This is a genomic window from Agaribacterium haliotis (assembly GCF_002312815.1).
In the GTDB taxonomy this organism is placed as follows: domain Bacteria; phylum Pseudomonadota; class Gammaproteobacteria; order Pseudomonadales; family Cellvibrionaceae; genus Agaribacterium; species Agaribacterium haliotis.
Map to the genome: position 1 here is coordinate 57,672 of NZ_NKQJ01000006.1, position 115,343 is coordinate 173,014.

The 115,343-nt window shown below is 52.1% G+C and carries 91 protein-coding genes and 2 tRNA genes (2 of these 93 cut by a window edge); 20 read left to right on the forward strand and 73 right to left on the reverse strand.

Annotation, left to right across the window (positions count from 1 at the left end; all coding sequences use genetic code 11):
* A protein-coding gene (locus CFK45_RS08440; RefSeq protein ID WP_096086009.1) for a LysR family transcriptional regulator crosses the window boundary here: on the reverse strand, positions 1–139 show its 5' end (the start). It extends 746 nt beyond the left edge of the window; 139 of the gene's 885 nt are visible here — the first part of the coding sequence; its start codon is at positions 137–139; its stop codon lies beyond the left edge, outside the window.
* A 142-nt stretch (positions 140–281) separates the two neighbouring features.
* On the opposite strand from CFK45_RS08440, the gene metE reads away from it, so the two are divergent.
* Positions 282–2,621: a 5-methyltetrahydropteroyltriglutamate--homocysteine S-methyltransferase gene (metE, locus tag CFK45_RS08445; RefSeq protein ID WP_096086010.1), complete on the forward strand. Its 2,340-nt coding sequence runs from the start codon at positions 282–284 to the stop codon at positions 2,619–2,621.
* A gap of 57 nt (positions 2,622–2,678) precedes the next feature.
* Here the strand turns inward: metE and smrA are convergent, their stop codons facing one another.
* From smrA to rpsF, 15 genes are all read right to left on the reverse strand, one after another.
* Positions 2,679–3,278, reverse strand: a complete 600-nt coding sequence (smrA, locus tag CFK45_RS08450) for a DNA endonuclease SmrA (protein WP_096086011.1) — start codon at positions 3,276–3,278, stop codon at positions 2,679–2,681.
* A 7-nt stretch (positions 3,279–3,285) separates the two neighbouring features.
* Entirely contained in the window at positions 3,286–4,647 is a 1,362-nt protein-coding gene (ppnN, locus tag CFK45_RS08455) for a nucleotide 5'-monophosphate nucleosidase PpnN (protein WP_096086012.1), read from the reverse strand.
* A gap of 124 nt (positions 4,648–4,771) precedes the next feature.
* Positions 4,772–6,709, reverse strand: coding sequence for an acetate--CoA ligase (gene acs / locus CFK45_RS08460; protein WP_096086013.1), 1,938 nt, complete (start codon positions 6,707–6,709; stop codon positions 4,772–4,774).
* A gap of 221 nt (positions 6,710–6,930) precedes the next feature.
* Positions 6,931–7,752, reverse strand: a complete 822-nt coding sequence (locus CFK45_RS08465) for a universal stress protein (RefSeq protein WP_096086014.1) — start codon at positions 7,750–7,752, stop codon at positions 6,931–6,933.
* Between the two features lie 103 nt (positions 7,753–7,855).
* Positions 7,856–8,236 (reverse strand): aspartate 1-decarboxylase, encoded by a 381-nt coding sequence (gene panD, locus CFK45_RS08470; protein ID WP_096086015.1) that lies wholly within the window; start codon positions 8,234–8,236, stop codon positions 7,856–7,858.
* Positions 8,237–8,240: 4 nt separating this feature from the next.
* Complete coding sequence (gene panC / locus CFK45_RS08475; protein WP_096086016.1) at positions 8,241–9,110, reverse strand: pantoate--beta-alanine ligase; 870 nt, start codon at positions 9,108–9,110, stop codon at positions 8,241–8,243.
* Between the two features lie 144 nt (positions 9,111–9,254).
* Complete coding sequence (locus tag CFK45_RS08480) at positions 9,255–10,010, reverse strand: helix-turn-helix transcriptional regulator (RefSeq protein WP_096086017.1); 756 nt, start codon at positions 10,008–10,010, stop codon at positions 9,255–9,257.
* Positions 9,985–10,596 carry a glutathione S-transferase family protein gene (locus tag CFK45_RS08485; RefSeq protein ID WP_096086018.1) on the reverse strand — a complete coding sequence of 204 codons (612 nt, stop codon included), beginning with the start codon at positions 10,594–10,596 and terminating at the stop codon, positions 9,985–9,987. The genes CFK45_RS08480 and CFK45_RS08485 overlap by 26 nt, the downstream gene beginning before the upstream one ends.
* 263 nt (positions 10,597–10,859) lie before the next feature.
* Positions 10,860–12,137: a DUF1552 domain-containing protein gene (locus CFK45_RS08490; protein WP_096086019.1), complete on the reverse strand. Its 1,278-nt coding sequence runs from the start codon at positions 12,135–12,137 to the stop codon at positions 10,860–10,862.
* 14 nt (positions 12,138–12,151) lie between these two features.
* Positions 12,152–17,092 (reverse strand): cellulase family glycosylhydrolase, encoded by a 4,941-nt coding sequence (locus CFK45_RS18800; RefSeq protein WP_096086020.1) that lies wholly within the window; start codon positions 17,090–17,092, stop codon positions 12,152–12,154.
* 393 nt (positions 17,093–17,485) lie between these two features.
* Positions 17,486–18,877, reverse strand: coding sequence for a replicative DNA helicase (dnaB, locus tag CFK45_RS08500; protein WP_096086163.1), 1,392 nt, complete (start codon positions 18,875–18,877; stop codon positions 17,486–17,488).
* A 212-nt stretch (positions 18,878–19,089) separates the two neighbouring features.
* A complete protein-coding gene (gene rplI / locus CFK45_RS08505; RefSeq protein ID WP_096086021.1) occupies positions 19,090–19,536 on the reverse strand; it encodes a 50S ribosomal protein L9 in 447 nt (148 codons plus the stop codon).
* Positions 19,537–19,563: 27 nt separating this feature from the next.
* Positions 19,564–20,406: a hypothetical protein gene (locus CFK45_RS08510; RefSeq protein WP_143247529.1), complete on the reverse strand. Its 843-nt coding sequence runs from the start codon at positions 20,404–20,406 to the stop codon at positions 19,564–19,566.
* A gap of 54 nt (positions 20,407–20,460) precedes the next feature.
* Positions 20,461–20,691 (reverse strand): 30S ribosomal protein S18, encoded by a 231-nt coding sequence (gene rpsR, locus CFK45_RS08515; RefSeq protein WP_096086023.1) that lies wholly within the window; start codon positions 20,689–20,691, stop codon positions 20,461–20,463.
* A 3-nt stretch (positions 20,692–20,694) separates the two neighbouring features.
* Positions 20,695–21,123 carry a 30S ribosomal protein S6 gene (gene rpsF / locus CFK45_RS08520; RefSeq protein WP_096086024.1) on the reverse strand — a complete coding sequence of 143 codons (429 nt, stop codon included), beginning with the start codon at positions 21,121–21,123 and terminating at the stop codon, positions 20,695–20,697.
* 474 nt (positions 21,124–21,597) lie between these two features.
* Here rpsF and CFK45_RS08525 point away from each other — a divergent pair, with 474 nt between their 5' ends.
* Positions 21,598–21,954, forward strand: a complete 357-nt coding sequence (locus CFK45_RS08525) for an MliC family protein (RefSeq protein WP_158224648.1) — start codon at positions 21,598–21,600, stop codon at positions 21,952–21,954.
* Between the two features lie 64 nt (positions 21,955–22,018).
* Here the strand turns inward: CFK45_RS08525 and CFK45_RS08530 are convergent, their stop codons facing one another.
* The 3 genes from CFK45_RS08530 to rnr are packed head-to-tail and all read right to left on the reverse strand — an operon-like array spanning position 22,019 to position 26,354.
* Positions 22,019–23,005, reverse strand: a complete 987-nt coding sequence (locus CFK45_RS08530; protein WP_096086026.1) for a 2-hydroxyacid dehydrogenase — start codon at positions 23,003–23,005, stop codon at positions 22,019–22,021.
* A gap of 56 nt (positions 23,006–23,061) precedes the next feature.
* Entirely contained in the window at positions 23,062–23,802 is a 741-nt protein-coding gene (rlmB, locus tag CFK45_RS08535) for a 23S rRNA (guanosine(2251)-2'-O)-methyltransferase RlmB (RefSeq protein WP_096086027.1), read from the reverse strand.
* Entirely contained in the window at positions 23,799–26,354 is a 2,556-nt protein-coding gene (rnr, locus tag CFK45_RS08540) for a ribonuclease R (protein ID WP_096086028.1), read from the reverse strand. Before rnr ends, rlmB begins: the two co-directional genes overlap by 4 nt.
* A gap of 159 nt (positions 26,355–26,513) precedes the next feature.
* Here rnr and CFK45_RS08545 point away from each other — a divergent pair, with 159 nt between their 5' ends.
* Positions 26,514–27,074 (forward strand): YfaZ family outer membrane protein, encoded by a 561-nt coding sequence (locus tag CFK45_RS08545; RefSeq protein WP_096086029.1) that lies wholly within the window; start codon positions 26,514–26,516, stop codon positions 27,072–27,074.
* 88 nt (positions 27,075–27,162) lie between these two features.
* Here the strand turns inward: CFK45_RS08545 and CFK45_RS08550 are convergent, their stop codons facing one another.
* From CFK45_RS08550 to CFK45_RS08615, 14 genes are all read right to left on the reverse strand, one after another.
* Positions 27,163–27,606 carry an Hsp20 family protein gene (locus CFK45_RS08550; RefSeq protein WP_096086030.1) on the reverse strand — a complete coding sequence of 148 codons (444 nt, stop codon included), beginning with the start codon at positions 27,604–27,606 and terminating at the stop codon, positions 27,163–27,165.
* A gap of 113 nt (positions 27,607–27,719) precedes the next feature.
* Positions 27,720–28,064, reverse strand: a complete 345-nt coding sequence (locus CFK45_RS08555; protein ID WP_096086031.1) for a PilZ domain-containing protein — start codon at positions 28,062–28,064, stop codon at positions 27,720–27,722.
* 147 nt (positions 28,065–28,211) lie between these two features.
* Positions 28,212–29,504, reverse strand: a complete 1,293-nt coding sequence (locus CFK45_RS08560) for an adenylosuccinate synthase (protein ID WP_096086032.1) — start codon at positions 29,502–29,504, stop codon at positions 28,212–28,214.
* Positions 29,505–29,510: 6 nt separating this feature from the next.
* On the reverse strand, positions 29,511–30,725 hold the full coding sequence (locus tag CFK45_RS08565) for an ATP phosphoribosyltransferase regulatory subunit (protein WP_096086033.1): 1,215 nt from the start codon (positions 30,723–30,725) through the stop codon (positions 29,511–29,513).
* Positions 30,726–30,751: 26 nt separating this feature from the next.
* A complete protein-coding gene (locus tag CFK45_RS08570) occupies positions 30,752–30,937 on the reverse strand; it encodes a DUF2065 domain-containing protein (RefSeq protein WP_096086034.1) in 186 nt (61 codons plus the stop codon).
* Between the two features lie 146 nt (positions 30,938–31,083).
* A complete protein-coding gene (hflC, locus tag CFK45_RS08575) occupies positions 31,084–31,956 on the reverse strand; it encodes a protease modulator HflC (RefSeq protein WP_096086035.1) in 873 nt (290 codons plus the stop codon).
* Between the two features lies 1 nt (position 31,957).
* On the reverse strand, positions 31,958–33,124 hold the full coding sequence (gene hflK, locus CFK45_RS08580) for an FtsH protease activity modulator HflK (protein ID WP_096086036.1): 1,167 nt from the start codon (positions 33,122–33,124) through the stop codon (positions 31,958–31,960).
* Positions 33,125–33,209: 85 nt separating this feature from the next.
* Positions 33,210–34,529 (reverse strand): ribosome rescue GTPase HflX, encoded by a 1,320-nt coding sequence (gene hflX, locus CFK45_RS08585; RefSeq protein ID WP_096086037.1) that lies wholly within the window; start codon positions 34,527–34,529, stop codon positions 33,210–33,212.
* Between the two features lie 11 nt (positions 34,530–34,540).
* Positions 34,541–34,798: an RNA chaperone Hfq gene (gene hfq / locus CFK45_RS08590; protein WP_096086038.1), complete on the reverse strand. Its 258-nt coding sequence runs from the start codon at positions 34,796–34,798 to the stop codon at positions 34,541–34,543.
* A gap of 113 nt (positions 34,799–34,911) precedes the next feature.
* Entirely contained in the window at positions 34,912–35,871 is a 960-nt protein-coding gene (gene miaA, locus CFK45_RS08595; RefSeq protein ID WP_096086039.1) for a tRNA (adenosine(37)-N6)-dimethylallyltransferase MiaA, read from the reverse strand.
* A gap of 3 nt (positions 35,872–35,874) precedes the next feature.
* Entirely contained in the window at positions 35,875–37,752 is a 1,878-nt protein-coding gene (gene mutL / locus CFK45_RS08600; protein WP_096086040.1) for a DNA mismatch repair endonuclease MutL, read from the reverse strand.
* Positions 37,749–39,083 (reverse strand): N-acetylmuramoyl-L-alanine amidase, encoded by a 1,335-nt coding sequence (locus CFK45_RS08605; RefSeq protein WP_239923615.1) that lies wholly within the window; start codon positions 39,081–39,083, stop codon positions 37,749–37,751. Before CFK45_RS08605 ends, mutL begins: the two co-directional genes overlap by 4 nt.
* Positions 39,084–39,085: 2 nt before the next feature.
* The gene (tsaE, locus tag CFK45_RS08610) at positions 39,086–39,580 is read right to left on the reverse strand and encodes a tRNA (adenosine(37)-N6)-threonylcarbamoyltransferase complex ATPase subunit type 1 TsaE (protein ID WP_096086042.1); all 495 of its coding nucleotides are present in this window, start codon (positions 39,578–39,580) and stop codon (positions 39,086–39,088) included.
* Positions 39,567–41,093 carry an NAD(P)H-hydrate dehydratase gene (locus CFK45_RS08615; RefSeq protein ID WP_158224649.1) on the reverse strand — a complete coding sequence of 509 codons (1,527 nt, stop codon included), beginning with the start codon at positions 41,091–41,093 and terminating at the stop codon, positions 39,567–39,569. Before CFK45_RS08615 ends, tsaE begins: the two co-directional genes overlap by 14 nt.
* 63 nt (positions 41,094–41,156) lie before the next feature.
* Here CFK45_RS08615 and queG point away from each other — a divergent pair, with 63 nt between their 5' ends.
* On the forward strand, positions 41,157–42,320 hold the full coding sequence (gene queG, locus CFK45_RS08620) for a tRNA epoxyqueuosine(34) reductase QueG (protein WP_096086044.1): 1,164 nt from the start codon (positions 41,157–41,159) through the stop codon (positions 42,318–42,320).
* Positions 42,321–42,337: 17 nt separating this feature from the next.
* Here the strand turns inward: queG and CFK45_RS08625 are convergent, their stop codons facing one another.
* Together CFK45_RS08625 and orn are read right to left on the reverse strand one after the other, a co-directional pair.
* Positions 42,338–42,619 carry a hypothetical protein gene (locus tag CFK45_RS08625; protein ID WP_204378436.1) on the reverse strand — a complete coding sequence of 94 codons (282 nt, stop codon included), beginning with the start codon at positions 42,617–42,619 and terminating at the stop codon, positions 42,338–42,340.
* 135 nt (positions 42,620–42,754) lie between these two features.
* On the reverse strand, positions 42,755–43,297 hold the full coding sequence (gene orn / locus CFK45_RS08630) for an oligoribonuclease (protein ID WP_096086045.1): 543 nt from the start codon (positions 43,295–43,297) through the stop codon (positions 42,755–42,757).
* Between the two features lie 114 nt (positions 43,298–43,411).
* Between orn and rsgA the strand changes: the two genes are divergently transcribed.
* Genes rsgA through asd form a run of 3 tightly spaced genes read left to right on the forward strand, consistent with a single transcriptional unit; the run spans position 43,412 to position 46,088 of the window.
* Complete coding sequence (gene rsgA, locus CFK45_RS08635) at positions 43,412–44,422, forward strand: small ribosomal subunit biogenesis GTPase RsgA (protein ID WP_096086046.1); 1,011 nt, start codon at positions 43,412–43,414, stop codon at positions 44,420–44,422.
* The gene (locus CFK45_RS08640; protein ID WP_096086047.1) at positions 44,419–45,234 is read left to right on the forward strand and encodes a sulfurtransferase; all 816 of its coding nucleotides are present in this window, start codon (positions 44,419–44,421) and stop codon (positions 45,232–45,234) included. The genes rsgA and CFK45_RS08640 overlap by 4 nt, the downstream gene beginning before the upstream one ends.
* Positions 45,234–46,088, forward strand: a complete 855-nt coding sequence (gene asd, locus CFK45_RS08645) for an archaetidylserine decarboxylase (RefSeq protein WP_275655690.1) — start codon at positions 45,234–45,236, stop codon at positions 46,086–46,088. Before CFK45_RS08640 ends, asd begins: the two co-directional genes overlap by 1 nt.
* A 101-nt stretch (positions 46,089–46,189) precedes the next feature.
* On the opposite strand, the gene CFK45_RS08650 is transcribed toward asd, so the two are convergent.
* From CFK45_RS08650 to CFK45_RS08705, 12 genes are all read right to left on the reverse strand, one after another.
* On the reverse strand, positions 46,190–47,551 hold the full coding sequence (locus CFK45_RS08650; protein ID WP_275655691.1) for an HD-GYP domain-containing protein: 1,362 nt from the start codon (positions 47,549–47,551) through the stop codon (positions 46,190–46,192).
* Positions 47,552–47,681: 130 nt separating this feature from the next.
* Entirely contained in the window at positions 47,682–48,749 is a 1,068-nt protein-coding gene (gene hemE / locus CFK45_RS08655; RefSeq protein ID WP_096086048.1) for a uroporphyrinogen decarboxylase, read from the reverse strand.
* Between the two features lie 423 nt (positions 48,750–49,172).
* Positions 49,173–50,591 carry an FAD-dependent oxidoreductase gene (locus tag CFK45_RS08660; protein ID WP_096086049.1) on the reverse strand — a complete coding sequence of 473 codons (1,419 nt, stop codon included), beginning with the start codon at positions 50,589–50,591 and terminating at the stop codon, positions 49,173–49,175.
* Between the two features lie 41 nt (positions 50,592–50,632).
* Positions 50,633–55,102, reverse strand: a complete 4,470-nt coding sequence (gene gltB, locus CFK45_RS08665; protein WP_096086050.1) for a glutamate synthase large subunit — start codon at positions 55,100–55,102, stop codon at positions 50,633–50,635.
* A gap of 245 nt (positions 55,103–55,347) precedes the next feature.
* Entirely contained in the window at positions 55,348–56,799 is a 1,452-nt protein-coding gene (locus tag CFK45_RS08670; RefSeq protein ID WP_096086051.1) for an SPOR domain-containing protein, read from the reverse strand.
* 28 nt (positions 56,800–56,827) lie between these two features.
* On the reverse strand, positions 56,828–57,913 hold the full coding sequence (gene aroB / locus CFK45_RS08675; RefSeq protein ID WP_096086052.1) for a 3-dehydroquinate synthase: 1,086 nt from the start codon (positions 57,911–57,913) through the stop codon (positions 56,828–56,830).
* A 9-nt stretch (positions 57,914–57,922) separates the two neighbouring features.
* Complete coding sequence (gene aroK, locus CFK45_RS08680) at positions 57,923–58,435, reverse strand: shikimate kinase AroK (RefSeq protein ID WP_096086053.1); 513 nt, start codon at positions 58,433–58,435, stop codon at positions 57,923–57,925.
* Positions 58,435–60,612, reverse strand: coding sequence for a type IV pilus secretin PilQ (locus CFK45_RS08685; protein ID WP_096086054.1), 2,178 nt, complete (start codon positions 60,610–60,612; stop codon positions 58,435–58,437). The genes aroK and CFK45_RS08685 overlap by 1 nt, the downstream gene beginning before the upstream one ends.
* 4 nt (positions 60,613–60,616) lie before the next feature.
* The gene (locus CFK45_RS08690; RefSeq protein ID WP_096086055.1) at positions 60,617–61,141 is read right to left on the reverse strand and encodes a pilus assembly protein PilP; all 525 of its coding nucleotides are present in this window, start codon (positions 61,139–61,141) and stop codon (positions 60,617–60,619) included.
* Entirely contained in the window at positions 61,141–61,758 is a 618-nt protein-coding gene (locus CFK45_RS08695) for a type IV pilus inner membrane component PilO (RefSeq protein WP_096086056.1), read from the reverse strand. Before CFK45_RS08695 ends, CFK45_RS08690 begins: the two co-directional genes overlap by 1 nt.
* The gene (locus CFK45_RS08700; protein ID WP_096086057.1) at positions 61,751–62,323 is read right to left on the reverse strand and encodes a PilN domain-containing protein; all 573 of its coding nucleotides are present in this window, start codon (positions 62,321–62,323) and stop codon (positions 61,751–61,753) included. The genes CFK45_RS08695 and CFK45_RS08700 overlap by 8 nt, the downstream gene beginning before the upstream one ends.
* On the reverse strand, positions 62,324–63,391 hold the full coding sequence (locus tag CFK45_RS08705; protein ID WP_096086058.1) for a pilus assembly protein PilM: 1,068 nt from the start codon (positions 63,389–63,391) through the stop codon (positions 62,324–62,326). It lies immediately after the preceding gene.
* 294 nt (positions 63,392–63,685) lie between these two features.
* Here CFK45_RS08705 and CFK45_RS08710 point away from each other — a divergent pair, with 294 nt between their 5' ends.
* Positions 63,686–66,064, forward strand: coding sequence for a penicillin-binding protein 1A (locus tag CFK45_RS08710; protein WP_158224650.1), 2,379 nt, complete (start codon positions 63,686–63,688; stop codon positions 66,062–66,064).
* Between the two features lie 83 nt (positions 66,065–66,147).
* Here the strand turns inward: CFK45_RS08710 and rpmE are convergent, their stop codons facing one another.
* The gene (rpmE, locus tag CFK45_RS08715; RefSeq protein ID WP_096086060.1) at positions 66,148–66,363 is read right to left on the reverse strand and encodes a 50S ribosomal protein L31; all 216 of its coding nucleotides are present in this window, start codon (positions 66,361–66,363) and stop codon (positions 66,148–66,150) included.
* 144 nt (positions 66,364–66,507) lie between these two features.
* On the opposite strand from rpmE, the gene CFK45_RS08720 reads away from it, so the two are divergent.
* The 8 genes from CFK45_RS08720 (at position 66,508) to ubiB (ending at position 75,314) form a co-directional block, all read left to right on the forward strand.
* Positions 66,508–68,724: a primosomal protein N' gene (locus CFK45_RS08720; RefSeq protein ID WP_096086061.1), complete on the forward strand. Its 2,217-nt coding sequence runs from the start codon at positions 66,508–66,510 to the stop codon at positions 68,722–68,724.
* A gap of 147 nt (positions 68,725–68,871) precedes the next feature.
* Complete coding sequence (locus CFK45_RS08725) at positions 68,872–69,420, forward strand: SPOR domain-containing protein (protein WP_096086062.1); 549 nt, start codon at positions 68,872–68,874, stop codon at positions 69,418–69,420.
* A gap of 72 nt (positions 69,421–69,492) precedes the next feature.
* Positions 69,493–70,032, forward strand: a complete 540-nt coding sequence (hslV, locus tag CFK45_RS08730) for an ATP-dependent protease subunit HslV (RefSeq protein ID WP_096086063.1) — start codon at positions 69,493–69,495, stop codon at positions 70,030–70,032.
* A 1-nt stretch (position 70,033) separates the two neighbouring features.
* Positions 70,034–71,347: an ATP-dependent protease ATPase subunit HslU gene (gene hslU, locus CFK45_RS08735; RefSeq protein WP_096086064.1), complete on the forward strand. Its 1,314-nt coding sequence runs from the start codon at positions 70,034–70,036 to the stop codon at positions 71,345–71,347.
* 273 nt (positions 71,348–71,620) lie between these two features.
* Positions 71,621–71,992: a gamma-butyrobetaine hydroxylase family protein gene (locus CFK45_RS08740; RefSeq protein ID WP_096086065.1), complete on the forward strand. Its 372-nt coding sequence runs from the start codon at positions 71,621–71,623 to the stop codon at positions 71,990–71,992.
* Between the two features lie 293 nt (positions 71,993–72,285).
* Positions 72,286–73,035 carry a bifunctional demethylmenaquinone methyltransferase/2-methoxy-6-polyprenyl-1,4-benzoquinol methylase UbiE gene (gene ubiE, locus CFK45_RS08745; RefSeq protein ID WP_096086066.1) on the forward strand — a complete coding sequence of 250 codons (750 nt, stop codon included), beginning with the start codon at positions 72,286–72,288 and terminating at the stop codon, positions 73,033–73,035.
* Positions 73,032–73,688 carry a ubiquinone biosynthesis accessory factor UbiJ gene (locus tag CFK45_RS08750; RefSeq protein ID WP_096086067.1) on the forward strand — a complete coding sequence of 219 codons (657 nt, stop codon included), beginning with the start codon at positions 73,032–73,034 and terminating at the stop codon, positions 73,686–73,688. The genes ubiE and CFK45_RS08750 overlap by 4 nt, the downstream gene beginning before the upstream one ends.
* Before the next feature lie 3 nt (positions 73,689–73,691).
* Positions 73,692–75,314: a ubiquinone biosynthesis regulatory protein kinase UbiB gene (gene ubiB / locus CFK45_RS08755; protein WP_096086068.1), complete on the forward strand. Its 1,623-nt coding sequence runs from the start codon at positions 73,692–73,694 to the stop codon at positions 75,312–75,314.
* A 30-nt stretch (positions 75,315–75,344) separates the two neighbouring features.
* On the opposite strand, the gene thiH is transcribed toward ubiB, so the two are convergent.
* The 21 genes from thiH to rlmE form a co-directional block, all read right to left on the reverse strand.
* Entirely contained in the window at positions 75,345–76,472 is a 1,128-nt protein-coding gene (thiH, locus tag CFK45_RS08760) for a 2-iminoacetate synthase ThiH (protein WP_096086069.1), read from the reverse strand.
* 15 nt (positions 76,473–76,487) lie between these two features.
* The gene (gene thiG, locus CFK45_RS08765) at positions 76,488–77,261 is read right to left on the reverse strand and encodes a thiazole synthase (RefSeq protein ID WP_096086167.1); all 774 of its coding nucleotides are present in this window, start codon (positions 77,259–77,261) and stop codon (positions 76,488–76,490) included.
* Between the two features lie 109 nt (positions 77,262–77,370).
* Positions 77,371–77,955: a YrbL family protein gene (locus CFK45_RS08770; RefSeq protein WP_158224651.1), complete on the reverse strand. Its 585-nt coding sequence runs from the start codon at positions 77,953–77,955 to the stop codon at positions 77,371–77,373.
* Between the two features lie 30 nt (positions 77,956–77,985).
* Positions 77,986–78,786, reverse strand: a complete 801-nt coding sequence (locus CFK45_RS08775; protein WP_096086071.1) for a MipA/OmpV family protein — start codon at positions 78,784–78,786, stop codon at positions 77,986–77,988.
* A gap of 74 nt (positions 78,787–78,860) precedes the next feature.
* Entirely contained in the window at positions 78,861–81,005 is a 2,145-nt protein-coding gene (pnp, locus tag CFK45_RS08780; protein ID WP_096086072.1) for a polyribonucleotide nucleotidyltransferase, read from the reverse strand.
* A 93-nt stretch (positions 81,006–81,098) separates the two neighbouring features.
* On the reverse strand, positions 81,099–81,359 hold the full coding sequence (rpsO, locus tag CFK45_RS08785) for a 30S ribosomal protein S15 (protein WP_096086073.1): 261 nt from the start codon (positions 81,357–81,359) through the stop codon (positions 81,099–81,101).
* A 145-nt stretch (positions 81,360–81,504) separates the two neighbouring features.
* Entirely contained in the window at positions 81,505–82,440 is a 936-nt protein-coding gene (gene truB / locus CFK45_RS08790; protein WP_096086074.1) for a tRNA pseudouridine(55) synthase TruB, read from the reverse strand.
* Positions 82,440–82,859 (reverse strand): 30S ribosome-binding factor RbfA, encoded by a 420-nt coding sequence (gene rbfA / locus CFK45_RS08795; protein WP_096086075.1) that lies wholly within the window; start codon positions 82,857–82,859, stop codon positions 82,440–82,442. The genes truB and rbfA overlap by 1 nt, the downstream gene beginning before the upstream one ends.
* Positions 82,859–85,690, reverse strand: a complete 2,832-nt coding sequence (infB, locus tag CFK45_RS08800) for a translation initiation factor IF-2 (RefSeq protein ID WP_096086076.1) — start codon at positions 85,688–85,690, stop codon at positions 82,859–82,861. The genes rbfA and infB overlap by 1 nt, the downstream gene beginning before the upstream one ends.
* Positions 85,691–85,746: 56 nt before the next feature.
* Positions 85,747–87,228 carry a transcription termination factor NusA gene (nusA, locus tag CFK45_RS08805; RefSeq protein WP_096086077.1) on the reverse strand — a complete coding sequence of 494 codons (1,482 nt, stop codon included), beginning with the start codon at positions 87,226–87,228 and terminating at the stop codon, positions 85,747–85,749.
* A 17-nt stretch (positions 87,229–87,245) separates the two neighbouring features.
* Positions 87,246–87,701 carry a ribosome maturation factor RimP gene (rimP, locus tag CFK45_RS08810; protein ID WP_096086168.1) on the reverse strand — a complete coding sequence of 152 codons (456 nt, stop codon included), beginning with the start codon at positions 87,699–87,701 and terminating at the stop codon, positions 87,246–87,248.
* 286 nt (positions 87,702–87,987) lie between these two features.
* Positions 87,988–88,064: transfer RNA gene (locus CFK45_RS08815), tRNA-Met, on the reverse strand.
* 111 nt (positions 88,065–88,175) lie between these two features.
* Positions 88,176–89,141: a YbgA family protein gene (locus CFK45_RS08820; protein WP_096086078.1), complete on the reverse strand. Its 966-nt coding sequence runs from the start codon at positions 89,139–89,141 to the stop codon at positions 88,176–88,178.
* A gap of 64 nt (positions 89,142–89,205) precedes the next feature.
* Positions 89,206–90,057, reverse strand: a complete 852-nt coding sequence (locus CFK45_RS08825) for a substrate-binding periplasmic protein (protein WP_096086079.1) — start codon at positions 90,055–90,057, stop codon at positions 89,206–89,208.
* Positions 90,058–90,262: 205 nt separating this feature from the next.
* Positions 90,263–90,347: transfer RNA gene (locus CFK45_RS08830), tRNA-Leu, on the reverse strand.
* Between the two features lie 64 nt (positions 90,348–90,411).
* Positions 90,412–90,798 (reverse strand): preprotein translocase subunit SecG, encoded by a 387-nt coding sequence (secG, locus tag CFK45_RS08835; protein ID WP_096086080.1) that lies wholly within the window; start codon positions 90,796–90,798, stop codon positions 90,412–90,414.
* An 18-nt stretch (positions 90,799–90,816) separates the two neighbouring features.
* On the reverse strand, positions 90,817–91,557 hold the full coding sequence (gene tpiA, locus CFK45_RS08840; RefSeq protein ID WP_096086081.1) for a triose-phosphate isomerase: 741 nt from the start codon (positions 91,555–91,557) through the stop codon (positions 90,817–90,819).
* 123 nt (positions 91,558–91,680) lie between these two features.
* Positions 91,681–93,021 (reverse strand): phosphoglucosamine mutase, encoded by a 1,341-nt coding sequence (gene glmM, locus CFK45_RS08845; protein WP_096086082.1) that lies wholly within the window; start codon positions 93,019–93,021, stop codon positions 91,681–91,683.
* A gap of 23 nt (positions 93,022–93,044) precedes the next feature.
* Positions 93,045–93,887: a dihydropteroate synthase gene (gene folP, locus CFK45_RS08850; RefSeq protein WP_204378437.1), complete on the reverse strand. Its 843-nt coding sequence runs from the start codon at positions 93,885–93,887 to the stop codon at positions 93,045–93,047.
* 36 nt (positions 93,888–93,923) lie between these two features.
* Complete coding sequence (gene ftsH / locus CFK45_RS08855; RefSeq protein WP_096086083.1) at positions 93,924–95,831, reverse strand: ATP-dependent zinc metalloprotease FtsH; 1,908 nt, start codon at positions 95,829–95,831, stop codon at positions 93,924–93,926.
* Positions 95,832–95,940: 109 nt separating this feature from the next.
* The gene (rlmE, locus tag CFK45_RS08860) at positions 95,941–96,561 is read right to left on the reverse strand and encodes a 23S rRNA (uridine(2552)-2'-O)-methyltransferase RlmE (RefSeq protein WP_096086084.1); all 621 of its coding nucleotides are present in this window, start codon (positions 96,559–96,561) and stop codon (positions 95,941–95,943) included.
* Between the two features lie 81 nt (positions 96,562–96,642).
* Between rlmE and CFK45_RS08865 the strand changes: the two genes are divergently transcribed.
* The 4 genes from CFK45_RS08865 to CFK45_RS08880 all read left to right on the forward strand — a co-directional run bounded on the left by CFK45_RS08865 (position 96,643) and on the right by CFK45_RS08880 (position 99,565).
* Positions 96,643–96,942: a YhbY family RNA-binding protein gene (locus CFK45_RS08865; protein WP_096086085.1), complete on the forward strand. Its 300-nt coding sequence runs from the start codon at positions 96,643–96,645 to the stop codon at positions 96,940–96,942.
* Positions 96,943–97,054: 112 nt separating this feature from the next.
* Positions 97,055–98,497 (forward strand): ATP-binding protein, encoded by a 1,443-nt coding sequence (locus CFK45_RS08870; RefSeq protein WP_096086086.1) that lies wholly within the window; start codon positions 97,055–97,057, stop codon positions 98,495–98,497.
* Positions 98,494–99,174, forward strand: coding sequence for a response regulator (locus CFK45_RS08875; RefSeq protein WP_096086087.1), 681 nt, complete (start codon positions 98,494–98,496; stop codon positions 99,172–99,174). The genes CFK45_RS08870 and CFK45_RS08875 overlap by 4 nt, the downstream gene beginning before the upstream one ends.
* Positions 99,149–99,565: a hypothetical protein gene (locus CFK45_RS08880; RefSeq protein WP_096086088.1), complete on the forward strand. Its 417-nt coding sequence runs from the start codon at positions 99,149–99,151 to the stop codon at positions 99,563–99,565. The genes CFK45_RS08875 and CFK45_RS08880 overlap by 26 nt, the downstream gene beginning before the upstream one ends.
* Positions 99,566–99,589: 24 nt before the next feature.
* Here CFK45_RS08880 and CFK45_RS08885 read toward each other — a convergent pair whose 3' ends face one another.
* The 4 genes from CFK45_RS08885 to CFK45_RS08900 all read right to left on the reverse strand — a co-directional run.
* Positions 99,590–101,197 (reverse strand): mechanosensitive ion channel family protein, encoded by a 1,608-nt coding sequence (locus tag CFK45_RS08885; protein WP_143247530.1) that lies wholly within the window; start codon positions 101,195–101,197, stop codon positions 99,590–99,592.
* Between the two features lie 135 nt (positions 101,198–101,332).
* Positions 101,333–101,797 (reverse strand): cyclic nucleotide-binding domain-containing protein, encoded by a 465-nt coding sequence (locus CFK45_RS08890; RefSeq protein ID WP_096086090.1) that lies wholly within the window; start codon positions 101,795–101,797, stop codon positions 101,333–101,335.
* A 312-nt stretch (positions 101,798–102,109) separates the two neighbouring features.
* Positions 102,110–107,563 (reverse strand): hypothetical protein, encoded by a 5,454-nt coding sequence (locus CFK45_RS08895; RefSeq protein WP_096086091.1) that lies wholly within the window; start codon positions 107,561–107,563, stop codon positions 102,110–102,112.
* Between the two features lie 226 nt (positions 107,564–107,789).
* Positions 107,790–115,343, reverse strand: the 3' portion of a protein-coding gene (locus CFK45_RS08900; protein WP_143247531.1) for an autotransporter subunit C. 1,206 nt of this gene lie beyond the right edge of the window; only the last 7,554 of its 8,760 coding nucleotides appear in the window; its start codon lies beyond the right edge, outside the window — the gene reads right to left on this strand; it ends in the stop codon at positions 107,790–107,792.

Below are 115,343 nucleotides of genomic sequence, written 5' to 3' on the forward strand. Positions count from 1 at the left end.
CTGCGCCAAACTGTTGCTCAAGTTTTTTTATGCTGTGACTCAGCGCGCTTTGGGTTAAGCACAGCTTATCGGCGGCCGCCGTCAGTGAGCCGCAGCGCTCCAGCTCCGTCATGATCTGCAGGTGAATTCTTTCAATCACATCAATGAACCATATTCATAGGATCTTGAATTTTAACCATTTTTATTCAACAAAAACCAGCACTAGACTGCGTAGCAACAAAAATCAGCGGTAAAACACTGACAAAAACAGCCCGTGGCCTATTAACAACAAAGGAATAATTATGGCACTGACCCACAACTTAGGTTTTCCTCGCATCGGCGCCAAGCGCGAACTGAAATTTGCCCAGGAAGCGTATTGGCGCGAAGAGATAAACGAAGCGCAGCTGCGCGAGCGCGCCAAAAATTTGAGACAGCAAAACTGGCAGGCTCAAGCGCAGCTGGACTTTATTCCGCTTGGCGACTTTTCCTATTACGATCAGGTACTGGATATGAGCGCACTGCTCGGCAACTTGCCGCAGCGCGCCTGCCGTTCAGCCAGCGCCTTGGACAACTATTTCCGCAGTGCCCGCGGACAAAGTGCGGGCGACAACAACAAGCTCAGCTGTGAAGCTGGCGCCTTAAAAAAATGGTTCGATACAAATTATCACTACATCGTGCCCGAGTTCAGCCAGCACAGCGAATTTGAACTACACAGCTCGGAATTGCTGTCACAACTGACTGAAGCTAAATCCCTGGGGCAAATAGCTAAATTCAAGCCGGTCATTATCGGCCCGCTAACGTATTTGTACCTAGGCCAAAGCAGCGACAACAGCGACAAACTCGCCCTGCTTGAGCGCCTGCTACCGGTTTATCAGCAATTGCTGCAACAGCTGTTTGACGCCGGTGTTCAGTGGCTGCAAATCGACGAGCCGATACTGTGCTTAGACTTAGACAAGCGCTGGCAGCAGGCCTTTGAACACAGCTATCAGCAACTTAAAGACAGCGCTATCAATATTCTTCTTGCCAGCTACTTTGGCGAACTTCAAGACAACCTCCAGTTAAGCCTTGATTTACCCGTTGCCGGCCTGCACCTCGATGCCGTACGCGCCGACAAAGAGCTCGATAAAGTTATCGATTGCCTGCCTGCGCACAAAGTGCTTTCGCTGGGCGTCATTGATGGGCGCAATATTTGGAAAAGCGATTTAAACAAACTACTTGATAAACTTGAGCCGATAGCGCTCAAACTTAAAGAGCGTCTATGGCTGGCGCCGTCGTGCTCGCTCTTGCATGTGCCTGTCGACCTTAACAGCGAAACCAACTTAGACGCCGAGATAAAAAACTGGCTGGCATTTGCCCAACAAAAACTTGAAGAGCTGCAGCTGTTGGCACAGGCGCTCAACTGCGGCCGCCAAAGTGTCGCAGAAGAACTTGAGCAAAACCGCCTCGCGCTCAGCCAGCGCCACAACAGCACCCGCGTTCACAACAAGCAAGTACAAGACCGGCTCGATGCACTTAAGCCAAGTATTGAGGCGCGCCAATCCGTATTTGCTGAGCGCAACAAAATCCAGCGGCAACAATTAAATTTACCGCCGCTGCCAACCACAACCATCGGCTCCTTCCCGCAGACAGCTGAAATCCGCCAAAAACGGCGCGCATTTAAAGCCGGCAAACTCAGTGCCAACGACTACGAAAGCTGGATAAAAAAAGAAATCGCCTTTGCGATAAAAACACAAGAACAGCTCGGCCTGGACGTATTAGTGCACGGCGAGGCCGAGCGCAACGACATGGTTGAATACTTTGGCGAACAACTTAACGGAATTGCATTTAGTGACTACGGCTGGGTGCAGAGCTATGGCTCGCGCTGTGTTAAACCGCCGATTATTTACGGCGATGTCAGCCGCCCCCAGGCGATGACAGTAAAGTGGGCACACTACGCGCAAAGCCTTAGCTGCAAGCCTGTAAAAGGCATGCTTACCGGGCCTGTGACCATTTTAAATTGGTCTTTTGTTCGCGACGACCAAGCTCGCGCAAGCACTTGTAAACAGCTAGCCCTTGCCATACGCGACGAAGTACTGGAGCTGGAACAAGCCGGTATTAAAATTATTCAGGTGGATGAAGCCGCGCTGCGCGAAGGCCTACCGCTGCGCAAAAGTCAGTGGCAAGACTACCTACACTGGGCAGTCGCAAGCTTTCGCATCTGTGCAAACGGCGTCAAAGATGAAACTCAAATACACACGCATATGTGTTATTCGAATTTTAATGACATTATCCAAAGCATTGCCGCAATGGATGCCGATGTCATCACCATCGAGACCTCGCGCTCAAAAATGCGCTTGCTCGCCGCGTTTGAAGACTTTAATTACCCAAATGAAATTGGCCCCGGAGTCTACGATATTCACTCACCCAATATACCGACAGAAAACCAGATCGTAGAGCTAATCAACAAAGCGGCAAGCAATATTGATATCGACAGGCTCTGGGTCAACCCGGACTGCGGCCTGAAAACCCGCCAGTGGCCAGAAGTCCTTGCCGCACTTAGCACGATGGTCAGCGCCGCGGCCAAACTTCGCCAGCAGTTATTGCCCAAGCAGCAAAAATCAAGCGGGCAAGAAACACAAGAGAAAGAGCAGGCGCTAGTCTAGCCTGAAAAAACCGAACTAATTGACAAGCAAAAAAAGGCGCGCCACAGACAGGGGCTGTTAGCCGCGCGGCGCGTTTTTGATTTTTTCCCGGTTCTGCTGTTTTTTCTTTTCGCTCTTTTTTAACAGCACGTAAGTTGCCCCGTAACTGCCGTGGTGTTTCTGTGCGGTATGAAAGGCGAGCACTTCGTCTATCTGCGGTAACCAGTGCGCCACGCAGCTTTTTAGCAGAGCCGGTTTTTCCCTAAGTTCACCCTTGCCATGGGTTACCAGTGCTGTGCGCACGTCGTTGTCGAGGCAATCTTGCACAAAGCGATACAGTCTGCGCCGCGCTTCTTCAACCGTCATACGGTGTAAATCCAGAGTCGCATCAATGTTGTATTTGCCCAAGCGCAAGTTTTTGTAGACCCCATGCTGCACGCCGGGGCGCTGAAAGGCGAGCAAGTCCAGCGGCTTGAGCATGGGGATTTCAGTGTCAGCCAAAGGGTCCGTCGCTTCACCGCTGTCGCCAAAACTTATTGCCCGCTGCTGCTTGTGTTGAATACTTTTTTGATCGTCTTTTTTGTGCCCAAGCTGGTGACGCTTATCACTATTTAAAGGCTCGATTTCTTTGGCGTCATCGCCGAGCAAGGACAAAAAATCGTTGTCTGTATCACTCATATACGCTCTAGACCAACTTGTAACACGGTACGTAGTCGCTGGTTGGGATTTTCATACGTTTTTGTTTAACAAAACTTTCAAGCAGCGCCGACAGTGGTTTCATAATCTCATCGTCACCACTTAATTCATAGGGGCCTTTTTCAGCGATGGCTTGAATGCCGTGCTCTTTAACATTGCCATCGACGATGCCGCTAAAGGCCTTGCGTAAATTCACCGCCAATTCATAGGCGCTTTGATCTTTGTGTAAATTCAACGCGGCCATATTGTCATGGGTTGGAACAAACGGCTGCTGTACATCTTCAGCGGTATCGAGCACCCAGTTAAAATAATAAGCATCGTGGGTCGAGCGCCGGAAGTTTTTCACCGAGTGCAGCTGCTCTTTCATATGGCGTGCAACGGCGACCGGATCGTCAATAATAATTTTGTAGCGCTTCTGGGCATCGGGCCCCAGTGTCGAAGCGATAAACTGATCAATCTGTTTAAAGTACTCTTCAGATTCGGCAGGCCCGGTAAAGACCAGCGGGAAAGGCACAGCATTATTTTTGGGGTTAAGCAGTAACGATAAAATATAGAGAATTTCTTCGGCCGTACCAACGCCGCCGGGAAATACAACAATGCCGTGCCCGACACGCACAAACGCTTCAAGGCGCTTTTCGATGTCCGGCATAATAATAAGTTTGTTGACGATGGGGTTCGGCGACTCGGCGGCGATAATGCCAGGTTCAGTAATACCAATATAGCGCCCGTCCCAGCGCTGCTTCGCGTGGGCAATGGTTGCGCCTTTCATCGGCCCTTTCATCGCCCCCGGGCCGCAACCGGTACAGATATCCATTGATCTCAGGCCGAGTTCGTAACCAACTTCTTTGCTGTAATCGTATTCGACCGGGCCTATGCTGTGGCCGCCCCAGCACACAACAACATTAGGGCTTTTATCGGTTGCCAGTAAACCTGCGTTGCGCAGAATATGAAACACCCCATTGGTAATACCTGCGGAGCTTGAAAAATCAAAATCGCGATTTTCTTTGAGCTCGTTGTTAATATAAACAATATCGCGCAGCACGCTGTACAGGTGCTCTTGAATACCGGCAATCATATCGCCATCTACAAATGCGCAGGCCGGCGCATTTTCGACATCGAGCTTGACGCCGCGCTCTTGGGCCACAACACGGATAGCAAAATCCTTGTGCGCATCCAAAACCTCTTTGGTGCTATCGGTCTGTGAACCGGTATTTAGCACCGCAAGCGCGCAGCGGCGAAAAATATCGTAGAGCTCACTGCTATTGGCTTCGGCAAGGCGGGCAACTTCAATTTGAGATAATACTTCGAGGGCTTTTTGCGGTATGACTCGGGCGCTGATACGGTCTGACAAAGCGCTCTCCTTTTATTTGAGTACTTAATCAGAGTTTACGTCAAAGTTCGCAGCCGAGGTAGTTTGATTGATGAGCCGCACAACAACAGGGCCCAGCCCGCCTGGATAACAAGCGGGCTCAAGCTTACTGATTTAAACGCGCTTCGATTAAGCGCTGCACCACCGAAGGGTCGGCCAGGGTTGAGGTATCGCCGAGGTTGTCGAGTTCATTGGCGGCAATTTTGCGCAAGATCCGGCGCATAATCTTGCCCGATCGTGTTTTAGGCAGGCCCGGGGCAATTTGAATCAGGTCGGGTTTGGCGATTGGGCCAATCTCTTTCACACACAGGGCAATCAGCTCCCAAGTGAGTTTGTCGTCGACTTCGGCGCCGTCCATCAGCATCACATAGGCGTAAATGCCCTGGCCTTTGATATCGTGGGGATAACCGACAACGGCAGCCTCAGCTACTTTTGTATGCTCGACCAGGGCACTTTCCACCTCGGCCGTGCCCATGCGGTGGCCGCTGACATTGAGCACATCGTCGACCCGACCGGTAATCCAGTAATAGCCATCGGCGTCGCGTCGGGCGCCGTCACCGGTAAAATAATAACCTGGGTAAGTACTGAAATAGGTATCAATCAAGCGCTGGTGATCGCCGTAGACCGTGCGAATCTGACTCGGCCAGGAGCGTTTAATCGCCAGTGCACCTTCGCCTTCGCCGTCGACCTCCTGCCCGTTCTCATCGAGCAGCACCGGCTCAATACCAAAAAATGGCAGCGTCGCCGAGCCGGGTTTTAAGTCGGTAGCCCCCGGCAGCGGGCTGAGCATATGGGCGCCGGTTTCTGTTTGCCACCAGGTATCAACAATAGGGCAGCGCCCGTCACCGACAATACTGTGGTACCAATGCCAGGCCTCGGGATTGATGGGCTCACCCACTGTGCCCAATATCCGTAAGCTAGAACGCGAGTGAGCCTTTACAAACTGATCGCCCTGGCCCATTAGGGCACGAATAGCCGTCGGTGCTGTATAAAAAATCGAGACCTTGTGTTTGTCGCAGACCGCCCAGCAGCGGCCGGCGTCGGGATAGGTCGGCACCCCCTCAAACATCAGCGTTGTGGCGCCGTTGGCCAGCGGCCCGTAAACAATGTAGCTGTGGCCGGTAACCCAACCAACGTCAGCCGTACACCAGTAAATTTCACCGTCGCGATAGTCAAATACATATTTGTGAGTCATCGCCGCCTGTAGCAGATAACCAGCACTTGTGTGTAAAACGCCTTTGGGTTTGCCGGTTGAGCCGGAGGTGTAGAGGATAAAAAGAGGATCTTCAGCCTGCATTGGCTCGGGGGCACAGTCGCCGCTGACTTGCGTTTTAATTTCGTGCCACCAGCAATCGCGTTTTTTGTGCCAGACTATGCTGCCGCCCGTGCGCCGGACAACCAGTACGCTGTGCACATTCGGGCACTGATCAACCGCCGCATCAACGTTGCTTTTAAGCGCGATGCGTTTACCTCCGCGCACGCCTTCATCGGCGGTAATAACAAGCTGGCAGTCGGAATCGAGAATACGGTCTTTTAAAGCCTCGGGAGAAAAGCCGCCAAACACCACACTGTGCACGGCGCCAATGCGCGCGCAGGCGAGCATTGCATAAGCCGCCTCAACAATCATCGGCATGTAGATACACACGCGATCGCCCTTTTTTACACCGCGTTTTTTTAACGCGTTGGCCATCAGGCAAACCTGCTTGTGAAGCTCGGCGTAACTCACGTGCAGCTCGTCGCTCGGCTCGTCGCCCTCCCAGATTAGCGCTACCTGCTGCGCGCGCTCGGGCAGGTGCCGATCTATGCAATTGTAACTGACATTGAGCTTGGCGCCGCTAAACCAGGCCGCCTCACCGAGCTCGAAGTTAAACTCGCTGACCTGCTGCCAGGGCCGCTCCCAGCTTAAAAAGCGCTCGGCCTGTTCGGCCCAGAATTGATCGGGCTTTTCTATGCTCTGTCGATAGAGCCTGTCATAGGTGGTTTTGTCGATCAGCGCGTTTTTGCTAACAGTGTGATCGACAGGGTACAGCTCGGTATGGCTCATCTCTTAGCCTCCGGTTTTATTGTTATAAATAAGGGGCCCGGTTACAGACTTACACGCATAAATAGTTATACGAATAATAAGTTACGAATAAATCCGCTTTGCCCCAGAAGGAGCGGAGCTAGCCTCTTGCCGGCCCCGGATACAAAAACGCCCCGAGCATAAGCCCAAGGCGCTGGCAGTTCAACTTGTCGTGACGACAGTAAAAAAGAGACGCGGCAAGCTTAGTGGTTAACCACCATAATATCTTGCTTCAATGCGGCGATCACACGCGCAGCGGTATTGCCGCGGCGGCGACTGCCGGTCAGACCGTTTTGACCGAGAGAGCCCATCACTACAAGATCGGCATTAATGCGGTCGGCAACGGCACTGACACTTTCATCGGTATAACCGGCCTCGACGTGAATGCGGTCTGAGCTCAAGCCAGTTTCATTGGCGAGGCGGCCGCGATCCGGGTAGTTCATCGAATCGAGGTAAGCGTTAACGACGTGGAATTCGGCCTTGTACATCTCGGCCACTTCTTTGCCCCAGTGCAAAATACTTTTGTTCAGCGCGCGCTGCTCGTCGGAAAGTGCCTGGAAATTAACGGCGGCGAGCACCACCTTGCGGTCTTCTTTGGCGCCGGGCTGAATCAAAACCACCGGGCATTCAGCGGTTTTTAACAGATCCCACTGACTCTCGCTGAAACTAAAGCGACTGGTGCTCTCGCTGCGCTCGTGCACAGGCAGATAAATGCGATCGGTGCCAAAAGCTTTGGATGCCTGCACGATGCTCTTTTGCCATTCGCCAGACCAGCTGATTTCAAGGCTGTACTCAATGCCGGCTTTCTCCAGAGGGCCGCGAATTTCCTCGCCAAACCAGCTCTCATGGCGAAAGAGGTTGTCGTTTACTGCGCGGGTATCGGTCGATTCACTGTCGACGGCGATAAACACCTTTACCACTGGCATTTCGGGGCGCAGCACAGCGGTGCGTATCACGCGGTCGAGGGCCGGATGTTGGTTGCTAGACGGGTCGACGACCACAAAGATGCGTTCTGCTTTGGCCATAAGAGCTTCCTTCACTTCAACGTTTCGCGGGGCCTTGCCCGCATTTATTAGGATTTAACCACAAAGCGCCTGCCGGGCATATTGCATAGCCGCGTTTGGAGCATCAAGCGCGCTGCACGGCTATGGTGTTAGCTGAGCGCTCAACCTTGTTGTCATCGCCGAGATACACCAACTTGGGTTTGAACTCGTCGGCCTCAGCTTCGCTCATATCGGCATAGGCGGCGATAATAACGCGGTCACCAACCTGTACTTTGCGCGCGGCGGCCCCGTTCATAGAGATGGTACCGGAACCGGCCTCAGCGAGAATGACATAGGTCGTAAAACGCTCGCCGTTGTCGACATTGTAGATATCAATGCGCTCAAATTCGCGCAGACCAGCAAGTTTGACCAGGTTTTCGTCGATTGCACAGGAACCGTCGTACCAGAGCTCGGCCTGAGTAACCCGGGCCATATGCAGTTTGCCTTTCAGCAGAGTGATATTCATACACTTACAACTCTTGTTCAGTCAGCGCTCGAGAGAAAGCGATATTATCTATCAAACGAGCCGCTGAGGTATACATCGCACCCAATACGCAGAGCTCGGCGTCATCTTCGGCCGCAGGCTCCAGGCTGTGTGCTTCACACAACTTCAAATAATCAACACGAAAGCCCTGCGCCTCAATGCGCGCTTTCGCTTCTTGCTCCAGCTCTCTAAAAGCCAGGTTGCCGCCATCGACTTCGGCTTTTAACCACTTGAGGCTCTGATAAAGCACAGTGGCGCGCGGCCTTTCATCTTCGCTGATATAGCGGTTGCGCGAGCTGCGCGCCAGGCCGTCGTCCTCGCGGGCAATCGGCGCCGCCTGAATCTCAACCGGCATGCACAGGTCTTCGGCCATACGCCGCACAACCGCCAGCTGCTGAAAATCCTTTAAACCAAAAACCGCGACATCGGGCTGAACAATGTTAAACAGCTTGCTAACCACCGTGGTCACGCCTTCAAAGTGATCGGGGCGCGAAGCGCCGCACAAGACATCCGTCATCGTCGGTACAACGACCCGGGTCTGCTCATCCATGCCATTGGGGTAGATTTCCTGCTCTTCGGGATAGAACAGCATGTCGCAGTTCACCGCTTCGAGCTTGGCAATGTCCTGTTCGAGGGTGCGCGGGTATTTGTCCCAGTCTTCGTTTAAGCCAAATTGCAGGCGGTTGACAAAGATACTGACAATAACCACATCCGCCGCCTGCTGAGCCTGGCGCACCAGAGCCAAATGCCCCTCGTGCAAATTGCCCATCGTCGGCACAAAAGCAATGCGCTTGGATTCACTGCGAGCCTGCTGCAGGGCCTTGCGCACCGATTCGATATGGTGAAATACATGCATGGCGTTAGCACCGTCGGAAAGATGGCGCGGAGTTTAGCGCCGATAGCCTGGCGACTCAACAAAGGCGAGCAAAACTTAGACGATTATCAAGAAAGCCGGCTCGCCTGAGAGCAAAACAAAATCGAGCGCTGTAACACAGCCGGGCTAGGCCATCTCAACAAGCTTATCGCGCGAAGTTGTTGCTGTGCGCTCGGGAGTTTTTTCGCTTGACGGGCACTCGCACTCTGCTTGCTGTTTGCGCCAGCGCTTTTTTAATTCTTCTGACGACGGTTCAAAGTATTGATCGAGGTAACTGATTTCGGCGATGCGATCGCTGCGAAAATGGCGAAAGTTTTGCCGGTATTCACACCAGGCGCAAATTAGCCGGGAGACATCAAAATAGGCGAGCATAAACGGCCAGATAATGCGCTCGCTGGACTCACCCTGGGCATTGCAGTAGCGAATTTTTATTTTTTGCGCACGGCGTATGGCTTCGCGCAGGCGGCTCATATCCAGGCTGTCGTTAAATACCTGGCGATAGCTCGGTGCCAAGCTAGCTTCGTTTAAAATAACACTCTGCAGGTGCTCTGGCACCACGTCGCGAATTTTATTAAGCAGGCTTTTGCTGGCCTTATTTAAGCTCTCGTCGCCGCGCTGGCTAACCCAATTAATGCCGAGCAAAACCGCGTCGAGCTCATCGGGCGTCAGCATTAACGGCGGCAAGTCGTGGCCTTTTTTTAACACATAACCAATGCCCGCTTCACCGACAACCGGCAGGTGCTGATTTTGCAGCTCGGCGATATCGCGGTAGATGGTGCGCACCGACACTTCAAACTGCTGCGCCAGTTCCTGCGCCAACACCGGCTGGCGCGCCGAGCGCAAAACTTGAATAATGCTAAACAAGCGATGCGTAGGATGCATGCTCTTCCTCGTACATACTGGTCAAGGTTTTGTAAAAGCCCGGTAGCGCCAACATGCGCTGGTACCACAATTTAAGCGGCGCAAGCTCGAGTTCGACACCGACATACTCCAGCTGAGCAATATTACTGGCAACGGATAAGTCGGCGATACTGAGCTCGGCGCCACACATATAGTTTTTGTCCCACAGGTGTTCGGCCAACAGGTCCAGTAAATCTTCAAGTCGCTGCTGAGACTGCGGCGCCGGGCCTATATCAAACGATGGCAGCAGTGGACTTAACTGACACTGATTCCAATCGAGCCACTGATCCACCAGCGCCCGTTTACTGGCGTCCTCAGGGTACCACTGGCTCAGCTCGTGATAGTTGCACAGATAGCGCAAAATGGCATTGGACTCAAACAGTGAAAAGTTGTCATCTAAAAACACAGGCACCTGAGCGTTGGGGTTCAGTGCAACAAACTCCGGGCGCTGCAACTGATTGGCAAAACGCGTAACCAAATTGGCGCGATAGGGCAGCTGCGCCTGTTCAAGCAGGGCAATAACCCTGCGCGAATGCGGGCATACGGGCGATGAGTAAAGTATATACATCTGGCTAAGATCCCTCAGCTGTCAGAACAAACAATAGGCATAGCCTAACAGCAGGCTACTGACACCCTCTGTCAGTAGAGTTAACGAAAGTAACTACAAATTGATTGCACTGACTTAACGGCGCCGGCAAATACAGCAACAAAATAGCAATATAAAAGCGTCGCTGGCCCAAATAAAAGCAGCGTTGAGTCTTAAAGCAGGGAGAAAAGCGCGGGGAAAATCAAAAAAGTGCGACCAAGCTGAACCTGGTCGCACAAGGAGCATTAGGCAATAACGCCGGTAACGGCGCCCTGACCGTATTGGGGAACCTGAGCACTGATGCCCAAAGCTTCGCTCATGGTGTCGATTACATTCATATGGCGACCGGTTTCAACCACTTGACCACCGCGAATAGCGGAGCCACCACCGGCCAACATAACGGGGGCGTCGGTACTGGTGTGAGCATCGCCGTTACCCATGTCCGTACTCTGGAACACCAAGGTTGAATCGAGCAGGCTATTGCCCATATCGTCCGAGGCTTTTTCAAGCTCGGAAATCAGGTAGGCGACTATGCTCGACAGGTGCGCGCGTGTCTCGGCAAAAGCACCGGCCTGGCCTCCGTGAATACTCTGGTGATAATCAGCGGTGTAATTTAGCTCTGGAATCGCGTGTGTGCCCTGGTGGTTGCCGAGCATCAGCGATACAACATTGGTTAAATTACACTTCAACGCCAAAATCGCGTTGTCTATCTGCAGCTTGGCCTCGGTGGTAAAACGTGTTGTGTTATTGGCGTCGTAAACAAAACCGCCGAGGTTCCAGTCTGGGTTGACACAGGCTGGGTTTAATTCACCTTCGGCCTGCTGATCCAAACGCGCTTTAATTTTTTCCACACTGGCAAGGTGTTCGTTTAAGCGCTCACTTTCGGCTGAGCCGAGTACATTTTTAAGTGCCTCAAGCTCGGCCTTGTGCACATCCATCATGCTTTGAGAGCGCTGGATGCCAACAGAGCTAACATTGGTGGCAGAACCAAACAAACGATCAAACGCGGCCTTGGGGTTGTCCTGGTAGACAATTTCCTGACCGCCTTTTTTAGTTGCCGAACCGTGACCAGAACTTTGGGCCCCCAACAACAGCGACGGGAACGGCGAGCTCTGACCGAGCAAGCGCTCGAGCTCAACATCAAAGGTATTGCTAAAACCGGAGCCGCCAAAAGCCTTGGCCGTATTGCCGTGGCCGCCGACACCGTCGCCACCTGAGTTGGTGATGGCCGTGCCCTTAAAAAAGATGCAGTGCTGTTTAACGCTTTCCAGCGGCGCTGTAACCGTGTTCATCGTCATGCCGTCGGACGGCAACCACTGGCTTTGACCACCGGAAAACGGCGTGCCACCGGGAATATAGACATTGATAACACGCTTTAAGCTGCCGCTGGCCGCCTGGGCGCTGCGACCTAACATCATACCGGTCGCAAACGTTGAAGCCTGCAGGAAAGGCAGGCTTAAGCCGGCCTTGGCAGCGGTTTTCAAGAAACGACGACGTTCCAACATTTGATTTTGTTTACTCATGGCAATCGCTCCTTTTAACGCTGTTTGCGGTAGCGAACGATGTCGCGTACACCCAAGGCAGTAAACGCGGCCTTGGCATTGTTGTTCGCACCTTGCATTTCAGCGCTCATCGCTTCGAGGCTGCAGCTGTAGGCGGCTTTTTCTTCACTGCCGAGTACCGGCGCGTCAATGGCGATGTGGTCAAAGTACTCGTGCCCTATGCCCATGACAAAACGGAAGCCCTTCTGAGTAAAACAATCGGTCGAGCCGGGCAGCGAAGCTACCAGGGCCGAGAACTGCTTGGCACCACTAAAGCTTTCAACATTGCCGTCAGTCAAACTGGAGGTTCCGACCAGCTCGCCCATCGCGTCGATCACCAAACCGTTGGCATCGTCCGTGCGTTTGCGGCCAACCGCATCGAAGTCTTCCATACCAAAACCGTGCGGGTTGATAATGGCTTCGTGACACGCGCTGCAGGGCTCATCCTTGGTTAAGAAGTGGTAGCGCTGGCGGTTGGTAATGGTTCCACCCTGCTCCTGAATATATTGCTCCAGAGCTTCGGCTGCGCCTTCGCGCTGCAGCGGGATGTCGGTCGGCATAGGCGGAACTTTCTGACACAGCAAGTTCTCGCGTACGCGTACGGCACGCTTGATCGGTGAGGCTTCTTTATCGCCGGCAAAACCTGCCATAAACGCACCGGAGGTGATAATGCCGCCGCGCTCACTTAAGTTGTCGACTTTGACAAAAGCATCACCACTGGGGCCACTGATGCCGTAAAAATCTGCCAGCGCCTTGTTCATAAAGCTAAAGTCGCCGTAGAGGTTGCTAACCGGCTGCGAGCCATCAAACATCACGTGCCTAAAGATTTCGCGCACTTCCGTCGACATCGCTTGGCGCACTTCGCTGCTGAAGTCATCAAATAGCATTGCATCTTTGGCGGCAGACAGAACCAGATCGGCGTGCAACCACTGGGCGGCAAACTCACCAAAGTGCTCGCGGCTCTTGTCGCTGGCCAGCAGCCTGAGTATCTGGGCACGCAACTGCGCTTCGCTCTGCAGCTCATTGGCCGCGGCCGCGGCGAGCAGTTCGTCATCCGGCGTTGTACCGGTGTAGGTAAAGGCCAGGAAGCTCGCCAGTTCATACTGGCTTAACACATAGGCGTCGTCATCGAGGCGCGCATCCGGCATCGGCTGCTCAACTTCTTCGGCGTTGGCAAAACTTACGCTCCACAAGCTCAGCTCGCGAGCCGTATCGTGGGCGGCGCCATTGCCTTCATTCGACAACTGCACGTATTTATTGCTGCCCGTCACTTCTTTCACAAAAAAGCTATAGCTCTTATCGGTATCGGAAGCGACCTGTTTGATTTCAACATCTTTGCCGTCAACGGTAAGTTTTAAGCTCGGCCAGGCACCGCTGGCTTCAACACCTTTGGCTTTGACGGTAATTAAATCGGCACCTGTGAAGTTGTAGTTAACCGTGCTGCCAAAGTTGCCGTAAAGCGGCACCACTTTGTACTCATCGGCACTGGTATCGAGACTTGCGCCCTGTAATACCAGAGATGTTTGACCCGGACGGTAAACAGGGTCTCCGTTGGCAATCTGGTCGCGAAGTTCACTGACTTTCTGCCCCATCTCAGAGCGATAGAGGAAGTGCGGCGAGCTCAAGGCTGTGCGCAGAGCCAACTTCATGCCCTCTTCGGCCTTGCCTTCACTAAGACGGTTGTCAAACAAAGCGCGGTAGCGCTCGGCTTCTGAAGCCGTCAGAGGCCGGCGATAGACCTTCGGAGCAAAGTCCTGAACAAAAGCATCGGCGCATTCATCGGTTGTTGAACAGCTAACAATGCCGGCGAAGTCACGGCTTGCAGCAAACTCTGCCGCCTTCTCGGCAACGCTTACATAGGAGTCCATATGCGCTTGAGTCACGGGTGTTAACACCTGGTTAGAAAAACTTTCAACCAGGGTATTACCCGGCACACCAGCTGCCGCTAAATCGAGCTCATAACCGAGCAAATCGCGCAGGCTATTGCTGAATTCGCTCTGGGTTAACAGGCGCATCTGGCGGCGACCGTAGTGCAGGGTATTGTCGACATCACAGGCCACAGGACCGGTGTCGGGCTGCCAACTGCGAATATAGGCCGCAACATCCGCCGCACACTGCGCATCACAAACGCCGGGTCGAGGCATCTCTGCGGTGATATAGGCTTCAAGCCCCACGCTCATGCCGCCGGTGTTATAAGCGGTTTTCAGCGGGTCGATATCTGGCGTATTAGGCAGAACACTCTTGCCGTCAGCACCGTGGCAATTTGCACAGCTGTGAGTGGTAGTGTAAAGCTCGGCTCCGCGCGCAACGTCACCAGTACCCGGGTTCGGCGGCGTAGACGGCATTGGGCTCGGTGCACCAGATGGCGCTGGGCTGGGCGCAACAGACGGCTGCGGGCTAGGTACGGTGCTAGGCGCAGGGCTAGGCATAGGATCGATATTGCCATCCCACATTTGCACGGCATCGGTTACCAATTTGCCCGATTCGGTGAAATCGTTGTCTGTCCACGGGCCGGTGGCCGAGGAGCCAGGTTTCAAGATCGCCGAGCCTTCATCTTTATCGTTAAAGGCCCAGTTCAAGTGGCTGATATTGTTTTGCTCAAGGAAGTCGAGCCAAGCCTGGGTTTCTGCGGCATCAACACCGCCATTGCCATCGGCACTGACACTGCCCCACTCGGTAACAAAAATAGGCAGGTTGGCATCGAGCGCCGCCTGAGCTTTGTTGCGAAGCGGCTGCTGGTGAGCGGCCGTCGCTGCGTAAAAGTGCAGGGTGTAGGCAATATTGGCGTAACCTGTAATCGGATCTTGCGCGGCAATATCAACATCCTGAGACCAGGTTGGCGTGCCGACAATAATCAGGTTGTCCGGGTCGATGGCGCGAATCGCTTCGATCACATCCACAGCGTAGGGTTTGATCACTTGAGACCAACTGATCTGCAGCGGCTCGTTGTAGATCTCGTAAATCACATTGGGTTTATCACCGTAGAGGCGCGCCATTTCTTCAAAGAAAGCAATAGCGTCACTTTTACGCTCTTCCGCATGGTGAGTGTGCCAGTCGATAATCACATACATATCGTTGGCAATAGCAGCATCGACCACTGTTTTCAGGCGATCTTTATTGCTGGCGTCGGTCAGGTAACCACCGTTTTCCTCTACACCCATTGCCGCTCGCACAATGGTTGCACCGAGGTTTTCTTTCATTTCGCGCACTACATCGGCGTTGTAGAACTTATCGCCACCCCAACCGGTGTTGCTCCAAAACAGACTGTAACCGGCAAGGCTTCGAGGCTCGCCACCGACTAGTACATCTTTACCGGAAACCGTAATTGGGGCCAGGCCGGTTTGCGGCGGCATCATGCTCGGCTCGCTTGACGGCACCGGGCTGGGCTCCGGCGCAGCAACCCACGAGCGGATAAATGTCGCCAGGTCTGCGGCGCACTGGGCATCGCAGGCACCGCCGGAAGGCGGCATAAACTTCTCAAGATAGGCTTCCAGACTGTAAGCCTGGGCCGGTTCAGTTGAGTGGAAAAACTCACTTCGATTAGCGTCAATAGCTTTGAAGGTCGTTGACTGACCGTCATTGCCGTGACAGCCGGCACAGGACATTTCAACACTTCTTAGATACAGCTCTTCTCCGCGCGAAAGATCGCCAACAATAGGCGGCTCGGATGAAGGCTGTGGGCTCGGCTGCACACTTGGCATAACCGAGGGCTGAGCACTCGGAACAACTGACGGCTGCGGCGATGGGCGCACACTCGGTGCTGTACTTGGCTCTGGCGAAGGCTGAGGCTCGGCACTTGGCGCGGTTGATGGCTGCGGCGCTGCCGAAGGCAGTGAGGACGGCGCGGCACTCGGTACAGTGCTTGGCTGAGGCTGCGGGCCTGGCTGCCAGGTTTTAATATAGGCAGCGATATCGAGCCCACACTGAGCATCACAGCGCCCCGTGTTATCGGGCATCTCTGCTGAAATAAAGCTGGCGAGATCGACAATAACATCACTGCTTAACAACTTGTACTGCGTTTTTGCAGGGTCAATATCCCAGGCTTGGTTTATCGGTGAATCACCACTGGCACCGTGACAGCCAAGACAGTTTAACTCTCCGCCATATAGGAGCTGGCCGCGGGCACTATCGCCCACTGGCTCACCTGGATTATCACTTGGCTGAGGCTGTGGATCACCACTTGGCTGGGGCTCCGGACTAACACCGGGCGATGCCACAGGCGTTGGGCTTGTACCGGGAACGGGGTCAGAGCTCGGCTGAGGACCGGCCGTCGGTACAGTGCTTGGCACTGCACTTGGCTCTGGATTCGGCTCATCAGGTAATACCCCAATCCAGCTGCGAATATACGCTTCGAGATCTTCTGCGCACTGAGTATCACACTTGCCTGAACGATCAGGCATAAAGCGTTGGAGATAGTCTTTTAATTTATACGGTGTAGTAGGTTCAGAGCTGTGGAAGAAATCCTTGGCCTCTGCATTAATTGGCTTGAAAACCGTTGACTGCCCGTCACGACCGTGACAGTTCATACAGTTTAAAACTTGGTCATTCTCATACAGCTGACGACCGCGCTCAATATCGCCCGTGATCACACCAAAACCGTGACCATTGACAAACAGGGTCTTGCTCCCCTCTTTTTGGCCATCACTGACCACAAGTTTGATTTCGTACTTCGTGTCTTCGTCGTAGCTCAGCTGGGCGTATTGAGTTTTGCTCTCAAGCTCAACATCGTTTACGTACCAGGTATAACTAAGTTCGTTTAAATCCAAATCGTAGGATTCAGACGCGTCCAGAATAAGCTGGCCCCCGTTTACACTGTAAAAAAACTCAGCCGTCGGTGGGTTATTTGTGCTGCTATCAACATCAACACCACCGCCACAAGCAAATAGCAAAACGGATGCACCAAGCAATAACAACTTGCGCATGGAAGTAAAAAACATGGGTCTTTTATCTCTGTTTGTCTCGAAAGAAGGGCAAAACGACGACAGAAAATGGTCGTATTGCGCATACATAATACCGAGCGGGCATGCTAAGACTTGACGATGAAGTTCACAGTTTACGAACACCGCCGTTAATCAAGAGATAAGCGGCAAAAACAACCAACAAAAGACTGAAGCAGGAACAAGAAAACTCAGACTTTAATCGCAAAAAAGAAAGAGGAAAGACAGTCCAAAAGCAAGGAGCCGCTATGAAGGCTGAAGCGACAGCTAAGCTATATTCGTTAAGTTTTTACAACAAATAAAGAGGGGAATATGTCACAGGCTTGTTTCTCCCAGGCTATCAAACAAACACCGAAATCGGCTAAAAGTGACATCAAAAAAAGCTCAAGACGATCAAGGCTCTGCGCCCTGATACTCCATGCTTAAATTTTCAAAACGCGTATATTTTCCAACCCAGGCGGCCTTGACGGTGCCGGTTTCACCGTTACGCTGTTTGCCAATAATAATTTCGGCAACACCTTTATCCGGGCTGTCTTCGTTGTAGTATTCATCGCGGTAGATAAACATAATTACGTCGGCGTCCTGCTCGATCGCACCCGATTCACGCAGGTCAGAGCTCATTGGCCGTTTATTTGGCCGCTGCTCTACGCCGCGATTTAGCTGAGACAAACAAATAACCGGGCATTTAAAGTCACGAGCCAACGCTTTCATCGCCCGCGATATTTCTGAGATTTCCTGGGTGCGGCCTTCAGTAAAACCACTGATGCTCATCAACTGTAAGTAGTCGACCATAATCATTGCCGGGTTGCCGTGTTCACGGGCGACGCGGCGCGTGCGCGCCTTCATTTCACTCGGGCTAAGCCCCGGCGTGTCATCGATAAATAGTTTTTTATCTTTGAGTTTGCGCACCGCCAAATCGAGTTTGGGCCAGTCGTCTTCATTTAGCCGCCCCGAGCGCATCCCCCCCTGATCAATGCGGCCAATCGCACTCATCATACGCATCACCAGCGAGTCGGCCGGCATCTCGAGACTAAATACCAGCACGGGCTTTTCCTGGGTCATCAGCGCCGATTCAACAAAGTTAAGCGCCAGCGCAGTTTTACCCATCGACGGACGCGCAGCGAGAATAATTAAATCGCCCGGCTGCCAACCGGAGGTTTTTTCGTTGAGGTCATTGAGCCCGGTTGCCAAACCGGTAATGTCGGCGCGGTTTTTATAGCGCTCGTCAATTTTTTCGAGCGACTCTTTTAGCAGCTCGTTTACGTAGGCAAAACCGCCCTCTTTGGGCCGGCCTTCGCTGACTTCAAGAAAACGCCGCTCGGCCAAAGAAAGCAAATCTTCCGAGCTCAAACCGCCCGGGTTAAACGAGGCGCGGCTAATTTCCGTCGCGGTTGAGATAATCTGCCTGAAGGTGGCGTTCTCACGCACGATACTGGCATAGGCAACAACGTTTTCACTGGCCGGCACATTGGTGGCCAGGTCACTTAAATACGGCAGGCCGCCAACCAGCTCAAGTTCGTCGCGCTGACTTAGGGCTTCGGAAATGGTGATGACATCGAGCGGCTGCTCGGCTTCAACCAGCGCCTTCATGCACTGAAACACTAAGCGGTGGTTTTGTTTAAAGAAGTCGTCTTCGTTGACAACTTCAAGCACTGAATCGAAATGGCTGGCATCGCGCATCAAACCACCGAGCACACTTTGCTCAGCCTCGAGCGAGAACGGCAGTTTACTGTCGCGCTCTTGCGGCGCTTCCGCTTCGGGTAAATCGAGAGGCTCTTCGGACATCATTTTCCAGGGCTATTCAGCTCAGCAAGTGTTCAGCTGTTACTTTTATTGTCAGTACACGGTGTTTTTATCGGCCGTTTCAGCTCAAGCCAGGCAGTTATTGAACAGCCTGAGCACAGCACAAACAAATAGGGCGCCGCCATCAGCTGTTGAGCCAACGGCGGCGCCCTATTCTAGCGATTAAGTTGTTCGGGCGCCAAGGCGCTCAACACTTACTCAGCTTCGACGATCAGCTTAACTTGCTGGGTAACTTCTACGTGCAGCTGTACGTCGATGTCGTACTCGCCAACTTCACGCAAAGTACCCTGAGGCAGCTTCACTTCAGACTTGGCAACTTCAACACCAGCAGCGGTAATCGCTTCGGCGATATCGCGCGCACCGATGGAACCAAACAGCTTGCCTTCGTCACCAGCGTTGGCAGCGATAACAACTTGCAGCTCTTCGAGCTGAGTCGCGCGCGCCTGCGCGGCAATTTTTTTGTCGTTGGCGGCAGCTTCAAGCTCGGTACGACGGGCTTCAAACTCTTCCAGGTTTGCAGCAGTCGCCGGTACAGCTTTGCCCTGAGGGATCAGGAAGTTGCGGCCAAAACCAGCTTTTACGCTTACTTTGTCGCCAACTGTACCCAGCTTGCCAACTTTATCTAACAGAATAACGTCCATAAGAGTTTCCTCTATAAGGTCCAAAGCTCACGAGCTTTGGCTTGTATTAAATTTCTTTCTTAAATCGAGCACTGCATCAAGCAGTGCCAGCAGCATCACTAACAGAGCGCTGACCGGAATAATCAATAAAGCCAAGTAAATGCCGACTAAGGCACCCACCGGCCAAGCTTTTTGCGCGACGAGCCAATGCAGCAAACCCAGCCCTGCAAAGATCAGCGGCAAGGTACAAAGGCCACTCCAGAACTGATACTGACTACCAGCACCGGTTGCGGCAATTGCCAGCACCGAAAACAGCAGCGCCACCTGGGGCGTTAACCTTAAGCTGTGAAACTCCTGCTGAAAACCACCCGGGTTGTACAACAGAGCCTGCCACCAGCGCGCCAACAGCAAACCAATAACGGTGCTAACGGCAATCCAGTAGGCGATAAGCCCACTGCTGCTGACGGTATTCCAGCCATCGGCCAGAGCCTTCAGCTCTGGAGCTAGTTGCGTTTCACCACCTTGCAGCAGCGACGCAAAAAAGCTTTTAACATCCTCAGCCAAACCCGGCTGACTCACGGCTATCAACACCGCGGCGGCAGAGCTAACCAGTGCAACAGCACTGAGTGTCAGCGGCCAACTGATGCTTTGGCGCAGTACCACACAGCAAATAAAGCCGACAAAAAATACGGCGATACTTGCCAGTGCCATCGGCACCGGTACCTGGCCAAGCCAGAGCCCGGCAAACGCCGGCAAACTAGCCCAAAGGCTAATGATTAATCCTTCTTGCCACCCTCTTCTGAGAGTGACCAGCCCCAACACCGCCTGAGAGACAAAAGGTATCCAGCTCCCGATTAAGGCGACGATGATGGCCTGAACGCGGCCCCGCATTACAAAATTTGCCAAGGCCTTGAACATAGGTCTTATGCTCTCGCTCTGCGTCTATTAACGATCGTGACTGTCGGTATAAGGCAGCAGAGCTACGTAACGAGCGCGCTTGATCGCCGTGGCGAGCTGGCGCTGATACTTTGCTTTGGTACCAGTGATACGACTGGGAACGATTTTGCCTGTCTCAGAAATATAAGCTTTCAGAGTATCGAGGTCTTTGTAGTCGATCTGCTTAACACCTTCAGCGGAGAAACGGCAGAACTTACGACGACGGAAAAAACGGGCCATGTCTTATTCTCCTTCAGTGCTTTGAGTTGATTCTTCGGCTTTGCCGGCGTCGGCAGCTTTATCAGCTTCCTGGGCACGCTGCTCAGCGCGAACTTTACGCTCACGGCTTTCTTTTTCCGCCTTCATGATTGGAGACTCTTCAGAGATCTCTTCATCAGTGCGGATAACCAAGTGGCGAAGAACAGCATCGTTGTAACGGAAGTTGGTAGTCAGTTCTTCCAGAGCTTCGTTAGTTGTTTCACAGTTGATCAGCACGTAGTGTGCTTTGTGAATCTTGTTGATGCTGTAGGCAAGGTGACGACGGCCCCAGTCTTCGAGGCGAGTGATCTTGCCACCATCTTTAGTGATGGTTTCGGAGTAGCGCTCGACCATGCCGGGCACTTGCTCACTCTGGTCTGGGTGGACCAGGAACAGGATTTCATAATGACGCATAAACTCTCCTTTCGGATAACAAGCTCCCCGTGCGTAGCGGTGGAGCAAGGAGTGAATGAATAGCCCCCAGAAAAAGGGGCGGCGTATTCTAGGGCGTAAGCGCTTAAAATACAAGCAAGATAACAGGGTCGCTGCCGGTTCAAGGTGAGAGATAGATGCCGGCGGTACTCAAGTGACTGCTAAGCTGGCAGCGCTTTGCCCTAAGCTCGCAGCCAGGCGGCTTATTTCACCTGCTCCAGCGACTTTAGATCCCGCAGAAAATCAGGCGCCTATAGGAACATAAAGGCTGGCGCGAGACGTTAATATGCTCAACATCACATCAAGCCGCTTTAGCGCCCGCCAACACGCTCTCGCTCACAGAGTCTTTGCGAGAAACAGGGAAAGGGTTAAAAAATATATACAGGGAGAACATTGAAAATGAGAATTAACATACACCGTCACCAGCACGCTGCTTTCACATTGACCGCGTTCAGAATGTCACTTCGCGCAAGCTTGTTGGCCTTACTTACTTGTTTACTTACTTGCTTACTTAGCGCCTGTGCAAATAATACGAGCGACACAGCTTCCCATGCGACTGAGCAGCCAAATACAGCAGTCATAAAACGCGAGTTTGTCTGCAGCGAGCAACAACAGCTTAAGATTAATTTTTTCCCGGAAACAAACAGCGCCGACCTGTTTTTTGACGGCAAAAAGACAAGCCTGCAGCAGCAATTAAGCGGCTCTGGTTTTGCGTACGCCGGTGGCGCTTACAGTGTGCGCGGCAAGGGCCAGCAGTTCACACTAAGCGTTAACGATGGCCGCCAACTAATGTGCAAGCAAGTTAACCCGTAAGCTATCGAGCTGGAAATTGCGCCCACCCTCAGTGTTTAAAAGCTAAGGGTGGGCACTCAGCGTACTAAACGCTAACGGTATTTTTTTCTTCGAGGCGCTGCTCGGCAAACGCCTCGACATTGGCGATGGTCGTATCGGCAATGGTTTTTAAAGCTTCGCGGCTAAAAAACGCCTGGTGCCCGGTAATAACCACATTTGGAAAGGTCAACAGGCGCGCAAGTACATCGTCGGTTAAGATGCGGTTGCTATTATCTTCAAAAAACAAACCCGCCTCATCTTCGTAAACATCGAGACCGAGCCAACCGACCTTGCCGGTTTTAAGCGCATCGATCACGGCCGGGGTATCGACCAGAGCGCCGCGGCTGGTATTGATTATCATCACTCCGTCTTTCATTTTATTAATGCTGTCGGCATTAACAATATGGCGGGTTGCCGGCAGCAGCGGGCAGTGCAAACTGACGATATCACTTTCGTTCAGCAGCTTATCCAGCTCTACATAATCGCCAATTTTGGCAAAGCGCTCGTTTTGCCCCGGATCGTAACCGAGGATGCGACAGCCAAAGCCACTCATTAAATTAGCAAAGGTAGAACCGATAATACCGGTACCAATAACACCAACTGTTTTACCGTGAATTTCAAAGCCCTGCAGCCCCTGCAGGCTGTAGTCGTTTTCGCGGATACGATTAAACGCGCGGTGAATATTGCGATTTAAATCCATAATCAGCGCCACAGCGTGCTCTGCCACGGTGTGCGGGCTGTATTCGGGTACACGACAAACCGTTATACCTCGCGCTTTTGCCGCCTCCAGATCAACGTTATTGTATCCGGCGCAGCGCATGGCAATTAGCTTGACGCCGAGCTCGGCCAGGGCCTCGACAACGGCGGTGCCGACATCGTCGTTGACAAAACAACAGACCGCATCAAAACCGCGTGCCATGGCGACACTGTGCTCGTCGAGCGCCGGCCTAAAAAACACAAATTCGTGCTCGCCTCGATAAGCTCCGAGGCTTTCTTTATCGTAATCCTTGCTATTAAATACTGCTACACGCATGACTCATCCCTCGTTTATGTGTGATAAAACAACAGAGCCAACAGCAAACCAAAAACTTAAGCGAGCTGTCTCTGCCTGACTAATTCAAACAATATAACTCCGGTAGCGACACTGACATTTAAGCTGGAAACCTCTCCTGCCATTGGAATTTTGACCAGGCTATCGCAGCATTCGCGCGTCAGGCGCCGCATGCCTTTACCCTCTGCACCCATAACAATAACGCGCGAACCACCGAGATCGGCCTGATAAATATTCTCACTGGCTTCACCGGCCGTACCCGTCACCCAGCAGCCGAGTTCCTGCAGTTTTTTTAAGCAGCGGGCTAAATTTGTGACGGCAATTAGCGGCACTGTATCGGCTGCGCCACTTGCAACTTTGCGAGCCACATCGGTAAGGCTCGCACTATTATCTTTCGGAACGATGACGGCGTGCACACCAGCGGCATCGGCTGTGCGTAAACAGGCGCCGAGATTGTGAGGGTCGGTAACCCCATCGAGCACCAACAGAGTCGCCGGCCCATCAAGCTTTTCAAGCAACTGGTAAAGATCCTTCTCCGCGTAGCTGCGACCGGCTTTAAGCTCGGCAAAGACCCCCTGGTGGCGGCCGTCACAGAGCTTATCCAGCTCATCGCGCTCAAGCCAGAGCGGTTTGATAGCGCGCTGCTCACAAGTGGCAAGCAATTTTTGCATACGTTGATCTTGCCGCCCTTTGGCGACATAAAGTTTAACAATGCGCTCTGGTGATGTTTTTAATAACACCTGCAGCGCATGAAAACCAAAAGCTGTTTCACTACTCATTTTTTACTTGGCTTTTTCTTTTTACTGCCCGCCTTTTTGGCAAGCTTTTTCACATGTTTATTTTTACTGGATGGCGCTGCTTTTTTATTTTTTCCAGCGCTTTTACTTTTTTTCTCACGCTTATTGAGCAGCTGCTCGTCACCGGTTTCCTTTGGCGCTTGCCGTTCGTTTGCTGGCCGTTTTCGCGGTACTCGCCGGCCGGTTTTTTTTGCCTGCGCAGCTTGTTCGCCCGCAGACTGTTCATTTGCGGTGTTTTTTGCTGCGCGCTTGCCGGCACTTCTGGCTGCGGCTTTAGCTTTTTTGTTTTTTACACGCTTGCGCTGTTCAACCAGCTCAAAGTCAATTTTTCTATCATCCAGGCTAACCCGCGAGACCTGCACAATCAGTTCATCACCGAGGCGAAAACTTCGGCCGCTGCGCTCGCCGCTCAAGCTGTGGTGAACCGCACTGAAATGATAATAATCCTGCGGCAGGGAGGTGATATGAATAAGACCTTCAACGTAGAGTTGTTTTAACTCAACAAATAAACCAAAACCGGTAACCGAGCTGATCACACCCTCATAGTGCTCGCCGACATGATCTTGCAAATATTCACACTTGAGCCAACTGACCACGTCTCGGGTGGCGTCGTCGGCGCGGCGCTCACACGTCGAGCACTGCTCACCCAAGGCATCCATCGCCGCATCGTCATAGGGGTAAATTTTTGATTTTGCCAAGGCCTTGGCTGATTCCACCCGGCGCACATAGCGGCTGTCTTTGTCTGAGCGAATAACCGAGCGAATAGCGCGGTGCACCAGTAAATCCGGGTAGCGACGTATCGGCGAGGTAAAATGCGCATACGCTTTATAAGCCAAACCAAAGTGGCCGAGATTATCCGGCTGGTAAACCGCCTGGTTCATCGAGCGCAGCATCACCGTCTGTATTAAATGCTGGTCGGGGCGCCCTTCAGCCTGCTGCATCACAGCTTGGTAATCGGCTGGTTGCACCACACGGCGGGCGGGCATATGTAGACCCAGCTCGGCTAAATAGTTGTGCAACAGCTCGAGTTTTTCAGCCTTGGGCGGCTCGTGTACACGATACAGCGCCGGCAACTCATGTATTTCCAAAAAACGCGCGGCACAGACGTTTGCCGCTAACATGCACTCTTCAATTAATTTGTGGGCATCGTTGCGGTGCACCGGCACTATCTGCTTTATTTTCCGCGCTTCATCAAACTCAATTCGGGTTTCAACCGTCTCAAACTCAATCGCCCCTCTGAGCGAGCGCGCCTCACTTAAACACAAATATAAATCGTGCAGACAATCCAAGCCCGGTAGTAGCGCCTCGAGTTTTTTTCGCGCCGGGCCTTGCCCCGCATTGCGCTCGGCGAGCACCTTGCCCACTTCGGTATAGGTCAGCCGAGCCTGGCTGTGCATCAGCGCTTCATAAAATTTAAAACCGCTGATGCGACCGGCAGCGCTGATGGTCATTTCACACACCATGCACAAACGATCAACGTGCGGGTTGAGTGAACACAAACCATTGCTGAGTAGCTCGGGCAACATCGGTACCACATGCTGGGGGAAATACACCGAAGTTGCGCGTTTTTGCGCTTCGTCGTCAAGCGCAGAAGCCGGCGCCACATAGTGGCTGACATCGGCAATCGCGACATAGAGACGCCAGCCGCCCGAGCGTTTTGTTTCACAATAAACAGCGTCATCAAAGTCACGGGCGTCTTCACCGTCGATGGTGACAAACGGCAGGTGGCGCAAATCCACGCGGTGTTGTTTGTCTCGCTCTTCGACTTCTGCGCTGATTTGTTCACACTGCTCGTTTACTGCCGCAGGCCACTGGTAGGGAATGCCGTGAGAGCGAATGGCAACATCGATTTCCATACCCGGCGCCAGGTGATCGCCGAGAATTTCTTTTATTTTACCCACGGCTCGCTGATGGCGCCCGGGCTGCTGCACCAGCTCGGCCACCACAATTTGACCGGGTTTTGCCCCGGCATCATCTTCGAGCATGATGTCCTGGCTGATTTTTGGATTGTCCGGCACCAAAAATACATAACCGCCGTCGTGAATTAGTTGGCCAACAAGCTCAGTGGTATTGCGTTTAAGCACCTCGACGATATGTGCCTCAACCTGGCCGCGAAAATTTGTGTGGCCTTTGCGCACCAGCACCTCATCCCCATCAAATACTTTGCGCATTTGCCGGTTGGTCAGGTAAAGATCACTGCCGCCATCGAAGGGGCGAACAAAACCGTAGCCGTCGCGGTGGGCGAGTATGCGACCTTTGACTAGATCCATTTTATCGATACGACCAAAGGCACCTTTGCGGTTACTGATAAGCTGCCCGTCGCGCACCATGGCGATAAGCCTGCGGCGCAGCGCTTCAATCTGATCTTCGCCGTGCAGCTCCAGCTCTTTACACAGAGCTTTGTGGCTGAGCGGCCCCTCAGACGCTTCGAGTATTTCGAGGATAAATTCACGACTGGGAATAGGCTTGTCGTATTTTTGCGCTTCGCGTTCGGCAAAACGATCGGATTTTTTCATTGGGCCACCTGAGCTCATGTACAGCCTTATTGTACGGCAATTCCAGCATTTCAGTAGCGCCAGCGAAAGCTTTCCACAAAGCAGTGCGCGAAAAAGCTGGGCAGAATGCGGTAAATCAGCAAATGAAGGTGCTATGATGCGCCACAAATAATTTCTGAGGACTTCTGAGGAGTACCTATGCGCAAACAGCTTAAACGCGCGCTCGGCTTCGGCCTGGCTCTGACTGCCGCTGGTGCAGCCACCGCTAACGATCTGTATATGGACCTGAGCTCCGATACCTTTCAGATTCGCACGGATTTTACCCACGCGAGCAACGGTGTGAACTTTTCAGTCGCCGCACTGCTAACGGAAGACCAGGGCCAAGTGTTTAGCGGCGGCATGGCCACCTTCGGCAAGGTTGGCAACAGCACAGCGCTTAGCGGCGGTGTCGGCGGCAAACTTTATTATGGCGATACCAACAACGACAACATTACTGCGCTGGGCCTCGGCGGCACGCTTAACTTTGCGATTCCCGGCGCAAGCGGCTTAAACTTAGTTACCGATCTGTATTACGCGCCATCAATTACCGTCAATGATGGTTTTGACAACCTCAGCGATCTAAATCTGCGCCTGAGTTGGGAAGCTTTTGAAAACGGTGCAATATACGGCGGCATTCGCCGCTTTCAAGCCGAGTATAAAAACGGCGATCGCCATAAATTTGAAAACGGCTTAATGGTTGGCATTAAAATCGAATTTTGATTTTAAAGCTGCCAAACACCCGGCCACAGATATAAAAACAGAAAAGCCCGCGACGCGGGCTTTTTTACAACACTAAAAATAATAAAGCTTATTTTTGCTCGATTTCTTGATGGCCATTAATAGAGATTTTTCTGGCTTTCATCGCTTCGGGAATTTCCCGTGTTAACAGTACTGTTAACAAACCATTTTCAAGCTTTGCACCGTCAACTTTCACGTGGTCGGCAAGATTAAATTTACGCTCAAAAGAACGCTCGGCAATACCCTGATACAAATAGCGGCGCGCATCATCGGCTTTGGCTTTTTTACCGCTGACAGTTAAATTGCCATTTTCAACCTGAATATCAAGCTCTTCTTCAGTAAAGCCTGCAACCGCAAGGGTAATGGCATAACTGTTTTCACCTGTCACTTCGATATTGTAGGGCGGATAGCCGGCTGTCGTCTGGGGGCCACGCAGGGCAGAATCTAAAATATTAGCAACACGATCAAAACCAACAGTGCTGCGATATAGGGGAGTTAAATCAATAGCATTCATAACATATTCTCCATAGAAGCAATACGATTAAAGTTAAACCCGCCTTACTGAGAAGCCCGGGCACATTACTTAGATATGGACAAATAAAAGAAGTTCAAGGCCGGGGCAATAAATCAGCCCATTTTGTCGACAAGCTCTTGCAGAATATTATTGAAAAGGTGGTGGTGCTCACGACTGATCTGGGTGAACTTAAGCCCTAATTTTGCGCTGTTATCTTCGAGCAAGGTGTGGTGAGCAACAACGGTTTTGGCGCGAATAGCGCATGTCTCACCGCGATACTGCGCGTGAAACTCTATATTGACCTGGGTATTAATCGGAACGACATGGGGAAAGCGGATAGAGACACCGCCGAGACTAACATCGTTGACAGGCACTGCGTACAAACTGCGATCGGCCAACATAACTCTCGCCTGCCACTTGATCGCAAAACGCTGATGCTTGCGCCGCTCTTCACCCATAAAACTCTCCAGGACCCGGCCCGAAAAGTCGGACTTAAAATCAGTGTAGCTTAGCGCGGCAGGCGCTGCGATAAGATAAGCTCAGAACAAGCTTAGGCGGAGAGACTGCGAAGGCCGACTCGTATTCAACCTTCGCAAGCATAGCTTTTATTCAAACGGATGGCGCAGGATTATTGTTTCCACACGGTCTGGGCCGGTTGAAATAATATCAACAGGCACGCCGACCAACTGCTCCAGGCGAGCAATATAATCCAGTGCTGCCTGCGGCAATGCTTCGCGCTGCTGCACACCAAAGGTCGATTCGCTCCAGCCAGGCATGCTTTCGTAGACAGGAACAATGTTGTCCCAATCCTCAGTGCGGCTGGGTACAGCGACGCTCTCCCCGGCTTTGTTTTGGTAGGCAACGCAAATCTTAACCTCATCGAGGCCATCGAGAACATCGAGCTTGGTCAAGCAGATGCCGGTAACCGAGTTAATCTGCACCGCGTGTTTCACTGCCAGCGCATCAAACCAACCGGTGCGGCGCTTGCGGCCGGTGGTGGCACCGAACTCGTGCCCCTTCACACCCAGGTGCTGACCCACCTCGCAGTCGAGCTCAGTCGGGAACGGACCGGAGCCAACGCGCGTGGTATAAGCCTTGGTAATGCCCAGCACGTAGTCGAGATAACAAGGGCCAAAACCCGAGCCTGTCGCCGCGCCACCTGCGGTGGTGTTTGACGAGGTCACGTAGGGGTAAGTACCGTGATCAATGTCGAGCAGCGAGCCCTGGGCACCCTCAAACAATATGCTCTCACCGTTTTCGCGCGCGGCGTGTAAATCGGCCGTAACATCGCCAACCATCGGCAATAGCTGCTCGCGCATTTCCATGCACTGCGCCAGTAAAGCATCAAAGTTAATCGGCTCAGCTTTGTAATAGTGCTCGAGCGAGAAGTTGTGGTAGTCAACAACCGCGCGCAGCTTTTCAGTAAAGCTGTCGACGCAGCTCATATCGTCGAGGCGCAGGCCCCGACGGCTGACTTTATCTTCATAAGCAGGGCCAATGCCGCGGCCAGTAGTGCCGATCTTGGAGTCGCCGCGCGCCGCTTCGCGGGCTTGGTCGAGAGCCACGTGATAGCTCAGGATAAGCGGGCAGGCCGGGCTCAGCTTGATGCGCTCGCGCACTGGCACGCCCTGCTCTTCAAGCTCGGCAATCTCTTTTAACAGCGCTTCAGGGCTGAGCACCACACCGTTGCCGATGTAACAGGTCACACCCTCGCGCAGCACACCAGAAGGTATCAGGTGCAGTACGGTTTTTTTACCTTCGATAACGAGGGTGTGGCCAGCGTTGTGTCCGCCCTGGAAACGCGCCACATGGGCGATCTCTTCAGTCAACAGATCAACAATTTTACCTTTGCCCTCGTCGCCCCACTGGGTGCCAAGCACAACAACATTCTTACCCATGCTAGTTTATTTCTCTTGTGAAGGTTCGTTCTTAGATGTTTCTATAAAATTTACGCGGAAGCCACCATTGTGCTCCTGCAAAATTCGGTTGCAACCCTGGTGGCTGAAAGCTTCTGCCTGACCGCCGAGCCCGCAGATAACACGCTCACCACTGGCGCGCAGCGCCTGGACTTCTGCCCAGTAGGCCGGGCTATCGACCTGCGGCGCAAAAATAGCGTTTTGCTCAACAAGCTCAGCTTTGACCTGTTCGCGCACAACGGTTAGATCAACCGCAAAGCCTGTTGCCGGGCGAGAGCGCCCAAATACTTCGCCGATATGGTCGTAGCGACCGCCAGTGGCAATCGAAGCCCCGACACCCGGGCTCGAGGCACCAAAGACTATGCCGGTCAAGTAGTGATAACCGCGCAGCTCACTCAGGTCAAAGTACAGGCGCGCTTCCGGGAAGCGACTAACCAGAGTCGTGGCAACCGCCTTTAACTCGGCAATCGCGTCGCTAACAGCGGCGGGCGCGTCAGCGTAAAAATCGAGAGCCTCATCGAGCACAGCGATGGAACCGGCGAACTGAGGTAGCTTGAGAAACCAGCGCCGCTGCTGAGCGTCGCTGAGCTCGGCTTCGAGCCACGACTCAATTTCGCTAAAGGCTTTTACTTGCATCAGATCAAACAGCGCGCCTTCTTGCTCACAGCTGAGGCCCGCGCATTTACTGAGCGCACGAAAGACACCGACATGGCCAAGATCAACATACTGTTCGGGCAAACCAGCTTGTTCGAGAGTGGCAATTAATAAGCTGATCACCTCGATATCGGCATCGGCACCGGCCTCGCCAAAGAGCTCAATCCCAACCTGAATCGGCGTGCGCGAGACCAGCGGCCCCTTGGGTTTAGTGTGGGCAACATGGCCGGCATAACACAGGCGATTAATGCCATCGCGCTTTAAGCTGTGCGCGTCCATACGCGCCACCTGCGGCGTGATATCCGCGCGCAGACCGAGCATTTTACCGCTGAGCTGATCGGTTAATTTAAAAGTCAGCAAGCCGATATCGTCATCGGAACCGGCAAGCAGGGAATCAGTGAACTCGAGCATGGGCGGAATAACATAGTCATAACCCCAGCTCTTAAACAAATTCACCAAGCGGCGGCGCAGGTCTTCAACCTGAGAGGCCTGCTCGGGAAGCATTTCTTCGATAGCATCTGGCAGCAGCCAGCGATCTACTTTTTTCATAGTAGTTTCAGTAGCTAAGCTTGCGCTTAGCGAATCAACATCAAAAGGACGGTACCCAACAGCATACTCGCCAAACCGACGAGGCGTATCTGACGATTAGTCATCAAAGCCATCTGCGCAACCAGGTTGCGCCAACGCTGAGGGTAAAGAAAAGGGATAATGCCCTCAATTACCAAGACCAGGCACAAGGCGCTGGCAATTTCTGTCCACATAAGCTCTAAGCAGGGGAAGCCTACCCCTGTGAAACATGGGCAAAACATTCACACACAAAAAAACCGGCCCATCGGAGCCGGTTTCCTTATTCTAACACGCTTTGCTTGGTGGTCGGAACACTAATTGACCACTAAAACAACGAGTTTTATTTGCCTTTGGCGTTATTTAAGTAGCGGAAGAAATCGCTCTTAGGGTCCACCAGCATCACATCATCCTTTGAGTTAAAGGCGTTGCGATAAGCATTTAGGCTGCGCTGAAAGGCGTAAAACTCAGGGTCTTTGTTGTAGGCATCGGCGTAAATAGCGGCAGCTTTGGCATCGCCTTCACCGCGAAGCAGCTCAGCATCGCGATAGGCTTGCGCTTCAAGCACGGCTTTTTGTCTGTCCGCGTCGGCGCGAATAATCTCAGCCTGCTCCTTACCTTTGGAGCGGTGATCGCGAGCTTCACGCTCACGCTCTGCGCGCATACGCTGGAAAACGGCATCGCTGAGCTGGCCGGGAAGGTCGATCTTCTTGACCCGCACATCAACAACTTCAACCCCGAGCGAGTCCTGAGTAAAGCCATTGAGCTGCTCAACTAACTCACTCATCAACAAGTCGCGCTCACCGCTGACAACCTCTTGCAAGGTGCGCTGGGCAAACTGGTTGCGCAGACCTTCGTTAACGCGCTGGCTCAGCAGGCGCATAGCGCGGTCTTCTTCACCGTTGGTAGCGGTGTAGTACTTGCCCACATCAATAATGCGCCACTTGGTGAAGCTATCGACTTCCATGCTTTTCTTTTCGACAGTCAAAAAGCGCTCTGGGCGAGTATCAACCGTCAAAATACGCGCATCAAACAAGCGCACTTCATCGACAACTGGGATCTTGATATGAAGCCCAGGCTTAATATCGTCATTGTGCAACTTACCGAGACGAAGCAATACGCCGCGCTGATATTCGTTGACGATGTACAGAGAGTTGGCACCGATTAAAGCCACGATCACCAACAAAATGACAAATCCTAAAGTCTTGGTTTGCATCTTAGCGGACTCCTCGTGAACTAGAACGGCGACTGGTGTTAATCACACCGCGATCAATCAAATCCTGAACTACTTTGTCGGCAAGCTCGCTAACTGAGCTCGAGCTCAACTCGCTTGTGACGCTTTGCTTGGGCGCAGAGCTTACGATTTTATCGAGCGGTAAATAGAGCATGTTGTTGCCGCCCTCAACATCGACCATCACTTTTGAGCTGTTCTGCATAACCTCTTGTACCGCGTCGAGGTAGAGGCGCTCGCGCGTCACCTGTGGCGACTTTGCATACTCGGTTAACAGGTATTCAAAGCGCTGGGCCTCACCTTCCGCCCGAGCAACAACACGCTCTTTATAGGCAGTAGCCTCTTCAATCATGCGCTGGGCTTTACCACGGGCTTCCGGAATCAAACCGTTGCTGTAGGCCTGGGCTTCGTTTTTGTAGCGCTCTTCGTCTTCCCGGGCTTTGATCACATCGTCAAAGGCTGCCTGCACTTCAGAGGGCGCGCGGCTGTTCTCAATGTTGACGGTTTCAATTTTAATACCGGTTTTATAGTTATCGAGGTAGGCCTGCAGGCGCTCGGCTACTTCTGTCGCCACCGCTTCACGCCCCTCGGTGAGAATATCGTGCATAGGCGTCGAGCCGGCAACGTGACGCAGCGCTGAGTTTGCGGCCTGGCGCAAACTGGTCTCGGGATCGCGTACATTTAACACAAAATCACGCGCATCACTGATTACGTATTGGGTAGAGATACTAATATCGACAATATTGAGATCGTGCGTCAGCATCTGTTGAGTGGTGCTCCACTCCTGTACCTTGGTTACGTTGACCTCAAAAACTTCATCGATACCCGGCGGGTTCCAACGAAAACCTGGGCCTTTGGTCTGCTGGTATTCACCGAGGCGCAGCACAACCGCGCGCTCCTGCTCGTTCACCACACTGGCACCGGCATAGATATAAAACAGGCCGAGCACAATAAAGACAATAGCGATAATAAATTTGTTACTACCGTCCTTTTTGCCGTTTGAAGAGGAGCCCGATCCGCCGCCACCAAAGATGGACGAGACTTTATCCTGCAGGTTTTTTATGACCTCATCCAGATCCGGCGGGCCATCGTTACCACGATTGCCACCACCCCAGGGGTCTTTATTGTTTCCACCCGGCTCGTTCCAAGCCATAGCCTATCTCCAGTTAAATTGATTTTGCATATATCGGGCCCAAAGCTCGAAGTTTCAAGTCGGCCCGATTCAGAAATTTACGACATTATACGGCAAGCTTTGTTGCAGCAGCAGGATCTAAAAACTCGAGCTCACTGGCAGTTAAGCTTTCAGCGGCCAAAATGCGATTTAAATCGGCCACGGGGATGCGTATTTCCAACTCGCTCTGGCCGTCGTCCCGGTAGTTTTCCAGCAGTACCGAATTGTTGGCAAACAGCTTCGCTCGCAAGCGGGCGAATTTCGGCTGCAGCAACAGCGTCGCATGCACAACGTCTTGCGCCAGTAAGTCACTGACCGCCTTGAGCAATAAGTCTATGCCCTGACCGCTTTGTGCCGACAGCCACACCGCTACGGGTTTGCCGTGCTCATCGCGATCAAGCTTGGGCTCAAAGCCTTCGAGCAAGTCGATTTTATTGTAAACAACGAGCTCGGGCAGTTCGTCCGCACCAATTTCTTTTAACACCTCGCCAACCTGCTCCATATTCCGGTGGCGTTCGTCGTCGACGTAGTCGACGACATGTAACAGTAAATCTGCGTTGGCCGCCTCTTCGAGCGTCGCACGAAAACTCTCGACGAGCTTGTGTGGCAAGTTACTGACAAAACCCACCGTGTCGGCAAGGATGGCCGCCCCAACCTGAGCTAGTTCGATTTTGCGCATCGTCGGATCGAGTGTCGCAAACAATTGATCTTCGGCATATACGCTCGAATCGGTAATTCGGTTGAACAGCGTGCTTTTACCTGCGTTGGTGTAACCAACCAGGGACAGGGTTGGAATTTCCGCACGCGAGCGAGCCCGGCGCCCCTGCTCGCGCTGCTTGCGCACTTTATCCAAACGCTTGTGTATATTTTTTATGCGTGCACGCAAGAGACGCCTGTCGGTCTCGAGCTGAGTTTCGCCCGGACCGCGCAAACCGATACCGCCTTTTTGCCGCTCAAGGTGAGTCCAGCCGCGTATAAGGCGGGTGCTCATATGTTCGAGTTGGGCGAGTTCAACTTGCAGCTTGCCTTCGTGGGTGCGCGCGCGCTGAGCAAAGATATCGAGAATCAAACCTGTGCGGTCAAGTACCCGGCATTCAAGCGCCTTTTCAAGATTGCGCTCCTGGCTGGCACTGAGCTCGTGATTAAAGATAACCACTTCCGCTTCGTGCTGAATCACGGCCTGCTTCAGCTCGTCTAACTTGCCGGTACCAATAAAAAATTTAGCGTGGGGGGTAGCGCGCTGGCCACTGATGAAGTCGGCGGGGTCGCCGCCAGCTGAAATAACGAGCTCTTCAAATTCGCGCGGGTCGTTGTTTAACTCAACCTGGCTGAGCTCCAGGTGAACCAGCACGGCCAGTTCACCTGAGTCGGGTCTTTCAAAAAACAAAGTAGCTCTGCTTAGCCTCCGACTTCCTCTTCTCCACCAGCTTCGGGGTTCAACATCGGAACACGAACTGGACGAGATGGCACCACGGTAGAAATTGCGTGTTTATATACCATTTGGCTAACGGTATTTTTTAACAGCACAACAAATTGATCGAAGCTCTCTACCTGGCCCTGAAGTTTGATTCCATTCACCAGATAAATAGATACAGGGATGCGCTCCTTGCGAAGTACGTTCAGATAAGGGTCTTGTAGCGAATGCCCTTTTGACATGATTATTCTCCTTATGGGAATTATAAAGAAGCTCACAACCTGGCCAAAATAAAACCGGTGTAGCCTCACAACAACATAGCAAAAGCGACCACAAACAGTGATCGATGTCTACATTATAAAGTGCTTTTGTCGTAAATAGACAGGCTGCGACGCACAATTTCATCAAAAGTGCACAAAGCACCTTCTTTCGTCATCGTATCCAGCCAATGCAAGTCAGGCCACGAGCGCAACCACGTTAACTGACGCTTGGCCAACTGCCTTGTTGCGACCAGTGCTTTGTGCCGCATCGTCTCGTAATCATAAAGCTTATCGAGATAAAGCCAAACCTGACGATAACCAACTGAGCGCATCGACGGCAGCTCAACATTTAAATCCTCGCGCCGATGCAAAGCCTCTACCTCGGCGATAAGACCTTGAGCAAACATATTTTCAAGCCGCAAATTAATGCGCTCGTGCAATACCGAGCGATCGCGCGGGGCGATCGCCATCTGCACAACTGCTTCTCGCTTTAATAAACCCTGAGTTTCGCCCTGCTGCCACTGACTCATACTTTTGCCGCTCGAGCGCCACACCTCGAGCGCACGGCTGATGCGCTGACTGTGATTCGGGTGCAACTTGGCCGCCGTTTTTGCATCGACTTCGGCCAACTGTTTATGCATCGCGGGCCAGCCAAGCTGCTGCGCCTCTTTTTCGATTTGCTCGCGTATCTCTAAATTCGCTTCCGGCATCGCATTCATGCCTTGCAATAAAGCTTTGAAATACAACATCGTGCCGCCGGCTAAAATAGGTAGCTTGCCCCTCGCGCGAATAGCGTCGATTGCCGCTTGCGCATCGCGACTAAAGTCTGCGGCGCTGTAGTGCTGCGCTGGGTCGCGAATATCGATAAGGTGGTGGGCGATGCCCTGCTTCTCATCATCACTGGGTTTTGCCGCACCGATATTGAGGCCGCGGTAAACCAGCGCCGAATCGACACTGATAATCTCGCCATCGAGCGCTTTCGCCAGCGCAACCGCCAGCGCAGTTTTGCCCGAGGCCGTCGGCCCGAGCAAAGCCAAGATAGGCGCGTGACTCATTGCTTATTGCCCGCGCATAAACAGTTTGTCGAGGTCGCCGAGCGACATCGCCGCCCACGTCGGACGCCCGTGATTACACTGACCACTGCGCTCTGTCGCCTCCATCTCTCTGAGCAGCGCATTCATTTCTGCAATGCTCAAGCGGCGATTGGCCCTGACCGAGCCGTGACAGGCCATCGTGCCCAGTATTTCGTTGATATGCTCACGAATGCGCCGGCTGCTACCGAATTCGATCAGGTCACTTAACACATCGCGCAGCAGCGATTCGGCATCGGCCTGGTTTAACACAACCGGCAACTGCCTGACCATCAGAGTTTCAGGCCCGGCTCGCTCGACAACAAAACCGAGCTCGGTAAATACTTGTTGATGCTCTTCGGCACAGTTCGCCTCTTTTTCACTGACCGCCAAACTCTGCGGTACAAGCAGCGGCTGGCTCTGTAAATTTTGCTGGTCAAACGCGGTTTTCATTTTTTCATAGGTTATGCGCTCGTGCGCCGCGTGCATGTCGACAACGATCAAACCCTGTGCATTCTCGGCGAGCACATAAATGCCTTTTAACTGCGCAATCGCAAAACCGAGCGGGGGGATTTCCGCCTGCTGCTCCTGCGCTTCAAAACTTGCGCGCTGAGCACTAAATTGCGGCTGACTTACAGTGTGTTCCGGCGCCTCAATCAGGTCGCTGTCAAAACTTTGCGGCGAGGGGTTTAACAGCGCGCGATACGAAGCAATTTGCTCCGCGACTGCCGCTGTCGAATACGAGCTCGGCTGCCCAAGAGGAGCTTCGGCGCGGCGAAAGGATATCGCGCCCTGCTGAGGCACTGCGTCATTATTTTCGTCGCTGATTGAAACCGTCGGCTCAGCCCCCGCCTCAGGCCGAACATCGGCAAGTACTTTGTGCAAAGAGCGAAATAAAAAATCGTGCACAAGGCGATTGTCCCGAAAACGCACTTCGTGTTTTGTTGGGTGCACGTTGACATCAACCGCCGCTGCATCCAGATCGAGGTACAAAACAAAAGCCGGGTGGCGACCGTGGTAAAGCACATCTTGATACGCTTGGCGTATCGCGTGACTAACTAACTTATCTTTGATCGCTCGGCCATTTACAAAAAAGTGCTGCAAGTCTGCCTGTGAACGGGAAAACGTTGGCAGCGCCACCCAGCCCCAAAGTTTTAGCCCGGTGTGTTCAATATCAAGGTGCAGCGCATTTTCAATAAAGGTTTTGCCACAGATTTGCGCCACGCGCTTTTCTTGCTCTGCACGACTGGCCGCAGGGCGCCAGTTGTGCACAAGCTTTTGATTGTTCTTTAACGAAAAGCCCAAATCAAAACGCGATAGTGCCTGTTTTTTGATAATGTCTTCAATACGGTTGTATTCGGTTTTTTCTGTGCGCAAAAACTTGCGCCGCGCCGGAGTGTTAAAAAATAAATCCCGGACTTCAACACTGGTGCCCTGAGGGTGAGCCGCAGGGCTCAGCTCGGTTTCCATATCGCGCCCTTCCGCGCGGGCACACCAAGCGCTCTCATGCTCGCCGTTATTTGAAGTCATAACCAGGCGTGCAACCGACGAAATAGAAGCCAGGGCCTCGCCGCGAAAACCGAGCGAAGCGACCGCTTCGAGCTCATCTAATACATGAATTTTACTGGTCGCATGGCGGCTCAACGCCAGCGGCAAATCCTCTTTTGCCACCCCCGAGCCGTTGTCCCGAACCCGCATCAGCTTGCTGCCGCCGGCCTCGATATCAATATCAATTTGACTGGCACCGGCATCAATACTGTTTTCTACCAGCTCTTTTACGACCGAGGCCGGGCGCTCAACAACTTCGCCCGCCGCAATCTGGTTAGCCAGGCGCGGGCTCAGTTTTTTAATTCTGCGTGTATTCATAACGTGGGAATGGCTAGGGTCTGCCCGACTTTAATTGTCGAGCTATTTAATTGATTAGCTTTTTTGATGGAAGCAACCGAGACATTGTAGCGCTGGGCAATGGAACTTAGGGTATCACCCGAAGCGATTGTGTAATTTGTTCCGCGGCCCTGTTTTTTCCAGGCCAAAAAGGAACCTTCGGGCGGACGGTTTTGAAAATAAGCGTTGATGCCTTTAAAAATAGCCTTGCTCAGTTTTGTTCTGTGAGCCAGGGAGTTTAAGTTTTTAGCTTCGCTCGGGTTGGTTATAAAACCTGTTTCAACCAGAATAGAGGGCACATCCGCAGACTTAAGCACCGCAAACCCCGCACTTTCAACCCGCTTTGAATGCAAGTGTGTCACTTTACCCATTTCATTTAATACGCGCTTGCCGACGTCCATGCTCGCTTCCATCGAGCTGGTCATACTTAAATCAACCAGTATCTTTTTTAACTGCTCTTCTTTGTCGCCGAGCTGAATGCGGTCTACACCGCCGATCAAATCCGATTTATTTTCTTTTGAGGCGAGTATGCTCGCCATCTTGCTCGACGCGCCGCGGCGGCTCAGGGTAAAAACAGACGCGCCGCGAGCTTTGGGGTTATCAAAACCATCGGCGTGAATAGAAACAAATAAATCCGCGTGCGCCGCACGGGCTTTTTCAGGGCGCTTATGCAGGGGAATAAAATAATCCCCTTCGCGCACTAACACCGCTTTGTAACCGGGTTCTTTGTTGATCGTATTCGCTAGGTTTTTTGCAACTTTTAGCACCACCGTTTTTTCATAGAGCCGGCCCGGCCCAATTGCCCCGGGGTCTTCCCCCCCGTGCCCGGCATCAATAGCAATCACAACGTCCCGTTTGCCCCGCTGACTTTTAGCCGGCAGCAACGCCTCGACACTTTTCTCCGTTTGCTGCTGCCGGTTGTACAGGTCTACAACTAAACGATCGGGTTTATCGTCAATGCGCTTGAGCGCAAAACTGCGCGGTTTGACTGAGTGTTTTAGGTCCAGAACAATGCGCAAGTCACCGCCTTTTTGGCCGCCGTAGCGCAGCTTTTTCACCGGGGTATCGGCAAGTTTCAGGTCTTTAGTTTTGGCGTCAAAGCGGCTGTTTTTTAAGTCGATAACCAGGCGCTCAGGGCCAGATAATTTAAACAACTTGTGATCGACCGGGCCATCTAGATCAAAAACCAGGCGGGTGGAGTCCGGCGAGCGCCACAGGCGCACGCCTTCAACTGTCGCGGCAAATAGCTCCGCACTAAGCAGACACAGCAAACTCAGATAAATAAATGACAGTGATATGCGAACCCGTTTCACGCTCACGTTCCGGCAATTTGCTCTTGTAATTTTTGCAGCAGGGCCTCTCCTGAGGCGGAAGTGGCCTCTATGGTAACAGCCCGCCCAGGCAGCTGCACATCCAAAGCCACAGTTAAATCGGCACTCGGTAAAATCCCCTCACCGCGCTGAGGCCATTCAATCAAACGCAGACTATTTTGCTCAAAATAATCGCGTATGCCCATGTATTCGAGCTCTTCTGCATCGGCCAGGCGGTACAAATCAAAGTGGTAGGCCGGCACACCCTCAAGCTCGTAAGGCTCAACCAAAGTATAAGTCGGGCTCTTAACCGCACCTGAATGCCCGAGCGAGCGCAACAGGCCGCGGCAAAGTGTTGTTTTGCCTGCACCGAGTGTGCCGAGTAAAAATATCGTTAAGCCGCGCTGCTCGTGTTGGAGCTGACGCTTCAATGCAAGCGCCAAATTTGAGGCAAAATCCAAGCTCGCAGCTTCATCGGCGAGGTAGTCACAAAGAGTCATTTAGTATCGTTCGTATTAATTCCGGAAGCTCACCGGCCTTTAAACCCAAAACACCGCGCTGTTGTTCGATTTTGACACCGGCCAAACCGTGAGCACAGACGGCCAGCTTTGCCGCAGCCACTGCGTTTAGCCCCTGCGCTAGCAGGGCGGCGATCAAACCGCACAGTACATCCCCCGCCCCCCCGACAGCAAGGGCCGGGCACGACAGCGGGCTGACCCAAATTTTATCTGAATCTGCGATTAAAGTACCGGCCCCTTTTAAGACAACCACACAGCGGTAGCGCTCACTTAGCTCGCGCACTGCGCGATAGCGATCCGCCTGCACGGCATTGACATCAGTGTTTAACAAGCGCGCCGCCTCTGCAGGGTGCGGGGTCATAATCGGCGCCCGTGAAAACTGCGGCAAGCGCAAGCTCTGCTCGGCAATCAAGTTGAGCGCGTCGGCGTCGAGCACCAGAGCTTTGTCATTTTGCGAAGCGTGCTTCAACGCTGCGCAGAGCACTTTTGACGACCACTCGCCACGTGCAAGCCCCGGCCCCACAGCCAATGCCGAAATCGGCTCTAGCAGGTTCAACAGCGCTTGCGTGTCGTCGACCAAGTGCGCCATACACTCAGGCAGGCACTGGCGAGCGGCTTCCACCGTAGCCCGCTCACTCAAAATAGAAACCAAACCAGCACCGCTGTGCAGAGCGGCATCGGCGGCAAGCAGCGCAGCCCCAGTCATGCCCTCGGCCCCACCGAGCACCCCAACGTGACCAAAACTGCCTTTGTGGCAGACTGGTGCACGCCGCAGCGAACTTGCATCAACCGACTCCAACAGCAAAACACTACTGTGCTCGGCGTCGACAATGTGCTCGGCGACGCCGAGCGGCTCAAAAAAGCGCTGACCGCAATAATTGGCGGCGTCAGCTGTATACAGGCCACGCTTGCGGCCGATAAAGCTCAAGCTTGCATGAGCGTTGACAACAGCGGAGCTGACAGCGCCGGTATCGGCATAGAGGCCAGAAGGCAAATCGACAGACAATACCGATGCCCCGAGGCTGCGCTGGTGGTTAATCCAGTCGATAGCGTGACGAAAGGGCTCTTTAAGCTCTGAACCAAAGCCCGTGCCGAGCAGAGCATCGACAATAATAAGCTGCTCACTTTTTTCAAACGCGATATCGGCACTAAATAAACGCGCGTTTACCCCCGCGTTCAACGCCCTTGTCGCCGCCTCGGCAGCCTCCGCACGTAGCGCTTCGGGCGCTTTCAGATACAGCAACTGCTGATCCAGGCCGGCCCGCTTGGCAAGCTCAGCGACCACCCAGCCGTCACCGCCGTTGTTACCTGCACCCGCCAAAACAACAATGCAGCCGCGTCTGGGCCACAGTTTCTGCGCCAATTCAAAGCAGGCCTGGCCGGCTCGAGTCATTAATTCGAGGCCGGGCGTGCCGCAGCGTATGGCCTCTTTGTCTATACGCGCAACTTGCTCTGCGCTAAACAACGGCTGGTACTGTTCAGCTGAAAGCTTCATGGTGATTCCGTGCCAACTAAATTCCAGTATCATACACAGCCCCGAGCCAAGGCCCCAACAGTGATGTGTCAGACCGACTACCGCCAACTACTCGAGCAAATAGAGCTCTGGTCAACCGAGCTCGGGTTCAGTCAGTGGGCCGTTAGCGACCTTGAACTCAAAACCGAAGAGCAGCTTTTTAAACGCTGGCTCGAGCGCAACTACCACGGCAGCATGAGCTGGCTGGCCAACAATGTCGACAAGCGCCTTTGCCCGCCCGAACTTGTGCCCGGCAGCTGCCGGGTGATCAGTGTTGCGCTGAACTATCGCCCAGCCGATACGCGGGAAATCGACAACCTCAAGCAGAGCAACAAAGCCTATATCAGCCGCTATGCGCTCGGGCGCGACTACCACAAGCTTATGCGCAAGCGCCTGGCTAAACTCGGCAAACTTATAGAAAGCTATGTCGAGCAACACAAGCTCGGCCCAACTGCGCACAGCCGCGCCTTTGTCGACAGCGCCCCGGTGCTCGAACGCCCCCTCGCAGCCAAAGCCGGGCTCGGCTGGATAGGCAAACACACCCTGGTATTAAACAAGGAGGCCGGCAGCTGGTTTTTTCTCGGGGAGTTATTTACCAACCTGCCTCTGCCCGCCTCAACACAAACAGTGGCCGAAGCTTGCGGCAGCTGCGAAGCCTGCTTAAAAGTCTGCCCGACCGATGCGTTTATCAAACCCTGGCTGCTCGACGCGCGCCGCTGCATTTCCTATTTAACTATTGAGCACGACGGCGCCATACCGCTGGAGCTGCGTGAGGCCATTGGCAACCGCATCTACGGCTGTGACGACTGCCAGCTTATTTGCCCGTGGAGCAAAGAAAGTAAGCTCACCGAGGAGCAAGACTTCCAGCCCCGAAGCCAACTATTTAATCAGGATTTACTCACCCTGTTTCGCTGGACGGAGCAGCAGTTTTTGCAAAATACCGAAGGCTCGGCGATTCGCCGCGCAGGTTATGAAAAATGGCGGCGCAATTTAGCTGTGGCGCTCGGCAACGCCGAGCAGGATCTGAGGATTCAAGAGGCCTTAAAAGCTGCGCTGCCAGATAGCTCTGCTCTGCTCGCCGAACATATCAGCTGGGCGCTAGCTCAACAAGAGCAAGGCAAAAGACGCAAACGCAAGAGCCGCAACGGCAATAAAGCACTAGAGCTCGCTTATTGGCCGGACGCAAAGCGCCAAAACCACAGCGAATAAAGATTGAGCGCCCCCCATCAATGCCGAATAATGATATCCGGCTGCTCGTTTACCGTACCGTCATCCTCAAGCACGCTATAGGTGACGTGGTCAGGGTTTTGCAGAACAACGGTGGGGTCCTGAAACAAAGGCCGGCGGACAAAAGCCAGCGACCAGCCAAAACCCTCGACTTGGCGCAGCGCCTGGCGCTGATCATCACTTAAAAACGCACGTAGGTTTAGCGGTATAGCGGGCATACCTTTGCGGCGCTCGGAGGCATCAAATTCGACTTCTTGTTCAACACATTCGGCTCTGTCCATAACAGCACCTATTTAAACGAACCTCTGGTGTATTTAGCTTGAGCCCGATAGCAGGAACTGTCAAAAACGAGTTTGCGATATTAAATGGCGCCGAATATAACATTTATCTTCAAATCATAGACGGCGCAACAGTCGCTAAACAAGCAGGTGCTCGCGATAGAACTGCAGCTCTTTAATGCTCTCTTTAATATCGTCTAACGCCAGGTGAGTACTATTTTTCTTAAACGATTTAAGCAGCTCCGGCGACCAGAGCTGAGCCAAAATCTTTAGTGAACTGACATCGAGATTTCTGTAGTGAAAGTACTTTTCTAGCTCAGGCATCCAGCGCGCCATAAAACGCCTGTCCTGACAAATGGAGTTGCCACAAATTGGACTCTTACCTGGCGGCACCCACTTGCGCAGAAACTCGAGGGTCTGCTGCTCGGCTTCGGCACAAGTTGTTGTGCTCGCTTTCACCCGCTCCGTTAAACCCGACTGCCCGTGCTGCTTAGTATTCCATTCATCCATCGTCGACAGCACTGCATCGCTCTGATGTACAGCAATAACCGGGCCCTGGGCCAACATATTTAAATCTTTATCGGTGACGATGGTTGCGATCTCAATAATTACATCGCGCTCTGGCTGTAGGCCCGTCATTTCAAGGTCTATCCAGATTAGGTTGGTATCGGCAAGGGCCATAACGAAAGCGCACTCCATTGGGTATAATGCGGGGAATTATCTAATCAATAGTAACAACTATGCCGCGACTATTCACGAAGGCCTTGATCTGCAACTGCGAGCCGACAAATACCAATGGCTAAACGCAAACTCAGCTTGCAACAGCGCCGGCGCATTGCCGAACAGAGAAATGAGCGCAAGCGCCAGCAACACGCGCCCCCGAGCGATGCCGATCTCGGCCCATTAATCAGCGGCAAGGTCATCGCCAACTTCGGCTTTCAAGTCATTGTCAAAGGTGAAAACAGTGAGCAGCGCTGCCACCTGCGCGCCAACCTGGAACCGGTTACCGGCGACGACGTGCAGTGGCGAGAAGGCAGCGAATACGGTGTCGTTGAAAGCATAGACCAGCGCCGCAGTGAACTGCAGCGCCCCGACAGTTATGGCAAGCTGCGCAGCGTCGCGGCCAATGTAACCCAGCTTGTTATATGCATAGCTTGCGAGCCGGAAGCGCACAGCTCATTGATCGACCGCTACCTTGTCGCGGCCAACTTACACAAACTAAACGCTGTTTTACTGTTAAACAAAAAAGAGCTGCTTGAGCAAAAGACGGAATTGCAGGCCATGCTGCAGCGTTATTATGAGCTCGGCATCAACTGCATTTACGTCAGCGCCAAGCAGGGCTTTGGCCTCGACAAGTTACGCGAGGCCCTCAAAGGGCAGACCAGTATTTTTGTTGGCCAAAGCGGTGTCGGCAAAAGCTCGCTAATCAAGGCCCTAGAACCGGAACAGGACATACGCATAGGTGCCTTGAGCGAAGCGGCCGCAAAAGGCAAACACACAACCACACACAGCCAGCTCTACGAGTTTTCCGGCGGCGGCCAACTAATCGACTCACCCGGCATTCGCGAATTTGGCCTGTGGCACGCCAGCGCCGAACAAGTACTCGAGGGTTTTCCAGAAATTGCCGACGCCGCTCAACACTGCCGTTTCAGGGATTGCAAACACCAAAGTGAGCCCGGCTGCGCGGTACACGCTGCGCTCGATAGCGGTGAACTCCAAGCGCTGCGCTACGCCAACTACCAACTCATATTGCAACAACTCGGCGATGTGACCATTAAAACTCAAGACGGATTAAAAAAACGATGATTGACTCAAAGCTGCTCATCAGTGTTGAGCAACTAAAGCAAGATATCGATGCAGGCCTCAGCCCCAAGCGTTGCATTGTCGATCTTGGCAGCAGAGAAAACTACCTGAACGGACACATTCCCGGCGCGGTATTTTTGCCTTTCCAAGCTTTGTTAAAAGGCGAGCCCCCGGTGCCTGGGAAAATTGCCAGCGACGAACAGCTGAGCCAGGTGTTTTCTGCGTTAGGGCTCAGCGACGAGCTTGAGTTTCTTGTCTACGACGACGAAGGCGGCGGCTGGGCCGGGCGCTTTATCTGGACCCTCGATGCAATCGGCCACAAGAACTATCGCTACATCGACGGCGGCCTTCAAGCATGGCTCAAGGCCGGTTTTGACACCGAGAGCACCATCAATCAGCGCCCGGAACAAGCTGTGAACGTCAGTGCCGATAAAAGCTACCTGATCGGCGTCGACGAGCTAATTGAGATAATAAACCAGCAAAGTCACTGCATATGGGATGCGCGCAGCCCCGGCGAATACAGTGGCCAGCGTGTGCTCGCGGCCAAAGCCGGGCACATGCCAGGCGCGTTAAACTGCGAGTGGACTGAACTTATGGACAGCAGCAACGGCCTGCGTATTCGCGACGACGCCAAAGCCTATTTGGCCGAGCGAGGCATCGACGGCAGCAAGGCCATAGTCACTCACTGCCAGGGCCATCACCGCTCGGGCTTTACCTACCTTGTCGGCAGGGTGCTCGGCTTTGACATTGCCGCCTACCACGGCGCTTGGGCCGAATGGGGCAACCATCCGGAGACACCGGTGGAGCTGAACTAGTGGAAAAGGTTTTTATTTTTTTACAATACTGTTTGCCACAGCACGCTCTTTCCCGCCTGCTCGGCCACATTGCCTCAAGCAAAAACAAACTGGTTAAAGGTTTGCTAATACGCCTTTTTAAAGCAAAGTTCGCGATCACTCTCGACGAAGCCGAACGCAAAAGCGTATCCGATTACCATAGTTTTAATGATTTTTTCTGTCGCGCCCTGGAAAAAGGCGCGCGCAATATAGACCCGGAAACAAACAGCATCGTCAGCCCCGCTGACGGCTGTTTTAGCCAGCTCGGCAGCATAGAAAATGGGCGTATTTTTCAAGCAAAAGGCCAGAGTTACAGCGCCCAAGAGCTACTTGCCGATAGTGAGGCGGCCGAAATTTACCAGGACGGTGAGTTTGCAACCATCTACCTTTCACCGAAAGATTACCATCGCGTACATATGCCCTGTGCCGGCACACTCAAGCAAATGAGTTTTGTTCCCGGCAAGCTTTTTTCAGTAAACCAAGTGACCGCGGAACATGTGCCCCGCCTGTTTGCACGCAATGAACGGCTCGTGTGCCACTTTGATACAGAATTTGGCCCGATGGCCATGGTGCTGGTTGGGGCCATGGTGGTGGCATCGATAGAGACAACCTGGGCTGGCACAATTGCCCCGGCAGGTAAAAACGTGCAGCACACAAGCTTTGCCGCTGACAAACTCAGCTTTGATAAAGGCGAAGAGATGGGCCGCTTTAAACTCGGCTCAACCGTTATTTTACTGTTCCCTAAAAACTCGCTTCACTGGCAAGACAAACACAGGGCAAACAGCCCGGTGCGTATGGGGGAAAAAATAGCAGAGTTAATTAATAGCCAACCGTAAAAGAAAACCAAGCTTAGTCACAGGGTTTAGGCCGTTAATATAGAGGCTTAAACCCTGGCAGCCAGAAAGAAAAAGCTAAATAAACAGGCCACTTGAGAGCCTTAAAGAAACTTATTTTTTAAACGAGCCAACAGGCCTTTTGCCGATTTCCGGTCGATATAGTCATCGCGGATATCGGTGATATCGATATTGTAGGTTCCCGGCTTTAAGTCTTGAGCAATCTCGATAAACTCGAGCTCACCGGCCACAGCCTTGCCGCTATCAATCTTTGCCCTTTTGGCTTTATCGTCTTCAGCGAGATCAATCAATACCGGCGCTCTTAACTCTTCTTTTGTCGCATCGAGTACAACAACCACTTTGGGCTTAAGGCGTCGCTCGAAGTTTTGCTCAACTACAACACCGACTTCACCAGTACTGAGTTCAACTAAAGTGCCGGTCGGATACAGGCCAATAGCGCGAATAAACTCAACAACCAAGTCTTCCTGAAACTCAATACCGCGCACATCGTAGAGCATGCTCACGGCCTTGGATGGCGACAGGGGATTGGCGTTACGCGGATTAGTAGTTTCATCGTAATAAGTGACGATACCAGCTATTTTGCCCAGCAGGGGGATTTTATCGGCGCGCAGATGGGCCGGAAAACCACTGCCATTAACACGCTCACAGTGCGTTTTAATTACCGAGATAACACGCGGCTTAACTTCGGGCAGTTCTTTTAAGATCTCTACGCCGTACTCAACAAACTTTTCATACGAGCTTTGATCGTCTGGGCTGCGTTTGGTATTTTCGAGCAAGCGACGCGATAAACGGGTTTTACCGATATCTTTTAATAAGACTCCCATAGCCAGTACGTCTAGCTCCGGTTTCGGCAAACCGATGTGGCGGCCAAACAATATGGCCCAAACCGCAGAGCGAACCGCGTGGCTATAGGTGTATTCGTCTTTCTCTTTTACTTTGCTAAGCCAGGTAAATGCGTCTGGGTTGCGCACCACCGAATCCACCATCGCCGATGCCGCGCGCTTGGTTTCTTTGATCGGCACATGCTGGCCGTCGACATTAATCTGGCTGAGCACTGTGCCCACAGCGCGATAGACTTGCTGGTGCAGGGCTTTAGCTTGGCCTATTTCTTTTTCTATCGGCGCAACGTCGGTATAGACATCGCGGCGCACTCGAATGGGCGTAACATCGGTAACGCGCGCACGGCTATCAGCGCGCACATTTTTTTTACTTACCGGGGCTTTAGCTAACTTTTTTAAGTCGGTCTTGACCGGGCCGGAGCCTTTGACCACGTCGATATAAACGTGGTTGCAGTGAATACGAAGCTCTTTGATTTCTTCGCGATCGCGAATATAAAAACCTTGCAGAGGAAAGGGGGTCTGCGTCCACGGCCTGTCGAGGCCAGAGACAAACATGCCAATAGTCAACTCGTTAACATCGATCTTAAGTTGTTTAACGCCAGCCAAAATCTTCCCCGATCCTACCAAGAGCCTCGTGCCCTATCGCGCATTAACCTGTGCATGCAGCAAAGGCCCCATTCGCGATTATAATCCAGGCCGTGCCATTGTCGAGCCCGGCCTAGTTATTAAGTGCTAACTATGCGCTGTGATAAACCGACGATAGTTCAGCGACAGCCTCAAAAAAAGCGCCGGCGTGTTCGGGTTTAACATCCGGTGTAATGCCGTGGCCGAGGTTAAATACATGGCCACTACCGTGACCAAAACGCTTTAATATGCGCGAAACTTCTTCGCGAATAGCCTGCGGGCTCGCGTACAAAACAGCCGGATCCATATTACCTTGCAGGGCAACTTTGTCGCCGACACGCTGGCGCGCAAAAGCGATATCTGTTGTCCAGTCGAGACCAAGCGCATCCGGCCCGGCATCGGCCATGCTCTCAAGCCATTGCCCGCCACCTTTGGTGAACATAATCACAGGCACTTTGCGGCCGTCGTGCTCACGCTTTAAACCCTCGACTATCTTTTGCATGGGCTTTAACGAAAAACGCTGATAGGCGTGGTGACTCAGCGCACCGCCCCAGCTATCAAAGATCTGCACTGCTTGAGCACCGGCTTCAATCTGCGCATTCAGGTAGTCAATTACTGAGTCTGCAAGCTTGTCGAGCAATAGATCAGCCAGCTCAGGCTGGTCGTAGACCAGGCCTTTAGCGCGGCGAAAATCTTTGCTTGAGCCACCTTCGATCATATAAGTCGCCAGGGTCCAGGGGCTGCCACTAAAGCCAATTAAAGGCACTGAGCCGTTGAGTTCCCGGCGGATCATGCTCACCGCATCGGTCACGTAGCTCAGGTCTTTGGCTGTATTGACCACCTCCAGAGCTTCAACCTCGGCCGCAGTGCGAACGGTCTTTTTAAATTTAGGGCCTTCACCTGTTTCAAAATACAGGCCTAAACCCATCGCATCGGGAATGGTCAGAATATCCGAGAATAGAATCGCGGCGTCGATCGGATAGCGGCGCAAAGGCTGCAGAGTAACTTCACAGGCGAGCTCGGTGTTTTTACACAGGCTCATAAAATCGCCGGCTTGAGCGCGGGTCTCACGGTATTCAGGCAGGTAACGGCCAGCTTGGCGCATCATCCATACCGGAGTTCGATCTACCGGCTCGCGCAGTAGGGCTCTTAAGAAACGATCGTTTTTCAGTTCAGTCATTAGTATTCGACAACCTGTCATTCAGATGCTGGATGTACATTCCGGCCCATCGCCTATACCGCTTTTCCAGACTCGCCGTAAACCCATCCCTGGGGGCTCAGCAGCGCCTTCCTTGGCGCAGATGGTCTGTAAAAGCGGTATAGGAGCTGTGCCTACCTATGTGCTAAAGCTTAAATTACAAGAGCCTTCGAACAAAGGAACGAACACTCGATTGTATTAAATTAGCACGGGGCAAGGTCGGGAGAAGGCAGGGGCTTGAGCGGGTGTCTGTGGCATGGATGCCACGGCCAAGCCCCCAAGGATGGGTTCACGGTGCCCCGAGAAAGCCCCTGCCTTCTCCCGACCGGAATACCGCTACCCAATAACAACCATTTAAAACAAAAACGCCCCTCGAAAGGGGCGCTTGGTAAATCAAATCAGGGATTAAACATCCAGATAATCAAGGATGCCCTGAGCCGCCTCGCGACCTTCCCAAATCGCAGTAACAACTAAGTCAGATCCACGAACCATATCACCGCCAGCAAATACTTTCGGGTTAGTCGTCTGGAACTTAAACTCTTGTTCTTCAGGTGCTACAACACCGCCCCAACTGTTAATCTCGATGCCGTTTTCCTGCATCCAGGGCTGAGGGCTCGGTTTAAAACCAAAGGCAACCAAAACCACATCAGCGGGCAGCACCTCTTCAGAACCGGGCACAGGCTCTGGGCGACGGCGGCCATTTTCATCTGCTTCGCCGAGTTGTGTAGTGACAACCTTCACACCTTCAACTTTGTCTTCACCGACAATGGCAATTGGCTGGCGATTAAACAAGAAATTCACACCCTCTTCACGGGCATTTTGCACCTCGCGGCGCGAACCGGGCATGTTGGCTTCATCGCGGCGATAAGCACAACTGACACTTTCAGCATTCTGGCGAATAGACGTGCGGTTGCAATCCATCGCTGTATCGCCACCGCCGAGCACGACAACTTTTTTGCCTTCAACACTGATAAATTCAGCCGGGTCTTTTTCGAAACCGAGATTGCGGTTAACGTTGCTAATCAAAAACGGCAAGGCATCGTGCACACCGGGCAGGTCTTCGCCGGGGAAACCGCCTTTCATATAGTTGTAGGTGCCCATGCCCATAAATACGGCATCGTAGTCACTGAGCAGCTCGTCGATGCTAACGTCTTTACCGATTTCGGTTTCAAGGCGAAACTCAACGCCCATCTTGGTGAAGACTTCACGGCGCTTGGCCATCACACCCTTCTCGAGCTTGAACTCGGGAATACCGAAAGTCAGCAGACCGCCGATCTCAGGGTAGCGATCAAAAACTACTGGGGTGACGCCGTTGCGAACCAATACGTCAGCGGCAGCAAGACCGGCAGGGCCGGCACCGATAACGGCAACGCGCTTATTGGTTTTCACGACCTTGCTCATATCGGGCTCCCAGCCGAGAGCAAAGGCAGTATCGGTAATGTATTTCTCGGCGTTGCCGATGGTCACCGCACCAAAGCCGTCATTCAGGGTACATGCGCCTTCACACAGGCGATCCTGAGGGCATACACGGCCGCAAACTTCGGGCAGGCTGTTGGTCTGGTGACTGAGTTCAACCGCCTCAATAACATTGCCTTCGCTGACCAGCTTTAGCCAGTTGGGGATGTAGTTGTGAACCGGACACTTCCACTCACAATAGGGGTTGCCGCACTCGAGGCAGCGGTGGCTCTGCTCGGCCACCTGCTCTTTATCGAACGGCTCGTAAATTTCCACAAACTCATGCTTGCGAACATCGATGTCTTTTTTGTCCGGGTCTTTGCGGCCTACATCGATAAACTGAAAGTTGTTGTGTAAACGTTCAGCCATAGTCTTTACCTTCTCGTTTAACCGTTAGCGTTCAGCGGCGCTTATTCGCCGCGCTGCTTTACGCTGTCCAGCAAAGTTGCGAGGTTGGCGGCCTTGGGTTTGACCAGCCAGAACTTGCCGACATATGTTTCAAAATTCTCGAGGATGCGCTGGCCGTGAGCGGAGCCGGTTTCAGCGACAAACTCTTCGATAACCGCACGCAGGTGGTTGCGGTGGGCTTCCAGAGCTTCGGTGTTGATGCGCTCGATCTCGATAAGCTCGTGGTTGTAGCGGTCGACAAAGTTGTTAGCTTCGTCGAGCACGTAAGCAAAACCACCGGTCATGCCCGCACCGAAATTGACACCGGTTGAGCCGAGCACCGTGACCAAACCGCCAGTCATATATTCACAGCAGTGATCACCCGCACCTTCGACAACAACGTGGGCACCGGAGTTACGCACACCGCAGCGCTCGCCAGCGCGGCCAGCAGCAAACAGCTTGCCACCTGTCGCACCGTAGAGGCAGGTATTGCCCATAATGGAGGTTTCGTTACTTGCAAAACTGGAAGCTTTTGGTGGCATCAGTACTACTTTACCGCCTGCCATGCCTTTACCGACGTAATCGTTGGCATCGCCTTCGAGATAGATATCCAAACCACCGGCGTTCCACACACCCAGGCTCTGACCGGCGACACCGGTAAGCTTCAGGGTAATCGGACTATCCGCCATGCCCTGATTGCCGTAACGCTTGGCAATTTCACCACTTAAACGGGCGCCAATCGAGCGGTCGCAGTTGTTCACATCAAACGCAAACTCACCACCGGACTTGCTCTCAATGGCACTCAGACACGTCGCAACCATGTGCTCAGCGGTTTCACCTTTATCGAAGGGTTCATTCTTCGGCTGCTGGCAGGTTTGCGGTTTGCTATCGAGCAGCTCATCGGTATAGAGCATCGGGCTTAAATCAAGGCGCTGGTGTTTGTCGGTACTGCCTTCGATTTGCTGCAGTAAATCAACGCGACCTACCAGCTCATCCAACGTTCTCACACCGAGTTTGGCCATCCACTCACGCGCCTCTTCGGCCACAAAGCGGAAGAAGTTCATCGCCATCTCTACAGTGCCGTGATAGTGCTCATCGCGCAGCTTGTCATTTTGAGTCGCTACACCAGTTGCACAGTTGTTCAAGTGGCAAATACGCAGGTATTTACAGCCGAGGGCAACCATAGGCGCGGTACCAAAACCAAAAGTCTCGGCACCGAGCATCGCCGCTTTAATAACGTCATAACCGGTTTTCAGGCCGCCGTCCGTCTGTACACGCACCTTGCCACGCAGGTCATTGGCGCGCAGCATCTGGTGAGTTTCACTTAAGCCTAATTCCCATGGAGAACCGGCGTAACGGATAGATGTCAGCGGGCTCGCTGCGGTACCACCATCGTAGCCAGAGATAGTAATCAAATCGGCATAGGCCTTGGCCACACCGGCGGCGATGGTACCGACACCTGGGCGACTAACCAGCTTGACGCTGACCAGTGCACTGGGGTTGACCTGCTTCAGGTCATAGATCAGCTGCGCCAGATCTTCAATTGAATAAATATCGTGATGTGGCGGTGGAGAAATAAGCGTCACGCCTGGCACGCTGTAGCGCAAACGAGCAATCAGAGCGTTGACTTTTTGCCCCGGCAGCTGGCCACCTTCGCCGGGCTTAGCGCCCTGGGCAACCTTGATCTGCAAGACTTCGGCATTGCTCAGGTAGTGAGGTGTCACGCCAAAACGGCCCGAGGCAATCTGCTTAATTTTCGAAACTTTGTTGGTGCCGTAACGCACCGGGTCTTCGCCACCTTCACCGCTGTTCGAGCGACCACCGAGGGTATTCATCGCCTCCGCCAGGGCCTCGTGTGCCTCTGGGCTCAGGGCGCCAAGGCTCATCGCTGCGGAGTCAAAGCGGCGAACAATAGCTTCTACCGGCTCGACCTCATCCAGCGCAATAGGCTCTACACCGTCGCGAAATTGCAGCAAGTCGCGCAAGGTGGTGACAGGCCTGTCATTAACTAAACCTGCGTAGTCACGCCAAATACTGTAATCGCCAGTTTTTACTGCCTGCTGCAAAGTTTGGACAACATCCGGGTTAAAAGCGTGGTATTCCTGACCGTGAACATATTTCAGCAAACCGCCGGGCTCGATGGTCTTGCGCTTTTTCCAGGCTTTTTTCGCCAGCGCTTTTTGGTCCTGTTCTAAATGCTCAAAACCGGCACCTTTGATACGGCTCGCAGTCCCCTCAAAACAGGCCTCAACCACTTCTTCATCAAGACCAACGGCTTCAAAGAGCTGAGCACCGCGATACGAGGCGACGGTTGAAATACCCATTTTTGACAAGATTTTTAGCAGGCCTTTGTCGATGCCTTTTTTGTAATTGTTGTAAGCATCGCTCGGTGCCACCAACAACTCGCCGTTATCAATAAGGCGGTTTAAGACGTAATACGTGAGATAGGGGTATACCGCTGTTGCGCCGTAACCAATCAGTGCCGCGACGTGATGCGAGTCTCTCGCCGTGCCAGTTTCAACAATGATATTGGCGTCGCAGCGCAGCCCTTCTTTAGTGAGACGGTGGTGCACCGCGCCACAGGCCATCAAAGCCTGGATAGGCAGCAGCTCTTGCTGAGGCTCGGCATCACTGAGCACAACCAGGCTAACCCCCGCTCTGACCTTCTCAACAACACGCTCAACCAGCAGCTCCAGCGCCTGCTGCAGGTTCGTTTTTTTCGCATCGTAGTGCAGGCTGAATGTTTCAAGCTCATAGCCAGGGCGCTGCAAGCTGCACAGTGCCCGGAACTTGGCCGGGGTCAGCACCGGGCTGGTTAAGATAACCCGATCGGCGTGCTCGGCTGTTTCATCAAAAACACTGAGCTCACGACCGAGACAAGTTTCCAAACTCATCACAATCGCCTCACGCAGTGGGTCGATTGGCGGATTGGTTACCTGGGCAAACTGCTGGCGGAAGTAGTCGTAGATGGAGCGCTGTTTTGCTGACAGCACAGCCATCGGCGTATCGTCGCCCATGGAGCCAACTGCTTCTTGACCAGCTTCTGCAAGCGGGCGCAGTACTTGTTCACATTCTTCAAAGCTGACCTGGTAGAGTTTCATCGCCGATTCGACATCCGCGGCACTCAAACCGTTCTCAGCTGCGTCAGCCTCGAGGTGGTTCTCAAGGCGCAGAGCGCGCTCGTTTAACCACTGCTTATAAGGTTTGCTACTTTTAAGCTGCTGGTTGATGTCGTCGGTGTGGTGTAACTCCCCGCTTTCGGTGTCGACAGAAAGGATCTCACCGGGCCCCAGACGGCCTTTGGCAACAACATCTTCAGGTTTGTAATCGTAAACACCGATTTCTGATGCAACGGTAATAATATCGTCGTTGGTGATGACCCAACGCGAAGGCCGCAGGCCATTTCGATCGAGTGTACACACTGCGTACCGGCCATCGGTCATAACCAGGCCGGCCGGGCCGTCCCAAGGTTCGACATGCATGGAGTTATATTCATAGAACGCCTTGAGATCGGCATCCATATTTTCCACATTTTGCCATGCCGGCGGCACCAACATACGAATAGCGCGGTGCAGCTCCATACCGCCGATCATCAGTAGCTCGAGCATATTGTCGAGGCTGGACGAATCGGAGCCAGTGCGGTTAACCAGCGGCACAATTTCTTCAATATTTGGCAGAAGTTCGGTTTGAAACTTCGCCGTCCGCGCCACCGACCAATTGCGGTTCCCCATGATGGTGTTGATCTCACCGTTGTGAGCGATCAAACGGAACGGTTGCGCCAAAGGCCACTGCGGCAAGGTGTTAGTAGAGAAGCGCTGGTGGAATATACAGATAGCGGTTTCAAGGCGTTCGTCGGCCAAGTCTGTGTAGAACTTGGGCAAATCGACCGGCATCATCAAGCCTTTATAGCTCAGCGTGCTTGCACTTAAGCTGGCGATATAAAACGACTTGTCTTGCGCCAAACGAATCTCGATTTTGCGGCGAGCAACAAAAAGTTTGGCATTCAACGCTTGCAGCTCGACACCCTGCGCATTGATAAACAGGTGAGCAAATTCCGGCAAACTTTCTAAGGCGATAGGCCCCAAGCAGGCGTCGTCGGTCGGCACTTTACGCCAGTGAGTATCAGTCAGGCCAACACGCGCAAGCTCTTCAGCAATAACTTTTTTTGCGTCTTCGGCGGCAGCCTCGTCTTTGTTGAGCATGAAAGCGCCCATGCCGTAGAGCTCTGCAAGCTCGATACCGAGCTCGTCTTTGGCAACAAGACGCATAAAGCTGTCGGGAATCTTGATCAACAGACCACAGCCATCACCAGTTTTGCCGTCTGCAGCAATACCACCACGGTGAGTCATACAGGTCAGAGACTCAATACCTTTAACCAACAGGTCATGGCTTGGCTTGCCTTTTAAATGAGCAATAAGGCCAAAACCACAGTTATCTTTGAATTCATCCAGCTGGTACAAGCCAGTCTGTTTCGCTTCAGTTGCTTTCATCATAAGGAATGCGCACTACTTGGATCATCTGTATCAACACGACACAGCGTTTACTTAATTACCGGAGGCAAAAACGCCAAAGCCCCGAGAAAAAGAGAGGTCTTTCCGGCCCACCAAGACAAAAAAGCCCCTGAGATAGAGGGGCTAGTGTAAAAATGGCGCTGAATGGTAACCGCAAGTATAAAATTTGGCAAGATTTGAGAACCGGCGCTCATTTCTTTCGCCGTCTAAACACTCAGGTACAGGTGCTAAGTTTCGTGAAAAGCTTCGATCTCCTGCTTAATAGCCCTCAAACTCTTAGGCCACGGCCCCGCCTTTCGCTGGCCCCGAGGAAGCTCAGACAGTGCCTGCTGAGCCGCATTTTTGTTGCTAAAGGGCCCAACCACCAAAATAAATAGCGGGCTTTGACCGTCGCGCTTGCGCCGGTAGATATGCAGCTGCTCGGCATTCACCTGCTCTGAAACATAGCGCCGCAAGTTCTTTTCTACGCTCGCAGCCATAAGCTGGAGCGCATAAGCTTGATCCGGTTGCGACATAAGCAAGCTTTCTCCGACACTGTATACCGGCAAGGTCGAAACAGGTTTTGCCTCCACCGGCTCAAGCTCGGCAAGCTCAGTTGAGACATGGGGCTCTTTAGCTTGTTGATCTTTGCTGTCGACTTTAAAAGCTGAAGACAAAGCAGCTCCCCCCCCCTCCGGCGGCAAAACCTCAAGTTGTTCTGCCGCCCGAGGCTCACTAGATGGTGCAAGCGGCTGCTCGGAAGGGGATGCATTTGCGACACCTCCCTGAGTCAAGCTCGCCACCTCAACAGTGTGCGATTGGCGCCCCACTGACAAAGGTTCTGGGTTCACAGATTCGATAGCTAAGGGTTGTAATGCTAGCTCAGGCTCGGGCTCAGCACTGCGGTAAACGGCAACAAAAATAAGTGCGGCGACCAAAGCGGCCAAGACCAGCAAGTGCAAGGTCGGCAGCGCAAAGCGCCTTTCCGGCTCACTACTTTCGGGCTCCGTCGTTTTTGCGCTGGACTTCGCGGCTCGCTCGGCATCGAGCAATGCGAGCGCGCGCCCGGGCAGGCCCTTACTGCGCGCCCAGATATGCGCGATAGAATCCGTTAACGATTCAGCCCCGCGCTCAGCCGACAAAAAACGCTCTAATTCATCGGCACTAAAAGCAGGCATCTGAAAGTCATATACTTGCAACGCCACCAGGTTAAGTGCGTCGATGCGCTCAACAAAACCCGGCTCTGCAAAAAAAACAAAACGCAGACCGTAACTTGAGTGCTGCTCCCCTTGCAGCAAACTAAGCAAAGCACCAAGTGCGTCGTCATCAAGTACGTGGGCGTTATCAAGCAGCACAACAAGTAAACGCTGCTCTGCCAGAGCCGCCTGGGAAAATGACCGCAGTAAACGCAGACCTTCACCAGGGCTAACAGCCTCACCGACCTCGAGCCCCAACAAGTCAAGCAGGGCATGGATTGTATTTGGGAAATCCAGATCTGGGGCAAGCGAGGACAAATAACAGCGAAGCCCTTCTTCCTGCCCTGCCGTTAAATTACTCTCTAGTTGCGCAGAAAAACGACTTTTGCCGGAGCCTGGCAAACCCTCAACAACAATGGCATCTGCACCAAAAAAACACAGGTGGCGAACCTGCTGAAGCAGGCCGTTTAGTGCTGGAGTATTAACATAGCCGCGAAAGTCCATCTTCTCTCTTCCCCAGAAGCAGTATCAACTACTGGCAGAAACGCTCAAAACACGCAGCGAGCGCCTCCGGCTCAAAATCATCTGAGACCACCGCCGAACCAAGGGCTTTCAGCAAAACCAAGCGCAATTTACTATCGAGCACCTTTTTATCGACACTCATATAGCGCATATAATCATCGGCCCCCATACCCTGGGGCGATGCCAGAGGCAAATCTGCCGCCATTAGCAGCGAATATGTGCGCTCATAAACCGATGCATCAAGCCAACCGAGCCTGACACTTAAATCAACCGCCATTAACATGCCGACTGCAACCGCCTCACCGTGCAGCCAATCGCCGTAGCCCTGATGTGCCTCAATCGCATGCCCAAACGTATGGCCCAAATTCAGAATCGCCCGAAGCCCGCCTTCTTTTTCATCTTTGGCAACCACTTCAGCCTTAATCGCGCAGCTTCTCTCGATCGCATAAGCCATCGCTTCGCTATCAAGCGCCATCAGGCGAGCCATATTTAATTCAAGCCACTCAAAGAAACCCGCATCGTAGATCAGACCGTATTTAATAACCTCAGCGAGGCCGGCCGAGAGTTCACGCCTGGGCAGAGTTTTAAGCACACTTAGGTCAATAACAACCGCTTGAGGCTGATAAAACGCCCCAATCATGTTTTTGCCTAAAGGGTGGTTCACACCAGTCTTACCGCCAACAGATGAATCGACCTGCGAGAGGAGTGTTGTAGGCACCTGAATAAAATTAACACCGCGTTGATAACAGGCCGCAGCAAAGCCGACCATATCACCGACAACTCCGCCCCCTAGCGCCAACAAAGTTGCCTTGCGATTAAAACGCCCCTGTAAAAGGTGATCAAAAACCAAGTTGACCGTATCAAGGTTTTTGTGCGCTTCACCATCAGGTAAAGCCAACAGCTCGACCCGATCCAAACCCAAAGCTTGCAAAGATTCAAGCAGAGAGTCTGCAAACAGGGGCTGAATCGTCTCGTTTGTCACAACGAGTAGCTGGGAACCAATATAAGGCCTCAATAACTCTGCTTGAGTTAAGAGCTCTTCACCAATAAAAATAGGGTAACTGCGATCACCAAGATCGACTCGTAATTCTGCCATCAGCTTAAGTTAGACCTGTATTAACTTGAGTATGCTCTGCACTGTGGACTTAGGGTTTAAGCCATCAGTATCAATGCAGTAGTCTGCCACACTTTCGTAAAAAGGGGCACGCTGCTCAAGCAAGCTGATAATTTTTGAGCGGGGGTCATCGACCTGCAACAAGGGGCGCTTTTTATCTTTAGCGGTACGCGCAAGCAGCTGCTCTACCCCTGCACGCAGATAAACAACTGCATCTGCAGCAGCGATAAGCGCTCGATTATCTTCGCGGCAGACTATACCGCCTCCGGTCGCCAGCACAATGCCGGGTTTAACCACCAGCTCTTTAAGGCACAAATGCTCGCGCTCGCGAAAGCCCTGCTCACCCTCGACATCAAAGATCCACGCGATATCTGCGCCGGTACGCTCTTCGATAACATGATCTGTATCGACAAAATCAAAATGCAACTTGGCCGCTAACAAGCGGCCAATGGTAGATTTGCCGGCCCCCATGGGGCCGATCAAGACAACGTTTCTAGCTTTCACTACTGCAGGTAATCATTTGACATAATTTTAGGCGTGACAAAAATCAGAATTTCACGCTTTTGCTCGCGCCGCATTTCATTGCGGAAGAGAGCCCCAACAAAAGGGATGTCCCCTAAGAACGGTACCTTGCTTTCCCCTTCAATAGACTCGTTAGTATAAATACCCCCGAGAACTACGGTATCGCCATCACTCACCAAAACCTGGGTTTCCAGCTGCGTTACATCAATCACAGGAACACCACTGGCTGCATCAATTTCACTGATACTATCCTGATTGATCACCAAATCCATAATGATGCGATCATCGGGTGTAATCTGCGGGGTAACTTCAAGTTTTAACACAGCCTCTTTAAAGGCTGTTGTCGTACCACCACTGGCACTTTCTTCTTGATATGGAACTTCGGTACCGGATTCAATCGTCGCCTGCTGTTTGTCACCCGTAATAACTTTAGGCTGGCTTACAATTTCAGCAAAACCACTGTCCTGCAGCGCCGTCAGCTCTAGCGCCAACAAAAAGTTGGAACTAATAACACTTGAAGTAATAGATCCTGCAGGATTAAAAACGCCAAGATCAACTAAACGAGATGCATTTAAATCAATTTCACCGCCTTCATCACCATTAAAGAAACACGGAGGCCCGCAATTATCATCGCCACTAGTCAAACCCTCCATCGTACCGGTGGCGGTATAATTGTGGCTACCAGTACTCGAGCTTTGCACTGCGGCACCCGACATACGAACACCCAGCTCTCGACGAAAATCAGTATTTGCAATGACGATACGAGCTTCAATCATTACCTGTTCGACAGGAATATCAATACGTTCGACTAACGCTTTAAACTCGGAAATTTTCTCTTCTGTATCTGTCAAGATGATTGAGTTGGTACGCTCATCAACAATGGCCTGACCACGCTCTGAGAGTATACTTCCGGTAGAGTTTCGATCCGAGCCAGAGGAGCCGCCACTACTACCGCCGCCAGAGCCGCCACTTTCGTCCGCAAAGAGGTCAAATAAGGCTCTCGCACTTGCATAGCGAATACGGATGTACTCCGTCCTCAACGGGGCGAGTTCTTCAAGCTGCTTCTGAGTTTCGATTTCTTGGCGCTCTCGCTCGGCGATCTCGGCAGCTGGAGCAACCATCAGTACGTTGCCAATCAAACGCTTATCCAAACCCTTAGTTTTTAATACGATATCAAGAGCCTGATCCCATGGAACATTCTCAAGGCGCAAAGTAATACTTCCCCCGACCGTATCTGAAGCAACCAGGTTTAGGTCGGTAAAATCAGCGATTAACTGCAAGACAGAACGAACTTCGATATCCTGAAAATTCAGTGACAAACGCTCGCCGGTATAAGCAAAGGCTTTTTTCTTCTCTTCAATTTCACGGCGCGTTAATGGTTTTACACTTATCACGTACTGATCATCAGCCTGGTAAGCCAGGTAGTCATATTCACCAGCCGCCTCAATATTAATAACGGCATCGCGGCCCTGCTGAGCAGAAGCAAGCATATTTACTGGCGTTGCAAAATCATTAACATCCAGCTTACGCCGCAAGTCAGCCGGAACAGTCATGCCGATAAAGCGCACCTGTACACCGCTACCAACTTCTTCGATATCAACCGAAACATTTGCATCTGACAAGGCAACTAAAACTTTACCTTCACCACTTTCTCCGCGACGGAAGTCAATGTTGCGAATAGTTTTACCACCAACTGCAGCAGGCTTATTTGCTACAGTGCCTGCACCAGAGACAACTGCCGGAGCAGAAGAAACAGACGTCGAAGCACTCGGCGCTGCCGCAACCGATGCATCGGCACCAATTTCAACATATAGTTTCGAGCCCGACACCCGAGTGGTATAAGGCGCAATCTCATCGAGATTAACAATTAGGCGAGTCCGACCACCACCAGCAACCACAACCGCACTGCTGACCGAGCCTACATCAACAGGGAACTTCTTTTGCTCCAGGGCGTTATCTACACCCGCAAAATCAAGCACGATGCGCGCAGGTTTATTAATCGTAAAGCCCTTCGGCAGGCTTGGAGCCTGGTCAAAACCCATAACAATTTCAGCTTTGCCACCCGGCAACTCAGCAAACTGAATATCGTTGAGCTCACTCGCAAACAAAGATGTCGCCGAGGCCCAGAGCGCAAAAGCTTTTAGGATAAATCTAATCATATTATTAGTCCTTCTCCGCTAAAGCCAAAACTCGAGGGCGCTCAACCCAACCATCAAGGCCATCCGAAACAATTTCAATTAATTCTATTTTAGTTTTGTCTACACTAACCACTTTGCCGTGGTTTTTCCCCAAGTAGTTACCCGCAGAGACACGGTGAATACCGCCACCACCATCTTTAACTAAAGCCCAAAGCTGCTGTTTCTGCTGCAAAGTTCCAACCATTGCCATACCCGCAATATCAAAACCCTCTAGGTATTCTTTAGTGCGATTAAAATCAGGGCTAACGTTTTTATTTGCTTTGGCGTAAACACGGCGCTGAATATCAACCGGCTTATCAAAAGGGCTGCGCTTCGAAGCTGAAGCATAGATAAAACTTTCATATGGCGGATAGGTTGGTATGGGCTCAATACGCCCTGCAGGCCTGGCCTTAACTTGGGCAATGTATTCACGCAAGTCACTATGACCACCACTGCTACCACAAGAAACTAGCAGCAACAAAACAGGAAGAAATAAATAAACCTTCATCATTATTCCTCCGACTTGTAACGATACGTTTTGGCCAGCATTTCCATCGCCAGCATGCCCGAGCCATCTTTATTGGTCGGTGTAATAGAAAAATCGTGCAAAGTAACAATACGCGGCATACCTGCAATACCGCTTACAAACGCCCCAAACTCATGATACCCACCTGTGACGTTGATTTTTATCGGTAATTCAACGTGGATATCTGAGGCCACTTCTTTTTGCAAAGATATTGAATTAATTTCCAGGCGGCTCTCAACCCCTTTATCATCAATATCTTCGAGCAAACCAGGTACTTCGGTGTCGGTTGGCAACCTTGCAACCAAAGCACCAAAGCTTTCTTCCATTTTGTCCATCTGCGCTCTATAGGTATCAAGGTTAGCCGCCTCGTGCGCCTTTCGCTCAAAATCCGCACGCAAGCTTTGCTCTTTATTAACCTCGGCACTCAAGGCCAGCTTTTTATCTTTAATAATGACAAAATAACAAGCAGCCACTAAGGCCACTGACACCAAAACACAAAGGAAGATTTTCGCAGGAATAGGCCAAACACCGACCCGGTTAAAATCGATGTCGTTAACATCAAATTCCTGTAACTGCTCAAGAAACTTAGCCATATCAGCCATTAGTTTTACCCTCCTTATCCGCGGAAGGCTGGGTCGCATCCAGGTCCATTAAAAAGACACCAGCTTGACCACCCAACTCAGGCTTGGCGGTAACAGATTTCAAATTTGGATTTGCAAAATACGGGCTCTGATTAAGATTGCGCATCAGAGCAGATATACGCTGATTTGACTCACTAACGCCTTCGATACTAATTAAGTTTCCGCGGCGCCGCACAGAAGTAAAATACACACCATCGGGAACGTTTTTAGTGAGCTCATCAAAATAGTGAACGATGATAGAGCGCTTACCTTCCAAGTCCTGAATAACGCGCATGCGCTCCTCAAGCTCTTTTTTCTTCTTTTTCAGCTCTTTAATCTCGGTCACTTGCTTCTGCAAGCTTGCAATCTCGTCCGTTAGCATGCGATTGCGAGTTTTTTGCCCTTCAATGCTTGAGTCGACCGTCTGCACCCACAAATAACAGCCGAGCGCAACAACAATGACTACACCGACAAGCTGAGTTAGAAACTCTTTCTTTTTCTCCTGGCGCAGCTCTTCGCGCCAGGGCAATAAATTTATTCGTGCCATCTATTCGAAACCTCTCAATGCGAGCCCTGCTGCAATCATTAGAGACGGCGCATCACCAGACAGTGCAGCCGAGTTCACTCGCGAGGCTATAGACATATTGGCAAAAGGATCGGCAACCGTCGCCGGCGTGCCCAGCTTTTCCTCAATAAGGCCTGCCAAGCCCTCCAAAGCCGCAACACCACCTGCAAGCACAATGTGATCAACATCGTTGTACTGACTGGAAGAGAAGAAAAACTGCAAGGATCGAGTCACCTGCTGAACAACAGCGTCCTTAAATGGCTCAAGTACCTCAGTCTCATAGTCGTCGGGCAAGCCACCTTGCTTTTTCGCAAGACCTGCTTCTTCCGCGGACAAACCGTAACGACGTTGAATTTCTTCCGTTAACTGCTTGCCACCAAAGAGCTGCTCTCTGGTATAAATAGTTTTGCCGTCAACCAAGACACTCAAGGTGGTCATTGTTGCACCGATATCCAGAATCGCTACAACCTGCTCATCCTGGTCATCGAGCTGCTCACGCACCAACTCAAAAGCTCTCTCCATCGTATAAGCTTCGACGTCAACAACTTTAGGCGTCAGACCGGCAACCTCTAACACTCCAACACGCGTTTCGACATTCTCACTGCGGCACGCAGCCAAAAGCACTTCAACTTGGTCTGGATTTTTCTGAGAGGGCCCTTGAACGTCGAAGTCCAGAGCAACCTCTTCCAGCGGATAGGGAATATATTGGTCAGCTTCTGTGGATATATAAGCTTCCATCTGCTCGTCGTTAAGATCACCGGGCATCTCAACGAGCTTGGTAATAACGGATGAGCCGGACACAGCAACAGCCGCATCTTTGGTTTTGGTCCTCGCACTCTGGACCAGGGCTTTGAGGACCTGAGCGACAGCCTCAGGCTCGTTGATATTCTTCTCTACCACCGTATTGGGCGGCAGGGGTTTGACCGCATAATTCTCTACGCGATAGCCACTGCCGTGCTTACTAAATTCCAATAATTTGATTGTGGTAGAGCTAATATCCAACCCAATCAGCGGTTTGTTCTTTTTCCTGAGGAAGTCTAGAGCGCTCATTTTTCTATCTATTTCGGATACTTAGCTTACGTTTATGTTATAGCACTTTAAGTCTTGGCTGCAATGCCAGCACTGTTAATTTGCTGACAAATATGGCTTTATAATGAGCAGCCTTTCTCAATTTGGCCCTTAAGCCACATGACGCACAAATACACACAACTACTGAAAACACTTGCCCTCCTAGTCCTGACAGGTATCTCTTGTTGCATTTTTGGCCTTGCTGCGGTCTATCTCTATTTGAGCCCCGGCCTGCCAAGCGTCGAATCAATTCGCGATGTCCGCCTGCAAACTCCGATGCAAATCTATTCCGCAGATGGGGCTCTGATCGGAGAGTTCGGTGAAAAACGGCGCCGCCCGGTCCATATCGAAGATGTTCCCCAGCCCTTTATCGACGCCCTACTTGCAGCAGAAGACGCCGAGTTTTACTCACACAAAGGCGTTAGCATCAAAGGTTTGGCTCGTGCAGTAACGGAACTTCTGTTGACCGGCGAACGAGGCAGTGGTGGCTCAACCCTTACCATGCAGCTAACCCGCAATGTGTTTTTATCTCTCGACAGGAAATTCATTCGAAAATTTAATGAAATCCTTCTCTCCCTGAAACTCGAACGCGAGCTCAGCAAAGACGAGATACTCGAGCTCTATGTCAACTACATGTTCCTGGGCAAGCGCGCATACGGCATACAAGCGGCGGCCGAGGTTTACTACGGCAAGGAGCTCAGCGACCTAAGTCTAGCTCAACTGGCCATGATTGCCGGGCTGTTTCAAGGCCCTTCAACTCAGAACCCCATCGTCAACCCCAAACGAGCAGTCGAGCGACGCAATTGGATACTTGGGCGCATGCTGACCCTGAAGATGATTGACCAAGCCGCTTACGATGGCGCTACCGCCGAAGGTGTAAGCGCTCGCTATCACGGAAGTCAGCTCGATGCGAGAGCCCCTTATGTGGCAGAGCTTGCCCGCACCAAAGCCATCCGCTCTTACGGTACCGAGGCTTACACCAAGGGCTACAAGGTCTATACCACCGTCAATGCCGAAATGCAGATCGCAGCTCAACGAGCAGTGCGTAAAGGCTTACTTACTTATGATCAGCGCCATGGCTGGCGCGGAGCCGAACTCAATCTGGCCACCCAAGTCATCAGCAACGAAAACAACGCTGACAACACATCAAAACAAATAAACCTGGATCAGGAAACTAAACAGGCCTGGATCGATAGATTGCGAAAGATCGACGATTTTGAAGGCTTGATGCCGGCCGCTGTCACCCAAATTGAAGAAAAAAGCATTGCTCTACTCAACCGCCAGGGAGATCTTATAGAACTCAAATGGGATGAAGGGCCAAGTGACATGCGCCCCTATATCAGTGAAAACCGTCAGGGCGCCAAATATAAAAGCCCGGCCGAGATGTTTCGTGTAGGCGACGTTATCCGTGTTATTCAACAGAAAGATCGCAGCTGGCGCCTGAGCCAGTTGCCCAGCGCTCAGGCTGCACTTGTCGCGCTCGATCCCAACAACGGTGGCATTCTCGCCATTGTCGGTGGTTTCTCGTTCTACCAGAGTAAATTCAACCGGGCTACTCAAGCCAAGCGCCAGCCCGGCTCAAACTTCAAACCGTTTTTATATACCGCAGCACTGGAAAACGGGATGACAGCGGCCACCTTAATCAATGACAGCCCGCTTGTTTTTAACGATGAAGAACTAGAAAACACCTGGCGTCCGAAAAATGACGGCGGCAAATTCTACGGCGATATGCGCCTGCGCGAAGCGCTATATCGCTCGCGCAACCTGGTAAGTATTCGCATACTACAGCAACTCGGTATCAACACTGCGCTCAAAAGCTTCAGCCGTTTTGGCTTTGACATTCAAGCGCTACCGCGCGACTTAAGCTTAGCCCTGGGCACCCAAGCTGTACCGCCTATGGAGATGGCAACCGCATGGGCAAGTTTTGCCAATGGCGGCTACAAAATCAGCCCCCACCTCATTCAGCGCATTACCGATACCGACGGCAATATTATCTACGAAGCGCTGCCGGCAACCGTTTGCTCAGAATGCGACGAAGCAACAAATAACAACTATGTATTAGATGTAGAAAACGGCACTGTCGAGACCGACATTGACTACTTTGAGCTGCCCTTGGAATTCAAGCGAGAACTCGGCTGGCTCGAGCCCTCTGACTACCCGAGAGCAGAACGCATTATCGGTGAGCAAGTCGCATTTATCATGGATGATATTCTCAAAGACGTTATCCGCCGCGGTACCGGGCGACGCGCTCGCGCCCTAGAACGCAGTGATATTGCCGGGAAAACCGGCACAACCAATGGTCCACTCGACGCCTGGTTTAGCGGCTACAACCCCGACGTCATCGCAACAACTTGGGTCGGCTTTGATCAAAATACGCCGCTGGGCAACCGCGAGTATGGCGGCAGCGCAGCTCTGCCGATATGGATGGACTTTATGCGTGTCGCACTCAAAAACAGCCCAGACCGCCCCCGCAAGCAACCACCCGGCATTGTTACCGTACGTATAGATCCCGAAACAGGCTTGCGCGCGCGCGCTAACGACCCAGACGCCCGGTTTGAATTCTTCAGGGTAAACAAAGTACCGCGCCTGATCGAAAGCTCCGATATCGAAGAGCCTGAAAAAGCCATTGAAACATTTGCCGAAGAGATTTTTTAATAGCCAATACAGGGGTGTATTCGGCCAGAGAAGAAATGGATAACAGATACAAAAAAGCCGGCTTAACGCCGGCTTTTTTAAGCTTACTTCTTCGCAGTGATGCGACCGAAGCGCTTATTGAATTTGTCGATGCGACCGCCGCTATCTACAACTTTCTGCTTACCAGTGTAGAAAGGGTGACACTGAGAGCACACATCGATATGGATGTCTTTGCCCAAAGTTGAACGGGTCTTAATGACGTTGCCACAACTGCACGTTGCATTCATTTCGCCATAGCTTGGTTGAATATCTGCTTGCATAATACGCCCCACTTAAATATACGCCGCCACCCAATCCAGTGTTGGGCACCGCGTAAGTGCTTACGGGTTAATCGAAATGGCGACCGAAGTCGGCCAAAATGAGCGCGGATAGTACCAGAATTGAACAGCAAGTAAATAGGCAGTATGCAAGCCAACCACGACACACACATTGTTCAGATCGCCCTGCCAGTGCCGCTGCGCCGGGCGTTTGACTACCGAGTCCCGGCCGGGGAAAAACCTCCACAGCTGGGGCAGCTCGTTCTGGCCAATTTTGCGAACCGCGATATGGCCGGCGTTGTTGTTGGGTTCGGCCCATCAAGCGAACTCGAAGCCACAAAAATAAAAAACTATCAACAAACCCTGCCGAGTAAATTTAAGCTACCCGCAGAACTCTTGACACTTTGCCAGTGGCTGAGTGATTACTACCTGCACCCCCTCGGCGAAGTCCTGCAAAGCAGCATCCCGCCGTATTTGCGCCAGGGCAAAGCACTTCCAGAGAATAATTACTGGCAACTTAGTCGCGAGGGCAAAGGCCTGAACCACGATGCCCTCAAACGCAGTCCCAAACAGCAGCAGATACTGCGCTACCTGCTTGAGCACGGCTATTTTGACTCAGAACAGCGCAAGCAGCTCGACTTCTCTGCAAGCACAATTAAAGCATTGGAGCAAAAAGGCCTGCTAGAACGCACTGACACCGAACCCGAGCAGAAGCAAGCCCAAGCCCGAGTAAGTGAACTGCTAAAACAAAAAGCCCTCGAACTCAACGGCGAACAGCAGGCGGCGGTTGACGCGGTGCGCTTTCATCACTTTGCCTGTTATTTACTGCACGGAGCGACCGGCAGCGGAAAAACAGAGGTGTATTTACAGCTCAGTGAGCGCGCGCTCAGAGCTGGGCAGCAAGTGCTCGTGCTTGTTCCCGAGATAGGCCTCAGCCCCCAAACAGTGCAGCGTTTTCGCCAGCGTTTTAATGTGCCGCTGATCGAACTGCACAGCGGTGTCAGTGAAGCTCAGCGCGCGCGCAACTGGTTGCAAGCCCTAGATGGCAGCGCCCAAATAATTATCGGTACGCGCCTGGCTGCACTCAGCCCATTAAAGCACGCCGGCCTGATCATCGTGGATGAAGAGCACGACCTGGCCTACAAACAGCAGGACGGCCTTCGCTATTCCGCCCGCGACCTCAGCATCTACCGCGCCAACCAGCTCAAAATCCCCATTGTGCTCGGCAGTGCCACACCGAGCTTAGAGAGCCTTAAACAGGCGCTCGACAAGAAATATCATCACCTCGTACTCAAACAGCGCGCCAGCGGCAGTGCTGCGCCGCTGCTGCAATGTCTCGATCTGCGCGACCAAAATATGCACGCAGGTTTAAGCCAGGCCGCCCTAGGCGCCATCCGCTCCTGTCTTGAACGCGGGGAGCAGGCCTTAGTTTTTCAAAACCGGCGCGGCTACGCCGCCGTGCAACTGTGCCACCACTGCGGCTGGATGAGCGAATGCCCGCGCTGCAGCGCCAGCATGACCCTGCACAGCCGCCCTGCGCGACTTCACTGCCATCACTGCGACTGGCGCAGCCGCGTTTACCAGAGCTGCCCAAACTGCCAGCAGAGCCAGCTCGAGAGCCGGGGGGTCGGTACTGAACAGCTCGAGCAGGCCCTGCAGCAGAGCTTTCCTGAAACGCCGGTCCTGCGCGTAGACCGCGACAGTAGCCGCAGTAAAAAAAGCTTTGCAGATAAGCTCGCGCAGGTGCAAAGCGGCCAGGCCTGTGTGCTGGTCGGCACCCAAATGTTAGCCAAAGGCCATCACTTTCCAAATCTAAAACTGGTGATTGTCACGGATGCAGATCAGGGTTTTTTCAGTTCAGATTTTCGCGGCATGGAGCGCATGGGCCAACTGCTAATGCAAGTTGCCGGGCGAGCCGGGCGCGAAGGCAGCCGCGGCCTGGTATTATTGCAAAGCCACCGTCCGGACCACCCCTTGCTGCAACTGCTGTGTCAGCGCGGCTACTACAGTTTTGCCCGCCACCTGCTCAGCGAACGGCTTCACAACGAACTGCCACCCTACAGCTTTAGTGCGCAATTTAGGGCTGAAAGCAAGCGCGCGGAGAATGCCAGCGCGCTGCTCGAAACACTGCGCAGTGCTTATTCACGCCTGTACCCACCATCACAGGAGCACAGCTTGCTCGGGCCGATGCCCTCAAGCATGGAAAAAATTCAAGATCGCTACCGTTTTCAGCTCAGTGTCAAAGCCAACAAGCGCAGCACACTCAAAAGCATCGTCAAAGCACTCGTTGACGAGCTCGAGCAGAGTGCTCTGAGTAAACGCGTGCGCTGGAGCCTCGATATCGACCCTTTGGAAACAGCTTAAAACACAAGCCGTGTATAAACTCAAGCAGCAACAAAACTTTTATGCGACGGCGATTCACATACGCCGCGGCTTGCGCTAGCATGCGCTCAAAATCCGCTGCGCCGCCGTCGCACCTCTTAAACTAAGTACACCCTTAAAATACGCCCGATGAGTAAGCGCCAACACCACGCCCGCCGCAACAGCACTGAACGCCAAATCCCCGGCTGGCTCTGGTTACTCACCGGCATGGCTCTCGGCGCCTTTATCATGTTTATTGCCCACCTCAGCAAACTCAAAGAAGAGGGCACAACAAACAGCGCGCCAGCACAAAACAAAACCGAACTGCCAAAACTCAAAGTGCCCGAGGAAGTAAAAGGCCCGGTATTTGAGTTTTACGACAGACTCAAACAACAGCAAGTTGAAGTACCAGAGTACGAAGCGCCCACTGAAGCGCAAATTGAGCAGGCTGCCACCCACGAGTATTTTTTACAGGTCGCGTCGTTCCGCAATGAAAATGACGCAGACAAACTGCGTGCACGCCTGATCTTAATGAATATGAACACCAGCATCGAAAGCAGCAAGATGCAAAGCGGTGAAACACGCTACCGGGTGATTGTCGGCCCGTACCTAAACAAAAGTAAACTCGCCAAAGCTCGCCAGGACCTGGTTAGCGAAGGGCTTGAATACCTCACCTTAAAACGCAAGATAGAAAAATAAATTTCACACGCTTGAAATAGAGCGCTTGCACCCCAATTTTCACAGCTTTCGCCAAGCACAAAAGGTCAAGCTGTGGAGCAATATCGCGGTACCACCATTCTTTCCGTTCGCCGGGGCAACAAAGTTGTGATCGGCGGCGACGGCCAGGTCAGCCTGGGCAACACCATCATGAAAGGCAATGCACGCAAAGTGCGCCGCCTATATCGAGATCAAGTTATCGCGGGTTTTGCCGGCGGCACTGCCGACGCTTTTACCCTGTTTGAGCGCTTTGAAGCCAAGCTCGAAGCCCACGGCGGGCAGTTAGTGCGCGCAGCGGTTGAACTCGCTAAAGACTGGCGCAGCGACCGCGCTCTGCGCCGGCTCGAAGCCCTGCTCTGCGTTGCAGATAAAGAAGCCTCGTTAATCATCAGCGGCAACGGCGATGTCATTCAACCCGAAGACGACTTAATGGCCATAGGCTCAGGTGGCAGCTTTGCCCAAAGTGCGGCGCGCGCGCTATTTGACAATACCGAACTCGACCCGCGAGACATTGTTGAAAAAGGCCTGACTATCGCCGGCGACATTTGCGTTTACACCAACCACAACTTCACCATTGAAGAACTGGAGTTTTAACATGAGCCATATGACTCCGAGTGAAATCGTTCACGAACTCGACCGACACATCGTCGGTCAGGACAGCGCCAAAAAAGCCGTCGCCATTGCGCTTCGCAACCGCTGGCGGCGCATGCAACTCGACGAGAGCCTGCGCAACGAAGTCACACCGAAAAATATACTGATGATAGGCCCCACCGGTGTCGGCAAAACCGAAATCGCCCGCCGACTGGCCAAACTTGCCAACGCGCCATTTATCAAAGTTGAAGCCACCAAATTTACCGAAGTCGGCTATGTCGGCCGCGATGTCGAAAGCATTGTGCGCGACCTGGTGGATCGCGCCATTAAAATGCTGCGCGAGCAAGAGATGACAAAAGTTGAATTCCGCGCCCAGGAAGCGGCCGAAGAGCGTGTACTAGACGCCCTGCTGCCACCGGCTCGCGGCGCTGAAAACGAAAGCGACAACAGCACTCGCCAGGTTTTTCGCAAAAAGCTGCGCGAAGGCAAACTCGACGATAAAGAGATAGATATTGAAGTCAGCGCCACACCTGTTGGCGTTGAGATTATGGCCCCTCCAGGCATGGAGGACATGACCAATCAGCTGCAAAATATGTTCAGCAACCTCGGCAAAGACAAAAAACAAAAAGCCAAGATGACGGTTGCCAAAGCCTTTAAAAAAATCAGCGAAGAAGAAGCGGCCAAGCTGGTCAATGAAGATGAAATTAAGGCCCGAGCCATTGAGGCGGCCGAGCAAAATGGCATCGTCTTTATCGACGAAATCGACAAAGTCTGCAAACGCGAAAGTGCCAGCGGTGGCGATGTCAGCCGCGAAGGTGTGCAGCGCGATCTTCTGCCGCTGATTGAGGGCTGCACGGTCAGCACCAAACACGGCATGATTAAGACCGACCACATGCTCTTTATCGCCTCGGGCGCTTTCCACCTGGCCAAACCTTCGGATCTGATCCCCGAACTGCAGGGCCGCCTGCCGATTCGCGTTGAGCTTGAAGCGCTGAGCCCAGACGACTTTGAACGCATACTCACGGAACCTAAAGCCGCGTTAACCATGCAACACCAAAGCCTGATGAAGACCGAAGGTATCGAGCTCGACTTCACCAAAGACGGCATCCGCAAAATTGCCGAAATTGCGTTTGAAGTGAACGAAAGCACCGAAAATATCGGCGCCCGCCGCCTGCATACAGTATTGGAAAAACTGCTCGAAGAGATCAGTTTCCAGTGCTCAAGCAACGGCGCGCCTGTCGTTATCGATGCGAAGATGGTTGAAGACCAGCTCCAGGTGCTTGCTAAAAACGAAGACCTGAGTCGATTTATTCTCTAACTCATTACCTGATAGGCCCATGCTTATCGTTAGAGACCGCCACAATTACAGGCGGAGGCCCTCAGGGCACACTCAAGATATCCTGTGCGGTAAACGCTCGGGCATCCTGCCCTCGCCCCTTCGGGCGCGGGCGGCCGTTCAAAGTTTTTCTAAATTTTGTGACTTGCCGTTTCATGCGGCGCTAACGCCTTCAAAAGAGCGCCCTTCGCATCTCTCCCTGTATCACGGCCCAGTGCCAACCCACAACGTTCACCCCATTTGGCTCAGACTTAAATGAAACCCACTCAAATAAAGCTAAGCAATGAAAGCCAACAGCTCGAGTTACGTTACGGCACCGAAACATTTACTCTCAGCGCCGAATTATTACGAGTCCTCAGCCCTTCCGCCGAAGTTCAAGGCCACGGGCCCGATCAAAAGAAAGTCCCACTCGATAAACAGAGTGTGCGAATCACCGGTATCGAGCGTCAGGGCAACTACGCCCTGCGCTTAAGCTTTGATGACGGCCACGACACAGGCATCTATAGCTGGCCCTATTTTCGCGAGCTCTGCCTCAAGCAAGATGAACTCTGGGAAGAGTATCTCGAAGAGGCCAAACAACGCCGCCTCGAACTTGATGGTGTTCAGCCATTGAAGTGGCAGCCCTAAATTCCGAACCTTGAGTCTCAAACGCTTACGTATAGGCGCTCATAGCTAAACACTGGCACATAGGTAGCCTAGAGAGCTCTTAGGGGTTGAGCGGGTCTCTGCCGCATGGATGCGGCGGCGAAGTCTACATGGAGGTATTCACGACGTCCCGCGATGCCCCTAAAAGCTCTCTAGGCGAAACTCTCGCACCACATGAAGCCCATGCAGATCAAACGCTAGCCCTGTACCTAAGCCGCGTCTGCTCTTAAACTATCGCCCTTTATATTTGCCGATAAACGCGAGCGCAAAGCAGCATGAAAGATCAGGAAAATACCCACTTTGGTTTTGAAACCGTCAAAGCAGGAGACAAAGCCGCTAAAGTGGCCGATGTCTTTCACAGCGTCGCGGCCAAATACGACATTATGAACGACCTGATGAGCGGTGGTGTGCACCGCTTGTGGAAAATGTTCACTGTTGAAAGCTCCGGCCTTCGCCCCGGCAACAAGGTTCTTGATATTGCCGGCGGTACCGGCGATCTCAGTGCAAAATTCAGTAAGATTGTTGGCCCCAAAGGCCGGGTTGTGCTAGCCGACATCAACGAGAGCATGCTCAAGGTTGGGCGCGACAAATTAATTAACAAGGGCCTGGTCGGTAACCTCGACTACGTTCAGGCCGACGCTCAATACCTGCCATTTCCGGATAATTATTTTGACTGCATCAGCATTGCCTTTGGCTTGCGCAACGTCACCGACAAAACACTCGCGATAAAAAGCATGCTGCGCATACTCAAGCCCGGCGGGCGGCTATTGGTGCTCGAGTTTTCTAAACCCCAAAATGCCCTATTAGAAAAAGCCTACGACACTTACAGTTTCCGACTGCTGCCGCTTATGGGTAAAGTCGTTACCAACGACGCCGACAGTTACCGCTACCTTGCCGAAAGCATACGCATGCACCCAGACCAGGAAAGCTTAAAAGAGTTAATCCTCGATGCCGGTTTTCACAGCTGTACTTACCACAATATGACCGGGGGCATTGTCGCCCTGCACAAGGCTTTAAAAGCGTGAGTGTTAAACTTGGTGGCATGGACCCAAGCTTGTTAGCGCTGGTTGCAATTTGCCTAGAAAAAGCACTGAATGAAAGCTTGCAGTATGACCCGGCAAGCAAACAACGCTTAACACAGCTAGAGCAAAAACATATCGCTATCTTATTTAGCGACCTAACTTTAGTTGTGCGCCTGCGCGTCGAAAACAAACACGCCTATCTGGCTTTACTGCCGGAGTCTGAACTCGATGACAACAAGGCCGATTTAACACTTCGCGGAGAGCTGCAGCAATTTAAAAACTTGGCTAGCGATAAAAAACACAGCCTCGCCGGCAGCGGCATCCACGCCGAGGGTGAGCTTGCTTTATTGCAAGCACTGGCGGATATCGCCTCTGACGTCGATATCGATTGGCAAGACATGTTAAGCGCAAAAATAGGTCCGGAGCTCAGCAGTGCCGCGAGCATAGCATTCAAAAGCTTAAAGCAGGTTTTACCTTCATTTAACAAAAAAGAAAGCCAGGCCCACCTTGAAAATCTGTTGCACAGCGAGTGGCGACTACTCCCCCACCCAGAAGAAGTACTTTTTTTCCAAGCCTCCGTCCAGGAACTCCGGCGCGATAGCGAACGCCTCGAGGCCAGGTTACAACAATTAAAAAACACCGTTATTAAGGACTAGAAAGTGAGCTCCTTGTTACGCTTACTGCGCATCGCTTTTTGCTTGGGCAAGTACCGGCTGATCGACTTATTACCCCTGAAAGCCCCCTGGCACTGGCGCTTGCTGCTCTGGCCTTTACTGTTATTTCCCAAACACAAAGCAGAGCGAGCCGTGCGCCTGCGTATGGCGCTCGAAGAGCTCGGGCCAATTTTCATCAAGTTCGGTCAACTGTTGTCGACCAGGCCCGATCTACTGCCCGCCGACCTTGTGCTTGAACTCAGCAAACTTCAAGATCAGGTCGCGCCATTTGAACAACAGCGCTTTAAACAGCTGGTTGAACAGGCGCTCGGCGCGGATATAGATGATTTATTTGACGACTACAAACACGAAGTACTCGCCTCCGCCTCAATTGCTCAAGTACACGAAGCAAAACTAAAAAACGGACGCGAGATAGTCATTAAAGTTGTTCGCCCTGGCATACAAGCTACGATTGAACGCGATACTCGCTTACTCGCCCAACTCGCACACTGGCTTGAGCGCTTCTCCAGTGAAGCCAGGCGTTTGCGCCCCGTCGAAGTAGTCGCCGATTATCGAATGACAGTGCTCGACGAGCTCGACTTGATGAAAGAGGCGGCCAACGCCTCTCAACTTCGCAGGAATTTCGAAAACAGTGACAAGCTTTATATCCCCGAAGTTTATTGGGATTTTTGCCGCAGCAATGTGTTGGTAATAGAGCGCATTGATGGCATACCGGTAAATGACCTCGAGCAAATTAATGCGCAGAGTACCAACTTAAAGCTTCTCGCCGAGCGCGGTGTAGAAGTATTTTTTACTCAGGTTTTTGAACACAATTTTTTTCACGCCGATATGCACCCGGGCAATGTATTTGTTTCACGCAAAAACCCGGAACACAACCCGAGTTACATTGGCATCGACTGTGCAATTTGCGGCAGCTTAAGCCGTGAGGATCAATATTATTTAGCGCGCAATTTAATTGCGATGTTTCGGCGCGACTACCGCCAGGTTGCCGAACTGCACATAAGCAGCGGCTGGGTTCCGGCTGACACCTCGGCCGGAGCGTTTGAGAGCGCCATTCGTGCAGTGTGCGAACCGCTATTTCAAAAACCCCTGCAGGAAATAAGCTTTGGCGAAGCCCTGATCAGTTTATTTCGCACCGCTCAACGCTTTAATATGCCTGTGCAACCGCAGCTAGTGCTGCTACAAAAAACCCTGCTTAATATTGAAGGCCTGGGCCGCCAGCTTTATCCAGAGCTCGACCTTTGGCAAACCGCCCACCCATTTTTAGAAAAGTGGCTTAAAAAGCGTTACAGCTTGCGTACGCTATATAAAGAGCTTAAATACAACGCACCGGAGTGGTTAGAACAGGCCCCAAACCTGCCAGCGCTTACTATTAACAGTATGAATAAAATTCAGAGCCTGGCAGATATAGCTCCAGAACTTAGACACTTTAGTGACGAGCTAAATAAATCCAGGCGCAGACAAAAAAAGCAGCGCCTGGGTCTCAGCGCATTGCTGTTCACCGCCGCTGGAGCAAGCTATTTTTTCTTACCAGGGCAATTTGAGCTAAATAGAGAGCTCACGAGCCTTGGCCTTGCTACGCTCGCATTCTTAGCAATGCTGCGATAGTTTTGTTGCCCGTATGAACACCGGTAAGCCCTAATACAAATTTATGCCTGATTGTATACTTGGCTTATGGCCATACCAATCTTTAAACACCACATCAAAACCAGCTTGCCTTAAACTGGCGGCAACCTCCTCGGTTGGGCGTTGATCACAAATTTCAAATTGCTCCAAAGCACCAGTGTCGCTATAAGCGCCGGGCGAGGTCCGCGCACCAGCGCTCATATGTGTCACGCCCAGCGGTGCCACATTTTTTCTAAAATTAGCACTCTCACGAGTTGAGAGGTTTAGCTCCACAAAAGGGTTGCAAAGGCGATAAGCGCACAACAATTGCACAAGTTGTTTGTCGCTGATTTCATGATCGGCAACGTAGCCTTCAGCATTTCGCAAACGTGGGAAACTAATACTAAAACGGCTGCGCCAGTAACGATTTTCCAAATACTTCAAATGCAAATAGGTAAAGGCGCTATCCACACGCCAATCATCAAGACCGAGCAGTACACCGAGACCAAGTTTGTGCACACCTGCAGCGCCAGTTTTATCATGGCTATCTAAGCGCCGCCAGTAATCTGCTTTATTTCCTCGCAGATGATATTGTTGATAGCTACCTAAATTGTAGGTTTCTTGATACAGCGTAACCGCATGCAAACCTTTGTTTCGCAAGCGCTGGTAATCACACAACTCAAAGGCTTGAGTTTCAATTGCAATGCTCGAAAACAGCGGCGAGAGTAACTCAATAGCCTGCTCAATATAAGCCACACCTATTTTTGAAGTCTCACCGGTAACCAGCAATAATTGCTGATGCCCTTGTTCAAGTAAAAATTCCGCTTCTGTTAGAATTTGCCCAGGAGTTAAAGACAGGCGTTTGATTTTATTTTTAATGCTAAAACCACAATAAGTACAAAAATTTGCACACTTGTTCGATAAATACATCGGCACATACACATGCATGCAGCGACCAAAATTCTGTAAAGTAAGCGCGTGACTTTGCTTGGCCATTGCCTCGAGATAAGGCTCAGCTGCCGGCGATAACAAGGCTAAAAAATCTTGCCACGTCCTATTTTTCTGGGCCAGAGCCTGCTCAACATCTAAAGCTGTTTTGGCATAGAGCTGTAGCTGTACTTCCGCCCAACTGTATTTTTTAATTTGCTCGCTAAAAGCCACCGTCGCAACCCGCTGTCACTGCAGCTCTAAAAAAGAAGTAAAGTCGCTGGTTGAGCGGGCTTGCTGAGAACGCCCAGCAAGGCCAGCGCAGTACGCCGAGCGACCAGCTTGAACCGCTTGAGAAAATGCAGCAGCCATTAAAACAGGCTCCGCACTTGCCGCGATAGCGCTATTAACTAACACCGCATCAGCACCTAGCTCCATGGCTTCAGCAGCATGAGACGGTGCGCCGAGACCTGCATCAACCACAACCGGCACCTGACTTTGCTCGATGATAATCTCGAGCATGGCTTTAGTTTTAAGCCCCTGGTTACTACCTATCGGCGCCGCCAGCGGCATGACCGCCGCCGCACCAACTTCTTCAAGGCGCTTACAAAGTACCGGGTCGGCATTCACATAAGGTAAGACAGTAAACCCCTGTTGAACGAGTAAGTCGCAGGCCTTTAGGGTTTCTACAGGGTCCGGCAGTAAATAACGCGGGTCCGGGTGAATTTCCAGCTTCAGCCAAGAGCTGTTTAATAACTCGCGAGACATATGCGCCAGCATCAGCGCCTCATCAGCCGTTCGCGCTCCCGAGGTATTCGGAAATAACTGGAGCTTTAGTTTAAGCAGCTCAGAGGCGAGATCAAAGTCTGGTTGCGCGGGGTTTATTCGCCGCAGGGCCAAAGTGACCAACTGAGTCTCAGACGCCGCGATGGAACGCGTCATCTGGGCGAGAGAAGAAAATTTACCGGTACCGAGAAAAAGGCGCGAGTCAAATAACTTGTCGCCTATATGTAACTTGTCCAAAGCATCTGCACTCAAAATATAAAGCGCGTAGCTTACGCAGCTGCATCAAGGTTTATTTTGCTTTAATCAATAAAAGTTAAAATCGCGCAGCGAAGTTTAACCAGGAAAATTATGCGGCATTATCTGAACGCTGTACAAAACTATCGTAGTTTCTCAGCAAGCGTCTGTAAAAGCGCTGCCAGCGGCGCATTATCTTTCGTTTAGCAAAAAATCCGAAGCGGTTTGGCCACTGCACAAAAGTCACTTCACCAAGACCGTCAATCACCACCAACTTGCGCCGGCCTTTTTTGGTAATACGTACAAGAATATTACCCTCGTACATATCGTGATTAAATATGACTTTGTACTTGAGAAAATAACGACGCAGGTTTTTCAGCTGGCGCTTGAAGTCTTTAGGGCTACTGCCATGCTGCAAATACCATTTTAACGATTTAGATACCTGACCATCGGCATCGCGAACAAGATCAAACACATAACCTGTGCCTAAATTTGTCTCAACTGTGCCGTAATACGCAGGAATACGCTTGTAGGGTACAGCTTTGTTCTTATTCAGGTATTCATAAATACGAATCTCGCGCTGCATCTGTGTGCTTTCATCACCGAGCAATACCTTCACCGCTTTGGAGCTGTCGTCCGGGTGTACGTAACAGGCTCGCTCCTTTCCCTGGCCCACTTTATCCGTTAACTGCAACAATGTTTTGACTCCTTCAACAAAGGCAATTTTCTACTGAGCCCAGAAGTAGCGTGCCAACAAAAAACTGACCGAGAAAAAATCGTTGGTTTCTACCAGCGGGCTGTTTTTAGAAAAGTCCGTGCCGCTTAAGTTATCGTAACGTAGTGCAACGCCGTAACGCCAATCACCGCGGCGCTGAGTCAGTGAGCTTTTAAAATAACTGCCGCTAAAACCCGCACGAGCATCGTAATAAGGCCTATCGGGCAAGACAAACTCTTCATCGACCTGATAATAATAATCGTGGTAATTTTCATCGGCCCAGGTAATACCCAGAGAGCTGGATATACGCCAATCTCGTTCATTTTCCTGTTCGTGACGCCAGGTAATCTTTGGGTTAAAAAGGTAACCGACATAGTCGATACCGCTTAAACTCGCACCAAATACCGCGCGTACAGGCATGCGCAATACCCAGCCGTCGTCGTTAACATTGCCATCGAGGGCAATATTTAACGAAGGCCCAAGTTCAAAGGTTGAATCCAGCTCGGGCATGCCCCGGCGCAAATAATTGTCGTCGCGCCCACCACTTAAGGCAACCTCGCCACTGACATTAAACTCCCAGTACAGGGTTTTAACGAGCTCGCCACTGAGACCTTTTCTGTCGATTTTGATCCTATCTCCGCGGTAAATCAAAAACGGAACAGGTAAGGCTTTGGCCCCGTATTGTTTAGAGCCGCGATAATCGGCAAGGTACTGGGCTCCCAGCGCCACACCGAGTTCAATTTTGGGTTTCTCTTGCTCTGCAGCACCGGCGCTTATCGCTAACAGCGCAAATAGCAATAAAAAAACTCTCATAAGGTTCAACTTCAAAAATATCAGACACAAAAAAGCCCGCCTGAGCGGGCTTTTTATTCAGCAACTCAAACGGCTTAAGCTTGTGGCTCTTCACCTTCAGCTACATTGCCATTCGCATCGTCAGACGCCTCTGGAGCTGGTGGATCAAGCAACTCTTTAATTGAAAGCTTGATACGACCGCGGTTGTCGACGTCAAGACACTTAACCTTAACCTCTTGACCTTCTTCGAGGTAGTCACTGACGTTTTTAACACGCTCGTGAGCAATCTGGCTGATATGAACCAAACCATCTTTGCCCGGCAGGAAAGTAACAAAGGCACCGAAGTCAACGATACGGGCAACAACGCCGTCGTAAACCGCACCAATCTCCGCTTCTGCGGTAATTTCGTCAACCTTGTCGATCGCTGCCTGCAGTGCATCACCGTCCGGAGCGTAGATCTTCAAAGTACCATCGTCTTCGATATCGATAGAACACTGAGTCTCTTCGGTAATAGAACGGATGGTCGCACCACCTTTACCGATAACGTCGCGGATCTTGTCCGGGTCGATCTTGGTCTGGTAGAACTGAGGTGCGTTTTCACTGAGCTTCTGACGCGGCGCATCGATGCACTTGTTCATTTCCGCGAGGATGTGCAAACGTGCCTGCAAGGCCTGATCAAGAGCAATGCTCATGATCTCTTCATTAATGCCTTCGATTTTAATGTCCATCTGCAGTGCCGTTACACCAGCAGAGGTACCGGCAACTTTAAAGTCCATATCGCCGAGGTGGTCTTCATCACCGAGGATGTCAGTCAATACTGCAAAACCATCATCTTCTTTCACAAGCCCCATAGCAATACCGGCAACAGGCGCTTTAACAGGTGCACCGGCGTCCATCAAAGCCAAAGACGTACCACATACAGAGGCCATTGAGCTCGAGCCGTTAGATTCGGTGATCTCGCTGACAACACGCATGGTGTAAGGGAACTCTTCCTGGCTAGGCAGAGTTGCAGCAACACCGCGACGGGCCAAGCGACCGTGGCCTACTTCACGGCGGCCAGTGGCGCCGATACGACCGCACTCACCAACCGAGTACGGAGGGAAGTTGTAGTGCAACATAAATGGATCTTTGCGCTCGCCTTCAAGGGCGTCGATGATCTGTGCATCGCGCGCGGAACCGAGAGTCGCAACAACCAAAGCTTGAGTTTCACCGCGGGTAAACAAAGCCGAACCGTGAACCTTGGGCAAAACACCTACTTCAACGGCAATTGGGCGCACGGTAGAAGTGTCGCGACCGTCGATGCGCGGCTCACCATTGATAATGGCGCGGCGCACGGTTTGTTTTTCAAGCTTGCTGAAAACTTTTTTAACTTCGTCGGCGTCAACGTCTTCACTGGCCAGCGCTTCGGCTGCGGCATCGCGCAGTTCACCCAAGCGAGTGTAGCGGGCCATTTTGTCAGTGATACGATAAGCTTCGGCAATATCTGCGCCGTAGCCATCAGTAACCGCGTTAATCAACGGCTCGTTGGCGGCGGGAGCTGTCCACTCCCACTTGTCTTTGCCGGCTTCGGCAGCGAGTTCATTGACAGCTTGAATAACAGCCTGCATTTCCTGGTGAGCGTAGAGTACGGCACCGAGCATAATATCTTCAGGCAACTCTTGAGCTTCAGACTCAACCATTAATACCGCTTCTTTGGTGCCGGCAACAACCATGTCCAGCTCGCTATTTTTAAGCGCACTGTAAGTTGGGTTCAGCAGGTAACCAGCTTCCTGGTTGTAACCAACACGCGCCGCTCCAATTGGGCCGGCAAACGGAATACCAGAAATCGCCAGCGCAGCTGAAGTACCGATCATCGCACAAATATCTGGGTCGATGTCTTTCTCAGAGCTGATCACGGTACACAGAACTTGAACTTCGTTTAAAAAGCCGTTCGGGAACAGTGGGCGAATGGGGCGGTCGATAAGGCGGCTGGTCAGAGTCTCTTTCTCTGAAGGGCGGCCTTCACGCTTTAAAAAACCACCGGGGATTTTACCGGCAGCGTAGTATTTCTCTTGATAGTGCACAGACAGAGGGAAAAAATCCTGACCCTCAGAAGCACTTTTTGCAGCAACAACGGTACACAGAACAGAGGTCTGACCAACACTGGCGATAACAGCACCAGTAGCCTGACGCGCGACACGTCCTGTCTCTAAAGTTACGGTTTGTCCACCGTATTCGAATTGCTTTTTAACGGGATTCATTGCCCTTCCTATACTTTTCTTTTCTTCATCAATATAAAAATTCTGTCAGGCAACACAAAAAATGCCCGCACAAGGCGGGCACTTTCAGGTTCCTTAACGGCGCAGGCCAAGCTTTTTAATCAGCGCAGCGTAGCGGTTGAGGTCCTTACCTTTAAGATAGTCGAGCAACTTACGACGCTGGTTCACCATGCGAATCAGACCACGACGACTGTGATTGTCTTTTTTGTGATCTGCGAAGTGGCCTTGCAACTTGTTGATGTTTGCAGTTAACAAAGCGACTTGTACTTCAGTTGAACCAGTTTGGCCACCGTTGTCGGCGACAATTGCTTGTTTCTCTTGAGCGCTCAATGCCATGGAGCTATACCTCTATTTACTATGAATATGCCCTGCTGCAACTTAGTAAAAACCAAGTTTCAGCCTGATACGGCCCCTGCCGTGCATATTTACAGCGGGGGTCGGTGTTGTATAAGCAGCCAAAAACTAACTTAAGCTACTTAATCTAGACCACAAGGCGCTTTGGCGCCAAGCAGCCATCATCCGTTATCTCGGCAAGCCCAAGAAAACGGCCTGATTCTTCGAAAACGCGCACCGTATCACCTTCGTCGGCAATTTGATAGACCCGCGTATCCATAACTCGCTGACCGCGACAAAAATAAAAACCGCTGTCGTCGTCGATCTCTATTTTAGGCAGCGAGGCCACCGGCGCATCGGTTGCATGCAGGTGGTGGTCGAGTACTTCTGCGCGCTCTTCACCGCGCTCTTGTTCAAGTGCCTCGAGATCAAGCGCCATGCTTTCATCAAAAGCACCGCTTTTAACGCGGTGCAACTTAAAGACCCTGGCACCGCAACCGAGTTTTTCACCTAAGTCCGCTGCCAAAGAGCGCACATAAGTACCCTTGGTACAGGCGATCTCTACTTCGACATAGGCGCGCTCGCCAGCTTCAAAACTCAGCAGCTCATATCGGTAAATCGTTACGCTGCGAGCCTTGCGTTCAATCTCTATACCCTGACGAGCGAGTTTATACAGGGGCTGGCCATTGACCTTTAATGCCGAGTACATCGGCGGCACCTGGGCTATCTCGCCGCGGAAGCCGGCCATTGCCGCTTCTACGTCACTCTGACTAATAGCCGCTGCACTTTGTTCCTGAAGAATTTCGCCATCGGCGTCGGCAGTATCGCTGACCACACCGAGCTCAAATACCGAGCGATAGACTTTATCTGCGTCGAGAAGAAATTGACTGAACTTCGTTGCCTCGCCAAAACACAGAGGCAAAACACCTGTTGCGAGTGGGTCTAACGCCCCCGTGTGGCCGGCCTTTTGCGCAAAAAACAGGCGCTTAGCGCGCTGCAGCACGGCATTTGAGGTTTCGCCTGCGTGTTTATTTACAACCAGAACACCGTCGAGCTTGCGGCCAAATTTACGTCTGCGGCCCATCAGTTATTAGAGCCCTCAGCGGAATTACCATTAGCCTCATTAGATTCATCATCATTGCGCTTATCGGCGGCGATGGCCTGATCAATTTTGTGGCTAAGAATCTGGCCTTCGACAGCAACTTTGTCGTAGACAAAAAAGATACGCGGAACAACGCGCATTTTTACATCTTTAGCAACCTGGGTGCGGATATAAGGCGCAGCCTCATTCAGCACATCAATCGCGGCGTCGATGTCTTTTTGTTCATAGAGCCCGATAAAGGTGGTGTAAACCTTGGCAGAAGTCAGGTCGTTAGGCACTTTTACCGCATTGATGTTCGGCATACCTATGCGCGGGTCGCGCAGCTCAGCGCGCAGTATCTCGGCGATACTGCGCTGCAGGGCGTCGGAGACGCGATCGGCTCGCTTAAACTCTCTGGGCATTAAAGCTCACGCGCAACTTCTTTGACTTCAAAGACTTCGATCTGGTCGCCGACTTTAACGTCATAGTTCTTAACACCGATACCACATTCCATGCCGTTGCGAACTTCGTTGACGTCGTCTTTAAAGCGGCGCAAGGATTCGAGCTCGCCTTCAAAGATAACAACGTTATCGCGCAGAACACGGATAGGCTTGTTACGCATAACCGTACCTTCGGTGACCATACAGCCAGCAACCTGACCAAACTTCGGCGAACGGAATACGTCGCGCACTTCGGCGTAACCGATAAATTCTTCAACGCGCTCAGGCTCAAGCATACCGCTCAGCGCCGACTTAACTTCGTCGATCAGCTGATAAATGATGCTGTAGTAACGAACCTCGATGCTCTCAGCCTCGGCAAGTTTCTTCGCAGCGTTGTCGGCACGAACGTTAAAGGCCAGGACAATAGCGTTTGATGTCAGCGCGAGGTTGATGTCGTTGGTGGTGATACCGCCGACACCGTCACCGATGATGTTGACCTGAACTTCGTCGTTGCCCAAGTCCATCAGGGCTGCAGAAATAGCCTCGAGTGAACCGCGCACATCGGTTTTAACCACCACAGGAAGTACTTTCTTGTCGGTGCTGCCGTCAAAGCTGGCAAACATATTTTCAAGTTTGGCCGCTTGCTGACGCTTGAGCTTGTCTTGGCGCTCTTTCTCGGCGCGGAACTCAGAGACTTCACGCGCTTTGCGCTCATCCGTTACCACCAGGAATTCATCACCCGCCTGAGGTGGTGTATCAAGACCGAGCAGCTCTACCGGCGTTGAAGGGCCTGCCTGCTGGATGGTTTCACCGCGCTCGTTAATCATCGCGCGCACACGGCCAAGGCTCTGACCTGCCAGCATAATGTCGCCGCGCTTCAGCTCACCGCCTTGTACAAGCACGGTTGCAACCGCACCGCGACCTTTATCCATACGCGACTCAACTACTACACCGCGAGCAGGAACATCAACTGGAGCGGTCAGCTCAAGCAGTTCCGCTTGTAGGGCAACAGCTTCTAACAGCGCGTCGATGCCTTCACCAGTGTGAGCAGACACAGGAATAAACTGCGTATCACCGCCCCAGTCTTCAGGGATCACGTCTTTCGCTGCCAGCTCGTTTTTAACACGATCCGGATCAGCAGTTTCTTTATCGATTTTGTTGATCGCAACAACCATAGGCACGCCTGCAGCACGGCTGTGCTGAATCGCTTCTTCGGTTTGCGGCATTACGCCATCATCGGCGGCAACAACAAGAATAACAACGTCGGTACACTGGGCACCGCGAGCACGCATCGCGGTAAAGGCGGCGTGACCCGGAGTATCTAAGAAGGCCAGCTCACCGTGGCTGGTGCCAACGCGGTAGGCACCGATGTGCTGGGTAATACCGCCGGCTTCGCCGGAGGCAACCTTGGCTTCGCGAATGTAGTCAAGCAGTGAGGTTTTACCGTGGTCAACGTGGCCCATTACGGTAACAATCGGTGCGCGATGCACAACTTCACCTTCAACAGCTTTCACTTCTTCTTGCAGCTTGTCTTCAACCTCGGTTGCACTGACTAACTTAAAGCTGTGCCCCATTTCTTCAACCACCAACTGCGCAGTCTCTTGGTCGATGCTCTGATTCATCGTGGCCATGGTGCCCATCTTCATCAGAGCCTTAACCACTTCACCGGCTTTAACGCTCATGCGCTGAGCCAGATCACTGACGGTAATCTCTTCAGGGATTTCAACTTCGTGCACAATTTTACCCGTGGGCTTTTTAAAGCCGTGTTTGTTGGCTGCCAGCTTAATTTGCTTGCGCGGCTGCGGCGACGTGACTTTTTTGTGCTTTTCTACATGCAGTACGTCGAGTACTTCTTCACTATCTTCGGCGTAATCAAGCGCAGACTTAACTTTCTTCGGCCCGTTAACCTTTTTGACCGCCTTGCCAGCTTTTTTGTGATGCTTGGCTTGCTCATCTTCGCTGTCGGCAGTGGTCGTCGGTGCAGCTTTAAAGTGCTTAGGTTTCTTATCCGCCGTTTTAGCAGCGGCTTTGTCTTTCTCGGCCTTTTCTTTCTCGGCTGCAGCTTTTTGCTGGCGAGCTTCTTCGGCTTTCTTGCGCGCTTCATCGGCCTGCTTCTGCTCTTCTTTTTTGCGAGCAGCAGCTTGTTGACGCAGAAGTTCTATATCATCGCTGTAAGAGCTGACGATAGGCGCAGGCTTTTCTTCGACTTTAGCAGGCTCGTCGACACTCTCTGGCTCGACTTCTGTTTGAGCTGCTTCGGCTTCAACCTCAGCTTCAGCATCTTGTGGCTCTTGTTCGGCAACAAGCTCTTCTGCTACCGGCTCGTCTTCGGCTTCAGCCAGTTCGCTCTCGGCTTCTTGCTCAGCAACTTCTTCCAGCTCGGGCTCGGCAAGTGGCATTTCCTGCTCAACTTCGGCCACTTCTGCGACAGCCGGCTCTTGCTCTTCGACGGCAACAACTTGCTGTTCTTCTTCAAGTGCAGCCTGAGCTTCTGCTTCTTTTAACAACTCAGCAGGGTCGCGCTTGACATAAGTGCGCTTTTTGCGGACTTCAACGTTAACCGTTTTACGCGAACCGCCACTGCCGGTTTTTAAAGTGGTAGTGGTTTTTCGCTTCAGCGTGATTTTTTTTGGCTCTGCAGCGCTTTGGCCATGACTGGCTTTTAAAAAGCTGAGCAGAGTCTGCTTTTCTTCATCGGAAACCAGGTCATCGGAGGCGCCATGATTTAAGCCTGCCTGCTTCATTTGCGACAGGATGCGCTCGACCGAGGTGCCGACGGATTTGGCGAGTTCACTTACGGTTACTTCAGCCATAGATTCTTTCTTACCTGCTCTGGGTTTGTTCAGTTAAAGGTCGTTCTGTTGTGGATTTATTCAAACCACGGCTCACGTGCTTTCATAATCAATGCGGATGCACGCTCCTCATCCATGCCGTCGATCTCCATCAACTCGTCGACACTTTGTTCTGCCAAGTCTTCCATGTTGCAGATACCAAGCGCTGCCATCGCAAAAGCGGTCGCTTGGTCCATACCTTCCATATTCAATAAATCTTCAGCTGGCTGGCCACCCTCTGCCTGCTCTTCTTGAGCCAGCGCCTGGGTCAGCAGCGCGTCTTTGGCGCGGTTGCGCAGTTCTTCGGCAATGTCTTCGTCAAAACCATCAATCGCCAGAAACTCTTCCATTGGCACGTAGGCCACTTCTTCCAGAGAAGTAAAACCTTCATCAACCAATACTTCTGCAACATCTTGATCAACATCGAGCGCCTCCATAAAGGTCTCGATCATATTGCCACTTTCAGCCTGCTGTTTTTCTTCCCAGTCTTCAACGCTCATGACGTTGATATCCCAGCTGGTAAGCTCTGAGGCGAGGCGCACATTCTGACCGCCGCGACCGATGGCCTGGGCCAGGTTATCTTGCTGTACGGCAATATCCATCGAACCGGTTTCTTCATCCATAACAATGGATTCGATTTCCGCCGGAGCCATCGCATTAATAACAAACTGCGCTGGGTTGTCGTCCCACAATACAATGTCGATGCGCTCGTTGCCGAGCTCGTTGGAAACCGCTTGCACTCGCGCGCCGCGCATACCAACACAGGCGCCAACTGGGTCGATGCGACCGTCGTTGGTTGTCACCGCAATTTTTGCGCGAGAACCAGGGTCGCGGGCGGCGCCTTTAAGGGCAATAACTTCTTCAGATATTTCCGGCACTTCAATTTTAAATAGCTCGATCAGCATCGCCGGTACCGCACGGCTCAAAAACAGCTGCGGGCCGCGAGCCTCAGGGCGCACATCGGCGAGCACAGCGCGAACGCGGTCGTTCATGCGAAATACTTCGCGCCCAACCAACTCTTCTCGAGGAAGCAGGCCTTCGGCATTGCCGCCAAGGTCAACAATAATATTGTCGCGAGTAACTTTTTTGACGGAACCGGCAAGAATTTCACCAACTCGCTCACGGTATTCTTCCACCACCTGAGCGCGCTCTGCTTCGCGAACCTTTTGCACAATGACCTGTTTGGCGGTCTGCGCGGCAATTCGGCCAAAATCGACGTTTTCAACCACTTCGCGGTGAATATCACCGACCTTTAATTCCGGGTCTACTTCTGCCGCTTCTTCGGTCGTCAATTGGGTACCGAGCTCAGCCAACACGTCATCGGCAACAACTTCCCAGCTGCGTACTGTCTCGTAGTCACCGGTTCTGCGATCGATGTTTACTTCGATATTGCTCTCTTCGTCGTAGCGCTTTTTGGCTGCGGTAGCGAGGGCCAGCTCAATCGCCTCGAAAATAATTTCTCGATCGACACCTTTCTCATTGGAGACGGCGTCGGCAACCAACAGGATTTCTTTTTTCATCGAGCGTCCTCTAACTCCTAGTACGTGGGAACAACGTTGGCTTTTTCAATTAATTCAAATGGCAGCAGATACTCTTCGTTATCCACTTGCAAAACAATTTCGTCGCCCTCAACACCTTTGAGCAAGCCTGCGAACTTTCTTCGCCCCTCAAAAGCAATGCGTAAACGCAAACGAATTTGCTGACCAGCTAAGCGCTGGTACTGTTCTAGTTTATAGATCGGCCTATCCGTGCCCGGAGAACTAACCTCAAGGGTATATTCTCCGCTAATAGGATCTTCAACATCCATAACTGCACTAACTTGGCGACTGACTCGTTCGCAGTCCTCAAGCTGAATGCCATCTTCTTTATCAAGGTAAATTCTAAGCAGCACTTGCTGACCTTGGGTCTGATATTCAAGACCCCAAAGCTCACAGCCAAAGGACTCAGCCACCGGTGCAATCAATGCTTCAAGTTCAGCTTGTTTAGAGCTCATAATTCGTCTTTTACAAACAAAAAAAGGGCGCAAGGCCCACAGATACTTTTGAAAGGTTGGCCGCGAGGCCAAGCTCCATTCTAATACAAAGCGCTCGCTGTGCACATTTTGAACAAACCTTCGCGCAGATACAAAAAAACCCCATAGAGGGGCTTTTTCGCCGCGCTTATAATGCGCTTTTGTCCGCAGCGAACTCCGTTCCGGGCTGTTCGGTGCCTGAACCGAACGCGAGCACTCATCCGTGTTGCTTGCTTTGATTAATTGCATAACGCAGTTAATCGAAAATTGGTAGCGGGGGCTGGATTTGAACCAACGACCTTCGGGTTATGAGCCCGACGAGCTACCAGGCTGCTCCACCCCGCACCATCGCCAAAAAGGCAGTCTCATTGAGACTTCGCTAGAGAACGTCTCCCCAAGCGAGGCGCGCATTATAGGGAGAGCCCCAAAGCAGGTCAAGGAGAATTTAGTGAGTATTTAAATATTATTGCGAAGGCCTAACTCTTGAGCATAGGGACGCAAATACGCCGAAGCGCGGATATAAGACGAACCGAAGCGCTCGAGGTATTGTTCAAGCATTGTTGCCGGCACCGCAAGGTTGACGTGACCGCGGCGATACGCACTGATCGTTTGCTGCAAACCCTGGCGCAAATCAGCATCCAAGTTTCGCTTGAGGTAACCAGCAAGGTGCTGCAGCACATTAACATGGCCCCGGCGAGTCGCCGGCTTGCGCAGGCAGAGCATAAAATCTTTTATATAAAGCGACTTTAATTCATCAAGCGCCAACCCCTCGTGGTTGGCAACAAGGCGGCCGAGCTGACGATATAAGGGCTGGCTGTGCGCCATCAACAAATATTTGTAACGCGCATGGAAATCAAGCAGGGTTTTTATTGAGCTTGCGGGCTTAACCTCACTTAGCCAGCGCGAATAAGCATAAACCCTGGCGACAAAATTCTCTCTCAATACCGGGTCGTGCAGGCGCCCCTCCTCTTCCATCGGCAAGAGCGGCTGCACCGACTTTAAACCGCGAACAAACATGCCCTCATGCTGCCCAGGCTGAGGCATGCCGCCTTTAAACAGCTTGGCGCTAAGCAAAGCGCACGACGGCGAGCCTTTTATCAAAATATAACCGGCAAGCTCGCCCGCCTGCTGGCCAACCTCACAACCGTAGTCAAAGAGTTGCTGGGCAACTTCGAGCTCGGGATTTTTATTGCCGCGAACCTTTAGCTGGCCATCCTCGTCAACCAGGCGAATGGTTTCTCTCGGCACGCCGAGACCAATAGCCACTTCCGGGCACCAGCCCTGATACTCAAACACCGCAGCCAAAGGCCCAAGACAGTATTTTGATCGTTTGTGCCCCGCGTTGTAGCGCACATTTTCACCAAGCAAGCAGGCGCTGATACCGAGTTTGATTTTTTTTTGCTGACTATCAGCTATTTCCATCACAGATTTGCTCCCTCTCCAGAATCACTATTAAGCAGTAACTACGAAACACTAGAAATATAGATCACTGAGCGACACGATTAACAACACGCCAACCGCTAACCGCGGGATTGCCAATGCCCAGGTGGCGCAAATAGTCATTGAGCTCGCCCGTGCGCCGCATCCTTGCCAAAACAGTATTTAAACGCTGCTGCAGAGCCTTGCCGTGAAGCGAGCGACGAGAAATAGCATAGTGGCGCGAGCTGGGCATCAGTACTCGCACACCGGGCAAGGGTTCAAACTCACCACCGTAACGCTCAACAGTTAAAGCGGCGCTGTTAGGAAAGCTGAGCAAGGTAAAGTCAGCGCGGCCGAGCTTTAACAGCTCAAAAATGCTCTGCTGCTTAACAACCTGGCGCGAATGCGCACTGAGCTCGTCCAATACCATGCGATCTTGCCGCCAGCCCGCAGTGGTAATAGCGCTCAAAGCGCGAATATCAACACTAGTGGCGCCGAGCGCGCGATGCCCTTTTGGTAAATACAGGCCCTTTTCACTCTCACCTATCAGCAATAGCGGCTCGGAAAGCCAAAAGCTATCCGGATTAGCATCCTCAAACCAAATTGTTTCAGCGGCGATATCTGCCCGCCCCTGCTCGAGCAGCTTCAGGGCACGCGCATAATTTGGCGCAAGCACAAATTCAAACTCTAAGGGCCCCTCTCGCAGCAGCGCTTTACACAACAAAGCCAACTCCACCGCACCACTCGGATAGCTGTGCTGCTCGGGCAAGCGCCCATCACCGCAGCTTCGCCCTCGGTTTAATGCGTTAAAACTTTCAGCGAGATAATAAGGCGCAGCAATGCGAATCTGCGCTGAGACTTCAAGCGCCTGAACGGCAATGCACACTATCAGCAACAACACACAACGCACTCGCGACATAAGCAATCCCTACTCAGTTACAAGTATTATCGCGCTAGCACAGCAACAAAGAAAATAAGAAAAAATGTAGAGTCCGCGCGGCGCTTCAACACCAGGAGCCCGCTAGCCCTAATAGCTAGAGACCACGACAACCTGGCAAGCCAAAAAGAAAAATCAAAGACGAGAAAATAAAAAAGCCCCTGACTTTCGTCAGAGGCTTTTCAGGTGGTGCCCAAGGCCGGACTTGAACCGGCACGGCTTGCGCCACTACCCCCTCAAGATAGCGTGTCTACCAATTCCACCACTTGGGCAAAACTTTGCGATGATTGCACTCTGAATGAGGAGTTCAGAGCACTACGCGAAATCTGTACTGATTTATTTACTGTCGCTATCAGCTGCAGTGTCGTCGACAACAGGAGCTGTTTCAATTTCCAGTACTGGAACATCATCAACGGGCGCAGACTCAACTTCGAGCACAGGCACATCAACCTCTTCAAGTACAGGCAAATCGAGATCATCGCCAACAGTGCTTTGTTTTTTTGCAATGATCGCCAGGCTAAAGCTGGTAACAAAAAAGACAAAAGCAAATACAGCAGTAAGCTTTGCAAAGAAGTTGCCACCACCGGTAGCACCAAAAAGCGTTTGCGAAGCTCCGGCACCAAATGAGGCGCCCATTTCGGCCCCCTTACCTTGCTGCATCAAAATCAAACCAATAATGATCAGAGCAACAATTAAGTGAGCCAGTAAAATTAAATTTTCCATCAGTACAAACCAATAGCTTTATTCAGCTGCGCGACAGATGGCTAGAAAATCTTCTGCTTTTAAAGAAGCACCACCAACCAGTGCGCCATCAATGTCTTGCTGAGCAAAAAGTGCCGCGGCACTTTCTGGTTTCACACTACCACCGTAAAGAACAGCAGTGTGCTCGCCTTCGGGCCCAAGCACCTCACGAATATACGCGTGAACTTCCTGAGCCATTTCTGGTGTAGCTGAACGGCCAGTGCCGATCGCCCAAACAGGCTCATAGGCAACCACACCCTTAGCAACACCTTCCAAACCAACGCGCTCGATAACCGCTCGCAATTGGCGACCGACCACATCAAAAGTTTTTTCTGCCTCACGCTCTTCGAGGGTTTCACCAACACAAAGAACAGGAACCAGACCTTTTTTTGCAGCCGCTTCAAATTTTTCTGCAATCAAGGTATCCGTTTCACCCTGATATTCGCGGCGCTCACTGTGACCAACAAGCACGTATTTACAACCGAGATCGAGCAACATATCGGCACTGACCTGACCGGTGTAAGCACCGCTGGCGTGCTGGCTCAAGTCCTGAGCACCAAAGGCAATATTGCTTTGCTCAAGCAACTCGGCCGCTTTAGCTAAATAAGGATAAGGAGGGCAAACGGCCACTTCAGCCTGGTGAACTCCAGTCCAACCTTCGCTCAAGCCAGCAAGTAAGTCAGCTGTCTGGGCAAAGCTTGCATTCATTTTCCAGTTACCAATAACTGTAGGACGACGCATATTTGTTCCTTATCTCTTTCTCAGGGGCACGCCCCTGTTCAAGCGGGCGGCAATTGTAGGGGAAGCGCTTGCGACTTACAAGCGCCAAATAAAAACTATTTCTCAGTGTCGGCAACGGCCGTCTTACGCGAGCGCCTGCGCTACAACATCGGCAAGCTCGGTACACAACGTGTGCACCTGAGACCGGTTTTCGCCTTCGACCATGACACGAATAACCGGCTCGGTCCCGGATGGCCGCAATAACACGCGGCCGCGCCCGGCCATTGCCGCCTCGACTTCGCGTATCGTCTGTTGCACACCTTCGTGCTTGTCGAGATCAATGCGATTATTGACCGGAACATTAATCATATGCTGCGGAAACATGCTCATTTCTGCACAGGCATCAGCGAGGCTCTGGCCGCTGTCACCGAGCGCCTGCAATACTTGCAGCGCAGAGATAATACCGTCACCGGTCGTGGTCAGGTCTTTACAAACAATATGACCGGAACTCTCACCGCCAATCAACCAGCCGGTTTTGGCCATGCGCTCAATAACATACCGATCGCCGACTTTAGCCCGCTCAAAACCGATACCGCGCTCTTTCATTGCCAATTCAAAACCGTAATTAGTCATCAGTGTGCCGACGACACCTTCACAGCCTTGCTCAGAGCGGTGACGATAACTCGCAATAATAAAAATGAGTTGATCACCGTCAACCTCACGCCCGCGATGGTCAACAAACAGCACCCGATCGCCATCTCCGTCAAAAGCGATACCGAGATCTGCGCCGCTTTCAAGCACTTTGGCACCGAGCTGAGCGGTATGGGTTGAGCCGCATTCAAAGTTGATGTTTAAACCATCTGGCTTGTTTGCTATCACCTCGACTTTGGCACCGAGCTCGCGGAACACCTTTGGTGCGATGCTATAGGTCGCGCCGTTGGAGCAGTCGAGCACAATATGCATGCCCTCCAAGCTAAAACCCCACGGCAAAGAGCCTTTACAGAATTCAACATAGCGCCCCTCGGCATCATCAATGCGCCGAGCCTTGCCTAAAGCCGAAGCCATCACCATCGGCTGATCTATCTGCGACTCAATCGCCAGCTCCAGTTCATCGGCAAGCTTGCTGCCAAAGGTGTTAAAGATCTTGACGCCATTGTCGGTGAAGGGGTTGTGAGAGGCGCTGATAACCAGGCCGGCCTTGGCCTGAAAGGTACGTGTCAAATAAGCAATGCCGGGAGTTGGCATCGGCCCAAGCAGGCCGACATCCACACCCGAGGCAATCAAACCTGCCTCGAGGGCCGACTCAAACATATAACCGCTAATGCGCGTATCTTTGCCGATCAACACCATGCCTGGCTTGCGAGAACCGTGCTGACCGAGCACCTTGCCAACGGCCCAGCCCAGCTGCAGAAAAAATTGAGGGTTGATATGACTGTCACCCACACGGCCGCGTATGCCGTCGGTGCCAAAATATTTTCTTGCCATTGTTATGAGAACCTTAACCCGAGTTAAGCTCGGTGTAATAAATTAAATAGGCGTATTAGATCGGCCGTTTCTTCGACATCGTGTACACGCAAAACTTTTGCTCCGCGCATTAATACATCGTAGGCGAGCGCGAGCGAACCGGCGAGGCGTTGCTCAGGCGGCCGTCCAAGCAAGCGCCCGAGCATGGATTTGCGCGAGACGCCGATCAAAACCGGGCAGCCCAACGCAACAAAATCTGCTGTCGCCCGTAAAAGCGCGAGATTATGCTCATCACTTTTACCAAAACCAATACCGGGGTCGAGAATTAGCTTGTCCCGGTTTATTCCCGCGGCCTCGCAGATGGCCATGCGCTCTTTAAACCACTGCTGAAGCTCGTCGACAACATTGCTGTAAACGGGGCGCTGCTGCATCGTCGCCGGTTGCCCCTGCATGTGCATCAGGCAAACGTGCAAACCCGTCTCGGCTGCGGCCTGCAGCGCACCTTCGCGGCTGAGCGCACGCACATCGTTAATTAACGCCGCGCCAGCTGCCGCCGCTTCCGTCATCAATTGCGCATTGCTGGTATCGATCGACAGCGGCACATCAAAACGAGCATGCAACGCTTCGACAAGCGGCAATACACGATCGATCTCTTGCTGACTGGAAACCTCGGCCGCACCGGGGCGAGTAGATTCACCCCCGATATCAATGATATCGGCCCCAGCTGCGAGCTGAGCCTCAACCCTGGCCAGCACCAAGTCCAGCGCAGCGGTCGCCGAGCCGGGAGTGTAAAGCTGGCCGCCGTCGTAAAAAGAATCAGGGGTAACATTGAGCACAGCCATCAAACGCGGATGCTCAAAAAAATTAGCGTCTATCTGTTGGGGCATAAAAAGAAAGGCCCGGCAAAGCCGGGCACTTAACAGTTATTTTTCTTCGGCGGGACCGCCAACGGGGCTTTCTGTTTTTTCACTGTCACCGACCGAAGCACTGGCGCCGTCGTCGTCTTTGCCCCAGTGACCGTCACCCCAGTCGCGCGGCGGCCGCACTTTCCGGCGCTTCATCAGATCTTCAACCTGATCGCTGTCGATGGTTTCGTACTCCATCAGCGCATCTTTCATCGCCTCAAGAATATCCTTGTTTTCTTCGAGAATATCTTCAGCGCGCTTGTAAGTCTCATCAATTAGGCGACGCGCCTCTTCGTCGATGAGCTTTGCGGTTTCGCCGCCGTACTGCTGCGTGCCCGTTCCGGGGTAGGCACCTTCGTCCTCGCCATAGTGCATGGGCCCAAGTTTCTCACTCAAACCCCACTTGGTTACCATATTGCGGGCGAGCTGGCTGGCGCGCTCAATATCGTTAGAGGCGCCGGTGGTTACGCCGTCAAAACCAAGTGTCATCTCTTCGGCAATACGCCCGCCAAACAGCGAACAGAGCATGGATTCGAGCGCACGCTTGCTGTGACTGTGCTTGTCTTCTTCGGGCAAATACTGGGTTACACCGAGGGCTCGGCCACGGGGAATAATACTGACCTTGTGCACAGGGTCGTGCTCGGGCACCAAATAACCAACGATTGCGTGACCGGCCTCGTGGTAGGCAGTATTTTCTTTTTCTTTCTCGCTCATCACCATGGACTTGCGCTCGGCGCCCATTAGGATTTTATCGCGAGCGCGCTCAAACTCTTCCATCGTTACCAGGCGTTTGTTTGCACGCGCGGCAAACAACGCAGCCTCGTTGACAAGATTGGCAAGGTCCGCACCGCTAAAACCAGGTGTGCCTCGAGCGATGATCGACGCCTGCACATGATCTTCAAGCGGCACTTTGCGCATGTGCACTTTTAAGATGTGCTCGCGACCGCGAATATCCGGCAAGCCAACAAACACCTGGCGATCAAAACGCCCAGGGCGCAGCAGAGCTTTATCGAGCACATCCGGGCGGTTGGTGGCAGCGATAACAATAACACCTTCATTCCCTTCAAAGCCGTCCATCTCTACCAGCAACTGGTTTAGGGTCTGCTCGCGCTCATCGTGGCCACCGCCGTGGCCGCCGCCGCGGTGACGACCAACAGCATCGATCTCATCAATAAAGATAATGCAGGGGCTGTGCTTTTTGGCCTGGTCAAACATATCGCGTACACGCGAAGCGCCGACACCAACAAACATTTCAACGAAATCGGAGCCGGAGATAGAGAAAAACGGTACTTTGGCCTCACCGGCAATGGCTTTGGCCAGCAGGGTCTTACCGGTACCCGGAGGCCCGGCCATCAATACACCGCGGGGAATTTGACCACCGAGGCGCTGGAAGCGACTAGGGTCTTTGAGGTACTCAACCAGTTCCTGTACTTCTTCTTTGGCTTCATCTACACCGGCAACATCGGCAAAAGTGGTTTTAACTTGATCCTCGCCGAGCATGCGCGCCTTGCTTTTAGCAAAGCTCATCGGCCCGCCCCGGCCGCCACCGCCGCCCTGCATTTGGCGCATAAAAAAGATAAACACTGCGATAAACAGCAAAATGGGGAAGCTGGCAACCAGCAGCTGCTCCCACAAACTGTGCTTTTCTGGTTCTTTGCTGACAATTTCAACGTTGTGATCGAGCAGCAACGGCATCAGGTCGAGGTCGGTAATCTGTGGGCGCACCACCGAGAATTGCTCGCCGCCGTCACCGGTGACACGAATCACCCGGTCGTCGACATCAACTTTATCAACCCGGCCCTGCTCAACCTGGTGGATGAACTCGCTGTAGCTCATCTGCATTTTTGCCTGCGGCTCATTAAAGTTCTGAAATACCATGAACAAAATGGTCGCGATCACTAACCACAGAATTAAATTCTTAGTCATATAGCCTTTTACCTGAAGCCCCCAAGGGCCAATCTAAATTCCCAATGCTGCTTATTGTGTGCTGCTACGAACAGAGTATACGCTCGAGCGCGCAAAACTGACCAAGCTTTTACGCTTTAAAGCCCTTGCCAAGCACGTACACCTCGCGCGAGCGCGCGCGCGATGAATCCGGCTTGCGAATAACCACGGTTTTAAAGTGCTGACGACAATTTTTGACGTAGTCGTCAAAACCTTCACCCTGAAACACCTTGCAGGCAAAACTGCCATTGGCCGCCAGCGTTCGCACTGCAAAATCCAGCGCCAATTCAACTAAATACATGGCAGCAGGCTGATCCACAGCACTTACTCCACTCATGTTGGGGGCCATATCCGAAATTACAAGGTCACACTTATTATCACCGAGTGTTTGCAGCAGCTTTTCGTAGACTGCATCCTCGGTAAAATCACCCTGCACAAAGTCGACACCGGCCATGCCGTCCATCGGCAGAATATCCGAGGCGATAACGGAGCCCTTAGCGCCGACCAACTCAACTGCCACCTGCGACCAACCACCGGGCGCGGCACCGAGATCGACCACACTCATACCGGGACGAAACAATTTATCTTTTTTGTTCAACTCCACCAACTTGTAACTGGCGCGCGAACGATAACCGTCTTTTTGGCTTTGTTTTACATACTGATCGCTAAAGTGCTCTTGCAACCAGCGATTTGAACTTTTGGATTTGGCCATGCAATACAGACCGACGTAGATCAATAATAAATAAGCGCTTAAAATAGCACATTTCCCCTGCCACTACTTCTGGAACTCACTGTGCCCCTAAGCCGCGACACCATAAAACGCTACCGAAACATCGGCCACGACCTCAAACCCGTTGTCACCATTTCTGAGAACGGCCTCAGCGAGGGGCTGCTTGCCGAACTAGACAGGGCGCTCAACGATCACGAACTTATCAAAATAAAACTCGCCATTGGCGATCGCGATGCGCGCAAAAGCATTTGCGCCGAAGCCTGCGAGCACGCCAAAGCCGAAATTGTGCAAGAGATAGGCAAAGTAGCGCTGATTTTCCGCGAATCTGCGAAACCCAAACTAAAGACGTCAAATATTCGCTAAGGTTCGCTCCCTTAGCGGCAAATGTGAAAAAAAGACGCAACTTAAGGCCGCTGGCTTGCACCCCCGGGCGCCCTGCCCTAGGGTGGGGCTGAATTCAAACCCGGGTTAAGACGTGTCTCTTTTTCGCAGCCTGCGCTTCAAACTCTGGCTCGCCATCGCCCTGCCGCTGCTTATTTTGCTCGGCGCGCAAGTCGGCCTGAACTACCTGCAGTTAAAGCAGCGCTTTTTAGACTTCAGCCAGGAAAGCCTGTACGAGCAGCTACCGCAGCTGTCCGAGCGCATTGTCGACATCTACCAGCGCCGCCAAAGCCTGGCGCCATTAAAAAACCGCGACCGCCTGTGGCAGCGCCTTGTCGCTCGCAGCCTCAACCTTGAGCTTGCGGGCCCACCCCGCCCCGGTGATTTCAATAAACACGAGAAGCGCCCCGAGGCACACAGCGCCGCGCCAAACCGAGCGCAGATGCAACTTATCCGCAGCTTAAGCCTCTACGATGCCGAGCGTCAGCTGATTGTCGGCCGCGATCACCGCAGCGGCGACAGCGAGTGGCTGCCAGTCTACGACGGCGCCACTACAATAGCCTGGCTGCGCTACAGCAAACCGGAAAAACTCGTGCGCCACAGCGAACAGCGCTTTCTCGAACAACAACTGCGCTATTTGTTAAGCGCCGGCGCCGCCATCGGCCTGCTGTCATTTGTCCTGGCGGCGCTAATCGCGCGCTGGCTCAGTGGCAGCATCGTCTCGGTGCGCGATGCCGCTGAGCGTGTCGGCCGCGGCGATTTTAGTGCGCGCATCAACAATGACAGCCAAGACGAGCTCGGCGAACTGTGCCGCAGTTTTAACGCCATGGCAGTCAAGCTCGAGCACAGTGAACAGTTGCGCCGGCGCTGGTTTGCCGATATCAGCCACGAGCTGCGCACCCCCGTCGCCGTGCTCAAGGCTCAAATCGAAGCCATGCTCGACGGCGTGCGCCCCTCGGACACCGACAACCTCAATATCGTCAGCCGCCAAATCGACGATATGAGTCGGCTAATTAACGACATCTTTGAACTGGCCCTAAGCGATGCCAAGGCCCTGGTACTGCACAAACACAGCTGCGAATTAGCCTTACTGCTTGAAGAGTTTCACGACGATCACCTGCAACACTGCCTTGAGCGCGGCATGGAATTTAGCCTGCAAATAAGCGATCGCGACTGCCTGGTCAACATAGACGACAAGCGCTTTAAGCAGGTGCTTAGCAACCTGCTCGAAAACAGTCTGCGCTACAGCGACAAACCCGGCAAAATTCAGTGGCAGTTGACCAAGCGCGGCGATGTGTTTCAACTGAGCTGCGACGACAGCGCCCCCGGCGTGCCCGCGAGCCAGCAGCAACAAATTTTTGAACGCCTTCAGCGCCTTGAACACAGCCGCAACCGCGCCAGCGGCGGCGCCGGCCTTGGCCTGGCACTGTGCCGCAGCCTGATCGAACAGCATGGTGGCAGCATTTACGCCCAGAGCAGCCCACTTGGCGGGCTCAGAATTGTGATCGATTTGCCCAACAGCGGAGCCCAAACGTGAACAAAGCTATCGCCATTGTCGAAGATGAACAGACGCTTGCAGCCCTGGTTAGCGACTACTGCAAGGCCGCCGGCTACGACAGTGTTGTTTTCCACAACGGCAGCGAGGCCAGCACATGGTTTCAGAGCAACAGCGCTGCGCTGGCGGTGCTCGACATTATGCTGCCCGGCCAAGACGGCCTGAGTCTGTGCCGAGAAATAAAACAGCACAGCCCCAAAACCGGGATCATTATGGCCACCGCCAAAGTAGAAGAAGTCGACCGTTTACTCGGGCTCGAGCTCGGTGCCGACGACTACCTGTGCAAACCCTACAGCCCCAAAGAATTAATTTTGCGCATCAAAGCCATTTTAAGGCGCACCCAGGGCGACAGCACAAAACAAGAAGTTCAACTCGACAAACAGCGCCTGTGCGTCAACATACACGGCACTGAAGTGCAGTTAACCGCGATCGAGTGCGCACTCTTTGCACTGCTGTTTCAAAGGCGCGGGCATATTTTTTCCAGGGCCTATATCATGGACAATATCTACAGTGACTACCGGGTAGTCAGCGACCGCACGGTCGACAGTCACATTAAAAAATTGCGAAAAAAACTAAGTGAGGCCGCCCCCGAGCTGCAACTCATTCACTCGATTTATGGGGCCGGCTACAAATATGAATATCAGCAAAACAACAATTAAAGCCACATTTACTGGCCTTAGCTGCGCACTCGCCGCCTGTGCCAGCAGCCCCAAACCCGCCTACAGCGAATTTTTAACACGCATGAGCGATTCGGGCCTCAAGCACTTTGAACTTCGCTTTATGCCAGAGCCCAAAGCAAAAAATAAAAAACAAGCCGGCCGCGGCCAGCGCCCATCCAGCGGCAACCCCAAAAAAGCGTACCGCAAAGCCAGGGAACAGATGTTAAAAGAAGCCGACAGGCAAATTGCCCAAAACCACTATTGCCGCGAAGGCTTCTGGGTCATGAGTTTTGAAAGCAGCGGCCGCGCACACCGCTTGCGTGGCGAGTGCAACGAACTCGCTTCAGCGGCGGATAGAGAGCAGTTCCCGCAAACCCTTAAAAACTGGTAGCCGTGCTTCGCTGCACAACAAAACCTAGCCCGGTTTTGCCGCCAGCGCCCCCTCTAATTGCACGGCCGTCTGAGGAACAGCCAAACGCATACCGTGCTCGGCAACAGCTTCAATCACGGCCATATTGAGCGCCTCTTCGAGCTGCTTAAAGTGATCAAAATCGACGACATCGAGGTAGGCATTCACTACCACCACAAAAGCATCTTGCTCAATATTCTCAAGGTGTACCCGCCTGGCTACTTCAAGCACTTTGTCGTTTTGTTCAAGCAAGTTCAGAAGTGCGGCAACCAGGGCAGAAATTTTTTCCGGCGGGCTGTCGAGCGTCAACCTCAACAATTTGCGATAGTGGCGCCTGTCGATGGATGCAAAATTTTCGAGGTGTTTTGCGGAAAACTCGGAGTTGGGGATATAAACAATCGTGCGATCGAGCTTGCGAATCAAGGTAGAGCGCAAACCAATTTCTTCAACCGTACCGACAACATCGCCAAAACGACAAAAATCACCGGGTTTAATCGGCCTTGCCACATACAGTGTAAATGCACCAAAAACGTTTTCGAGCGTTTTTTGCGCTGCCAGCGCTACCGCCAGTGAGCCTATACCCAAACCCGCCAACACCGCACTGATATTAAAGCCGGCACCTTTCATCCACATCAAAAACAATACCAGTACCAGTAAGATTTTTAGGGTTGTGGCTAAGGGCCTGGCGACGGCAACACTGAAACGCTGCTTGTCGCCCTTTTGCATGTATATTGCGGTAGCAAGCTCTATCAAAGCAATGCCAAACACAGCTACACCACAATAATGTAAAAGTGCGGGATTAATAATCGCCTTGGCGCGAATGCTCAAGCCGAGATAGTTAATACTGAAAGCCAACAATTTAAAGTAGATAAAATAGCGCAGACCAAAATCAATAAAATAGCGGCAGGCTTTGGCGTAGGCAGCGGGGAAAGGCAATCTCAGCAGCGGCCAAGCCAGAAGCTTTAGCGCCAACCACAGAAAAACAAGCAACAAGACAAAAACCAATAACTGCCAATTTTTCATATAAAACATATGAATATCAGGCAGTATTTGCTCAAGGCTATCCGCCCACGGAGGATAACCAAATTCTTCCCAGAGTTTTGGCACCTTAGAAAGCGATGCGTTTGAAATGCGCCAGACCTTGGCGCCCGAGCCGTCCGGCACACGCTGAATATAAATAGGCACTTCGCCCATTTTGCTTTCAATGGTGCCGAGTAAATCCCGGTACGACGGCAGGCCGTCGTCCAGATGCCCTTCGGGGCTATCGCTCAAAGACGAAAGATCGATAATGCGCTGCTGATTCCAAACCAGAGCCAGGCGGCGAACTAATTCCGGCCCGCCGATGGCCGCGATATCTTTATCGAGATAACGCGTATCGGCATATTTTGCCGCCTGCTGCCAATCTTCGGCAATTGCCGCCTTGCGCAAATTCAACATTGCTGTCAGCGGGCTGCGCCCCACATTATCTTTGGCATCCAGTTTCAGCTGCTCAACCAAGGCTTCCGTGTCGCCATCTATGCTGCTTACTTCGGCAAGATTGACCTGCTCGTCCGCCGGTACCTGGGTTGGGATTATGCTGCACAGCGCCAGCATACAAATTACAAGCGTTCTCACTCACTGTCCTTAGAAGGGGGTTGGGCTAATATTTGCACAAATGCTAACAGACTATAGCCGCGAGGGGCAGAAACTTGCCGGCTTAGCCTTTTCGCCGGGCTCTATTAAAAGAAAGGTGACAAGACTTAGCGCTTATTAAAGCTTGATCGCACTGTGATACTTGCGGGCAAGCTCGCGGGCGAGGTTCATCATCAACATCGCAAACAGCTCAAGGTCGTTTTTGTGTAAATCCATTAACGCTTCACGACTTAAGACTAACAGGCGCGAATCACTGTTAACTTTCGCGCTGCAGAACTGCGGCTGAATACCAATAAACGCACTCTCACCAAAGGCCGCGCCGTAAGCCAGGCTGGCTTTTAAGGTTGGCAGGCCCTGGCACAAAGACAAACAATCAATGCGACCATCAAGCAAGATGTAAATAGAAGAAGGGGGCTCGTTTTCACTAAACACTGTCTCGCCAGCTTTGCGCTGTTCAAGCTCAAGATAGGCGCACAAATCATTCAGCTGATTTTTATTCAGAGCCCCAAATAACGAAATACGCTCAGCATCAAAATCATCCACACTGAGAAACAGGGCACTTTGGGCATGAAGGACTGACATAGTGTACTCCTTAGGCCTTAAGGCAAAGCGCAAAACCGAGTTTACAAATCGAGCTTTATAAACCTGGCACCTGCCAATTTACCATCATTCAAACCAATTCAGTTTAAAAACTGCAATCTACAGGCCACATAAATTTAGACCGTAAACACACTTTATAATTCCTACGTTGAACGATGCCTGAACGATGAACTTATTTAGTTATTCGACAAGTAAAGCAAAGCCTTTAATTGCGGTATAGCACATTAAGAATGCCTGTAAAACTTTACGGATATATAACTACAAAAAAGCCCGCATAAGCGGGCTTTGGAAAAATCATTTCGCGTTTAAAAATCTTCGTCGACGCAAATGAACAACCAGCAATAAAAACATCGTCAGTAATAAATAACTATCCAAACTACCGCCGCCGCCTTTTTTCTTATTGCCACCGTCATCTGAACCACCTGGTGACGGGCTCGGCGATACGGCCGGGTCTGGAGATACAGCCGGGCTCGGAGATACAGCCGGGCTCGGAGATACAGCTGGGCTCGGCGAGGGCGAAGCACTTGGCGATGGGGAAGGCGACGGCTCTGCTTTTTGCTCAATGCGCAAATCAACACTTACTTCAGCCGAGCTAAGCGCCGGAACACCGCTGTCTGTCACTACAACACTAAGTGCATAGGTCTCACCTGCAAACGGCTCTGGATCAAAACTAAAGCTCGCAATATCATCTACAGAGATGGCTAGCTGGCCAAGATCCCAGCTGTAGCTGTGCGTATCCGTGTCATTTGCATCATCAACGAAGGCGCTAACCGTTACCAGCCCCGCTTTAGCATCAATCGTATCAACCTCCATACCAGCCTGTTGCAGCTCAATTTCAACCAGCGGTGCAACATTGCTATCGGTAATGGTCAGCGTGTGGCTGCTCTCAGTATCAAGTAACAACAGCTCGCGCGGTTCAATATCGCCAACCGTTGCAGAATGTATTTGAAGCTCAAGCAGCTCGTCACTTTCAACAAGTGAATCATCAATCACATTAAAGAATAAACTGGCTTCTTGTTGGTCTTGCTTAAACTCAACTAGCAGAGCCGCCAGATCAAGCGAGGGCTCCGCCAAAAAATCATCAACAGTAACCGTACTTGTAGCATCGACCCGGTTTAACTGCACAGATATTGGATACTCTGGCGCAGGGCCAGTTAAAGCTATTTGAATTTCAGCCATACTGTTTTCACCCGAAACTGAAATCGCATCAACAAATTTTAAACGAGGATAAATAGTTACTCGCTGAGTGACGGTTTCAGAGCGATTGCCCGCATCGTCAATAGCCACCCAATTAAGAGCTAAAGACCCACTGGGCAAGCTGACTTTATTTTCTTCATCAAGAACAAGTAACTCTCCGTCCAGGCTGAGTTCAAGCTCCAGTTCAGAGTCAACCATATCCGAAGCCTCAACAGCATCTACAGCAATTTCAACAAGCGTCAACTCAGCCGTCGCGTCGAGAACAAGGTCTGCACCAACGGCGCGAATTTCCGGCGCACCATTATCACCGCCGAGATCGTCATCTTCCGAATCAAGCACACCATCGTTGTCATCGTCGGTATCAGCGTTATTACCTATGCCGTCATTGTCGAAGTCTTCCGTTTCAGTAGCATCATTCGGAAAGCTGTCGCTGTTATCCCCCAGGCCATCGCCATCGGAATCAGTTGTTTCTGAAGCATCATTTGGAAACGCATCAGCATTATCACCGGTACCGTCACTGTCACGATCTGAAGACTCTGATGGGTCGTAAGGAAAAACATCTTCTGAATCTGCAACACCGTCATTGTCATCATCTGGGTCAAGCTCATCAAAGGTATAGTCTAAATCATTATCTCTATATGTCTTTCCAGAGAAGCGTAGAGCTGGAACTTGCTTCGAACCACCAAAGTCCCAAAGAGCCTCACCATTTCGATTAAGTTCTTGCCCCCAATCAGCATACAAGCTTGATGGAAAACAGTGTTCGTCAGCGGCAGTTATCGGACACATTAACTGATCCAGAGATAACCCCTCTCCACATGCAGAGTTAGAACCATTCAGAACGAAATAAACACCAACGATCGTCATGCGCTCACAAATAGCATTAAAAGAGATCCCACCTAAAACATGACTCTCTGCACGCCCGAGTAAGCTCAATACATTTCTGAATTCAGTATTCTCATCCCCTTGAATCTCCCCAACCAACTCTCCAACCATAGCCCGGCTCGTGCTACTGATTGTAAGCTCTCCAGTAACAACAGCATTCTGGATTAGTACTTCAGAGCCAATTGCACCAACCAACCCCCCAATGTGCCGACTAGATGAAGACTGATCTTCAATATTTACGACAACATATACTGATTCAATCGACGTTTTATCCGCGGAGGTTATTAGGCCGCCGATTTGAAAAGCATTACTCTCACCAATAATCGGTACCGTACTCCACACCTCACGAACAGAAGAATTCGCAGAGTAAAAACTAAGCACTCCTTGATATTTAGCCCCTTTTATCAAAGCTAACGGGCCATCAAAACCGACCCCTGAGATTTTAGCTCCATCGAGATAACCGAAAAAGCTCAAGTCGTAACCCCGATCGAGATGCATATAGAGGTTTGAAATCCGGTGACCGTTTCCTTCAAAAACAGCGCTAAATCGCCCTCCGTGCGTAAACCCAGATAATGAATCCCAGCCCTTACCATCATTCCAATATGTATCAGAGGCATCCATTACCCCGTCTCCATTTGTATCAAAATCAAGAGTTTGTGTTAGCTCATACCCCCTACAGCGCTGCTGCAGGCGGCCGAGATAAATAACAAACGGGCAACCGGAACCATCTGCATCAGACGTCGAATCTAGTTTTTGAGCAGCCCCGTCTAACGCAAAACGTATCGCATCCAACTCAGCCAAACTAGAAATGTCTATCAAACCATCACTATCGGCGTCAACATCAACAATGCCATCATTATTGTCATCATTGTCCTCAGCATCGCTAATGCCGTCATTGTCTTGATCTCCTGGGTATGTATCTACCATTAAGCCAGAAGATAACTCACAGGCATCATCGCAGTCTTCAGGGAAGCCATCTAAATCAGCGTCTAGATATACCTCAGCGTTGTAAGGAAATTGATCTAATTGAATAGTACTATTTGAAATACAGTCGCCATCACAGGTCAGAGCGTAGGTATCAGCATATCCGTCCCCATCACTATCCGTATGGGCACTCGAGTCGAAAGGCCAGGCATCAAACGCGTCTATATAAGTATCGCCGTCAGTGTCACGCCAAACCACACCACTTAGGCGCATGCCTGGCAACTGTTCTTTTGTACCAAAATCCCACAGAAGCTCACCCTCACTATTTCTGGCAGAGGACCAGCCTTCGTATAACGTTTTATCACTACAGGAACTATCGTCAGCAACCGCACAACGTAATTCACTTAGGTCTGCTGATACGACTCCGTTTGAGGAGCTGCCACTCGCTCTCGCAAAATGATCCGCAGGCCAATAGCTTGAGCTAAAACTTACCGTACCTGAATGATACCCCGTGATCGCGGCAAGACTAGAGCTAATACCTGAAACATAAACTCGCTGCACAGATACATTTGCCTCCAGACGTCCGAACCCCCCTCCTACAGCTGAGCCATCACCAAAAACAGAAACCGACGCATAAGCATCACTAATAGTGTTGTCATCTTCGACTGAGCCAATTAAACCACCAACATAGTTACCTTCGGCCCGCAACATACCACTAACAAATACGGCTTTGACATGGCTCGAATCAAGCGTACCAATTAAGCCCCCCGTATAAGCACCACCTGAAAGTGCTGAATAAATATCTACAAACGCCCACGTTTCTTCGATTTCTGAGTTATCTGAGCGCCCCGCCAGGGCTCCAATGCTCTGCCTAGCCGCTATCGAACTCAGGTTTCCACCTAAGCCTAAGGCGGAGACCTTAGCCCTGTTTATAAAACCAAAAAGCCCCTGATAACTAGACTCAGGACGGTTGATATATAGATTGTCAACCTGAAAAGAGCTGCCATCAAACACTGCAGTAAAGGGGTTTGATGAATTTCCAATAGGTAACCAACCCTCACCGCCATTCCAGTAGCTGTCACTTGCATCCAACTGACCATCGCCATTTGTGTCAAAATCGAGACTGGTTGTTAATTCATACCCCAAACAGCGTCGCTGGAAACGGCCTCGATATATGACACTAGGGCAGCCGGAGCTATCTGCATCTACCTCTGCACTTAATTTTTGACCGGCGCCATCTAACATAAAGCGCACGGCATCAAGCTCAGTCAGACTAGCAACCTCTATCAAGCCATCACTATCCGCATCAACATCAACGACGCCATTATTGTCATCATCATCATCCACAGCATCACTAATACCATCATTATCTTGGTCGCCAGGATAGCCATCTGCCGTTAAGCCAGAGGCCAACTCACAGGCAGCATTGCAGTTTTCTGGCAACCCATCTAAATCAGCGTCCAGGTATACCTCTGCATTGGAAGGGAAATGATCTAGTTGAATGCTACTGCCGGCAATACAGTCATTCCCACAAGTCAGGGCATAGGAATCAGCATAACCATCCCCATCGCTATCAGTGTGCGCACTGCCATCAAGCGGCCAAGTATCAAGCGCATCAGCACGCGTATCACCATCAGAATCACGCCAGAGTACACCGCTCAAATATAAGCCTGGCAGTTGTTCAGTGCCGCCAAAATCCCACAACGGCTCACCATCGCTATTAATTACGCTGGCCCAGCCTTCGTATAAGATATCATCGCTGCACGTGCTGTTATCAGCTTCGGCGCAACGCATCTGGCTTAGACTTGCCGATGTAACTCCACTTACGCCGCCGCCCGCATCGGTAAATTGTTCGAGCGGCCAGTAACTTGAGCTGAAACTTGCATTGTAACCCCAGCCTGCAACGGCTGCGCCAGTTGAACTTGAGCCCGTAACAAGCATGCGCGTTAGAGACGCGTCGCGGTTCACCTGGCCAAATAAAGCGCCAACATATGAGCTGTTGGTACCCTCGTCCACCACAACCGAAGCAGCAACATCACTGATGACGCTATCACCCTCAACAAGAGCGGCAACGCCTCCTAACCGAAGACTGCTACTGCCTTGCACCGTGCCACTAACAAAAGCCCTCTCTAGCTGAGTTGAGGACAAAGTACCGATTAGGCCACCTGCATCACCCGAAACATAAATATCAACAAAAGCCCAAACCTCTTTAATCTCAGAGCGCAAAGCATAACTCACCAGTGTTCCAACGGTACTGCCGCCACTAATCGAGCTCAAACGACCACCCAAACCTAAGCCAGAAACCTTCGCCCCATTGAAAGCAGCAAAGAGCCCCAGATGATCTACATTCGGGCGATTTATAAAAAGGTTCAGTACCTTAAAACTATTACCCTCAAGTACCCCGGTAAAGGAACTGACAATCGGAGTCCCAGCCTCAGCCCCAATAGGCAGCCAACCCTCTCCATCATTCCAATACGTATCCGAAGCATCCATCACCCCATCAGCATTCGTATCAAAATCTAAATCCGTAGTTAGTTCAAAACCCACACAGCCATCAACCGGACAACCGGTCTTAGAACCATAAAGGCTAGAACCATCGAGGTTATTCCTAATTTCATCAAGGTCAGCAAGATCGTTAATTTCGATCAAACCATCGTCGTCAAGGTCGTAGTCGGCGCGGCCGGATTCGGCCAGTGAAAGGCTGCTGCAAACGAGCAGTACAAATAAGACAAGTGCTCTTGCCATAGTTATCTCCCTATTGCGCCGGCCCTTGCTGGCGCATATTCCAAAACAAACAGGCGCACTATAAGTAGGTTCAGGGAGATGTCACTGACAAAAACGTTCAAATGCATGTGCAAAATCGATCAAAGTAGAGAAACCGTAAAGGCCCCCGTCTTTTTTTTCGAGTAGCTCACAGAAAACGCATACACAACAGACATAAAAAAGCCCGCATAAGCGGGCTTTGGCAAAATTATTTCGCGTTTAAAAATCTTCGTCGACGCAAATGAATAACCAGTAATAAAAACATCGTCAGCAATAAATAACTATCCAAACTACCGCCGCCTTTTTTCTTATTGCCACCTTCATCTGAACCACCTGGTGACGGGCTCGGCGAGACGGCCGGGTCTGGCGTTACAACCGGGCTCGGCGTTACAACCGGGCTTGGCGTTACAACCGGGCTTGGCGTTACAACCGGGCTTGGCGTTACAACCGGGCTTGGCGTTACAACCGGGCTTGGCGTTACAACCGGGCTTGGCGTTACAACCGGGCTTGGCGTTACAACCGGGCTTGGCGTTACAACCGGGCTCGGTGATACAACCGGGCTCGGTGATACAACCGGGCTTGGCGATACAACCGGGCTCGGCGAGGGCGAAGCACTTGGCGATGGGGAAGGCGAAGGCTCTGCTTTTTGCTCGATGCGCAAATCAACACTTACCTCAGCCGAGCTCAGCGCCGGAACGCCACTGTCTGTCACTACAACACTAAGTGCATAGGTCTCACCTGCAAACGGCTCTGGGTCAAAACTAAAGCTCGCAACATCATCTACAGAGATGGCTAGCTGGCCAAGATCCCAGCTGTAGCTGTGCGTATCCGTGTCATTTGCATCATCGACGATGGCCCTGACAGTTACCTCACCCGCTTCAGGGTCGACAAGACTTACTTCTTCCCCAGCTTGTTGTACGTCGATAGCCACTAAAGGTGCAACGTTGTGATCGGTAATGGTCAGCGTGTGGGTATTTTCACCGTCAACCAGCAACAAAGCGCGCGGCTCAAGCTCACCGGAACTTGCAGAAAGCAGTTGCAATTCAAGCAGCTCATCACTTTCGGCCAAAGCATCGTCAACAACATTTAGCGCTAAGCTAGCTTGCAGCTCATCCTGCTCAAAGCTCAGTTCTAACATTGACAGATCAAGCGCAGGCTCTGAAGCAAAGTCCGCGGCACTCGCTGTGCTTTGATCTTCAAGCTGGCTCAGCTGCACATTCACCGGATACTGTGGAGCAGGCCCTGTTAAAGCCAAATAAATCTCAGCGACACTGTTTTCACCGCTGATTGAAATAGCCTCAACAAACTTAACCCGAGGATAAATCGTTACTTGCTGAGTCACCGCTTCAGAGCGATTGCCCGCATCGTCAATAGCCACCCAGTTAAGAGATAAAGCACCACTTGGCAAGCTGACTTTATTTTCTTCATCGAGAACAAGTAACTCACCGTCCAGGCTGAGCTCAAGTTCCAGTTCAGAGTCAACCATATCCGCAGCTTCAACAGCATCTACAGCAATTTCAACAAGCGTTAATTCAGCCGTCGCATCGAGTACAAGGTCTGCACCAACGGCGCTAATTTCCGGCGCGCCATTATCACCGCCGAGATCGTCGTCTTCCGAATCAAGCACACCGTCGTTGTCATCGTCGTTATCGGCATTATTACCTATGCCGTCGCCGTCGAAGTCTTCACTTTCGGATGCATCGAACGGGAACAGATCCTGATCATCGGCAACGCCGTCGTTGTCGTCGTCATTGTCGGCATTGTTGCCCACACCATCGCCGTCAAAATCTTTCGATTCCGTTGGGTCATAGGGGAACAAATCCTGGGCATCGGCAACACCGTCGTTGTCATCGTCGCTATCGGCATTATTACCTAAGCCGTCACCGTCGAAGTCTGCGCTTTCCGTTGCATCGTTGGGGAAGGCATCAGCGTTATCACCAACACCGTCTGCGTCGCTGTCAACACTCTCAGATGCATCGTTCGGGAAGACATCACTGTTGTCACCCACACCATCGCCGTCAGAGTCGTGTGTTTCACTTGCATCGTTCGGAAAAGCATCGGCGTTATCACCGACGCCATCGGCGTCGCTGTCAACACTTTCAGAGGCATCGTTCGGGAAGACATCACTGTTGTCACCCACACCGTCGTTATCGGCATCGCTGGATTCGCTCGCATCAAATGGAAAGGCGTCCTCGCCATTTAACACGCCGTCGTTGTCCGCATCCTCATCTTCAAAGTCAAACAACTTATCCGAATCCGTGTCTCGCCAGACAACTCCGTTCAGGCGTAAACCAGGTAGTTGTGTAGCTGTACCAAAATCCCACAGCGGCTCATCATCGCTATTGGCAATTGCAGACCAACCTTCATACAGGGTGTGATCACTGCAGCTGCTGTCGTCAGCCACCGCACAGTGCAATGCACTTAAACTTGCCGGCGTAAGACCTGCCACTTCATCACTGCCCGGGTCGTCGCTGTTTATATAGTGGCTGCTGTTAAACTGATCCTGCGGCCAATAACTGGCACTAAAGCTTATACCACCAGGGTAAGTCAGCATTGCAAAACCGCTTGAGCTAGAGCCTGTCACGTAGCTGCGTGTAACCTGCAGAGCGCTTGAGGTCACACGCCCAAGCAGCGCCCCGAAATCTCCGGAACTCTCACCGTTGTCAACAACAACTGAAGCAAAGGCATCACTGACAGAGCTAGTGCCTGCAATCTGGCCAACCAAACCACCTATCGCCTCATCGGCGCCTTTCACCGTACCGTAAACAAAAACAGCACTTAAGTGACTTGAACGCAGCTCGCCAACTAAACCACCGGCATACGCATAAGCAATTCCCTGTGATTCAACGTCAGCAATAGCCCAACTTTCTTTAATTTCAGAGTACTCTGCCCTGCCCGCCAAGCTGGCAATACGGCTGCGAGCGGTAATCGATGCCGCGCGGCCGCCGAGGCCCAAGCCCGATACCCTGGCATTTTTCAGGCGGGCAAACAGCCCCTGATCATTTGCACTGGGGCGGTTGATATAAAGGTTGTCAATCTGCAAACCGTTGCCGTTAAACTCTGCGTAAAACGCTTCAGGCGCACCTTCGTCAGAACTGCCGCCAATCGGCATCCAGCCCTCACCGTCATTCCAGTACTCATCGTTTGCATCGAGCTGGCCGTTGCCATTTGTATCAAAATCGAGCGACGTCGTTAATTCATAACCTGCACATCGCTGCTGCAAATAACCTTGATAAACAACAAACGGACAACCGGAGTCAAGCGCATCGGCGTCAGCGCTTAGTTTTTGCGCGGCACCACCCAAGGCAAAACGCACCGCGTGCAATTCCTGCAAGCTGGCAATGTCGATCAAACCATCGCTGTCGGCATCAACATCAACAATACCGTCGTTGTTGTCGTCGTCATCAAGCGCATCATTAATACCGTCGTTGTCTCTGTCGGCAGGGTAGGCATCGGCCGTTAAACCCGAAGCCTGCTCACATGCAGCATCGCAATTTTCAGGCAAGCCATCTAAATCGCTATCGAGGTAGACATAGGCATTGTCCGGGAACTGATCGAGTTCAATCGTGCTGTTGGCAATACAGTCTTGATTACAGCCTAAAGCGTAAGCATCGGCATAACCATCGCCATCGCTGTCCGTGTGGGCGCTGCTATCGAGCGGCCAGACATCAAACTCATCGATAACACTATCGCCATCCGAATCGCGCCAAATCACTCCAGCCAAACGCAGGCCCGGCAGCTGTTCACTATTGCCAAAGTCCCACAGCGGTTCACCCTCACTATTTGTAGCGGTGGACCAACCCTCGAACAAGGTTTTATCAGTACAGCTGCTGTCATCGGCCACCGCACAGCGCAGCGCAGCGAGGCTTGCCGATACATCACCCGTTACGCTGCTGCCTGCGCGCGTAAATTGATCGTCGGGCCAGTACGTCGAACTGATGCTTTCGCTATAACCATAAGATGTCAGAGCATTGCCGCCCGAGCTATACCCGGCAACATAGCTGCGTGTAATAGAACCGCCCGAAGATGCTCCAAGCAAGGCTGCAATCGCAGGGTCACCGCCTTCTCCGACAACGGAAACCGAGGCAAACACATCGCTGATGGCGTTATCACCGTCACCATGACCAACCAAACCACCAATGTGATCTTGGCTGCCCTGCACCGAGCCACTGACAAATACAGCGCTTAATTGGCTGTCTTCCAGCTCGCCAATCAAACCGCCCGAATGTGCATCGTATCCGCGCGTAGAATGAATGTCGGCAATGGCCCAGCTTTCTTTGATATCCGTGTATTTCGCAACGCCGGCCAGCGTGCCAATTCTGTCTCGCGCAGTAATGGAACCCAAGTTACCGCCCAAACCTACACCCGCTACCCTGGCGCCGTTAAGGTAGGCAAATAAACCCTGCCTTGATGCAGTCGGGCGGTTGATATACAGGTTGTTAATCTGCAGGGCGTTGCCGTTAAATTGCCCGCTAAAACCGTAGTTTACATCGCCAATTGGCTGCCAACCCTGACCCTCATTCCAGTACTCGTCGTTCGTATCTAACTTGCCATCGCCGTTTGTATCAAAGTCGAGCGAAGTTATTAGTTCATAACCCACACAGCGCTGTTGCATACGGCCCTGATAACGCAGCACCGGGCAACCGGAATCGTCGGCCATGGCATCGGCACTAAGCTTTTGCGCGGCGCCATCCAACGCAAAGCGCATCGCATGCAGTTCTTGCAAACTGGCGATATCAATCAAACCGTCGCTGTCGGCATCTACATCAACAACACCGTCATTGTTATCGTCGTCATCAAGTGTGTTGTTGATGCCATCGTTGTCGCTGTCGTTGGGGTGGGCATCGGCCGTTAAACCCGAGGCCAGCTCACACGCGGCATCGCAGTTCTCCGGCAAACCGTCCAGGTCACTGTCGAGGTAGACCGCGGCACTGCTCGGGAACTGATCAAGCTGAATGCTGCTATTGGCAATACAATCGTCGTCGCAATTGAGCGCATAGGCATCGGCATAACCATCGCCATCGCTGTCGCTGTAAGCACTGCCATCGAGCGGCCAGGCATCGAGCGCATCAATACGGGTATCGCCGTCCGAATCGCGCCAAACCACCCCAGCCAAACGCAGGCCGGGCAGCTGCTCATCGCTGCCAAAATCCCACAGCGGCTCGCCGTCACTATTACTAGCTACCGACCAGCCCTCGTAGAGAGTTTTGTCGCTACAGCTGCTGTCGTCGGCCACCGCGCAGCGCAATTGGCTCAGGCTCGCCGATACGTTTTGTGCCGTATTGACATTGCCTGCACTGGTAAATTGATCTTCGGGCCAATAATTTGCGCTAAAACTTACCCCGGCAGCATAACCCGCCACAGCAGCGCCATTTGAGCTGGCGCCGGCAACATAACTGCGCTGTACGGACACACCCGAGGACGAGACCCCAAATAACACGCCAAGATCTCGTTCCCGGCCACCGCCGACAACAACCGAGGCAAACACATCGCTGATCGAGCTTTGTACACCCACGCGACCAAAGAGCCCGCCGAGACCTGTCTTTTCGCCGCGGACCGAGCCAGTGGCAAATACCGCCTTAGCATGGCTGACAGAAAACTCACCAACCAAACCACCGGCATAGGCATTTTGTAGATCTACCGATCGTACATCGGCAATAGCCCAGCTCTCTTCAATATCAGACTGCTCGGCAAAACCCGCCAGGCTACCTACATAGTTGCGCGCGGTTACCGAACCCAAGCTACCGCCAAGCCCCAGGCCCAACACCTTGGCATGGTGCATACGCGCAAACAGGCCCTGGTATTGTTTACCCGGTCGGTTTACATAGAGGTTGTTAATCTGCAAGCCATTGCCCTGAAACACAGCGCGAAACGAACTTGCAGAACCAGTAATACCGGCGCCAATTGGCAGCCAGCCTTCGCCGTCGTTCCAGTACTCATCGCCGGCATCTAATTTGCCATCGCCGTTTGTATCAAAGTCGAGCGATGCGCTTAATTCATAGCCCTGACAGCGCTGCTGCAAGCGGCCTTGATAAAGCTGCACCGGGCAACCAGAATTGTCGGCAGTGGCACTCGCACCGAGTTTTTGCGCGGCGCCGTCTAAGGCAAAGCGCACCGCATGCAGTTCTTGCAAACTGGCGATTTCGATCAAACCGTCACTATCGGCATCAACGTCAACAACACCATCGTTGTTGTCGTCGTCGTCAAGGGCGTTGCTGATACCGTCGTTGTCGCTGTCACCAGGGTGGGTATCGGCCGTTAAACCCGAGGCCAGCTCACAGGCCGCATCGCAGTTTTCCGGCAAACCATCCAAATCGGTATCGAGGTACACAAGCGCACTGTTGGGAAATTGATCGAGCAGGATGCTGCTGTTGGCAATGCAGTTGTCATCGCAGTTCGGTGCGTAGGCATCGGCGTGGCCATCGCCATCGCTGTCGCTGTGCGCACTGGCATCGAGCGGCCAGGCATCAAAGGCGTCAACGCGTGTATCGCCGTCTGTATCTCGCCAAAGCACACCAGCCAAACGCAGGGCCGGCAATTGCTCGCTGTTGCCAAATTCCCACAGCGGCTCGCCGTCACTATTGTTAACAGCCGACCAGCCCTCGTACAAAAGCGCATCGCCGCAACTGCTGTCGTCGGCGACTGCGCAGCGCAAATCACTTAACAGCGCAGATACGCTGCCATTTGTGCCTGCACTCGAAAATTGCTCTGCCGGCCAGTAGCTGGAACTTAGCTTGGTGCTAGAAGCTCTGCCTACCAGTGCTTTGCCGCTTGAGCTAGAGCCGGCCACATAGCTGCGTGTTATTTCTACATCGTCAGTATTACCAAACAGGGCACCGACCGATTCGCGGCCGCCCTCAACAACAACCGAAGCAAAGGTATCGCTGATGGAGCTGTCGCTAACCGAGCCTGCGACCCCACCAACATAGTCATGCAGGGCCCGCACGCTGCCACTGACGAAAACGGCTCGCAACTGACTCGAGTACAACCGGCCAACCAAGCCGCCCGTAAGCGCATTGGGTGTTGATTTCAATGAATGAATATCAACCGAGGCCCAGCTCTCTGTGATCTCGGATTCCCGGGCCAAACCTGCCAGTGCGCCAATGCCGCTGCGGGCGGTAATTGAGCCAAGGCTGCCACCGAGGCCTAAGGCCGTTACTTTGGCATTGCGCAGGTACGCAAACAGGCCCTGGTATTCTGAGCTCGGGCGATTGATATACAGGTTGTTAATCTGCAAGGCATTGCCGTGAAATTCGGCGCTGAAGTCGTTAGATGAACTGCCAATCGGCAACCAGCCTTCACCACCGTTCCAAAATTCATCGTTTGCATCTAACTTGCCATCGCTGTTGGTATCAAAATCGAGCGAGGCTGTTAGCTCATAACCTGCACAGCGCTGCTGCAAGCGGCCTTGATAAAGCTGCACCGGACAACCTGAATTGTCGGCACCGGCATCGGCGCTGAGTTTTTGCGCTGTGCCGTCTAAAACAAAACGCATCGCGTGCAGTTCTTGCAAACTTGCGATATCGATCAAACCGTCGCTGTCGGCATCGACATCGACAACACCATCATTGTTGTCGTCGTCGTCCACTGCATCGTTAATGCCGTCGTTGTCGCGGTCATTGGGATAGGCGTCGGCCGTTAAACCCGAGGCCAGTTCACACGCGGCGTCGCAGTTTTCTGGCAAGCCATCTAAATCAGCATCGAGATAGACAGCCGCATTTGCGGGAAACTGATCAAGTTGAATACTGCTGTTGGCAATACA

What these genes read in the sequence shown, in the direction of transcription:
- CFK45_RS08695 (WP_096086056.1), bottom strand. Translation starts at nt 61,758, where the DNA reads ATGGCTGATATGGCTAAGTTTCTTGAGCAGTTACAGGAATTTGATGTT.
- CFK45_RS08825 (WP_096086079.1), bottom strand. Translation starts at nt 90,057, where the DNA reads ATGTCGCGAGTGCGTTGTGTGTTGTTGCTGATAGTGTGCATTGCCGTT.
- ubiE (WP_096086066.1), top strand. Translation starts at nt 72,286, where the DNA reads ATGAAAGATCAGGAAAATACCCACTTTGGTTTTGAAACCGTCAAAGCA.
- CFK45_RS08565 (WP_096086033.1), bottom strand. Translation starts at nt 30,725, where the DNA reads ATGAAAAAAGTAGATCGCTGGCTGCTGCCAGATGCTATCGAAGAAATG.
- rpsR (WP_096086023.1), bottom strand. Translation starts at nt 20,691, where the DNA reads ATGGCCCGTTTTTTCCGTCGTCGTAAGTTCTGCCGTTTCTCCGCTGAA.
- CFK45_RS08570 (WP_096086034.1), bottom strand. Translation starts at nt 30,937, where the DNA reads ATGTGGACAGAAATTGCCAGCGCCTTGTGCCTGGTCTTGGTAATTGAG.
- CFK45_RS08705 (WP_096086058.1), bottom strand. Translation starts at nt 63,391, where the DNA reads ATGAGCGCTCTAGACTTCCTCAGGAAAAAGAACAAACCGCTGATTGGG.
- CFK45_RS08625 (WP_204378436.1), bottom strand. Translation starts at nt 42,619, where the DNA reads ATGGACAGAGCCGAATGTGTTGAACAAGAAGTCGAATTTGATGCCTCC.
- acs (WP_096086013.1), bottom strand. Translation starts at nt 6,709, where the DNA reads ATGAGCCATACCGAGCTGTACCCTGTCGATCACACTGTTAGCAAAAAC.
- CFK45_RS08710 (WP_158224650.1), top strand. Translation starts at nt 63,686, where the DNA reads ATGCAAATCTATTCCGCAGATGGGGCTCTGATCGGAGAGTTCGGTGAA.
- queG (WP_096086044.1), top strand. Translation starts at nt 41,157, where the DNA reads ATGTGTCAGACCGACTACCGCCAACTACTCGAGCAAATAGAGCTCTGG.
- glmM (WP_096086082.1), bottom strand. Translation starts at nt 93,021, where the DNA reads ATGGCAAGAAAATATTTTGGCACCGACGGCATACGCGGCCGTGTGGGT.
- rbfA (WP_096086075.1), bottom strand. Translation starts at nt 82,859, where the DNA reads ATGCCCAGAGAGTTTAAGCGAGCCGATCGCGTCTCCGACGCCCTGCAG.
- rplI (WP_096086021.1), bottom strand. Translation starts at nt 19,536, where the DNA reads ATGGACGTTATTCTGTTAGATAAAGTTGGCAAGCTGGGTACAGTTGGC.
- CFK45_RS18800 (WP_096086020.1), bottom strand. Translation starts at nt 17,092, where the DNA reads ATGTTTTTTACTTCCATGCGCAAGTTGTTATTGCTTGGTGCATCCGTT.
- CFK45_RS08615 (WP_158224649.1), bottom strand. Translation starts at nt 41,093, where the DNA reads ATGAAGCTTTCAGCTGAACAGTACCAGCCGTTGTTTAGCGCAGAGCAA.
- hflC (WP_096086035.1), bottom strand. Translation starts at nt 31,956, where the DNA reads ATGCAAACCAAGACTTTAGGATTTGTCATTTTGTTGGTGATCGTGGCT.
- miaA (WP_096086039.1), bottom strand. Translation starts at nt 35,871, where the DNA reads ATGAGTCACGCGCCTATCTTGGCTTTGCTCGGGCCGACGGCCTCGGGC.
- ftsH (WP_096086083.1), bottom strand. Translation starts at nt 95,831, where the DNA reads ATGACTAAGAATTTAATTCTGTGGTTAGTGATCGCGACCATTTTGTTC.
- CFK45_RS08490 (WP_096086019.1), bottom strand. Translation starts at nt 12,137, where the DNA reads ATGAGTAAACAAAATCAAATGTTGGAACGTCGTCGTTTCTTGAAAACC.
- aroB (WP_096086052.1), bottom strand. Translation starts at nt 57,913, where the DNA reads ATGGCAGAATTACGAGTCGATCTTGGTGATCGCAGTTACCCTATTTTT.
- hslU (WP_096086064.1), top strand. Translation starts at nt 70,034, where the DNA reads ATGAGCCATATGACTCCGAGTGAAATCGTTCACGAACTCGACCGACAC.
- rpmE (WP_096086060.1), bottom strand. Translation starts at nt 66,363, where the DNA reads ATGCAAGCAGATATTCAACCAAGCTATGGCGAAATGAATGCAACGTGC.
- CFK45_RS08660 (WP_096086049.1), bottom strand. Translation starts at nt 50,591, where the DNA reads ATGGCTGAACGTTTACACAACAACTTTCAGTTTATCGATGTAGGCCGC.
- secG (WP_096086080.1), bottom strand. Translation starts at nt 90,798, where the DNA reads ATGGAAAATTTAATTTTACTGGCTCACTTAATTGTTGCTCTGATCATT.
- hflK (WP_096086036.1), bottom strand. Translation starts at nt 33,124, where the DNA reads ATGGCTTGGAACGAGCCGGGTGGAAACAATAAAGACCCCTGGGGTGGT.
- CFK45_RS08690 (WP_096086055.1), bottom strand. Translation starts at nt 61,141, where the DNA reads ATGATGAAGGTTTATTTATTTCTTCCTGTTTTGTTGCTGCTAGTTTCT.
- rlmE (WP_096086084.1), bottom strand. Translation starts at nt 96,561, where the DNA reads ATGGCCAAATCCAAAAGTTCAAATCGCTGGTTGCAAGAGCACTTTAGC.
- rpsO (WP_096086073.1), bottom strand. Translation starts at nt 81,359, where the DNA reads ATGGCATTGAGCGCTCAAGAGAAACAAGCAATTGTCGCCGACAACGGT.
- gltB (WP_096086050.1), bottom strand. Translation starts at nt 55,102, where the DNA reads ATGATGAAAGCAACTGAAGCGAAACAGACTGGCTTGTACCAGCTGGAT.
- CFK45_RS08700 (WP_096086057.1), bottom strand. Translation starts at nt 62,323, where the DNA reads ATGGCACGAATAAATTTATTGCCCTGGCGCGAAGAGCTGCGCCAGGAG.
- CFK45_RS08530 (WP_096086026.1), bottom strand. Translation starts at nt 23,005, where the DNA reads ATGCGTGTAGCAGTATTTAATAGCAAGGATTACGATAAAGAAAGCCTC.
- truB (WP_096086074.1), bottom strand. Translation starts at nt 82,440, where the DNA reads ATGGGCCGCAGACGTAAATTTGGCCGCAAGCTCGACGGTGTTCTGGTT.
- tsaE (WP_096086042.1), bottom strand. Translation starts at nt 39,580, where the DNA reads ATGACTCTTTGTGACTACCTCGCCGATGAAGCTGCGAGCTTGGATTTT.
- CFK45_RS08670 (WP_096086051.1), bottom strand. Translation starts at nt 56,799, where the DNA reads ATGGACTTTCGCGGCTATGTTAATACTCCAGCACTAAACGGCCTGCTT.
- CFK45_RS08480 (WP_096086017.1), bottom strand. Translation starts at nt 10,010, where the DNA reads ATGCATCCTACGCATCGCTTGTTTAGCATTATTCAAGTTTTGCGCTCG.
- panC (WP_096086016.1), bottom strand. Translation starts at nt 9,110, where the DNA reads ATGCATGTATTTCACCATATCGAATCGGTGCGCAAGGCCCTGCAGCAG.
- rsgA (WP_096086046.1), top strand. Translation starts at nt 43,412, where the DNA reads ATGGCTAAACGCAAACTCAGCTTGCAACAGCGCCGGCGCATTGCCGAA.
- CFK45_RS08775 (WP_096086071.1), bottom strand. Translation starts at nt 78,786, where the DNA reads ATGAGAGTTTTTTTATTGCTATTTGCGCTGTTAGCGATAAGCGCCGGT.
- rpsF (WP_096086024.1), bottom strand. Translation starts at nt 21,123, where the DNA reads ATGCGTCATTATGAAATCCTGTTCCTGGTCCACCCAGACCAGAGTGAG.
- CFK45_RS08640 (WP_096086047.1), top strand. Translation starts at nt 44,419, where the DNA reads ATGATTGACTCAAAGCTGCTCATCAGTGTTGAGCAACTAAAGCAAGAT.
- CFK45_RS08895 (WP_096086091.1), bottom strand. Translation starts at nt 107,563, where the DNA reads ATGGCAAGAGCACTTGTCTTATTTGTACTGCTCGTTTGCAGCAGCCTT.
- rlmB (WP_096086027.1), bottom strand. Translation starts at nt 23,802, where the DNA reads ATGAGTAGTGAAACAGCTTTTGGTTTTCATGCGCTGCAGGTGTTATTA.
- CFK45_RS08485 (WP_096086018.1), bottom strand. Translation starts at nt 10,596, where the DNA reads ATGTATATACTTTACTCATCGCCCGTATGCCCGCATTCGCGCAGGGTT.
- rimP (WP_096086168.1), bottom strand. Translation starts at nt 87,701, where the DNA reads ATGAGCTCTAAACAAGCTGAACTTGAAGCATTGATTGCACCGGTGGCT.
- nusA (WP_096086077.1), bottom strand. Translation starts at nt 87,228, where the DNA reads ATGAAAAAAGAAATCCTGTTGGTTGCCGACGCCGTCTCCAATGAGAAA.
- CFK45_RS08545 (WP_096086029.1), top strand. Translation starts at nt 26,514, where the DNA reads ATGCGCAAACAGCTTAAACGCGCGCTCGGCTTCGGCCTGGCTCTGACT.
- tpiA (WP_096086081.1), bottom strand. Translation starts at nt 91,557, where the DNA reads ATGCGTCGTCCTACAGTTATTGGTAACTGGAAAATGAATGCAAGCTTT.
- mutL (WP_096086040.1), bottom strand. Translation starts at nt 37,752, where the DNA reads ATGAATACACGCAGAATTAAAAAACTGAGCCCGCGCCTGGCTAACCAG.
- dnaB (WP_096086163.1), bottom strand. Translation starts at nt 18,877, where the DNA reads ATGTCCGAAGAGCCTCTCGATTTACCCGAAGCGGAAGCGCCGCAAGAG.
- CFK45_RS08525 (WP_158224648.1), top strand. Translation starts at nt 21,598, where the DNA reads ATGTCACTTCGCGCAAGCTTGTTGGCCTTACTTACTTGTTTACTTACT.
- CFK45_RS08880 (WP_096086088.1), top strand. Translation starts at nt 99,149, where the DNA reads ATGAATATCAGCAAAACAACAATTAAAGCCACATTTACTGGCCTTAGC.
- CFK45_RS08555 (WP_096086031.1), bottom strand. Translation starts at nt 28,064, where the DNA reads ATGGGTGAAGAGCGGCGCAAGCATCAGCGTTTTGCGATCAAGTGGCAG.
- rnr (WP_096086028.1), bottom strand. Translation starts at nt 26,354, where the DNA reads ATGAGCTCAGGTGGCCCAATGAAAAAATCCGATCGTTTTGCCGAACGC.
- CFK45_RS08550 (WP_096086030.1), bottom strand. Translation starts at nt 27,606, where the DNA reads ATGAATGCTATTGATTTAACTCCCCTATATCGCAGCACTGTTGGTTTT.
- smrA (WP_096086011.1), bottom strand. Translation starts at nt 3,278, where the DNA reads ATGAGTGATACAGACAACGATTTTTTGTCCTTGCTCGGCGATGACGCC.
- CFK45_RS08510 (WP_143247529.1), bottom strand. Translation starts at nt 20,406, where the DNA reads ATGCGGGGCCGCGTTCAGGCCATCATCGTCGCCTTAATCGGGAGCTGG.
- folP (WP_204378437.1), bottom strand. Translation starts at nt 93,887, where the DNA reads ATGCCCCAACAGATAGACGCTAATTTTTTTGAGCATCCGCGTTTGATG.
- pnp (WP_096086072.1), bottom strand. Translation starts at nt 81,005, where the DNA reads ATGAATCCCGTTAAAAAGCAATTCGAATACGGTGGACAAACCGTAACT.
- CFK45_RS08890 (WP_096086090.1), bottom strand. Translation starts at nt 101,797, where the DNA reads ATGTCAGTCCTTCATGCCCAAAGTGCCCTGTTTCTCAGTGTGGATGAT.
- CFK45_RS08740 (WP_096086065.1), top strand. Translation starts at nt 71,621, where the DNA reads ATGAAACCCACTCAAATAAAGCTAAGCAATGAAAGCCAACAGCTCGAG.
- CFK45_RS08465 (WP_096086014.1), bottom strand. Translation starts at nt 7,752, where the DNA reads ATGGCCAAAGCAGAACGCATCTTTGTGGTCGTCGACCCGTCTAGCAAC.
- CFK45_RS08560 (WP_096086032.1), bottom strand. Translation starts at nt 29,504, where the DNA reads ATGGGTAAGAATGTTGTTGTGCTTGGCACCCAGTGGGGCGACGAGGGC.
- CFK45_RS08685 (WP_096086054.1), bottom strand. Translation starts at nt 60,612, where the DNA reads ATGATTAGATTTATCCTAAAAGCTTTTGCGCTCTGGGCCTCGGCGACA.
- hemE (WP_096086048.1), bottom strand. Translation starts at nt 48,749, where the DNA reads ATGACTGAACTGAAAAACGATCGTTTCTTAAGAGCCCTACTGCGCGAG.
- CFK45_RS08725 (WP_096086062.1), top strand. Translation starts at nt 68,872, where the DNA reads ATGAGTAAGCGCCAACACCACGCCCGCCGCAACAGCACTGAACGCCAA.
- metE (WP_096086010.1), top strand. Translation starts at nt 282, where the DNA reads ATGGCACTGACCCACAACTTAGGTTTTCCTCGCATCGGCGCCAAGCGC.
- infB (WP_096086076.1), bottom strand. Translation starts at nt 85,690, where the DNA reads ATGGCTGAAGTAACCGTAAGTGAACTCGCCAAATCCGTCGGCACCTCG.
- panD (WP_096086015.1), bottom strand. Translation starts at nt 8,236, where the DNA reads ATGAATATCACTCTGCTGAAAGGCAAACTGCATATGGCCCGGGTTACT.
- CFK45_RS08720 (WP_096086061.1), top strand. Translation starts at nt 66,508, where the DNA reads ATGCAAGCCAACCACGACACACACATTGTTCAGATCGCCCTGCCAGTG.
- CFK45_RS08820 (WP_096086078.1), bottom strand. Translation starts at nt 89,141, where the DNA reads ATGGAAATAGCTGATAGTCAGCAAAAAAAAATCAAACTCGGTATCAGC.
- orn (WP_096086045.1), bottom strand. Translation starts at nt 43,297, where the DNA reads ATGGCCCTTGCCGATACCAACCTAATCTGGATAGACCTTGAAATGACG.
- hfq (WP_096086038.1), bottom strand. Translation starts at nt 34,798, where the DNA reads ATGTCAAAAGGGCATTCGCTACAAGACCCTTATCTGAACGTACTTCGC.